Here is a 112,405-nt window from a genome sequence, read left to right as displayed (position 1 = left end):
GATGTCCAACCCGCAGAGTTCGGACACTCGGATACCGGAGCCGTAGAGCAGTTCGAGGATCGCATGGTCTCGCAGCGCGAGCGGATCACCGTCCTGTGCTGCGGCGCGGTGCGCGTCGAGGAGCCCGGACATCGCCTCTCGTGAGGCGACCGTGGGCAGCGTTCTTCCTTTCTTGGGAGCGACCAACCGCAGGCTCGGGTCATGCGAGATGAGAGCCTGCTCGTGCGCCCAGGCGAAGAACGATCGGGCGGTGGCGGCGCGGCGCGCCAAGGTCGACCGCGCATCGCCACGCTGGGTCGCTCGCCACAGCCAGTCGCGGAGTACCTCCAGGTCTACAGCCTCGAGCAGCACCCCCTCTGACGACGCCTCGAGGTCTCTCAGGTCGGAGCGGTAGGCCTTCACGGTCGCGGGAGACAGCCGACGCACCCGCTCCAGGTGATCGGCGAACGCCTCCGTCGCGGTCGCGAGATCCATCAATCCAGCTTGCCTCGTTCGCGCATTCTTCTCGGCAGCCTCGCCGTCGGCTTCCTCCTGGATCAGCCTTTCCGACGCGCGGGAGCTCTCCGCCATCCCCCATCGTCGCGGGCGACATCGCCCTCGAGGTGGAGCAAACCGAGCACCGATCGGACACGGTCAGGCGACAGCCCCGAGCGACGCGCCACCTCGTCGATCGACAGACGCGACCGGGTACTCATAGCATCGAGAACCCTGGTGTGATGCGGATCCATCGCCGCAGACGACACCTCCACCGAGCCGTCGATCGAGCCGAACAGTTCTCTCACCTCGCTGGCCGAGGTGACACATTGCGCGTCGTACTCCCGCAGCAGGCGATGGCACCCGGCCGATGACGCAGAGGTCACTGCTCCGGGCACGGCACCCAGTGGGCGGCCGAGTGCGGCCGCGTGGCCGGCGGTGTTCAACGAACCGCTGCGCCTTCCCGCTTCAACGACGACGGTCGCGTGGCCGAGGGCGGCGATCAAGCGATTTCTCGCGAGGAATCGCCACTTCGTGGGTGCAGTACCGCAAGGAGGCTCGCTGACCAGCGCCCCCTCTTCGGCTATTTGTCTCAGGAGCGTCTGGTGCCCGGCCGGATAGGCCCGGTCGACTCCCCCGGCGAGGAATGCGATCGTCGCACCCTGCGCGCCGAGTGCCGCGCGATGGGCGGCACCGTCGATTCCGTACGCGCCGCCCGACACGATCACTGCCCCGGTTGCAGCGAGATCGCCCGCGAGTTCTGTCGCGACGTGTTCCCCATACCCGCTCGACGCCCGCGCTCCGACGATCGCCACACGAGGCGCATCGCGAAGCAGGTCGGCTCGACCTCGCACCCAGAGTGCGCTGGGAGCGTGAACTCCGAGATCATCGAGAGAATCGGGCCAGGCGGCGTCACCGGGGATCACGAGCTGCGCACCGACAGAGGCTGCGCCGCGGAGCGCAGCGCTCACGGCACGGGGCTCGGCACGTGGACGCCATCGAGCACGACCATCGTCGAGCACCCGCGAAGACACTGCGCCGCCGCCGACTGAGACCAGCGAAGTCTCGTCGCCCACGGCGATACGGAGTGCGTCCACCGCGCCGAGCGCTTCGATCAAGGTGCCGGCCACCGCATCCCCCGGTTCTGCGATCACCGTCCACGCGGCGCGCGCGATGCTCTCCCCCACCTCGTCGCCGAGATGGATCCGACGGACGAGGGCAACGATCTCGGGATCGGTGAGGAGTACCTCGATCATCGCGGCAGCCCCCGTCGCAGCTGCAATGCGCGTCCGATCTCGTCCAAGCCGGGGCGGTCGACTTCCGCCAGATCCGCCATCGTCCAGGCCACCCGCAGCACTCGGTCGTATCCGCGGAGCGTGAGCGCGCCCCGCTCCAACGCGCGATCGAGTGGGGCGCGCGTCGCTGCCGGCAGTCGGAGCGATCCCTGGCGCAACCAGGTGCCCGGCACATCGGCATTGCGTCGCCAACGCGTGCTCTTCCAACGGAGCGCCGCTCTCGCACGGGCGGACGCGACACGATCACGGGCCTGAGCGGTCGTCAGCTCCGCGCTCGTCCCACTCATCGCTCGCGAGGCTGCGACACGACTCACCTGCAGGTCGATGTCGATCCGATCGCGGAGGGGACCGGACAGTCGCGTGGTGTAGCGCCTGATGGCCATGGGAGGGCAGACGCACTCCGCACCGCGAACACCGTGGTTTCCGCACGGACACGGATTCATGGCGAGAACCAGCTGGAACCTCGCGGGGAACTTGGCAGTGAAGCCGGCCCGGTGCACCTCGATCGCCCCGGACTCGAGCGGCTGCCGCAACGCATCCAGAGCGACACGCGAGAACTCGGCCGCTTCATCGAGGAACAGCACACCACGGTGCGCCCGAGCGATCGCACCCGGCCTCGCCGACCGGGATCCGCCGCCGACGAGAGCCGCGACAGTTGCACTGTGATGCGGTGCTTCGAGAGGCGGAAGCGCATCAAGCTCCGCGACCGCCTCCCCACACAGAGAACGGACAGACGCGACCTCGAGGGCCTCCTGTTCCTCCAGCGCAGGCATGATTCCCGGGAGCCTTCGAGCGAGCATCGTCTTCCCGGCTCCGGGCGGGCCGCTCAGAAGCATGTGATGACCACCTGCAGCGGCGACGATGAGAGCCTCCACTGCCTCTTCCTGGCCCACTACTTCAGAGAGATCGAGCGCGTCGGGTCGGCGGGGCGGGGTCCAAGCCACCTCGACGGGCTCCACCTCGGGTACCTCGACATCGGCGCCGTGCCAGACCGCCACCTCCGCGAGTGATGCCGCCGCGCGAACCTCGACTCCAGGCACCAACCTCGCTTCGGCTTCGTTCCCGCGAGGTACGATCACCGTCTGGAACCCGGCCCGCGCCGCGGCAAATACCGCGGGGAGAACTCCAGGCACCGGACGTACCCTGCCGTCAAGGCCGAGCTCACCGATGTGCACGGTGGCGGCGATCGAACGCGGCGCGATGGCCCCGCCGGCCGCGAGACAGGCCATTGCGATTCCCAGGTCGAACCCGGCGCCGTGCTTTGGGAGGCTCGCTGGGGACAGGTTCACGGTGAGCCGCCGGCGCGGCAGGTCCAACCCCGCATTCTTGCAGGCGTTGTGCACGCGCTGAACGGCTTCGCCCAGCGACTTGTCCGGGAGCCCGATGATCCGGAACTCGGGCGTCTGGTTCGAGATATCGGCCTCGACCTCGACGAGATGCCCGTCCACACCGGTGAGCGCGACAGCCCAGGTGCGCGACGTGCTCACGCGAGGTCCACGAGATGCTCGAGCGCGCCGGAGGACGGATCCGCGCCGATGATGCCGATCGCCTCGAGTCGCATGCTTCGCCCCCGAGCGGCTTCCGGGTTCTGCGCGGCCCAGGCCTGCGCCAATTGCCAGAGCCGGCGTCTCTTGCGCGCGTCGATAGCTTCGAACGGATGCCCGAACGCGACGGTCCGCCGCGTTTTCACTTCGACCACGGCGAGATGATCGCCGTGCGCCGCGACGATATCGATCTCGCCTTGTGCGCACCGCCAGTTCCTCGCGAGCACGGTGTACCCGCTGCTCCTCAGATGCTGAGCGGCACGCTCTTCCCCTGCTTTTCCGAATTCATCCTTCGCTGCCATGAGCCCAGCATCACGTGGGGCCTGCGCAGAGCTGACCGATTCCTCGGCTGAATCTCGGCGGCTGGGGAGAAGTCAATTCCCCGAAAGTGTGTGGAGGGCGGCCGAAAGCGTCGCCGGGGCAGGAAGCGCGGTCACTCGCCGTCGAGGGAAAGCTCCTGCGGAAGCTCGAACTCCCTGCGCTGCAATTCCTCGACGTTGACATCCTTGAAGGTGAGCACGCGCACGGCCTTCACGAAACGATCTGCACGGTAGATGTCCCACACCCAGACGTCGGTCATCGAGATCTCGAAGTAGAAGTCGTGCTCGGTGTCACGACGCACGACGTTGACCTCGTTCGCCAGGTAGAACCGACGCTCCGTCTCCACGACGTACTGGAACTGTGACACCACATCCCGGTACTCCCGGAACAGGGCCAGCTCGAGTTCGCGGTCGTAGTCGTCGAAGGCTTCCTCATCCATGATGTGTCCATCCTAGAGTCGTGGGCCCCGAGGCGCGTCATCGACGGGTTCGGGTACCCCTCCCCCTGCGCTCAGAACAGAGTCGGAACATCGGCTATGGCCCACGATGCCCGGTGGTGCGGCGAGAGCCCGATGGTCCGGATGGCGTCACGATGCTCCGTGCTGGCATAGCCCTTGTTGCGGTTCCACTGATAGGCGGGATGCGTCTCATGGAGCTCTGCCATGTAGCCGTCCCGGGCGACCTTCGCGATCACGGATGCTGCGGAGACGGATGCGCAATCCCGGTCCGCCTTGATCACGGGACGCACGTGGAGCGGCGTGGGATGCACCTTCGACACATAGTCGTGGTTGCCGTCGAGCAGGATGAGAGCCCCGTCGAGCGCGGCGCCCTGATCCGCGACGGCCAGAACCGCGCGCGACGCCGCCAACCCGAGCGCCCGCATGATGCCGAACTCGTCGATCTCCTCGGCGCTGGCCCACCCTACAGCTGACGCCTGCACCCACGCGGCAGCGCGAGCGGCGACCTCGGGTCTGCGCTTCTCCGTGACGAGCTTGGAATCACGCAGTCCCTCGGGCACCCGCCGGCGGGCGCCGGCGGCGTCCATGACCGCCGCGCCCACCGCGACCGGGCCCGCAAGGGCCCCTCGACCGACTTCGTCCAAAGAGATGATCAGCTCGCACTCGGCGAGGAGGCGGCGCTCGAGCGTGAGTCTGGGGGCGACGACGGTCATTCCGGAGCCGGAACGCCGTTGAAGATCTCGTGATGGCCGTCGATCGGCCCCAGCCGGTCCAGCGGCCAGGTCGTGAGGAACGCCTTGCCCACGATGTTCTCCATAGGAACGAAACCGCCGCTCGGGAGGTCCTGGTGTGCGCGGGCGTCGCGCGAACGGTCGCGGTTGTCGCCGAGCAGCCATACCGAGTCCTCGGGGACGACGACGTCGAAGGGCTCGTTCGACGCCGCGGTGTCACCCGGAGGGAGGTTCAGATAGCTGAGCTCGTCGATGGGTGCACCATTGATGGTGATCTGTCCGAGCGCGTTGCAGCAGACGACATGATCGCCGGGGAGTCCGATCACGCGTTTGACGAGATGGTCCTGAGAATCAGTGGCGGAGATGCCGACGAAGTTCAGCACCCAGTCGACGGCCTCGACCAGCGGAGGCTGCGCGGGAGTCTGCGGTTGTCCGTCGAGCCACCCGCCCGGGTCCTTGAAGACGACGACGTCTCCCCGTTCGTAGTCGGTCCACCGCGGCGTGAGCTCATCGACGAGGATGCGGTCGTTGATCAGAAGCGTCCGTTCCATCGACGCGGAGGGGATGTAGAAAGAACGCACGACGAAGCTCTTGACGACGAACGAGACGAGCGCGGCGATCACCACGATCACCAGGACATCCCGCAGGAAGACGAGGAACCCGCGACGACGTCTGGACGTGGGCGCGGACGGGGATTCGGTCATCAGGTTCCTTCGCGATCATGCACCGTCGTGCGGCGACGATATCTAGGTTCGCACACCGGGGAGAGAACAAAGCACCCCGGGACATCGTGTCCCGGGGTGCTTTGGAGGAGCTGCGACTCAGCGGTCGCGCTTCTCCTTGATCTTCGCCTTCTTGCCGCGCAGCTGGCGGAGGTAGTAGAGCTTCGCGCGACGCACGTCACCACGGGTGACGACCTCGATGTGGTCGATCACCGGGGAGTGGACCGGGAAGGTGCGCTCGACGCCGACCTGGAAGCTGATCTTGCGGACCGTGAAGGTCTCGCGCACGCTGTCGCCCTGGCGGCCGATGACGACGCCCTGGAAGACCTGGATACGAGAGCGGCTGCCCTCGGTGATGTTGACGTGCACCTTGACGGTGTCACCGGGGAAGAAGTCCGGAATGTCCGAACGGAGGGAAGCCGCGTCTACGGCGTCGAGGATCTGCATGATCGTCTCTCTCTGCACCCGCCACAGGTCGCATGCATGAATTCAAAGGAACAAGAAAAGGATTGAGCTGTACGGCGCTGACGCGTCCGCGGGCTCCCCTGTGGCAGAGCCGGTCACAGCACAAACACCCATTCTGCCATGGATGCCGCGCCCGGCCAAAACGCGAGCGTCAGTCGCGAGTATCGGTCTCCCGCACCACGATGACCTCATGAGCTCGCGTCGGCGGAGCAGGTTCATCGACCGTCGGGATCGTGGACCATGTGATGGTCTCGCGCAGTCGGGTGCCGCTCCCCTTCGCCTCGTTCCACAGCTGCCACAGCTGCAACCAGATCAGAGCGATGCCGGAGACGATCGCGCCGGTGAGCACCCACGGGAACGCCCCGTCGATGAAGAAGCCCACAGCGATCGTGAGGCCGTTCCAGACGGTGAACCCCGCGACATCCCACCAGGACACGGCCCGCTCGATGCGCACCGACGGACGGGAACGGGTCAGCAGAGTGAGCAGGAGTTGGCCGAGGAAGACGGACGGCATCGCGATGAGGAGCACCCAGAGGATCGACCAGCCACCCTGGAAAACACCCCACCCGATCAACAGCCAGAGAGGCAGCAGGAACGCCGCCGGGAGAAGCCAGCGGAAGAAGGCCTGTCGCAACCACATGCTCAGATCGTACGACGCCGGCCGCCCCCATGGCCCGGTGTTCGCTGAGAGCGGGCGGGGTATGGAAGGCCCTCCATCAGGGAGAATGGAGATGACGAGAGGACACCCGATGATCGAACTGCGCACCCCTGCCGAGATCGACGAGATGCGCGCCGCAGGACGTTTCGTCGCCGAGACGCTGGCGACGCTACGCGACGAGACGAAGGTCGGGACCAATCTTCTCTCGATCGACCGCCGCGCCCACGACATGATCCGCAAGGCCGGAGCCGAGTCCTGCTACATCGACTACCACCCCTCCTTCGGCGCGAGCCCGTTCGGAAAGGTCATCTGCACCTCGGTCAACGACGCGGTGCTGCACGGACTCCCGCACGATTACACCCTGCGCGACGGTGACCTCGTCACCCTCGACTTCGCGGTCTCGGTCGATGGGTGGGTCGCCGACTCCGCCGTGTCGTTCGTCGTCGGGACGGCTCGCGACGAAGACCTGCGGCTCATCGACACCACCGAACGGGCCCTGACGGCCGCGATCGACACCGCGACGGTGGGAAACCGCATCGGAGACATATCCGCAGCCGTAGCCGCTGTGGCGCACGGAGACGGCTACTCCATCAACACCGACTTCGGCGGACACGGGGTCGGGCGCACGATGCACGGCGACCCCCACGTCCCCAACGACGGTCGCCCCGGCCGGGGCTTCCCGCTGCGCGCCGGGCTGGTCCTCGCGCTCGAGCCTTGGTTCCTGGCGACCACCGACGAGCTGATCACGGACCCCGACGGATGGACCCTGCGCAGCGCCGATGGCTCCCGCGGCGCACACTCGGAGCACACGATCGCCATCACCGAAGACGGCCCCCTCATCCTCACGGACCGAACGTTCCTCGGCGTCGACTGAGTCGCGTCATACCCCCCCACGCCGCGATCTCGGCCGCCGCGCGCCCCGGAGGGGCGCCGTATGCCATCCTGAAGCCATGATTCCGCAGGACCGTCACGTGCCGGAGCGTGTGCTCCTCGCTCGGCATGGACAGACCGTGTGGAACGCCGAGCACCGACTCCAGGGCCAGCTCGACTCACCGCTCACTGACGCGGGCTTGGCCCAAGCCCACGCGATTGCAGACCGGCTCGTGGATGCTCATGTGCTGACCGTGTGCACCAGCCCCCTGGGCAGAGCGATGCAGACCGCGCGCATCATCGCCGACCGGATCGGCGCAGACCTGATCTCGGTGCCGGAGCTCGCAGAGGTCGACCACGGCGATCTCGCGGGGATGACCTGGGACGAGATCGACGTGGTCTACCCGACTGCGAGGGAGGAGCGCGCCGCCAATCGCTACGGCTGGGCGTTCCCGGGCGGGGAGAGCTACGCGCAAGCCAGGTCTCGGGCGCGTAAGGCCCTCAGCAGCTGCGGGTGGGCATCCGAAGGCATCCCGCTGCTCGTGAGCCACGAGATGATCGGACGCATGCTGCGCGCGGAGCTGCGCGGACTCGACGCGACGAATGCTCTCAGTCTGCGGCATCCGCACGGAGTGGTCTTCGAGATCGACGGCCGGTCGGAGCGGATGCTCTGACGCCGTACCCTCCACCGGATTCGGCGCTCCCCCTCCGATCAGGAGGAGGGGATCTCGCCCGGAAGCAGGTCGGGTCGACGGGTCCTGGTCCGCACGAGCTGCTGCTCCCGCCGCCAGGCGGCGATCGCGGCATGATTTCCGCTGAGCAGAACGTCCGGCACAGAGCGCTCACGCCACGACGCGGGCTTCGTGTACGACGGATACTCCAGGAGCCCATCCTCGTGCGACTCCTCGACGAGGCTCTCGGGATTGCCGACGACCCCGGGGATGAGCCGACCGATGGCCTCGATCATCGCCATCGTCGCGACCTCTCCTCCGTTGAGGACATAGTCTCCGAGGCTGATCAGCCGCACCTCACCGTGGTCGGCGGCGGACTCGAACACCCGCTCATCGATGCCCTCGTAACGACCGCAGCCGAAGACGAGATGCTCTCGCGTCGCCAACTCGCGCGCGGTCTTCTGAGTGAAGACCTCGCCGGCGGGTGACGGGAAGATGATGGTCGGACGCTCGGCGCCCGTACCCTCGGAAGACGCGGTGATCTCATCGAGAGCGAGGCCCCATGGCTCGGGCTTCATCACCATGCCGGCTCCGCCCCCATAGGGGGTGTCGTCCACGGTGCGGTGTCGATCGAAGGCCCAGTCGCGGAGGTCCCGGACGTGGAGGTCGATGAGGCCGGACTCCTGGGCCTTCCCGAGCAGGGAGAGCGTCAGACCGTCGAAGTAGGACGGGAAGATGGAGAGGACGTCGATGCGCACGGGGGAACCGTATCAGCGGTCACTCGGCCGCTTCGGCATCCGAGCCAGACGGCTCAGCGTCCGCGGCATCCGGAAGCTCCTCGAACAGCCCCGGCGGCGGCGTCACGATGACGCGCCCGGCCTGGACATCGACGGTCGGGACGATGGCTGAGACGAACGGCACCATGACCTCGTTCTCGCCGGTCTTGATGATGAGGAGATCCTGTGCGGGGAAATGCTCCACGCGCACGACGCGCCCGATGACGGTGTCGTCTCGGACGACACCGAGGCCGACGAGCTGGTGATCGAACCACGCGTCGTCCTCGGCCTCATCGACATCCTGGTCGATCCACAGGATCGCCCTGACGAGGCTGTCGGCGGCGTCGCGGTCGTCGACGTCCTCGAAGAACACGACAGGATTGCCGTTCATCACGCGGTACTCGCGCACCGTGATCTCCTTGCCGTGCCACGGAGATGCCTCAGGCACCTGCAACGTGAATCCGGCTCCGGGCGTGAAACGACCCTCGGGATTGTCGGTGTACAGCTCGAGCTTGAGCCCGCCCTTGAGTCCGTGCGCCTTGACGAGGCGCCCGACACGCAGCTGGTTCTTGCCCTGGTTGCGGTCCTTCGCCACCACGTCAGTCGTCCGCGACATCGACGCGGACCCGACGCCCGTCAGCGAGTGCGCTGACGAGGGTGCGAAGGGCCTTCGCGGTGCGGCCGCCGCGCCCGATCACGCGTCCACGGTCATCGGGGTGCACGCGCACCTCGAGGAGGTCGCCTCGCGGCGATGTGGATTCGTTGATACGGACATCTTCCGGGTGATCGACGATCCCCTTGACGATGTGTTCGAGCGCGGCGGCGAGCACGACGGATTACTCTGCGTCTGCTGCGGGAGCCTCAGCGGCCTCCGCGTCGGCCGCGGCGGGAGCCTCCTCAGCGGGAGCCTCAGCCTTCTTCTCGACCTTGGGCTTGACGACGGACTTCTTGGAACCATCGATCTCGAAAGGAACCTTGGGCTCCTTGACCTTGAGCGTGGACTTCGCGTCGGCGTCGCCCTTGAACTTGCCCCAGTCGCCCGTGATCTTGAGGATGGCGGCGACCTGCTCGGTCGGCTGCGCGCCGACGGAGAGCCAGTACTGCGCACGCTCGGAGTTGACCTCGATGAACGAGGGCTCCTCGGTGGGGTGGTACTTGCCGATCTCCTCGATCACGCGACCATCGCGCTTGGTCTTCGAGTCGGCGACGACGATGCGGTAGTAGGGCGCACGGATCTTGCCCAGGCGCTTGAGACGAATCTTGACAGCCACGATTCTCCTGAATTGTGTGGAAGGAAACGAACCGGTCGCCTGGAGAGTGGGGTGCACACCCGGCGGAAGCTCAAATGAGTGTGGACACCTGCCGGATAGAGGGTCGAGCAGGTGGTCCAGCCCTCTATTCTGCCAGATGCGCGCGCCACGCGCGAAACGTGGCGAAACGACCGTTGCCGTGTCGCGCTTCGCGCGTGCCAGACTGTGCGGGTGAAGCTCGAGTTCGCCTCATCAGCCCGGTCCACCGTCGGCCTCGAATGGGAGATCATGCTCGCGGACCCCGCGAGCGGTGATCTCGTCGGACGTGCCCCAGAACTGCTCGCCGCGCTCGAAGCCGAGAGCGCCGATGAACGCCATACGGTGACCGGTGAATTGCTCACGAACACGATCGAGGTCACGAGCGGCATCGGCGACTCCGTGGCCCACGCCGTCGATGACATCGCGAACGCCATCACTGCCGTGCGCGCGGCGACGGATCCGGCGGGCATCGAGCTCCTGTCAGCGGGAAGCCACCCCTTCGCCCAGTGGTATGACCAGCAGGTCACCGACAAGTCGCGGTACCACACCCTGATCGAACGCACCCAGTGGTGGGGTCGCAACATGATGATCTGGGGCATCCACGTGCACATCGGCGTCGAGGATCAGCGCAAGGTGTTCCCCATCATCAACGCTCTCGCCGGCTTCCTCCCCCATCTGCAGTCGCTGGCCGCCTCGAGCCCCTACTGGGCCGGAGAGCGCACCGGGTACGCGTCCAACCGCGCCCTCGTCTTCCAGCAGCTGCCGACAGCCGGACTCCCCTGGCCGCTGCATGACTGGTCTCAATACGAGTCGTACCTCGACGACATGGTGCGCACGGGCGTGATGGCCGATGCGACGGAGGTGCGCTGGGACATCCGCCCCGCTCCTCGCTGGGGAACCATCGAAGTACGCGCATGCGACGGGCTCTCGACCCTGCCGGAGTTGGCCTCGGTCGCCGCGCTCGTGCAGGTACTCGTCGAGGACTTCTCGCGCCAGCTCGACGAGAGCAGGACCCTCCCCGAGCTTCCCGCGTGGTTCCACCGCGAGAACAAGTGGCGAGCAGCACGCTACGGGCTGGAAGCGCGCGTGATCGTGGATGCCGCCGGCACCCAGCGGCCCGTACGCGAGCATCTGGCAGAGACGCTCGAAACCCTCACTCCGACCGCCGTCGAGCTCGGCTGCGGTCGGGAGTTCGGCGGCATCGCCACGATCCTGGATGGCGGCGCGAGCTATGCGCGCCAACTGGCTGTCGCGGATGCCGCGGGCGGCGATCTCTCCGCCGTCGTGCACCACCTGATCCGCGAGTTCCGCTCCGGACCGGAAGCCTCGACAGAGGAGCCGTAGCCTGCCAGGGTTCCTCGGTCAGTCCTCGACGAGCCGCCTGGCGAGACCCTCATCCAGAACCACATCGGTGATGAGGCCGGCCGCCAGTGCAGCTCGAAGGCTCACCAGCTTCGGGATCCCGGAGACGACGCACACCCGCCGGGGAACGCGGCGGAGCCGGTCGAGGCCTGGTCCCGTGGCCCGCGCGTTGACACGGATGTCCCGCCACGATCCGTCGGAACGGAAGAACACCGTCGCGACATCACCGATGGCGTGGTCCTCGCGGAGGCTCCGGTAGTCGTCACGTCCGAGGTAGCCGCCGACGTAGACGCGGCTCGGCACTTCTGCGGCCGGAGAGCCGAGGCTGAACACGGCGACATCCATCTTCGCCTGCAGATCGAGCACACGTCGCGTGCTTCGCTCGCGCCACATCGCCTCGCGCGTCGCGGGATCGTCGAAGAACGCCGGGACCGGGAACTGCTGGACCTGCGCGCCGAAGGCACTGCCGAACCGCTGCAGGATGTCGCTGGAGTACTCCACGCCGGTCGTCTGGGTGTTGCCAGCGCCGTTGAGCTGCACGAAGGTCGTGTTGTGGGTCTCCTTCTGCGTGAGCGCACGGCTCACGGCGCTGATGGTCGATCCCCACGCGACGCCGATGACCATGTTCGAGTCGACGAACTGCGACAGCAGACGCCCGGCGGTGAGCGCCACTCGCTCGAGACGCTCCACCTCGCTGAGGATCTCGGGCATCGGCACGACGTGCGCCGCCACGCGATGCCGATCGCGAATCCTGTGCTCGAGCATGCCGAGGCGTTCCAGGGGCGAGTTGATCCGGATGTCGACCAGACCGCTCTCACGCGCAAAGCTCAGGAGCCGCGAGACCGAGGATCGGGACGTGCCGAGCTCTTTCGCGATGACCTCCATGGTCTTGTCCTGCATGTAGTAGAGCTGCGCGGCGGTGAGCGCCGCGATCAGCTTGCTGTCGCGTGATTCCGGGCTTGCGCCGACCATGACATCCTCCTCATCCTCGATCCTTGCACATATGTGCAGTGGGCTTGCGCGGGATGCCACACAGGTCGATGCTGGTTGGCAAGTAAGGAAGAGAGGGTCGACGATGATCGATTCGACACACTCGTCAGCGGAGCGCGCAGAGATTCGCGCCGTCCGTGAATCCGGGCGCACCAGCGTTCTCGTCATCGGTGGCGGGATCAACGGTATCTCCACGTTCCGCGACCTGGCACTCCAGGGCGTCGATGTCGTGCTCGTGGAGCGGGGGGACTTCGCCTCAGGTGCATCCTCCGCGTCGAGCCACATGATCCACGGCGGGATCCGCTACCTCGAGAACGGCGAGTTCCGACTCGTGCGCGAGTCCGTCGAGGAGCGCAACGGTCTTCTCAAGATCGCCCCGCACTACGTCAAGCCGCTGCAGACGACCATCCCGATCTACTCGACCTTCTCGGGCATCCTGTCCGCTCCCCTGCGGTTCCTGACGCACAAGAGCGGCAAGCCCCAGGAACGCGGCGCCTTCCTGATCAAGGTCGGTCTGACGATCTACGACACCTTCTCCCGTGACGGGGGGATGGTCCCCCGGCATCGCTTCCTCGGCCGCAAGAAGTCCCTCGCCGAGCTGCCCTCGCTCGACCCCAAGATCAAGTACACGGCCACCTACTACGACGCATCGATGCACGATCCCGAGCGTCTCGCCCTCGACGTGCTGCAGGACGGGCGCACGGCGCATCCCGGGGCACACGCCCTCAACTACGTCGAGGCCATCGCGCGCGACGGCGACAAGGTCGTGCTCCGAGACCGCGAGAGCGGCACGGAGTTCACGGTACAGGCCGACGTGGTCGTGAACGCGTCCGGCCCCTGGACCGACCTGACGAACGATGCGTTGGGCACCGACACCCGCTTCATGGGCGGCACCAAGGGCTCGCACATCGTGCTCGACCACCCCGAGCTGCTGGAGGCGACCCGGGGTCGCGAGATCTTCTTCGAGCACTCCGACGGCCGCATCGTGCTGATCTACCCGCTGAAGGGACGCGTCCTGGTCGGCACCACCGACATCGACGCCGACCCTCGCGAGGTACCGGTGTGCACCGAAGAGGAGGTCGACTACTTCTTCGATCTCATCCACCACGTGTTCCCGACGATCCCGGTCACGCGCGACGTGATCGTGTACAAGTTCTCGGGTATCCGTCCGCTGCCGCGCCACGAGGACACCGCTCCCGGGTTCGTCTCCCGCGATTACCGCATCGAGGTCGACGACAAGGGTGCCGTTCCGCTCGTGAGCCTCGTCGGCGGCAAGTGGACGACCTTCCGCGCGCTGGGCGAGTCCCTGTCCGATGTCGTGCTCGGCCTCATCGACCGCAGCAGGACCGTCTCCACGGTGGGCCGCGCGATCGGTGGCGGACGCGAATTCCCCCGCACCGAGAAGGCCAAGCGCATCTGGATCCAGGAGAACCTCCCCGGAGCGGGCGCACGCGCCGACCAGCTGCTCGCCCGCTACGGCACTCGGGCCGCGCAGGTCTGGGAGTACGTCGAGCAGGGGACGGATGCGCCGCTCGCCGCCGGCGACCTCTCGACGCGCGAGCTCGAGTGGATGGTGCAGAACGAGATGGTGGCACGCTTGGAAGACGTCGTCCTCCGTCGCACCAGCATCGCCTTCACGGGTGGCGCGAATGCGGAGGTGCTCGACGAGATCGCCGACGCCCTGGCACCGATCCTCGGCTGGGACCGCTCGCGTCACGACGCCGAGCTCGAGCAGACGCGCCAGCTGCTGAACGAACGACACGGACTCGATATCCCGTCCCGCACCCGCGGCTGACGGGGTCTCGGACTGCCGCCCTCCTCGCGGCGCAACTCCCATAAAGTGTCGGGGCAGAGGGGCCCCGACACACAAGAAAGGTCAAAGAAGACATGGCTGATGTGAATCTCGGTCTCTACTTCCTCTCCGAGCTGGTCGGTACAGCGATGCTGGTGCTGCTCGGATGTGGTGTCGTCGCCAACGTCGCCCTCGCCAAGAACAAGGGCTTCGGCGGCGGCTTCCTGATGGTCAACTGGGGATGGGGCCTCGCGGTCTTCGCCGGTGTGCTCGTCTCCGCATACTCCGGCGCGATCCTCAACCCCGCAGTGGGCATCGGACTGCTGATCTCGGGCACGATCGATTTCCCGATGTTCCTCGTCGCCACCGCGGCCGAGCTCGTCGGCGCGATCATCGGTGCCATCGTCGTGTGGCTCGCATACAAGCAGCACTTCGACGAGGAGCCGGAGGCCGCCAACAAGCTCGGCGTGTTCTCCACCGGCCCGGCGATCCGCTCCTATGGCTGGAACCTCGTCACCGAGATCATCGGCACGTTCGTCCTGGTCTTCGTGATCCTCGCGTTCGCGGACTACGGCGACATCGAGGTCGGAACGCCTGGCGGCCTCGGACCGCTCACCGCGCTTCCTGTGGCACTCCTCGTGGTCGCGATCGGCGCCTCCCTCGGTGGACCGACCGGTTACGCGATCAACCCTGCACGTGACCTCGGTCCGCGCATCGCTCACGCGATCCTGCCGATCAAGGGCAAGGGCTCGAGCGACTGGTCCTACTCGTGGGTCCCGGTGGTCGGTCCGCTCATCGGTGGTGCGATCGCCGCTGCTGCAGCTCCCGTCCTGCTGCACCTCGCCTGAACGACCTGAATTCAAAGGAGAACACAATGGCTGACTACATCCTCGCCATCGACCAGGGAACGACTTCGAGCCGCGCGATCATCTTCGACAAGAAGGGCAGCATCATCGCGACGGGCCAAAAGGAGCACGAGCAGATCCTGCCGAAGGCCGGCTGGGTCGAGCACGATGCGGCAGAGATCTGGCGCAACGTCCAGGAGGTCATCGGTCTGGCGCTGAGCCGCGCCGACCTCACCCGCCACGACATCGCCGCAGTGGGCATCACCAACCAGCGCGAAACCGCGGTCGTCTGGGACAAGAAGACCGGCAAGCCCGCCTACAACGCCATCGTCTGGCAGGACACCCGCACCCAGGACATCGTCGATCGCCTCGCTGCTGATGGTGGCGTCGAGAGGTTCAAGCCGGTCGTCGGTCTCCCGCTCGCGACCTACTTCTCGGGCACCAAGATCGCCTGGATCCTGGAGAACGTCGACGGCGCTCGCGAGAAGGCGGAAGCCGGAGACCTCATCTTCGGCACCACCGACAGCTGGGTGCTCTGGAACCTGACGGGCGGCGCCGATGGCGGTGTACACGTGACCGACGTCACCAACGCCTCGCGCACGATGTTCATGGACCTCGAGACGCTCGAATGGCGCGACGACATCCTCGAGGCGTTCGGCGTGCCGCGCTCGATGATGCCGGAGATCCGTTCGTCCTCCGAGGTGTACGGCGCGGCGGAGGACTCCTCTCTGTTGCGAGAGACGCCGATCGCCGGCATCCTGGGCGATCAGCAGGCCGCGACGTTCGGTCAGGCTGCCTTCCAGAAGGGTGAGAGCAAGAACACCTACGGCACCGGCTGCTTCCTGATCTTCAACACGGGCGAGGAGATCGTCCACTCGAAGAACGGGCTGCTGACCACCGTCGGGTACAAGCTCGGCGACGGCCCGACCCACTACGCGCTCGAGGGTTCGATCGCGGTCACCGGATCCCTGATCCAGTGGCTGCGTGACCAGCTCGGCATCATCTCCTCCGCACCCGAGGTCGAGGAGCTGGCGGACAAGGTCGACGACAACGGCGGCGTGTACATCGTCCCGGCGTTCTCCGGCCTGTTCGCGCCGTACTGGCGCCCGGACGCCCGTGGGGCGATCGTCGGTCTCACGCGCTACGCCAACAAGAACCACATCGCGCGTGCAGCTCTCGAAGCCGTGGCCTTCCAGACGCGCGACGTGCTCGATGCGGTCAACGCGGACGCCGGTGTGGACCTGACCGAGCTCAAGGTCGACGGCGGCATGGTCGCCAACGATGCGCTCATGCAGTTCCAGGCTGACGTCCTCGGGGTTCCGGTCGTGCGTCCGGTGGTCGCGGAGACCACCGCGCTCGGCGCGGCCTACGCTGCGGGACTCGCAGTCGGGTTCTGGAACGGCCTCGATGACCTTTCTGCCAACTGGCAGGAGGACAAGCGCTGGGAGCCGTCGATGGAAGCCGGAGAACGCGACCGTCAGCTGCGCCTGTGGCGCAAGGCCGTCACCAAGTCGATGGACTGGGTCGACGAAGACGTGAAGTGATCTGACACCAAGACGAAGCGGGTCCGGAGCTCTTGCTCCGGACCCGCTTCTCCGTCCCACCGGAAGAAGCGTCGGACCGTCAGAATCCGTTGATCGAGGCGAAGAACGCGCCGGTGCCGTCGACGGCGATCCGTCCGCTCTCATCGCTCGACGTCACCTGCTCGTACCCGGCATCGCTCCAGTAGAAGACATCCGCCGAGATCTCTCCGACGCCTTGTCCGAACATCTGCTGAGCGAATCCATGCAAGTCCTGCACGACGTATATCGCCTCCGGTCCGGTGATGACGTGGAACGCCACGTGATGACGAGAGGGTACGGCGAAGAGCACGCCGTGGGGCGCAGAAGAGACGCCGGCGGCCGTCAGAAGGCCGGGAATGTCGAGTACGCGACTCGCCGTGAACATCGAGTCCGAGACGATCGCCTGGAAAGCTCCGTTGCCCGTGTCGAGGGTGTGGATCTCGTCGATCGGCTCGGTCGACACTGCCGCGAGGGCGGCCGCCCACAGCTGTTCGGCATCGAACCGGTCGACGATCGAGTCAGGAACGGCGCTCGTGATCTCGGGATGATCCAGCATGAGGATCACCTCGAGGCCGTCCACGATCGCGCGGCGGTAGGTGAACGATTCGCGTTGGGTCTCCGGAAGGTACGCCGAAGGGATGAGGCGCGCTTTGACCAGCGAGAGGATCTCGTCATCGGCGAGGTCCTCATCCCGAGGTGCGGACTGACGGCTGAGCAGCCCCGAGATATGGCGTTCGACAACCTCGGGCCAGTCCGACTCCGGCTTGAGTTTCACAGCGCGGGCGAGGTTGTAGAGCCCGTACTGCGCCCCGGATGCTCCCTCGGCGTAGTCGCCGTGCATGGTGATCGCCCCCTCTGCCTCAGGCCACTTCGACGCGAACAGAGATCGCACGAGCGCGGCTTCTCGCACGGTGAGGTCTTCAAGGTCGGGATCGGGCTGTGACTCTTTCGACTTCTTGCCGAAATTCAGAAACCCCACGCAGCACTCTCCTCCGATGGTCACCGCCCGAAGAACCTCTTCAGCGCGGGCTCAAACGGACTCAGGCTAGCGCAGCACGAACGGGGGTCACGTCACGAGGTCGGCGGCTTCCATGACGGCGACGAACGCCCGAGCGACGTTCCGCGGGGCGGCGATATCCCAGGCGAGATACTCGACACGCACAGGACCGTCGCGCACATCCGCCGTGGCCACCTCGAACCCGGAGCGCTCGACGGTTCCCGGCGCCAGCAGCGACACAGCCAGCCCGGACTCCACCAACCCGAGGATGAGCGTCGCGGAGTCGGCCTCGAAAGCGACATCCCGTGTCAAACCCGCAGCCGCGAACGCCGCGTCGCTCTGCGCGCGTCCCGAGGTCGCCGCGGGGAAGTCCGCGAAGGTCATCCCGGCGATGTCCTCCAGTTCGATGCTGTTCCTGAGCGCGAGCTCGTGTCTCTGAGGGAAGACGGCGACGAGTCGCTCCCGCGAGAGTGCGCGCGATGCCACACCGACCGGATCCACCCCATCGCGCAGGCCGAGCAGGGCGATGTCGAGCTCATCCTTTCGGAGCCTGCGTGTCAGGACGTCGCTGTTGCCTACTTGGAGTTCGACTCTCACGCGTGGGTGCGCCGCACGATAGGCGACGAGCACCGCGGGGACGTCGATGGCGGTCACCGTCGGAATCACGCCCATCCGTAGCGTTCCCTCGACGACGCCATCGACGGCGGCGGCATCTTCCTTCGCCCGCTCCGCTGCGCGAAGCGCGATACGCGCATGCTCGACGAACGCCTGGCCGGCCTCGCTCAGGCGGACGCTACGGCTCGACCGCACGAACAGACGGCGCCCGATCTCGCGCTCGAGGGAGGCGATCTGGTGACTCAACGCGGACTGGGTGACGAAGCACCGTTCGGCTGCCCGGGTGAAGCTCAGGGTGTCGGCCACTTCCACGACGTACCGGAGCTGCTGGAGTTCCATTCATCCATGATGCAACGTCATGGCTCTCGTGACAACCATGCGTTGGACTCATGGACCGCCCGGACGCACGCTGGAAGGATGAACCGCCTGACGCTGGTGATGACAACCGCTCTCGCTCCCATCGCCTGGGGCACCACCTACCTCGTGACCACGGAGCTGCTCCCCGCCGGGCATCCGCTGTTCGCCGGTCTGCTCCGCTCACTCCCGGCCGGTCTCCTCGCGGTCGCCATCAGTCGGCGGCTCCCGCACGGCTCCTGGTGGTGGAAGTCGTTCGTCCTGGGCGCGCTCAACATCGGCGCGTTCTTCCCGCTGCTGTTCCTCGCCGCCGAAAGGCTTCCGGGTGGCGTCGCCGCAGCCGTCGCCGGAGCGCAGCCGCTCATCGTCCTGGCGCTCGGAGCGCTCGTCCTCCACGAGCGCATCCGGCCGATCACTGCCACCGCGGCCGTGGTGGGCGCGGGCGGCGTCACGCTGGTCGTCCTCGGTCCCGCGGCCGAGCTCGATCTCTGGGGTATTCTCGCCGCCCTCGGCGGTGTCACGGCGACCGGAGTGGGGATGATCCTGACCAAGCGCTTGGGCCGGCCGGTCGGCGTGGGTCCCGTCGCTTATGCAGGCTGGCAGCTCAGTGCGGGCGGATTGCTGCTCCTGCCTCTCACCCTGATCGTCGAGGGCGTGCCGCAGACCATCGACGGTGGCGCCGCTCTCGGATATCTGTGGCTCGCCACCGCTGGCGGGATCGTCGCCTACACGCTCTGGTTCCGCGGGATCCAGCAGCTGCCGGTCATCGCGCCCGGACTCCTCGCGCTCCTGTCCCCCATCGTCGCGACGGTGCTGGGGCTCGTGATCGCCGGCGAGCGGTTCACCCCACTCCAGGCTGTCGGATTCATCCTCACGCTCGGCGCGCTCGTTCTGGGGCAACTCGTCGCGCGTCCGAAATCCTTCTCAGACGCTCGTGCGGAGGTGACGGTCGCGCATGCGCTCACGACTCCACGCTGAGGGCGCTCAGCTCTTGCCGAAGAGCTTCTGGATCTCGGCGAGTTCGGCCTCGCTCGGAGCCTGAGCAGCGCCGCCGCCGAGACCGAACCCGGAGCCGGTCGGCGTCGCGGACGATGCGATGCCGGCGTTCTCGGCCGCTCGCTTCGCAGGGTTTCCCGAGCGGGAGCCGCCGGACGACTTGCCCTTCTTTCCACGCTTCGAAGACGCGCCAGGACGCCCCATGCCCGGCACAGGCCCCATGCCGGGAATGTTCGGAGTGCCGCCGCGAGCGACCGTCTTCATCATCTTCGCCGCCTGCTCGAAGCGCTGCACGAGCTGGTTCACATCCGTGACGGTCATCCCCGATCCGCGCGCGATGCGCAGACGACGCGAGCCGTTCAGAACCTTGGGATTGCGTCGCTCCCCCGGTGTCATCGAACGGATGATGGCCTCGGTGCGGTCGATCTCGCGCTCGTCGAAGTCGTCGAGCTGCTGCTTCATCTGCCCCATGCCCGGGAGCATCCCGAGCATCTTCTTCATCGAGCCCATCTTCTTCATCTGCTGAAGCTGGTCGAGGAAGTCTTCGAGGGTGAAGGCCTCTGTCGCGAGCTTCTCGGCCATCTTCATGGCCTCTTCCTCGTCGAAGGCCTGCTGAGCCTGCTCGATGAGGGTCAGGATGTCACCGAGGTCGAGGATGCGGCTCGCCATGCGGTCGGGGTGGAAGGGCTCGAGGTCCTCGAGGCGCTCACCCGTCGAGGCGAAGATGATCGGACGACCCGTCACGGACGCCACCGAGAGCGCCGCACCACCGCGGGCATCACCGTCGAGCTTCGACAGCACCACTCCCGTGAAGTCGACTCCCTCCTGGAACGCCCTGGCGGTGTTCACGGCGTCCTGACCGATCATCGCGTCGATGACGAACAGGACCTCGTCGGGGTTCACTGCCTTGCGGATGTCTGCGGCCTGCTTCATGAGCTCGGCATCGACGCCGAGGCGGCCGGCGGTGTCGATGATGACGACGTCGTGCTGCTGCCGGCGGGCGTATTCGACGCCGTCACGCGAGACTTTCACGGGGTCGCCGACCCCGTTTCCCGGCTCAGGAGCGTAGACCGAAGCCCCGGCCTGCTCTGCGACCACCTGGAGCTGGTTGACCGCGTTCGGGCGCTGAAGGTCGGCGGCGACGAGCAGAGGCGTATGCCCCTCGCCCTCGAGCTGCTTGGCGAGCTTTCCCGCGAAGGTGGTCTTTCCGGAGCCCTGCAGACCCGCGAGCATGATGACTGTCGGTGCCGTCTTGGCGAACTGCAGACGGCGCTGCTCGCCACCGAGGATCTGCACGAGTTCCTCGTTGACGATCTGAACGACCTGCTGGGCGGGGTTCAGCGCCTTGTTGACTTCGTCGCCGAGGGCGCGTTCGCGGACCTTCGCCGTGAATTCCTTGACGACAACGAGCGCGACGTCGGCGTCGAGCAGGGCACGACGGATCTCGCGCACGGTGCCGTCGACGTCGGCCGCAGTGAGCTTTCCCTTCGTGCGCAGATTGCGGAAGGTCTCGGTGAGCCGATCGGAGAGCGTGCCAAATGTAGCCATGGTGCTCTGATTCTACGCGAGCGGAGACGGGTTGCTCAGCGCCGTGCGTACTCAGGACCAGGGCAGGTCATGGATCGTCCCCAGTGCTTGACGCAGGACCGTCTCGGGCGCCCCCTGACCGGCCCCCTGTTCCGCCCAGACCCGCAGAGACGACAGCACTGCCGCCGCGTGCGCCGCACCGAGGATGTCGGCGCGGATGACGTCGACCCCCGCGGCGGATGCCGCACGCGATACCGCGGAGGACAAGCGGGCGAGGCGAAGCCCGGTGTCACGGACGAGTTCGTCCTCCAGACCCATCGCCGCGGCATTGCGAAGAGCCAGAGCGAGAGGATCCGGCGCGAAGTCACGCACGATCAGCAGAAGGATGTCGCGGACCGATTCTCCTGTCGCCGATCCCGCAAGCTGTTCGAGGGACCTGACTGCCTGGCCGATGCGTTCATCGACGCCCGACCACAGCACGTCACTCTTCGACGCGAAGTAGTTGAAGAAGCTCGAACGGCTCACTCCTGCGCGCTGTGTGATGTCGGCCACAGACGTCGCATCGTATCCGCGTTCCAGGAAGAGCTCACAGGCAGCCTCGGCGAGGGTCTCCCGCGACGACACCTTGGGGCGCCCCGCCCTGCCTGTGGAACTCATGCCCTCACGCTACCGCGAGGCGCAGGCCGCGAGTGCCGCGAGCCGTTCGAAAGGGTATTGTTGCTCTCAGTCCATTTACGCAACGAAGGCGGCTTTGTGATGCTCGAGATCCTCACCCCCGGGTTCTCTCCGACACCCGTACCGTACGTCGACGGGTGGGAGCTTCAGCGCAGCATCCATGCCGACGTCGTCGATGGGACACGTCCGGACACCCTCATCCTCCTCGAGCACGAGGCCGTGTACACCGCGGGGAAGCGCACCGAACCGCAGGAGCGTCCGCAGGACGGCACACCCGTGGTCGACGTCGATCGCGGTGGCAAGATCACCTGGCACGGCCCCGGACAGTTGGTGGGGTATCCGATCGTGCGCCTCGTCGAGCCCATCGACGTCGTCGCACATGTGCGTCGGCTCGAGCGCCTGCTGATCGACGTCCTGCGCCCGTTCGGCGTCGTCGGCTACCAGGTGGATGGTCGCAGCGGGGTCTGGGTACGCCGCCCGCTCTCCGAAGACAAGGTGGCGGCCATCGGCGTGCGTGTGCAGCAGGGCGTGACGATGCACGGCTTCGCGATCAACTGCGACAACTCGCTGGCGGGGTTCCGCGGCATCATTCCATGCGGCATCACCGACGCCGGCGTCACGACCGTGAGCGAGGTCGTGGGGTCCGCGGTCTCCCCGCTCGACCTCGTCGACGCGGTGAGCCGCGCCTTCCTCGTCGAGTATTCGCCCACCGAACTGTCTGGAGCCCACGCATGACCGCCGCACCCGAGGGCCGCAAGCTCCTCCGCCTCGAGATCCGCAACGCCGAGACGCCCATCGAGCGCAAGCCGGAGTGGATCAAGACCAAGGCGAAGATGGGCCCCGAATACACGGCCCTGCACTCCCTCGTGAAGAGCGAGGACCTCCACACCGTGTGCCAGGAGGCCGGCTGCCCCAACATCTACGAGTGCTGGGAGGACCGGGAGGCGACGTTCCTCATCGGCGGCTCTCAGTGCACACGCCGGTGCGACTTCTGCCAGATCGACACGGGAAAGCCCGCCGACTACGACACCGACGAACCGCGCCGTGTCGCAGAGAGCGTCGTCCGGATGAACCTGCGCTACGCGACCGTGACCAGCGTGGCACGCGATGACCTGCCCGACACGGGAGCGTGGCTGAACGCCGAGACCGTCCGAAAGATCCATGAGCTCAACCCGAACACCGGCGTCGAACTGCTGGCGAACGAACACAACGCCGATCCCGCGTTCCTGGGGCAGATCTTCGATGCCCGTCCCGAGGTGTTCGCGCACAACGTGGAGACCGTGCCCCGCATCTTCAAGCGCATCCGACCGGCGTTCCGGTACGAGCGCTCACTGAACGTCCTCACCCAGGCCCGCGACGCCGGATTGATCACGAAGTCGAACCTCATCCTCGGGATGGGCGAGGAGCCTGAGGAGGTCATCCAGGCACTTCAGGACCTGCACGACGCCGGGTGCGACATCATCACGATCACGCAGTACCTGCGCCCGTCACCTCGGCACCTCCCGGTCTCCCGATGGGTGAAGCCGGCGGAGTTCGTGGAGTTCAAGGAAGAGGCCGAGCGCATCGGCTTCCTCGGCGTCCTCGCCGGTCCGCTGGTGCGATCCTCCTACCGGGCGGGACGGCTGTGGGCGCAGTCGATGGCGTCGAAGGGTCGCGAGATTCCCGCTCACCTCTCGCACATCGCCGACAGCGCAGACCTCGGCTTCGCGCAGGCCGTGTGACGTGGTCGCCGTCCCGGGCTCGGCCGGGGCGGCAGCTCAGTCGGCGCTCATGACGGACTGCACGCTGCCGTCCGAGCCGAGGTTCACGAGCAGCACGTCGTCTGTGGAGCTGTCGTCAAGCGCGTACTCGAGCACGGCGAAGGGCTCCGACCCGCCGTGCTCGTCAGCGAGGATCGTCATGCTCATCAGCCGGAGCGAGCGGATGATGTCCACGGCGGCATCACCCGACACATCGACCAGCACGTCCGGCAGATCGTCGCCGTACGTCTCCTGCTGCTGAAGGATGTACTCGGTCACTTCGCTGGTGCGGTCGTCGACCTCTGCGAGCATCCCGCGTCTGGCGGTGTCGTCGACGCTTTCGAGGCCCGCGATCAAGGATGCGGCGATGTCGAGCGCGTCGGCAGACACGTCGTCCTGATCCGGCGCGGTCAGATCCACGGTGACGCTCTGATCGCCGAGCTCAACGGTCTCCGACCAGAAGATCGAGCCGTCGGGGCCCGAGGACAGGAGTCCGAAGTAATCGTGTTCGATCGCCATAACGCTATGAAACCAGCCTCGTGCTCACTGCGGTAGTCCCGTCATCAACCGACCAACGACTGGACGAACACATGGGGGGTGAAACCGGTCAGATCGTCGATCCCCTCGCCCTGTCCGAGCAACTTGACGGGGATACCGGTCCGCTCCTGGACCGCCAACACGAACCCGCCCTTGGCGGAGCCGTCGAGCTTGGTGAGGACCAACCCAGTGACGCCGGCGTGTTCGAGGAAGGCCTCGGCCTGCATCACGCCGTTCTGACCCGTGGTGGCATCGAGCACGAGCAGCACTTCGCTGATCGGCGCCTGCTTCTCGATCACGCGCCTGACCTTCGACAGCTCGTCCATGAGGCCGCCCTTGGTGTGCAGGCGCCCGGCCGTGTCGATGATGGCGATCTCGATGCCCTCGCGCTTCGCGTACTCGACCGTCTGGAAGGCGACGGATGCGGGATCCTGTCCCTCCTGCTGTGGGCGCACGATCGCGGCGCCGCCGCGCTGCGCCCAGGTGGCCAGCTGGTCGACCGCCGCCGCACGGAACGTGTCGGCCGCGCCGACGACGACGCTGCGCTGATAGCCGCGAAGGAACTTGGTGAACTTGCCGATGGTGGTCGTCTTGCCGACGCCGTTGACACCGACGACGAGGACCACGGCCGGACGCTCGGTGAGCTTCAGTGTCGTGTCGAACTTCGCGAAGTGCTCCTCCAGGGTTTCCCGCAGCATGCGCTGGAGATCCTTGGGATCCGTGGTGCGGTACCTCTCGACCTTCTCACGCAGCTCGTCGACGACGCGCTCGCTGATGTCGGGGCCGAAGTCGGCTGTGAGCAGAGCCGTCTCGAGGTCCTCCCAGGTCGTCTCATCGATGGTGGGCTTGACGAACATGCCGCGCAGTGCGCGACCAAGAGACCAGGACTTCTCCGCCATCACTCCAGCCTACGGGTTGCGCAGGCGATGAACCGCGTGCGCGGCGGGCACATCCGCTCAGACGGTGGCCGCGGCACGATCTCCGACCCGCTGGCCGACGACGGCGGACACCCCGTCCTGGCGCATCGAGACGCCGTACAGCGCGTCGGCGATCTCCATCGTGCGCTTCTGGTGCGTGATCACGAGCAGCTGCGAGCTCTCCCTCAGCTGCTCGAAGACGGTGAGCAGACGGCCGAGGTTCGCGTCATCCAGCGCAGCCTCCACCTCGTCCAGGATGTAGAACGGACTCGGCCGCGCCTTGAAGATCGCGACGAGGAGCGCGACGGCCGCCAACGACCGCTCCCCACCGGAGAGGAGGGACAGGCGCTCGATCTTCTTCCCCACGGGGCGGACGGACACCTCGATGCCGGTTGTGAGCATGTTGTCGGGATCCGTGAGCGAGATACTGCCTGTGCCACCGGGGAACAGCAGGGGGAAGACCTGACCGAAAGCCTCCCTCGTGTCCTCGAAGGCACTCGCGAAGATCGTCTGCATGCGCTCGTCGAGATCCGTGATGATCGTCAGGAGGTCCTGCCGCGTCTGGGTGAGGTCAGCCAGCTGCTCCGTGAGGAAGGCATGCCTCTGCTCCAGAGCGGCGAACTCCTCCAGCGCCAAGGGATTCACCCGACCGAGCTGCGCCAGCTTGCGCTCGGCTTCGGCGAGACGACGCTGCTGGATGCGGCGGTCGAACGGGATCGCAGTATCGTCCGCCCCATGATCGGCTTCAGCGGGCACCGTACCCGGGTCGCGGGGAACAAGCTGGTCCGGACCATATTCCGCAATGAGAATATCTTCGTCCAAAGCCAGCTCCGACGAAACACGCTCGAGCAGACTGTTCAGGTGGAGCTTCTTCTCGTGAATCTGCAGCTCGAGTCCGTGCACGCTCTCCGTGAGCCCGGCGAGTCGCTCCCGAAGAGAGCTCTCCTGCGCACGGAGGCCGACGAGTTCCTGGTTCTGCGCAGAACGCGCAGCCTCGGCCTCTTTCAGCGCGAGACGCGCTTCGGTGACCGACCGATCCAGCGAATCGAGGATGCGCGGAAGTTCTTCGGCCACCCCTGAGGCCGCCTCGCGCTGGCCGCGGCGGATGACCGCTCGACGTGCGGCCTCAACCGCGGCGTCTCGCTCATGCTCGCGTTGACGCTCCAGGCTGGCGACCCTCGACTGCGCTGCGCGAACACGCTCGCGCAGCGTCTCGATCTCGAGCCGGGCACGCACCTCGCCCTCGCGAGCAAGCTCGAGGGCCTCGAGCAATCCGTCTCGCGCTGAGGCGTCGAGCACGGGCCTCGGCGCAGCGATCGCATCGTCGAGTGCCGTCTTCGCGGCTTCGGCTTTGGACTCGGCCTCGGAGACGGCCGACTGCGCCTGTGCGAGACCCGTCTCGAGGCGCTCGCACTCGGCGACGGCGGATTCGTGGCGCACCGTGACCCGGTTGAGTTGCTCTGCGTGCGTGGCGAGAGCGGCGTCGTGTTCGCGGAGCGCCCGCAGCGCCTCCTTGGCCTGACGTCTCGTCGTCTCGACCGCCTCGTTGGCGTCCTCGCGAGCCTCTCGGAGCGAGTCGACGACGATCTGGATCTCGGTGAGCCGCTCGGCTGCGGCATCCCGTTCCGCCGCGAGCTCCAGACGAGAGCGTTCGCCGCCGGAGCCCGTCCGAAGGGTCTGCGCCGTGATCACGTCGCCGCCGACCGTGACGATGGTCGTCGCAGTGTCACCGGCGACGTCAAGTGCAGTCCGCGCGGCGCGCGCAGAATCCAGGTGGTCGGCGATCAGGACATGCGACAGCACTCCGAGCACACCGTCGGGAGCCGTCACCGTGTCCACGGCTGGTGTGACCCCCGCTATCGCCGGGAGCGCCATATCCGGCCGCAGAGCGTCCGCGATGACGAAGTCCACCACTCCCCTACGCTGTTCTGCCGCATCCGCTGCCAACGCATAGGCGTCGGCCGCCGTGTCGATGAGCACGCCCTCCGCGAGCGGGCCGAGAACGGCGGCGATCGCCGCCTCGTAGCCGGCACGCACCTGCACAGCGTCGCCGACGAGGCCCCGAACACCTTTGCCACCCGCTCTGACGATCTCCGCCGCACCGCCGGAAAGAGCCAGCGCACTGCTCAACGCCGATGCCTTGGCCGTCAGCGAGTCGACCTCGCGCTCGGCGGCGTGCAGCCGCTCTCGCAAGGTCTCGCGCTCGGACTCCGCCGCTGTGGCCGCGCGCTGTGCGCTCTCGTAGGCGGCCGTGTGCTCGACGGCTGTGCCTTCGGGAGCCTCTGCGTCGTCGATGGACTCGAGCGCCTCTGCGGCTTCCCGCCTCCGCGTATTCGCCGCTTCGAGCGCGTTCTCCTGCCGAAGCACCGCTCCTCGCACAGCGGCGAGGGCCGAAGCTGCGGCGTCGGCAGTACCGCGCAGAGCCGACAAGCGCATGTCGTACTCGGAAACGAGCGCACTCTGCTCGGCGATGTCGACGTCGAGGGTGTCGAGTTCTGCGCGGGCGTGAACCACCTCGCGGCTTGCTGCAGCGGCTGCGTCCTGAGCATCTCCGAGTCCGGCGGAGATCGTATCGATCTCGTCCTTCGCCTCATCGATGGTGGCCTGCGTCACCGTGACGGCGGTGACTGCGGCGTCGTCGTCGTCCGAACCGAGAAGAGCGAGCCGCTGATTCGCGAGCGTATAGAGCCCCCGCATCCGCTCCTGAACTTGCTCGAGTCCGAACGCCACGCTGCGCGCCTGATCGACGGCGACCGAATTCTGGTCCTGTTCGAGTCGCGCGATGCTCGCCCGCACCGTCTCCGCCTGATCGGAAAGCACCAGCCGCTCGGTATGGCGCTCGTTCTCGGTGCGGGTGTGATCAGCAAGCGCAGTGCGCAGGGCGACGACGTCGTCGGCGAAGATGCGGGCCTTCGCATCACGCACGACAGCGGCGATGGTCTGCGCCTCACGAGCGATCTCGGCCTGGCGCCCCAAGGGCTTGAGCTGCCGACGGATCTCGCCGGCGAGATCGCTCAGCCGAGTGAGGTTGGTCTCCATCGCGTCGAGTTTGCGGAGTGTCTTCTCCTTGCGCCGACGGTGCTTGAGAATTCCGGCCGCTTCCTCGATGAATCCGCGGCGGTCCTCGGGCGACGCCTGCAGCACCGTGTCAAGACGGCCTTGGCCGACGATCACGTGCATCTCCCGGCCCAGGCCGGAATCGCTCAGAAGCTCCTGCACGTCGAGAAGGCGGCACCCCTCCCCGTTGATCGCGTACTCGCTGGAGCCGTTGCGGAACAGCGTGCGGCTGATCGTGACCTCGGCGTACTCGATCGGCAGTGCTCCGTCGGCGTTGTCGATCGTGAGCTGCACCTCGGCGCGACCGAGCGGACCGCGCGTCGATGTACCGGCGAAGATCACGTCTTCCATCTTGCCGCCGCGCAAGGTCTTCGCACCCTGCTCGCCCATCACCCAGGCGAGGGCGTCGACGACGTTCGACTTGCCGGAACCGTTCGGGCCGACGATGCAGGTGACGCCGGGTTCGAACACGAAGCTCGTCGGCTGAGCGAACGACTTGAACCCCTTGAGCGTCAGGCTCTTCAGATGCATGGGGGCACCGTTCGTCCGGGGAGAATCACGCGGCTACGCTACCGGAATTCCGGGCCTGCAGCCTCATCCCGCGCGGGCGGAGAGAGAACTCGGAAACCGTGCGACACGCCGAGCGGAGGCACAGGTGCTTGACGTCGCCCGCACGGATTCGCTACCGTGGCCTCCGGATCGCCACACGAAAGGAGGTTACCGATGATTACGACTCAGCTCAACGCACAGGCCACTGGCCTCGCCGCGCCCGCGCACTTCGCGCCGCGCCCTGCGTTCTCGGTAACCGCCGGCGTCCGCATCAGCGTTCTCTCGTAGAACCGCATCCCGAGATTCCCGGCCCGTAGTGGGCCCTCTCTGGCCGGCTCTTCAGCGCCCCGTCCACTGATCTGCAGCGCAGATCATGGTTCCTCCTCCGCTTTCGGCGGCCACGTTCCGTGGTATCTGCCGACTCGCGCTCTTCCGCATCGTTCCCGACTGCTCCTGCCGTCGACGTGCGGTGCTTCCGCATCCATCACCACCATCACTTCCGAAGGAACCATCGTGAATACCACGTTGCATCGCAGCGACATCCACCCGCCCGATATCGAGGACCGCCAGGTCCTCCATATCCCCCGCCCCGACGAACTGCGTCGCCTGTCGATCGCGGATCGTCTCTCCCTCCGGATCGGTCTCTGGCTCTTCCAGAGGGCGCAGCGCCCGCGGCAACCACGCCGCGGCCTGCGCATCGATCCGGCAGACATATTCCTGCTCGGCGAGCAGCGTCATCGTTCGGCAGCGGAATCCTACGCACTGCTGACGTATGACATGCAGCGCGGAATGCGTTGACGGTCACCCGATCGCCATCGTCCCTCTCATCGCCGCACACTCTGCGTGCATCCACCCGCGTTCCCGCGGGCGGATGCACGCAGAGGTCTGATCTCCTGGGCCACCGCTCCCGCATCCACTCGACACGGCACGTCGCCCACCACCTCCGAAACCCGCACGAAAGAACAAGAGATGACGACCAATGAACCGACGATCACACCGATGATCGTGCCGGTCTCCCTGGACTCCGACGACGCGGCGGAGTTCCTCGCGTACGGCGACCTCAACCGACGCGTCTGCGACGAGCAGGTCGGACTCCCCGACCTCGCGCCTGACGCCGCACAGATGTTGCCGGACTGGCAGGACGACACCGATTCCCTCGACCGTGGATTCGTGGCAAGGATCGATGAGGAGATCGTCGGCATGGTGACGGTCACACTCGCCCAGGAGGCAGAGGCCCATGCGGCCGAGATCGATCTGTTGGTTCCCGAAGCACACTGGGGGCACGGAGTCGAGGATGTTCTGCTCGCCCGCGCCGAAGCCGAGGCGCGCGCGCACGGACGAACCGTCCTGCAGATCTGGAGCCTTCACCGTCCCGCGGACGCCGACCGGATGCTGGTGCCGCGGACGGGATGGGGGCGCGTCCCCGTCACCCCGCTCTCCGAGCTCGCTGAGGCAAACGGCTACGCCCTCGAGCAGGTCGAGCGCAACAGCGAGTATGACCTGCACAGCGATGTCCGCCCGCTTCGCGATGCTCTGGCGGGCGCGAGCGAGTTCGCCGGGCCGGACTACCGCATCGTCGAGTGGAACATGCCGACGCCTCCGGAGTGGCGAGAGGGCTTCGCCGCCGTGCTCGCCCGTCTTTCCACGGATGCCCCGAGCGGCGACATGGACTTCGCCGAGGAGCACTGGGATGCCGACCGCGTCGTCCGCCGTGAAGCGCGACTCCTCGGCGCAGGTCAGACAGTTTCCGTGGTCGCCGTGCAGCACGTGCCGACCGGACAGCTCGTCGCCTACAACGAGTTGCTCATCGCCGAGGACCGCACCGGTGTCACGCATCAGTTCGGCACGTTGGTGAGCAAGGACCATCGCGGACACCGCCTCGGCATGATCGTGAAGTGCGCGAATCTGCTCCGCTGGCGCGAGTTGATGCCGGACTCGACCGTCGTCTCCACCTTCAACGCGGAGGAGAATCGGCCGATGCTGAGCATCAACGAGGCGATCGGCTTCGTGCCCGTGTCGTACGCCGGAGCCTGGCAGAAGAAGATCTGACGTGGCCGCGGACCCGATCTCATTCTTCGGGATGATCTCGGGTCCGCACCGTCATCCGCCCGGGCGACGACGGGGCGGCACCGAATCACGAGGCTGGAACCATGAAAACCCCCGCGATCGAAGCCCATGCCCTCATCAAGAACTTCGGGACGACGCACGCTCTCGCCGGCGTCGACCTCGCGATCCATCGAGGCGAGTCCGTCGCGATCATGGGCGCCTCCGGTTCAGGCAAGACGACGCTTCTGCACGTGTTGGCGGGAATCACCGCACCCGATGGCGGCAGCGTCGTGTTCCGTCCGGCCGAGGGCGCCCCGATCGAGGTGACCGCGCTCGGGGAATCCGCGCGCTCCAGACTGCGTCGCGAGAGGTTCGGGTTCGTCTTCCAACAGGGTCTCCTGATTCCCGAGCTCACGGCGGTGGAGAACGTGGCGCTCGCCTCGATGATCAACGGCATCAAGCGCCAGGATGCGGTACAGCATGCAGCTTCCTGGCTCGCAGCTCTCGGACTCGCCGGCATGGAGGAGCGGCGGATCGGGGAGCTCTCCGGCGGACAGGCGCAGCGCGTCGCGATCGCCCGCGCCCAGGCCACGGGCGCTGAACTCGTCTTCGCCGATGAGCCCACCGGTGCTCTCGACTCGACCACCTCTTCCGAGGTGATGGACGCCCTCCTGTGGTCGACGACCGGGCAGGGGCGCACGCTGGTCGTCGTCACGCATGACCCCGATGTCGCGGCTCGCTGCACGCGCACGATCGCCGTGCGCGACGGACGCATCATCTCTTCGGCGGTGGCCGCGTGAACCGCAACGTCTTGGCACTCCTCTTACGACCTGCCCCCGGGCAGAACGGTGTCCTCGCGCTGCCCGTCGTGGCTTTCGGCGTGGTGACGACGCTGGTCCTCACGGTGATCGGAGGTGCGCAGTCCTTCTGGGGCTGGACCGATGAATACGCCGCTCTCTACCAGGGCCTCGCAGCGATCGCCCTCGTCTTGTTGGTCGTGCCCCTGCTGTCCCTCGGCGGTGCCGCGGCCCGGCTCTCCGCCCGCCGACGCGATGAGCGGCTCTCCACCCTCCGACTGCTCGGGGTCTCCCCCGCCGGGGTCACGGTCGCCACGGTCACCGAGTCCGTTCTCGTGGCTGCCGTCGGAACGCTCGCTGGCGTCGTCGGGCACGTCGCGATCAGCCCGCTCATCGGACTCATCCCGTTCCGGGGCGAGCCTCTCGGGTTCGCTGCCGTCGTGCTCCCTCCGTTGCAGAGCGCCATCGTCGTGGCGGCCGTGCTCGCGCTCGCAGCCGCCAGCGCGGTCATCGGGCTTCGCCGGGTGGTGATATCGCCCCTCGGTGTTCGTACGCGCTCGGATGTACCCCAGGTGCACTGGATTCGTGCTGTGCTCGCGGCCGGTGCGATCGCGATCGCATTCGTGCTCATCAAGGTGTTCCCCTCCGTCGGCGGAGTCGTCCTCACCATCGCCGTCCTCGCGGGGTTGTTCGGTGCTGCATTGGCAATGCTGAATCTCGTCGGACCGTGGGTGCTCAAGGTGACGGCATCGCGTCAGCTCCGTCGTGCCGACCGACCCGAGCGTCTGCTCGCTGCCCGCATCGTGCTGGATTCCCCCAAAGCCGCCTGGCGGCAGGTGGGTGGAATCGCCATGGCGAGTTTCATGGCCGTCTTCGCCGGCACCGGCGTCGCCATGATCAGCACGATGAGCACAGCCGATGCTGCCGCTGCCGACGTGGCGCTCGCCGACGACATCAGAACCGGCCTCATCATCACGCTCATCGGCTCATTCCTGATGGTCGCGGCCTCCGTCGGGGTCAATCAGGCGTCGGATGTCCTCGATCAGCGGGAACTGCACCGCAGCCTGCACCACCTGGGAATGCCGCTCGAGACCGTGGACCGGGCGCGACGACGCGCGATCATGTCGCCACTGCTGGTCACAGCGATCGGTTCCGCGTTGGTGGCGGCGGTTCTCATCTTCCCGCTGATCGGCATCGCTCTCATCACCGCACCGGTATCGCTGATGACCATCGCTGCGGTTGTCTCGATCGGCATCGGCGTGGTGTGGGCGACCACCTGGGCAACCCGCCCCCTGCTTCGCGGTGCGTTCCGCATGGCGTGACGAGACCCGCTGCCGTCGAAGTCCGAGACCACGATGGCGCCACCTCACTGCGTGGCCGAGTCCACCGAAGCCGCTATCGCGGACAGCGGGGTGTGGCAAGGCGTGCTGCTTGTGAGTGTGGTATCGGTGGGGGATGACGATCAGGGGTAGCCGCCGACGCCAAGCCGAAGCAAGAGTTCAGCAGGAGCTCGTGACACTCGCGTCTGGCCTGACGACAGAAGCAGCCCGAACCCAGGCGTTGCAGAGGCGGGTAGACGGACTCGTGGCGGAGGTCTCGAGGGCCAAGAGATCAAGAACCTGGGTATGGATCGGCGGCGCCACTTCTATCGTCGGCGTCGTGGTCGCTTTCGGAACGCTCTTCTATTCGATGGCGCAGCTCGTTCCCCTCAACGCTCAGGCGGAATCTGCCCAGGCACAGACGCAAGCACTCCAGCGCACATCGGACTGGGCGATAGTCGGAGCTGTGTCGGTGTCGATCGAGGGCACGGACTTCATCATGGAGAACCGTTCCCCCAGCGCGATCATGTCCACGACCACCTGGCTCGTAGGCGACACCAAAGGTGGGAAGCGATTCGATGCGATCCGCTTCGACCTCGAGGGGATCCCGGGCTGCAGCAGAGTTTCCGTCCCGATCGCCGAGGTCACGCGCTGGCCCGAGCCCATCCGCGAGCTGACCTGGGTCGAGCCGCGCAGCACCTGGGAGTGGCCCGAGTTCGTCGACGCGTACACGTACGTGATCGCACCCTCAGGAGGACTGTACTCGACATCGTCACGGGGCGGAGTCGTCGAGCACGGGGTGGTGGGCATGATCGATCAAGCGTCTGCGAACTACGGCGACAGGGAGACTGCCATTCCGGTGGACTTCAAGGATCCGTCGACGCTCGTGTGGATACCGGACACTTTCTGGGAGTTCAGCGAGGTTCAAGTCGCCCATGCGGGCGCGCCCCTGTGGGCAGGTGCCCCGCTCATGGGCGCCGAGAACGGTTCAGTCATCACGCCGCTCAGCTGCGACTACTGAGCCCGCGGGAGCTACTGCCGCGGCAGCCGTTGACAGGTCGGACAGAAGTGCGACGAACGGTTCATGAAGGCCTCGCGTCGGATCGGCGTACCGCATCGCGGACACGGCTTCCCACCTTGCCCGTAGACGTTGAGCGAATGGGCGAAGTAGCCGGCCTGGCCATTCACGTTGACGTATTGGGCATCGAAGCTGGTGCCGCCCTCCGCGAGAGCCTTCGTGAGGACGAGCCGCACCTCGGCGAGGAGTCGCCGCACGGCCTGCGTCGACAGACGTTCGGCCGGTGTCTCCGGGTGGATGCGTGCGGCCCACAGCGACTCGTCGGCGTAGATGTTGCCGATTCCGCTCACCACGCCCTGGTCGAGGAGGACACGCTTGATCGCGCTCCCCCGTCGCGCCAGAGCGATACGGAACGCCTGATCGTCGAAGGCCGGATCCAGCGGGTCGCGTGCGATGTGCGCGACCTGCGTGGGAATCCGCGATCCGCCGCTGTCGACGAGGGCATCGACTGCGAGCGAGCCGAACGTCCGCTGGTCGGCGAAAACGATCGCGAGTTCGCCATGAACAGGATGCTCGATGCCGACCCGCACACGCTCATGACGCTCGGCGCCGGCGTCCGGAGCACGAAGCAGCATCTGACCACTCATCCCGAGGTGCGCGATCAGTGCGGAGTCCCCATCGTCGAGCGGAAGCCAGAGGAACTTGCCCCGGCGGCTCGCGGCCGTGAAGGTTCGCCCCTCGAGCCGGCCGACGAAGTCGGCCGCACCGGCGACGTGTCGTGTGAGCGCACGCTCATCAAGCACGCTCACCGCAGTGATCAGCGAGCCGACTGCAGCCGGGGCGAGGCCTGCGCGGACGACCTCGACTTCGGGAAGCTCAGGCACGCTCGTTGAGCGTGCGCCAGGCGCTGAGTGCTGCCGCCATCTCCGCGGTCTTCTTGCTGCTGCCGGCGCCTGTCATGCTGACATCGCCGACGCTGACCGTGGCGAGGAACCGACGGTCATGGTCAGGTCCGCTCGCTTCCACCGTGTAACGGGGAGGGGTCGCACCGACACGCGCGGCGAGTTCCTGCAGACTGGTCTTCGGATCCATCGCGGCACCGTAGCGCTCCGGGTCGGCCAGCAGCGGTTTCGTCAGACGCAGCACGAGCTCCGTAGCGGCCTCAGGGCCGGCGGAGAGGTACGTCGCTCCGATGACGGCCTCCATCGTGTCGGCAAGGATCGAGTCCTTGTCGCGACCGCCCGTCTGCTCCTCACCGCGACCGAGCAGCAGGTGACTGCCGAGGTCGATGCCGCGTGCCACCTCGGCGAGGGCGACGGTCGACACGACGCTCGCGCGCCGCTTCGCCAACTCGCCCTCATCGAGATCAGGGTGCGTGGTGAAGAGCATGACGGTCACTGCCTGCCCGAGGACCGAGTCTCCGAGGAACTCCAGCCGCTCGTTGTGCGGGATACCGCCGTGCTCGTACGCGTAGGAGCGGTGGGTCAGGGCCAACTCCAGAAGCTCCGCGTCGATATCGACGCGGAGCTTATCTGGGAGAGGTCTCGTCCCCCCGGGGACCTCCGTCACGGTACGCGACTCAGACGTCGGCGACCTTGCGGCCCTTGTACTCGAGGAAGAGCTCCGTGCCCTGCGAGTCGGTGACGACCTTCGCCTGGTGGGGACGGCTGTAGACGACCTGACCGTTCTCGATGGTCTTGACGAGCGCGACGGGCGCTGCCTTCCACTGCGCACGGCGCGAGCGGGTGTTCGAACGGGATACCTTGCGCTTCGGGGGGTTACCAGCCATGACTAGCTCTCTTCTTTCTCGGCGGCACGAGATTCTTCCGTGCCGTCTTGGTCTGTGATGTTCTGGAGCGCACTCCATCGAGGATCGATGGGAGCGGCCTGCTCCGTTCCGGTGCTCACGGTCAGTCGTTCACCCGTTTTCGGGTCAAGACCCGGGCAATCCGGCTGACACACCGGCTGAAAAGGAAGTGCCAGTACGGCCGCATCCCTGACGAGAGTTTCAAGATCCACGTGGTCGTCTTGAACCTCGAAGTCAGTTTCTTCCTCACCAGGATACGCGAAAAGCTCCTGGAACTCGACTTCGACGGGCCGAGTGATGTCGATCAGGCATCTTCCGCACACGCCGACGTACTCCGCATCCGCGGTTCCCGACACGAGGATGCCCTCGTGGACGGACTCCAGCCGCACATCGAGATCGAGTTCGGAGCCTGCCTCATACGAGACGATCCCCTCCCCCCACGCTTCGGAGAGAGCGACGGTGAACTCGTGTTCGCGCATCTCTCCCGGACGCCGGACGATGTCGCGGACAGGGAGCACAAAAGGGCCGTTCATTCGGGAGCGCACCGTTCCATGGTAGCGGCCAGCACCGGGAGACGCTCTGACCGCGTGTTCAGGGAACGATCTCAGATCCCGCGGGAACCCGTGTCCAGGAACGCGGCGACGGCCGAGGGGACGAACGGGGTCACGTCGCCCCCGAGCGAGGCGACTTGCCGCACGAGGGAACTCGACACCATGGCGTGCGAAGGGTCAGGGAGAAGGAACACGGTCTCGATGCCCGCAAGATGCCTGTTGACGATCGCCATCGGAGACTCGTAGGCGACATCGATCTGGGAGCGGATGCCCTTCACCAGCACCCCCGCGTTCACGTCGCGCGCATAGTCGACGAGGAGTCCCATGCTCCAGGAGCCGATCACGATGTTTCCCTGCATCCCGTCGTCGGCGATCGACCGCTCCAGAAGGGAGAGGCGCTGCGCGATCGGCAGCATCGCCTCCTTGCCCGGGTTGTGCACCACCAGCACGTGCAACTCGTCGTAGAGGGCGGCCGCGCGCCGGATCACATCGAGGTGACCCAGGGTAGGCGGATCGAAGGAACCCGGGACGACGGCGATCCGGCTGCTCATGGCTCCAGCCTAGGGCACGCCGGTTCGGTGTCAGTTCTTCGCCAGCGCCGCGCGATCCTCGTCGCTCACCCGTCGCCCGATCGCCTCACGCAGCCCCGGATGGTCGACCAGGTCGGGGTCGGTGGACAGAATGCCTTCGGCCACCTCTCGCGCCCGTGCAATGAGCCCCGCATCCTTGACGACGCGGAGAAGCTTCAGCGAGGAACGGACGCCCGCCTGCGCCGCACCGAGCACGTCACCCTCGCCGCGCAGTTCCAGATCGACCTCCGCCAGGGCGAAGCCGTCGAGAGTCGCTGCGACCGCGTCGACACGGTCACGAGCGAGCGACCCCGCTTCGGCCTCGGTGACGAGCAGACAGAGTCCCGGTACACCGCCACGGCCGACTCGACCTCTGAGCTGGTGCAGCTGCGAGACGCCGAACCGGTCGGCATCGAGAACGATCATCGTGGAGGCGTTGGGCACGTCGACGCCGACCTCGATCACCGTCGTGGCCAGGAGCAGGTCGATGTCGCCCCGTGCGAACGACTGCATCACGGCGTCTTTCTCGTCCGAGGGCATACGACCGTGCAGCACGGCTCGTCGCAGACCGCCCAGTGTGGGATGAGTGGCGAGCGCCTCGTCCAGCTGCACGACGCCCCAGCGCGGACCGGAAGCGCCTTCCGGTGCGAGCATCGGCTGCTCGCCCGCCTCAGCAGTCTTCTTGGCCGTGTCGATCGCCGCGCACACGGCGAACACCTGCCGTCCCTGAGCGATCTCCTCCGCAGCGCGCTCCCAGACGCGGTTGAACCAGCCCGGGTGCTCCGCGAGCGGCGCCACGAATGATTCGATGCCCGCCCGGCCGGCCGGCATGGTGCGGATGACGGAGGTGTCGAGGTCACCGAAAACCGTCATCGCGACCGTGCGCGGGATCGGCGTCGCCGTCAGCACCAGGGCGTGAGGACTCGACCCCTTCGCCCGCAGCGCCTCGCGCTGTTCGACGCCGAATCGGTGCTGCTCGTCGACCACTACCAGTCCGAGATCGGCGAAAGTGGTCTTCTCCCCCAGCAGCGCATGCGTTCCGACCACGATCAAGGCCTGCCCGGAGGCGACGCGCAGGGCGGCCTTGCGGCGCTCGGCCGCGGGCATCTGCCCGGTCAGCAGGGTGGGCATCAGCAGGGGCGACAGATCGGGGCCGAGCATCTTCGCGATCGACCGCAGATGCTGGCCAGCCAAGACCTCTGTCGGAGCGATCAGTGCGGCCTGTCCGCCGCTCTCGGCCACCTGCAGCATCGCTCGGAGGGCGACCAGGGTCTTGCCGGAGCCGACTTCACCCTGCACGAGGCGGTTCATCGGCCAGGCACCGACGAGATCAGCGGCGATCTGCTGTCCCACCGTCTCCTGATCGGGCGTGAGAGTGTAGGGAAGGCTCGCATCGAACCGCTCGAGCAGTCCACCTGCGGTCGCCGGTCGCGACGTGGCGGAGAGGGCGCGAATGGCATCACGCTGCTGGAGGAGCGCGGTCTGCAGCGTGAGCGCCTCGTGCATGCGCAGGGTTCGCACCGCCGGATCGATGTCGTTGCGCGTGCGCGGGCGGTGCACGAGTTCCAGAGCTTCGCGGGCGGTGAGCAGCTCTTCGTGCTCCCGGATCTCGTCGGTCAACGGATCGGGTGCGTCGGCGAGGTCGTCGAGCACGCGTCCGATGAGTCGGGCGATCTGCCAGGTCTGGATGGCCGAGGTCGCCGGATAGATCGGGATCGGCACCGCGGCTCGCGCGTCGGCACTGCGCCGAGCGGAATCCTCGTCGTCGAACAGCTCGTACTCGGGGTGCGCGAACTGGGTCACGCCGTTGAACTCCCCCACCTTGCCGGAGAATACGCCGCGTCGCCCCACGGCCAGGTCTTTCGATCGCCACTCGGCCGCGCCGACGTTCTTGGCGAAGAAGGTCAGCGACATGCGCCCGATGCCGTCGCCGATCACGACGTCGACCATGGCGCCGGGGCGGTTGCGCATGCGCCGGAAGCTCGACGACAGCACCTCCGCGACGATCGTCACCGTCTCGCCGAGCGGGAGATCACGGATCGGTGTGAGCTCGCCCGGATCGGCGTACCGGCGGGGGTAGTGGGCGAGAAGGTCACCGACGCTCTTCATGCCGAAGGCGCGACCGAGCGTCTTGGCAGACGCCGCACCGAGCGCATCCTCCAACGCGGAATCGAGCGTGAGCGACATGTTCCGAGTCTAGGGAACGCGACGGACACGGCAGACATCCGGCCTGTCGTATCGTGAACGGGTGACGAGGATCATCGCAGGCAGCGCCAGAGGAGCCCGACTCGAGGTGCCGGGCTCCGGCACACGCCCCACGAGTGATCGGGTGCGCGAGTCGCTCTTCGGCGCCCTGGAGTCCCTGAGCGCGATCGCCGGTGCGCGGGTGCTCGACCTGTACGCAGGGTCTGGTGCCCTCGGTCTCGAGTCCCTCAGCCGCGGAGCAGCGAGTGTCGACTTCGTGGAGCGCGGGCGCCAGGCCGCCGCCATCGTCCGACGCAACGTCGGAGTCGTCGCCAAGGCCGGAGGTCTGCCGCCAGGGCGCGTCCATGAGAGCAGCGTGCAGGCGTTCCTGCAGCGCGCCACGGGGCCCTTCGACCTCGTGTTCACCGACCCGCCGTACGACCTCGACGACGACGCCATGACCGCCGATCTCATCGCCCTCGCCCCTCTCCTGTCGTCCGACGCCGTTGTGGTCGTCGAGCGGGCCCGCCGTTCGACACCCCCGAACTTCGGAGCGGCGGATCTGGAGCAGTTCCGCGAGAAGTCCTACGGCGACACCACGCTGTGGTGGGCGGAGCCAGTGACCGATGCGCAGGACGAGCAGGCTTTCGATCAGCCGGCTACCGAGTCCCAGTCCCGATAGGGGTCCCAGCCGCTGAGGTCGACCGGAACGTCGTCGCAGAGCAGATCCTCGTCGCCGGCAGAGCGCACGGCGCCGATGATGCGGAATCCCGGGGGAAGGATCCCCTCGGGGAACGTCGCGAGCAGGGCATGGTCCTCTCCCCCGGCGATCGCTCGTTCCGGATCGTCTCCGAGACTCGCTCGGTCGAGAGCGATCGTGACGCCCGACGCCGCAGCCATCCGACGCGCATCGAGCGCGAGCCCATCGGAGATGTCCATCATCGCCGTCGCACCCGCTGTCGCAGCCACCGCGCCGAGGCCGATGGGTGGCGATGGTCGCAGCTGTGCCGACAGCGCCGCGCTCTCGCCCGTCGCGAGCTCGGCCGGATCCACCGGCACGGGCACCTCACCATCCCGGAATCTCCCGAACAGCACGGCGAGACCGTGAGCGGCATGACCGAGCTCCCCCGCAACGGCGACGACATCGCCCGGGCGGGCGCCGCTCCGTGTCACGGCAGCGCGTCCTTCCAGGTCGCCGAGGGCCGTCACTGCCACCGTCAGCACGTCGGACACCGTCAGATCACCGCCGACGACGGCACAGCCGGGCGCCAGTGCTGCGCAGGCGTCGCGGAAGCCGTCGGCAAGCCTCTCGACGAAGGAGAGCCGCAGATCGCGCGGCACGGCCAGAGCAACCAGCAGCGCGGTCGGGCGCGCACCCATCGCCGCGACATCCGCGAGGTTCACGGCCGCGGCCTTCCATCCGAGGTCGTACCCGCTCGACCACGCGAGACGGAAGTCCGGCCCGTGCACGAGCGTGTCGGTCGTCGCCACCACGGAGCCGGACGGGGTGGCGATCACAGCCGCATCGTCGCCCGGACCGATCAGCGCGTGCGACGCCGAGGGCGTCCGCGTCAGGATCGCCTGGAGAATGCGCCCCTCGGACACATCTCCCAGGCGCGGATCGTCGGCTTCGGGTCGGGAGGGCATGCTGTCAAAGGTAGCCTGGAAGCATGCCCCGTTCCCGTCGCCTCGCTGTCCTCGCAGGTGCAGTGGCCCTCACCGCGGTGCTCGCCGGATGCTCGACCACCGTGCACCTCGAACCCGCCGCGGATGCGAACAACCCTGCGTGCGCGAACGTCTCCGTCCTGCTGCCGGAGTCCGTCGGCGGACTCGATCGCGTCTTCACCGACGCGCAGGCGACAGGCGCCTGGGGCGACCCCACCGTCGTCTTGCGCTGCGGTGTCGAACCACCCGCCCCGTCGGCGCTCGTATGCACCACTCTCGGCGGCGTCGACTGGCTGGTCCTCGACCAGGAGGAGGATCGTCAGCGACTCGTCACGTTCGGACGTGACCCCGCGATCGAGGTGACGATCCGCCGGGGAGAGCAGATCGACTTCCAGGCGATCGTCGACAAGATCTCGGCGAGCATCCAGTCCGGACTCCAGCCGGCGACCGGGCAGTGCACCGACCGCGTCGAGTTCCCCGCAGGCTGACCGCCGCGAGGAACTCCGCGCTCAGCGGCGCAGACCCGCTTCGACGAGCTCGGTGATCAGATCGCCGTAGCTCAGACCCGAGGCGACCCAGCACTTGGGGAACATCGAGATGGGCGTGAACCCCGGCATCGTGTTGAGCTCGTTCACCACGAGCTCCCCCGAGGGCGTCAGGAACATGTCGACACGAGCCAGGCCACGACCGTCGACCGCCTCGAACGCGCGAACGCCCGCGGCCTGGATCGCTGCGAGCTCCGTTTCCGTCACCTCGGCAGGGCACACGACATCCACGCCGTCGCCACCGAGGTACTTGCCCTCGAAGTCGTAGAAGCCTCGCGAGGTCAGCACGATCTCGCCGGGGAGCGAAGCACGGACGCCGTCGGCGCTCTCGAGGACAGCGACCTCGATCTCGCGACCGCTCACGCCGGTCTCGATCAGCACCTTGTCGTCTTCGGCGAAAGCGACGGCCAGAGCTGCGTCGAGCTCGTCGGCGGACTCGACCTTGGACACGCCCACGCTCGAACCCGCACGCGCAGGCTTCACGAACACCGGGAGACCGAGCTCGGCTGCCCGGGAACGCACGGCCTCGGCGTCACGGTCCCAGTCCCCGCGGCGCACCGTCACCCACGGCGCCACCGAGATGCCGGCCGCTTCGAGCGCGATCTTCATGAAGTGCTTGTCCATGCAGAGGGCGGAGTCCAGGACTCCACCGCCGGCGTATGGAACCTCGAGTGTGTCGAAGTACCCCTGGATCGTGCCGTCCTCGCCATGCGGTCCGTGGAGGATGGGCAGGACAACGTCGATCTCGCCCAGACCTTCGACGGTACCGTCGGTCTGCACCACTCGCAGCGTGCGATCTCCACCCGGCTCCGGCCACAGCACACGCGTGCCGTTGTCCACCACCTCGGGGAGGTGCTCCGAGTCGAGCGGGAACTTGGCGGGGTCGTCTTCCTCGAGGACGAAGGCCCCTTCCCGGGTGATCCCGACAGGGATCACGGCGTAGCGGTCGCGGTCAATCGCGCCCAGCACGCCCCCCGCCGTTGCGGAACTGATCGAATGCTCGCTGGAGCGCCCGCCGAAGAGCACCACCACCGTCTGCTTGTCCATGGTTGGTCCTCTCACCCTGCGGGGTGTCGTCGTCCGTCGTCAGGTGGGGCGCGATGTCCCGTGGATCCATCTTGCCGTCGAGCACCATCTTCACCTGCTCGACGATGGGCATGTCGACCTCTGCTTCGCGAGCCAGCTGCAGGATGGGCGCGACCGAAGCCAATCCCTCTGCGGTCTGCTGCATCTGCTTCACGACGTCCTGGAAGCTGTACCCCTGGCCGAGCAGACGCCCGGCGGTGTTGTTGCGGCTCAGCGGCGACTGGCAGGTAGCGATGAGGTCGCCGAGTCCGGCGAGCCCCTGGAGCGTCTCCGGATGTGCACCGTTCGCCACGGCGAAGTCGGTCATCTCGACGAGGCCGCGGGTGATGATCGACGCCTTGGTGTTCTCGCCATAGCCCACCCCGTCGACGATGCCGATGGCCACGGCGATCAGGTTCTTCAGGACTCCGCCGAACTCCGTGCCGATCACATCGGTGTTCACGAAGGTGCGGAAGTAGTTGTTGCGCGCCGCCCGCGCGACGATCTCCGCCGTCTCCTGGCTGCGCGAGGAGATCACGGCGGCAGTCGGCTGCTCACGGGCGATCTCGAGGGCGAGGTTCGGCCCTGAGGCGACAGCGATGCGATCGGGGTCGCAGCGCAGCTCCTGCTGGATCACCTGGCTCATGCGCAGCCCGGTGCCACGCTCGACGCCCTTCATCAGGCTGATGATCTTGGCATCGCTGTCGGCGAGCAGGGGCCGCAGCGCCTTCAGGTTCTCGCGCAGCGATTGGCTCGGCACGGACAGGTAGATCTGGTCGACCCCGTCGAGCGCGGTCGCGAGCTCGTGCGTCGCCGCCATCGTGCGCGGCAGGTTGATCCCGGGCAGGTAGCGGGAGTTGCGCTTGCCCTCGTTGATCTCCTGCGCGAGCTCGGCGCGGCGCGCCCACATCGTCACCTGAGCACCGCCGTCGGCGAGGATCTTGCCGAAGGTCGTACCCCAGCTGCCCGAGCCGATGACCGTGGCCCGAGGACCGACCGGAACGGTTCTCTTAGGAGTCAAGGCGTCCGGTCTCCTTCTGCCCATGGCTCGCGGGGTTCCATCGCTCTGCCGGGGCCTTCTCGTCGCGCAGTTCTTCGAGCAGCGCGGTGATCGCATTCATGAGTCGATTGGTCGCCTCGTTGAGAGCGGCGGGCTCCCCCGCGCGTCCGCGCAGGTCCGAGACGTCGACCGGGTCGCCGATGAGGACCCGAACGGGCTTGCGCAGTGGCCAGAGGCTGAGCCCCTTCTGGTAGCGCCCCATGATCGCCTGGGTGCCCCACTGCGCCATCGGGATCAGCGGGATGCCGTCGGCGAGGGCCAGCCGCACCGCTCCCGACTTGCCGCGCATCGGCCACATGTCGGGGTCGCGCGTGAGCGTGCCCTCGGGATAGACGATCACGCCACGACCGTGCTCGACGAGCTCTTCCGACTGCTTCATCGTCTGACGCGCCGAGGAGGCGGACGAGGTTCGCGCGACGGGGATCATGCCGGTGCGATGCAGGAACCAGCCGAGCACCGGCACCGTGAAGAGGCTCTCCTTCGCCATGAAGCGCGGCGCACGACCCGCACGCCAGACGGCGACCGCGACGATGAGCGGATCGAACTCGGAGTAGTGATTCGGAGCCAGGATGAATGACCCTTCGCGGGGCAGCTTCTCCGCCCCGCGGACGCGGATCTTCGCGATCAGGGAAACCGGCGGGATCACCAGTGCCGCGAGCGGCCAGAAGATGCTCGGGCGCTTCGTCTCCGATGACCGGGGCGTCACCGCGGTCACCGGATGACGTCAAAGTCGGCGCCGAGCGCGTCGAGCTTGGCGAGGAACTTCTCGTAGCCGCGGCTGAGGATGTCGACGCCCGACACCTTCGACTCGCCGGTGGCCGTCAGCGCGGCGATCACGTGGCTGTACCCGCCGCGAAGATCGGGAACCACGATGTCGGCGCCGTGCAGAGGCGTCGGGCCGGTGATGACGGCAGCCTGCTCGAGGTCCCGACGCGGAACGCGACGCGGGCCGTCCTGGAGCCCTCGCGGGTGCACGACGATGTCGGCGCCCATCTTCACGAGTGCATCGGTGAAGCCCATCCGGTTCTCGTACACGGTCTCGTGCACGACCGAGCGGCCGTGCGCCTGAGTCAGTGCGACGACCAGGGGCTGCTGCCAGTCGGTCATGAAGCCGGGGTGCACATCGGTCTCGATCACGACGGGCTTGATCTCGCCGTCGCGACGGAAGAGGATGCCGTCTTCTTGGATGTCGAACCAGCCGCCTGCCTTGCGGAAGACGTTGAGGAACGTGAGCATCTCCTGCTGCTTGGCCCCGCCGACGAAGATCTCGCCGTCGGTGGCCAGCGCGGCGGAGGCCCAGGACGCCGCCTCGTTGCGGTCGAAGATAGACCGGTGGTCGTAGCCGCGGAGCTTCTCGACGCCCTCGATGACGATGACGCGGTTGGGCTCATAGGAGATGATCGCGCCCATCTTCTGCAACACGGCGATCAGGTCCATGATCTCGGGCTCGATGGCCGCGTTGCGCAGTTCCGTGACACCTTCCGCGCGGACGGCGGTGAGGAGCACCTGCTCCGTGGCACCGACGCTCGGGTACGGGAGGTGGATGTTCGCACCGTGCAGGCGGGTTCCGCCGGTGGAGAGCCGGATGCCGCTGGGCAGCTTCTCGACGATCGCGCCGAACTTGCGCAGGGCGTCCAGGTGGAAGTCGATGGGACGATCGCCGATGCGGCACCCGCCGAGGTCGGGGATGAACGCCTGGCCGAGCCGGTGCAGCAGCGGGCCGCAGAACAGGATCGGGATGCGCGAGGCACCGGCGTGAGCGTCGATCTCCTCGAAGTGCGCAGACTCCACATCGCTCGGGTCGAACACGAGCGAACCGGGCTCATCACCCTCGGAGACGCGCACGCCGTGCACCTCGAGGAGCGAGCGCACCACGGCGACATCGCTGATCGCCGGCACGTCGCGCAGGGTGCTCACGGTCTCGCCGAGGAGCGAGGCGACCATGGCCTTGGTGGCCAGGTTCTTCGCGCCCTTGACGTCGACGCGACCACGAAGCGGGCGTCCGCCTCGAATGGCGAGGACGTCTCCGGTGAGTGCAGGGACTCCGTCCGGAAGAGCGTCGCGCACAGGTGTCGTCATTCGGAGCCTCACTTCATTTACGGATTTCGGGGGCGGGTTGCCCCTGGCTCCCCCGCCCCCACCGTCTACTGAACGGGAAGGGTTCGGGGCCGCCACGACTCGCGACGGGCCTCGAACTGCGCGATCTTGTCTTCGTTGCGCAGCGTGAGCCCGATGTCATCGAGCCCTTCGAGGAGCCGCCATCTAGTGTAATCGTCGATCCCGATCTCGGCCTGGACGTCACCGATCGATGCGGTACGCGCCTCGAGGTCGACGGTCATCTGCACCCCGGGATTCCGGTCGATCTCAGCCCAGAATCGCTCGAGATCCTCCTCCGAGATCGTCGCGGCGAGCAGACCCTGCTTGCCCGAATTGCCCCGGAAGATATCGGCGAAGCGGGGGCTCAGCACGACCTTGAACCCGAAGTCCCGCAGCGCCCAGACTGCGTGCTCACGACTCGATCCGGTGCCGAAGTCGGGTCCGGCGAGCAGCACCGAGGCGCCCTGGAACGGGGCCTGATTGAGGACGAATTCGGGATCCTGACGCCATCCGTGGAACAGCGCGTCCTCGAAGCCGGTCTTGGTGACCCGCTTGAGGAACACCGCGGGGATGATCTGGTCGGTGTCGACGTTCGAGCGCTTCATCGGGGCGGCGATGCCGGTGTGAGTGGTGAACTTCTCCATGATTCAGAACCCTTCCGTCAGGTCGCTCGGGCTGGACAGGGTGCCGCGGATCGCGGTGGCGGCGGCGACGAGGGGCGAGACGAGATGTGTGCGTCCGCCCTTGCCCTGGCGGCCCTCGAAGTTGCGGTTGGAGGTCGACGCGCAGCGCTCACCCGGAGCAAGCTGGTCGGGGTTCATGCCCAGGCACATCGAGCATCCGGCGAAACGCCACTCCGCGCCGAAGTCCTTGATGACCTTGTCCAGTCCCTCCGCCTCAGCCTCCAGGCGCACCCTGGCGGACCCGGGCACGACCATGACGCGCACGCCGTTGGCCTTCTTCTTGCCCTGGATGATCGACGCGAAGGCGCGCAGGTCCTCGATACGGCTGTTGGTGCACGACCCCATGAAGACCGCGTCGACCGGCACCTCCTTGAGGGGCGTTCCCGGTGTGAGATCCATGTACTCCAGCGCGCGCTCCGCGGCTGCGCGTTCGTTCGGATCGACGATCTCCGCGGGATTCGGCACCGAGGCCGAGAGCGAGCTGCCCTGGCCGGGGTTCGTCCCCCACGTCACGAAGGGCTCGAGCTGGTCGGCGTCGATGAAGACCTCGGCATCGAACGTCGCGCCCTCGTCGGTCGGCAGCGTGCGCCAATAGGCCACGGCGTCTTCCCAGTCCTGCCCCTTCGGAGCGTGCGGACGGCCCTCGAGATAGGCGAAGGTCGTCTCGTCGGGCGCGACCATACCTGCGCGGGCGCCCGCCTCGATCGACATGTTGCAGATCGTCATGCGGCCCTCCATCGACAGGGCGCGGATGGCACTGCCGCGGTACTCGAGCACGTAGCCCTGTCCACCGCCGGTGCCGATCTTCGCGATGACGGCGAGGATGATGTCCTTGGCTGTGACACCGGGACGCAGCGTGCCGTCGACGTTGATGGCCATGGTCTTGAACGGCTTCAGCGGCAGCGTCTGCGTCGCCATGACGTGCTCGACCTCGCTCGTGCCGATACCGAACGCCATCGCCCCGAACGCACCGTGAGTGGAGGTGTGCGAGTCGCCGCAGACGACCGTGATGCCGGGCATCGTCAGTCCGAGCTGCGGACCCACCACGTGCACGATGCCCTGCTCCGCGTCGCCGAGGGAGTGCAGACGCACCCCGAACTCCGCGGCATTGCGGCGCAACGTCTCGATCTGCGTGCGGCTGGTCAGATCGGCGATCGGCTTGTGGATCTCCAGCGTCGGGGTGTTGTGGTCCTCGGTCGCGATCGTCAGGTCGAGGCGGCGGAGCGGCCTTCCCTCGCTGCGCAGACCGTCGAAGGCCTGCGGGCTGGTGACCTCGTGCACGAGGTGCAGGTCGATGTAGATGAGGTCGGGCTCACCGTTCTCGCCCTTGACGACGAGGTGGTCGTCCCAGACCTTCTCTGCGAGAGTCCTGCGGCGTGCGGAATCGGCACCGTTTGCGGGGGTGGTCATTGCGTGTCTCCTGTGGCTGGCGGTTCGGCCCACGATGGACTCCGCGACGAGGAGGGGCTCAGATAGAGGTCTCGTCGCGGCGCCTAAGAAGAAGGAGGACGGTCCGCATGACGTCAGATTACCACCGCTCGGACATGCTCCGATCCGTCATGACACTCTGTTGAGCACCCGAACGACCGAGAGGCACCGCATGACCGTCGACACCGCCCGCTTCGCCACCCGTGCGGTCCACGCCGCGAGGACCCGCGAGACGGCCGCCTCGCGCGCGACGCCGATCTACCTGACGGCGGGCTTCGAGTTCGACGACTTCGATCACGCGGCAGACCACTTCAGCACCGGCACCGGCTTCGGCTACACCCGCACCGGGAACCCCACCGTCCGTGCCGTCGAACGCCAGCTCGCCGCGCTCGAGTCGGGCGCGGACGCCGTGCTGGTCGCCAGCGGGCAGGCGGCGGTCGCCACCGCCCTGCTGACGGTGGCGGGTGCCGGCGATCACATCGTGTCATCGACGCACATCTATGAGGGCACAAGGGGGCTGTTCCTCGACAATCTGGCACGGCTCGACATCGAGACCACGTTCGTCGACGACATCTCGGACCCGGATGCCTGGCGAGCGGCGATTCGACCGAACACGCGCGCCCTGTTCGCCGAATCGCTCGCCAACGCCCGCAACGACGTGCTCGACGTCCGCGCCGTCAGCGACATCGGGGATGAGCATGCGATCCCTCTGATCGTCGACAACACTCTGGCGACGCCGGCGCTCCTGCGTCCGATCGAGCACGGCGCGGCGATCGTGGTGCATTCCGCATCGAAGTTCCTCGCCGGACACGGTTCCGTGCTCGGCGGCGTGATCGTCGACGACGGACGTTTCGACGCCGAGCGCGCAGGCCACAACGCGCCCCATCTCGTGATCCCCGGCCGCGGGGACGCCCCCAGCGCGTTCGCCCGCCACGGAGCTCGCGCCCGTATCGCCTACGCGCGGGAGTCGGTCGCTCCGCGTTTCGGCGCCTCGCCCTCGCCGCTCAACGCCTTCCTGATCGGGCAGGGCGTGGAGACGCTCGGGCTCCGCGTCGAGCGGCAGTCCCGCAATGCCCTGCAGATCGCGCAGTGGCTCGAGCAGCACGATGAGGTCGAGAGCGTCGACTACGTCGGCCTCCCCGCACACCCCGACCACGAACTCGGGAGACGGTACCTCGACGGTGGCTCCGGCTCGATCTTCACTTTCACGCTGCGAGGCGGACTTCCCGCCGCACGACGGTTCGTCGAGCACGTTCAGGTCTTCACCCACATGACCCACATCGGGGACGTGCGATCCCTGGTGCTGCACCCCGGGACGACCAGCCACGCTCAGCGCACCGAGGAGGAACGGGAGATCCTCGGCGTACGACCGGGCACGCTACGTCTGTCCATCGGGATCGAGGATGTCGACGACCTCATCTCGGACCTCGCCCACGTGCTCTCAGGTGTGCGGGAGACGGTCGCATGAGCCGCCCTCAGCACTTCGGCTGGTTTCTCGCACGAGGCTTCGGACCGCAGGGCTGGGGCTATCCGTCGCTCGACTGGGACTACGACTGGACCCGCCCCGAGGTCTATCAGGACGCCGCCCGCACGCTCGAGCAGGCCGGGTTCGATCTGGTGATCATCGAAGACGCCCCGTCCTTGGGCTCGCCGTCGACGATCGATCTGCGCGTCCGGCACGCGTTCGGTGGTCCGAAGCACGATCCGCTCCTGCTCGCCCCGTACCTCTTCCAGGCGACCAGGCACCTGGGCGTGGTGCCGACGGTGAATCCTGCCGCATCCCTTCCCTATACGGCCGCTCGCCAGTTCGCGACGCTGCAGCACCTCAGCGGTCATCGACTGGGACTCAACGTCGTCACCGACACCGGCAGCGCCCGTCATTTCTCCTCCGCGCCGCAGCTCGGTCACGACGAGGCCTACGACCGCGCCGAGGAATGGCTCGCCGGCATCCGCGCGCTCTGGCGCAGTTGGGACGACGGCGCCCTCGTCGCCGACCGGGAGACCGATGTCTTCGCCGACGGCACCCGGTTGCGGACGGTCGAGCATCGAGGCGAGCACTTCGACTTCGACGGCCCGCTGAACGCCGTGCCCTTCACCGATGGTGACCCCGCGATCGTCTCCCCCGGCGGCTCGGGCCGAGGGCTCGGTTTCGCCGGCGCGAACTCCGATGTCCAGCTCGCCCTCGCGCCGTTGAACGAGAAGTCCGTGCGGGACTATCGCGCCAAGGTGCATGATGCGGCGATCGCGAGAGGTCGACGGCCCGAGGACATCAAGATCCTCTTCGCCATCCCACCCGTCATCACGTCGTCGAGCGAGGAGGCCGACCGCATCGTGGCGGCGTCCGCCCACCCCGACGATGCCGCGCTCGTCCAGATCGCGCGCAAGCAGTCCAGCGACCTCGAGACCGATCTGACCACGCGTGATCTCGACAAGCCGCTCGATCTCTCGATCTTCGGCGCCCACGTCTCGCGCGGCAGCATCCAGCGTCTGATCGGCGACCGCGGAGAAGCCGCCCCGCTGCGTGCACACCTGACGGCGCTCGCCCGTGCGGGACGGATCACGGACCGCACCGGCTTCGTCGGCACGGCCGAGGAGTTCGCCGACCTGATCGAAGAGCTCGGCGACTGGGGTAACGACGGCGTGCTGCTGTGGGGCGACTTCCACCCGGTCACCCTGCACCGCACGCTCGACGAGCTCGTGCCGGTGCTCCGACGGCGCGGCATCCTTCGTCGCGAATACGCAGCAGGCGGCCTGCAGGCGAACCTGCGCGCGTTCTGATCGGCGGTCCGGTCGACCGTCACCAGCCCTGGGAGCCGGGAACGCCTTTGAAGGGACCGACGACGGAAGTAGTAACCCACCCGCCATAAAAACCACCCGGCTGCGGGACGGCGACCTCGTCCCCGACAGTGCATTCGTCCATCGGCGCCGCATACACGGCGACCCGGTCGGCCAGCATCTCGAAGCCCGGCGCCGGGTGCGGGTAGTTCCAGGCCGCGCCCTGGCGCAGAGTGTCGCCGCCGCGCACGTCGAAATAGCGGGCAGCGCCCTTGAACTCGCAGAACGAAGTGCCGGGGGCATCGACGAGAGCTCCGGGGACGAAGTCGACGATCGGAAGGTAGTACACGGGAGGGTGACTCGTTTCCAGCACGCGCACCGCGTCTCGGGTATCGACGATCAGATCTCCCCCGAGGTGGATCGTGATGCGCTCCGCGACCGGTTCGATCCGGGGTGGCCTCGGGTAGTCCCAGACGGATTCCTGCCCGGCGGCGGGGGCGATGGGGCGAGGTCGGCGCATCTGTTCACTTTACGTCTCTCGGTGTTGACTGGTGCGGTGACCGTCATACCGATGTTCCCGCTCGGGTCCGTGCATTTCCCGCACACCCCACTTCCCCTGCGCGTGTTCGAGCCGCGGTACCTCACGATGATCGGAAGGCTCCTGGATGAAGACGACCCGCGGTTCGGAGTCGTCCTCATCGAACGCGGCCACGAGGTCGGTGGAGGTGACCGTCGCAGTCGCATCGGCACGATGGCCCGGCTGGTCAGCGTCTCCGCCGGCGCGCACGCTCTGGTCGCCGTCGCCGTGGGCATCGATCGCTTCACTGTCGATGAGTGGTTGGAGGACGAGCCCTTCCCCCGGGCCGAGGTCACGCCGCTGCCCGATCTCGACTGGAACGACCAACTCACTCCTCTGCGTGCGGAAGCCGAGGTGATCGTGCGCCGCACTCTCGGACACGCGCCCGAGGCGCAGTGGGATGCCGACACCGCGCTCTCGGATGACCCGATCGCCGCCGCCTGGCAACTCGCCGCGATCGCGCCCCTCGGCGAGTACGACAGATACGCGTTGCTGCAGTCCACCACGGTGGGAGCACTGCTCCGTCAGATCATCGACCTCACGGTGGACGCCGAGCTTCTGTGGTCAGACGAGTGAGATGCCGCTGCGTATCGCCGCGCGCTCACTCCATGGCCGTCGTAGACCTCGCCGCACGCTTCTCACGCGAGGAGGCGATCAGGCTCGCAACCGTCGCGATGGTCATCGAGGCCAGGATCACGCCGAGCGAGACCATGTTGCTGATGTCTGGCACCCACTCCACATGCTCACCACCGTTGATGAAGGGCAGTTCGTTGACGTGAAGCGCATGCAGGATCAGCTTGATGCCGATGAAGCCCAGGATGACGGCGATGCCGTAGTGCAGGTAGCGCAGGCGGTCGAGCAGGTCACCGAGCAGGAAGTACAGCTGGCGGAGCCCCATCAGCGCGAAGATGTTGGCAGAGAAAACGAGGAAGCCGTTCGTGGTGATCTCGAAGATCGCCGGGATCGAATCGATCGCGAAGATCAGGTCGGTCACACCGATGGTGATGAAGACGATCACCATGGGCGTCCACATGCGCTTGCCGTCGACGGTGGTACGGATCTTGGAACCGTCGTAGGTCTCGCTGATGTCGACCCGACGACGCAGCAGCCGCACGATGAAGTTCTCGCGCTGCACCTCGCCTTCGTGGTCGCCGTCCGGCATGGCCTGACGAATCGCCGTCCAGATGAGGAAAGCACCGAAGATGTAGAAGATCGGCGAGAAGTTCTCGACGATGGCGACGCCGGCGAGGATGAAGAGACCGCGCAGGATGAGCGCGATGATGATGCCGACCATGAGCACCTGCTGCTGCAGCCGGCGCGGCACGGCGAACTGGGCCATGATCAGGACGAAGACGAACAGGTTGTCGATGGAGAGGCTGTACTCCAGGGCCCATCCGGTGACGAAGTCGCCCGCGTTCTGCCACCCTCCGACGTTGCCGAGGAGAACCGCGAACAGCAGCGCGAGGCCGACGTAGAAGACCACCCAGAGCGTGGATTCCTTCGTCGAGGGGATGTGCGGCCTCAGCCGGATGAGGAGAAGGTCGGCGATCAGGATGATCGTGAGGACGACCATCGAGGTGATCTCGAACCAGACGGGAATTTCCAAGGGCGCACTGCACCTTTCGCGGAGGGGTCGGGAATGAGTCGAAAGTCTCTCCCCCGCACAGATGTGCGGCGCGCGCCCGGAGCAGCGATGACGGTGCTCGTGATGACGTTACGCGCGGATTCGGGATACTCCCTCTCGCCCGGGCAATGCTACCGGAGCCGTGGCATCAGTGGGAGCGGATGTCACCGGAATCTCCTCGCTCCGCCCGACCCCCGCCTCGCACATCGCATCTGAGACGATGGGGCATCGATCGACACTCTTCCTCTGAGAGACACCGAACGGAATCAGGATGCCCCTGCAGACAAGTGATCAGAGATGGGCGGCGCAGGCCGCGGCCGGCGACGAGAGCGCCTTCCGCGAGCTGTACCGCGCACACGTGCGACCCGTGTACTGGATCGCGCAAGGCATCCTCGCCTCATCGGCCGACGCGGAGGATGTGGCCCAGGAGACATTCGTCGTCGCTTGGCGCAAGCTCCCCGGCCTCGAGCTGCAGGGCGAATCGATCCTGCCGTGGCTGGCGACGATCTGTCGATTCCAGGCGGCCAACCGGCTCCGTCAACGACGGCGCGATCAGGCGCACACCGCCGAAGCCGTCGACGAGACCCTGCTGCCGGACACGGTGAGTGTCGAGGAACAGGTCATCACAGCGGAGCTCGCAGCGCGGATCGCCCAGGAGGTGGGCACATTGAGCGAATTGGACCGAGAGATCTTCCGCCTGTGCGCGTCTGAGGGCTACGCCTATCAGGCCGCTGCCGAGAAGCTCGGGGTGACCCACGCTGTCGTCCGGAACCGTCTCTCCCGAGTGCGCACGCAGTTGCGAGGCGCCGTGACGGAAGCGAGAGACGCATGAACGACAACACCACCAACGGTGACCTGCCCGAGCTCTCGGACGAGACGATCGCCCGCATCGAGAACGCGGTCTTCGCCGAGATCGCCGCGGAGCGTGCACCTGCGCGCCCCGTCGAAGCGAAGTCTCGCATCCACCGGCGGCGCTGGCTCACTGCCGGCGGCATCGCCGCAGCGTTCGTCGTCGGAGTGCTCGTGACGCCCCCCATTCTCAGTGCCGTCGGCGGAGGAAGTGCCGTCACGGCGGAGGGAGTGAGCATGACCGGCGGCTCGGTCACCGACTCCGCCGACACGGCTCCCGAGCGGATCACGGGTGTGACGCCGGAATCGTTGCCGGACGGCGCGCTGAGCACCGACGCGAACGGGGCGACGCTTCCGGGTGCCGCGGAGGCCGGCAGCGGTCGCGAGATCATCGCGACCGCGCAGGCCACGGTCCAGGTGAAGAGCATTCCCGACGCCGCGACCGAGATCGCGGCTCTCGCAGAAGCACACGGCGGCTACGTCGAGAGCACGGAGGTCGGGAAGTCGGTCGCGGTCGACGGCACTTCCGAACCCGCCCCCGCCGACTCGGCGTACGGCTCGATCAGCATCCGGGTACCGTCGGCGGATCTTCCCGACGTCATCGCCGCCCTCGGCGACAGCGGCGAGGTGCTCTCGTCATCGACCTCGAAGCAGGATGTGACATCTGTCGCGATCGATCTCCGAGCCAGGGTGGATTCCACGAGGGCATCCGTCGAACGCCTCACCCAGCTGATGGCCCAGTCGGGCAGCGTCTCCGAGCTGATCGAGGCCGAGGTGGCGCTGACCGACCGCCAGGCGCAGCTCGAGTCATACGAACAGCAGCTCGCCGCCCTCGACGATCAGGTCGCGATGTCGTCGTTGCAGGTGCAGCTGACGAAAGCGGGCACGCCGACCACAGCCGATCCCGCGGGCTTCGGCGACGGCCTGCTCGCCGGATGGAACGGTCTCGTGGTGTCGCTGAACGCTCTCGTCATCGCGATCGGGTTCCTCCTCCCGTGGCTGGCGATCGCGGGTGCCGTGGTACTCATCGTCTGGGTCGTCCGCCGGGCACGTCGGAACCGACGAACCGCTCACGCGTCGCCGGAGACAACCGCGGACGAGAACTGATCCGCACCGCCCACGGAGGACTCGTCCGGATGTCCGGGCGAGTCCTCCGTTGATTTTCCGGGGTATACAAGAAACCTTGTGCACCTGAGGTCACGCGATTAGCGTCGTTTCCCGTGGAAGACATCTCCGTGATCACCGCCGTGCATCATCCCCTGCGCCGTCGGATCTACGATTACCTCCTCCTGTACGGCACCGCACAGGTCACCGCGATCGCGCGCGCCCTCGACAGCCAGGTCGGCAGCATCAGCCACCACCTGCGGATGCTCGAACGCTCCGGCATCGTCGAACGCGCACCGGATCCGGCGGGCGACAAGCGCACCAGCTGGTGGAAGGTGGCCCGGCGCGGTCTCACCTGGTCGACCGACGACTACGCCGCTTCCCCCGCCGACGCCCTTCTCGCCAGGGAAGCGCAACGACAGGGCATCCGGATGCAGATCGATCGCCTCCAGCGCTGGCACCGCGGTCGTCATGACCCCGCATACGCGGGGTACGACGGATCGAACACGGAGACCACAGCCTGGGCGTCGCCGGACGAACTGCGGGATCTCTCCGCACGGATCCTCGAGACGATCCGCGAGTGGCAGGACGGCATCGATCTCGACGACGGCCAGGACCGCATCCCGATCTTCGTGTTCGCGCACGCGTTCCCCACGGAGCCGTGATGGCTGCCGTCAGCGAGCCCGTCGCGATCGACGCGCCGCCCGCCTTCCGCCGCGACCGCCTGGTGCACGCGTGGATCGGCGTGAAGGCGCTCTCGGATGCCGGCGACGCATTGTGGACGATCGCCCTCGCCTGGACGGCCGTGCAGGTCGCGTCTCCCGCCGTCGCCGGCTTGATCGTCGCGGCCGGAACCGTTCCTCGCGCGGTGATCCTGCTGTTCGGAGGGGTGATCGCCGACCGCGCGGATGCTCGCCGCATCATGCTCGTGTTCAACGTGCTCCGCGTCGGCGTGCTGGTCGCCGTCGCGCTGTGGGTGCTCGCGACACCGCCCTCCGTCGCCGTGCTGCTCTTCGCCGCGATCGCATTCGGCGTGTGCGATGCGTTCTACGAGCCCTCTGCCGGAACGATCGCCCGCCAGCTGGTCACGACCGCCGACCTCCCTTCCTACGGCGCCGCCGCTCAGACCGCGTCGCGTCTAGGCACCATGGGCGGTGCCGCGGTCGGCGGTTTCATCGTCGCGCACGCCGGCTTGGCGGGAAGCGCGTCTGTGAACGCGTTGACCTTCACTCTCGTCGTGGCCTTCATCGCGATCTGGCTGCGCCCGCGCTTCCGTCTCACCCGAGCCGACAAGGAGCCGGCGCTGCGCGGCATCGCGCGTGGGTTCGCTCATCTCTCCGCGAACCCCACGACCCGCACGCTCGTGATCGCCCTCTCCGGCTTGAATCTGGCCGTGGGCCCGGCGATCGGAATCGGGCTCGCACTCCGCGCCCATGCCGAGGGGTGGGGTGCGCAGGCCGTCGGGCTCTTCGAGGCACTGCTCGGCCTCGGCGCGGCGTTGGGGGCCATCTCCGTGGCGAGATGGCGACCACGGCGCGAGGCACGCGCCGGATTCTGGGCGCTGGTCGTTCAGGGCGCGGGAATCGTGGCGCTCGGTTTCGGCCCGTCCTGGACCGTCGCCGCCGCAGCCTTCGTCATCGGTGCGACCGCCGGATATGCCTCAGTGCTGCTGAGTGCGACCTTCTCGGCCACCGTCGACACGGCCTACCTCGGCCGGATGGGGTCGCTCACCCGCCTCGGTGACGATTGCCTTATGCCGCTCGCGATGGCCGGTTTCGGTGCGCTCGCCTCCACCACGGACATCTGGGTGCCGTTCGCCCTTTTCGGGGGCGCGATGATGGCGTTGATGGTCCTGCCGCTGAGCAATCCGAGGTTCCGCGCGATGTCGCTGAAGGCCAGCACCTGAGCCGGAAAAACAAGAAAGCCTCCGGCGAACCGGAGGCTTTCTCTGTTGTGTGACCCCAGCGGGATTCGAACCCGCGTTACCGCCGTGAGAGGGCAGCGTACTAGGCCGCTATACGATGGGGCCGTCTGGCGAAACGTTTCCGTCCCGCGACAACCGTTCAAGTATGCCACGGCGATTCTCGGTGCGCCAAATCGACGCCGCCTTCACCCGAATCCCGGGCGTGGCGCACCGGATTCGTTTGCCGAGTACGGTCCGAAGGAGTTGACTCTTCCCATGCGCGTCACCAAGTTCGAACATGCCGCCCTCCGTCTCGATGCCAACGAGAAGACCCTTCTGGTCGACCCTGGATCGTTCACGGCCCCCCTGAACGACCTCACAGACCTGGTGGGGATCGTGATCACCCACGAGCACCCGGATCACTGGACGGCCGATCACTTCGATCGTCTCCTGCGCGCGGCACCGGGAACACCGATCTTCGCGCCGGCCGGCGTCGCCCGTGCCGCGGACGGATACGACATCACGGTCGTCTCCCCCGGCGACGCAGTGGAGGTCGGCGGGTTCAGCCTGCGATTCTTCGGCGGCACTCATGAGGTCATCCACTCATCCCTCCCGACCGTCGAGAACGTGGGTGTGCTCGTGAACGACGAGCTCTACTACCCGGGCGACTCCTACGCAGTCCCCGAGGGCGTCGTCGTCGGGACCCTCGCCGCGCCCCTCGGAGCGCCCTGGCTGAAGATCGGCGAGGCGATGGACTATGTGCTCGCTGTCGCACCGCGACGGGCTTTCGGCACCCACGACATGACGCTGTCGGTGATCGGCAAGAACATGCACAGGCAACGGCTGCAGTGGGCCACCGAGCAGGGCGGTGGCGAGTTCATCGTGCTGGAGCCCGGCGACACGCTCGACCTCTGACCATGGCCGACTCCCCCGGTGCGGAACTCACTCTCGATGAGAACGACGTCCGCGAACTGGTGCGCACCGTTGCACCGGAACTGGCCGCGCTGCCGTTGACCCGGGTCGCGGAAGGGTGGGACAACGTCACCTGGCGCCTCGGTCCGAACCTCGCTGTGCGCATCCCTCGGCGCGAGCAGGCGGCTCCTCTCATCCGACACGAGCAGCATGCGCTCCCCCTGATCGCCATGCAGCTGGCCACGGCGAGTGTCCGCACGCCGCTGCCGGTGTTCGCTGGTTCACCGACCCCGCAGTTCCCGTGGCCCTGGTCGATCGTGCCGTGGCTGCCCGGCAGACAGACGCTGGGTCGACCTCGTCGCGACAACACCGCCTGGGCCGCCCAGCTCGCCGCCGCACTCCTCGCCCTCCACGACGAAGGGCCGACAGATGCGCCCACGAATCCGGTCCGTGGCGTTCCTCTGGCTGCGCGAGACGACAGCATCCGCTCCCGTCTCGCAGCCCTCCCGGCGACGATCGCCGATCCTCTTGCCCCGCACTGGCAGAGCGGGCTCGACGCAGCCCCTGCGACGGAGTCCGTCTGGATCCACGGCGACCTGCATCCCGGGAACATCCTCGTCGACGGGGATCGACTGTCCGCCCTGATCGACTTCGGCGACGTCACCTCCGGCGACCCCGCTTACGACCTCGCCATCGGCTGGCTCGCCTTCGACGGCGAAGGCCGACACGTGTTCCGTCGAGCCACGGGGCGCAGATATGACGAGGCCACCTGGGTGCGCGCCCGCGCCTGGGCTGCTGCGGTCGCCATCACCCTCTGCCATTCGAGCGACGACCGCGCCGATCTGCGCGCGCTCGGCGATCAGACGGCCGTCGAGCTCCGGGAGCGTATGTCTCCCTGAGTTCTGCCGACCTGTGGGACACGATCGGCGAGAGCGCTTCGGGCACGGGCGTCACGACAGCTCTCGGACGTTGAGCAGGACGGAGGCCGCGCGGGCTCAGTCCTGCGCGGCCCGCACCCGGAGGTCACGCGCGAGGTGGTCGCGCTGCTCGATCACGAGCCGCCGCAGCGCCGCCGGGACACCCTCGTTCGCAGCCAGCCACGCATCGACCGGCTCCAACGAGTCACCGGACGGGAACATCCCGATGACCAGCCGCCGTGCGATCTCGATGCTGCGCTCGCCCCAGACTCGTCCGATTCGCGCGAAGTACTCGTCATCGAACCCCGAGATGAGGTCACGACGTCCGCCGGCGCGGAAACCGCCGATCTCGGCGTCGAGGTGGTCGTTGCTGAGCGAGAGGTCGTTCCATGCGGAGTCCCACGCCTCGCGTCGTACGTCAGCGTCCGGGCGCGATGCCCGTGCCCTCCGTGCGGCAGTGCGTCCGTCACCCGTGTCGTCGCGCTGCTGCTCGGCGGCCACCTCCGCGAGGCCGGCCCGGCCCGTGGTGACGAGCGCCGTGAGGAGCTGCCAGCGCAGATCCGGATCCACGACGAGACCTTCAGGACCTTCTCCGGCGAGCAGGGCGCGCACCTGTTCCGGGTGCGCGTCGTCGAAAGCGGTGATCGTCGCGAACGCCCGGGCCCACGAGAGCTGCGCGTCGCTGCCGGCATCCGCAGCCTCGAGGGTGCGCCACACGGTATCGGCCCACCGCCGCTGCTCGTCTTCCCGGCTCGCAGCGCCGACGAAGTGCCGGATCGTATGGATCGCGTTCGCGAGGACGCCCGTCAACAGCCCGATGTTCGACTCCGCCGGCGCATGTGCGCGCACGATCCCGAGGTACCGCGTCGCAGAGAGCTCCCCGTCACGAGTGGCATTCCACAGCGACGACCAGACGAGCGCGCGGGCCAGCGGGTCATCGATCGCGGAGAGGGATTCCTCGACTGTGCCGAGCGAACGTGCATCGAGACGCGCCTTCACATAGGTGAGATCGTCGTCGTTGAGAATGACCAGGTCGGCAGCCGGCAGATCGATCTCGGTCCGCTCGCCGATCACGTCGAGCTCCCGCTGCTCCCGCCGGATGATGTGTCCGTCCACGCGCTCGTACAGCCCGATGCGAAGCCGGTGTGGTCGAGGATCGGACTGCACGAGAACGTGCCGTCCGTCGGCCTCGGTCTCCGTCCACAGGGTCGACACGCCCGACGTCTGCAGCCACGCCGCCGACCAGTCCCGCATGTCTCGTCCGGAGACGGCGCTCAGCTGCACCAGGAAGTCTTCGAGCGTCGTGTTGCCGAAGGCATTGGCGGCGAAGTAGCGGCGCGCACCCTCGAAGAAGGCCTCATCCCCGACGAAGGCGACCAGCTGCTTGAGCACCGCGGCCCCCTTGGCGTACGTGATCCCGTCGAAGTTCAGCTTCGCTGCCTCGAGGTCGGGGATGTCCGCCACGATGGGGTGCGTCGTGGGCAGCTGATCCTGCTGGTATGCCCACGCCTTGCGACTCGCGGCGAACTTGACCCACGCATCGTGATACCGCGTGGCCACGGCCGATGCATGCGCACCCATGTAGTCGGCGAACGACTCCTTGAGCCAGAGGTCGTCCCACCAGGTCATCGTGACGAGGTCGCCGAACCACATGTGCGCCATCTCGTGCAGGATCGTGTTGGCCCGAGCGGCACGCTGCGCATCCGTCGCCGCTCCGCGGGACAGGTACGATTCCGTGAACGTCACCAGACCCGGGTTCTCCATCGCGCCGAGGTTGTACTCCGGAACGAAGATCTGGTCGTACTTGCCCCACGGGTACGGGTAGGCGAAGGCGTCGGTGAAGAAGTCGAGCCCCTGGCGTGTGACCTCGAGGATCTCCTCGGCCTCGAGGTGCGGGGCGAGCGACCGGCGCACGAACACGCCGAGCGCTACGTTCTGCTCATCGCGGCGCCATTCACCGTCCACACGCGAGTACGGTCCGGCGGCGACCGCAGTGATGTAGCTCGAGATCGGGAGCGTCGGTGCGAACTCCACGCGCTGCACCCCGACACCGAGATCGGTGTGCGTCGGGGACTGGTTCGAGAGCACCTCCCATCCGGTCGGCGCGTCGATCACGAACGTGTACTCGGCCTTCATGTCGGGCTGCTCGAAGCAGGCCATCACCCGTCGTGAGTCCGCGGGCTCGTACTGCGTGTACAGGTAGGTCTCATCGTCGACGGGGTCGTGGAAGCGGTGCAGTCCCTCGCCGGAGCGACTGTAGGTGCCGATCGCCTCGACGCGCACGCGGTTCGACCCGGCGAGTCCCGAGAGAGAGATGCGCGCGCCGTCGTAGACGATCTCCTGATCGACGCCGTTCACGGAGACCCGCTGTACGTGCTCTCCGATGAAGTCGAGCCACGTCGTATCGACGATCGAGTCGAACTCCAGCGTCGTGACGGTCGGGAACCCGGTGCGAGCGCGCTCCGGCGCTCCGGTCAGGTCGAGCTCGACGCGGATGCGATTCACGGTGATGGCAGCGGATCGCGCGGCCGTCTCCTCGCGGGTGAGATTGGCGGTGTCCATCCCTCCATCCTGGCACCCGCAAGGCGCAGAGATCGCCTCACCCCCGACGGGTCACGAGGTCTGAAGACGGTGTCCGATCTCGGCGTAGACCTGCAGAGACTCGCGTGAGAGTACCGCCGCGGATTCGCCGTCGCCTCGTACCACGGCGATCGATGCGAGGATCGCGTCGCTCCGGGCCACCTCAGCGCGGTCGCCTGTCGCCTCCGCGATGCTCCTGGCCTCCCGTGCGTGCTGCTCCGCCTCACCGAGGAAGGACCCGGGGCGAGTCGCATCCGCCGTGGCGACGGACACCAGGATCTCGGCGAGGGAGTTCGCGGCCTCCGTCGCGATCAACGGGGATCCCGCACGCTCCGCCTCGCGGAGGAGCCGTTCCGCGGCGGCCCTGGCGCCCTCCGCATCTCCGGCTCGGCCATCGATGCGGGCGTGGAGGAGCTCGAGGTCGGCGGACGTCGCGAACTCCCCCGCCGTCCGCAGGGTGCGCATCGCGATCGCGCACAGCTCGCGCGCGTGGACGTCGTCGCCGCGTGCTTCCGCGACCAGAGCGAGCGTACGCCGGACGAACGGCAGCGATTCGCCGTTCGACTCGTCGAGCAGCTGATTCAGCTCCCTGTCCGCATCGTCGAGCCTGCCGATCGCGAGGAGCAGCAGCGGTCGATTGCCTCGAACGACCGCCACGTTGAGATCGTCGCCTGCGGCATGTGCCATCGACAGAGCGATCGCGTAGCCGTCCAGTGCCTCCGGATAGCGCGCGAGGATGCGAAGCGTGTCCGCATGATTCCCGGTGGCACGCCCCTCGACGACCTCATCACCGGCGTCTCGCGCGTGTTCGATCGCACGTCCATACGACGCGAGCGCCTCATCGAGGTGGCTCATCCACCGCTGGACGTTGCCGATCTGATTCCACGTGCGGGCGAGCGCCGAACCCGAGGCTATGCGACGCACCCGATGCAGGGTGATGAGTGCTTCATCCAGGCGTCCCAGCTTCTCCGCGCAATGCGCCACGCCGAGGGCGATGTCCGGCACGAGGTCGAGACCCTCCCCTCGCGCTGCCAGGTCGTGTAGCTGCAGCGACTCGCTCCACAGCGACCAGCGCGAGAGCGCCGGATGCGCCTCGATGGCGAGCTGCTCGACGGCGGAGTCGAGGCCGTGTTCGCGAGCCGCCGCGCTGACCGCGAGCACGGTCGCCACCTCACGTGCGGCGAAGTCGGGGTCTTCGCCGATGCGGGAGAGCACCGCTGCGGCGGACCTCGCCACGAAGCCGCGGCGGACGGACGACGGCCGGAGCGCTCGGGAACGTTCCGCGGCGAAGGCGAAGACCGTGTCGTGCATGCACACGTGTCCCTCGCGCAGTTCGACCAGATGGCGGGCATGCAGGCGGCGCAGGTGGAGTGCAGCAGATGGCCCGCCCGCGGCGACGAGAATGCCTTCATCGATGTCCCTGTCGAGGAGCGCGGCGTCCGCGAGCAGGTCGGCCTCCCCGGACGACAGCGAACGCGTCGCCGCCTCCAGTACCGGACGGATGCGCGCGTCCCGGGGCTCGTGCTCGAACCTCGAAGCGAGGTCCTGGAACGACCAGCCCTCGTGCTCCTGGACGATCCCCGCCAGCATCACGAGGTCGAGTGGCAGACCTCCTCCGACGGCGACGATGCGACGCAGCGCGTCCGCCCTCACCGCACCGTCGTGGTCGCTCGCCACCGAAGCGCCATCGACGGACAGCAGACGGCTCAGGAGACGCGCGGCGTCGGCGCTCGACATCGGCGAGACGACGATCCTCGCCAGCCGCGCATCGGCCGAGGAGACTCGCTGCTCCAGGCCGGCGAGGTCGAGACGTGCGGTGACGATGTAACGCACACCGGGCACGATCAGTGCGGCCAGCCGTCCGGCATCGCCCGCGTCCTCGATGATCACGGTCCGCTTGCGTGCGGCCGTCTGCAGGCGCTCCCGAAGACGCGGCAGCTCGTAGGGGAGGGAGCGGACGCCGAGCGCGCCGAGCATGCGCCGCAGGATGTCGATCGGGTCGGCCAGCGGGCGGTCCGGGTCGGACTCGCGCAAGTGCACGGTGAGCACCGGAGACGGTCCGGCCAGCGCCGAGGCGAGGGTCGTCTTCCCTGCTCCCGGCAGACCGGTGAGGATCAGCACGTCCGCCTCCGGCAGCGTCGCCAGAAGCTCTTCCCGTCCGACTTCCGCGCCTGCCGCGTTCCGTGGTCCGAGCGTCACCTCGACGTGCACTCCCGACCTCTCGCCGTTGAGGAGGCGAGCGGTCTCCCGCCAGAGGACGGCCTGGGCATCGTCGCCCCCCAGCGCACGAACGATGTCGGCGACGAGACGATCATCGACGCGCCGCCGCCCCGGGCGGAAACAGTCGTACACGGTCACCTTGGGTGGATCGGCACCGCCGCGCACGCTGCCGATCCGCCGGGCGATCTCGGCGTATGACGGGGACCCCGCATCCGCACGCATGCGTCCGAGGCCCAGACAGAGCTCGTCGAGGGTGCGCGGGGCGGGCATGCGTCGAGCCTATGGCACGCGATCGCGGCGGAATGCGGCCCGTTCGGGGTCGTTCGGAGTCGGACGGACCCGCGCCGCTCGTGCGTAGGCTCGCTCGCGGAGAGGCCACCCGACCTCCCCGAAAAGGAGAGAGCCTCATGCCCACACGTGCCGAGATCGCCGCGAAACTCGACGACTTCTCATTCCAGAAGGTGAACTTCGGCGGATTCCTGATGAACAAACGCGCCAAGAACTCGCACGCCCTGTGGACCCGCACGTCCGACAAGGGAGTCACCGAACTGACGCTGCTCGCCACGCGGGACTACGGCGAGGGGAACGTGTACGACGTCGCGGCGTTCACCCTCGACGGCACCGTCCCCGCTGAGATCCTCTCGGAACTCCGACCCCAGGCGGACGCCCTCGCCGATCGCATCAACCTGCGCGCGCACGGCTATGTGTACACCTGCCTGGAGCCGTGGGACGGGGGCGGCACGATCTGGATCTCGAAGAAGCCCGAGTTCCGTGCGCTGAGCCGGCCCGAAGATGGCGTCTACGTCATCCCGATCCAACGGCTCAACGCCATGAACGAACCCCGCTGGCTCGCGTGGGCCTGCGAGGGCGATCAGCTCAACATCGCCATCGTGTACAAGCCCTGACGGTTGACGGTGCCGACGCCCTCGACGCGTATGAACACCCCGCGCACGGAAGATCGCACGCGAGGTGGCCTGATCCTCATCGCGTCGTCTCTGACCTCCCTCCTATTCGCGGGAGCCCTGGCCTTCTACCTGCTGCCCGTGGGGCTCGGGCTGACAGGCATGACCCTCGTCCTCGCGCAGACGGCGTCGATTCTTCTCGGAGCAGTGCTCGTCGCCTCATCGACGATCAGCATCCGGCGGCATCAACGGCAGCGCGCCGCTCTCGCCGCGCTCGCCGACGCCCTCGGCTGGGGGTTCCGCGCAGACATCGGCGATCATGTCTGGGGCGGGTCGATCGACGAGCAGATCGATCGCGGGGCTCGCACCGCACGGGATCACCTCGATGCGCGGCACTCCGACACTCCCTTCGACAGCATCGAGCGCACCTTCGTCGTCGGCGACCGAGAAGGGGCGACCATGCACACGGTGCGGGCCGTGCGGATCCCTCTGCCGTCCGAGGCTCCGCGGATCACGCTCCGGTCCCGGCGCGGCGGCGGAGCACTCAGTACGCTCCCGCGACGTTCCACCGGCGGATCCCGGATTCGACTCGAGGGCGACTTCAGCGATGTGTTCGAGGTTTCGGTGCCGACGGGCTACGAGACAGACGCGCTCTATGTGCTCACACCCGATCTGATGGTCGTGCTCCTCGACGAGAGCGCCGATCTCGATCTGGAGATCGTGGACAGGACGCTGCACGTCTACTTCCCTCCCGTCGATCTGACCGACGAGGCTGAGCTGCGCAGGTTCCTCACCGTGATCGCGGCACTGCACGACCGATTCGGGCGTCGTACCCTGCTGTATCGCGACGAGGCCGCCGAGCCTGTCGATCCGGAGGCGTACCGCCGCGACGGCGACACTCTGGCCGATCGGGCACGCCGGGTCGACACGCGGGTACGGTGGTGGCCGGTTCTCGCCGCCGTGGCCACGCCACTCGTCCCGATGCTCATCGCCGTCGTCTGGATCCAGATCGCCGGGTGACCTTCCGCGAGATCTCCGGGCCGCCGAGAAGACGGCGGATGGCGGTCTCGGGTGTCACGGAGAGGTCGAGCGTCCGTCCACGGGCGTATTGGCTGAAGACGCGCGGATCGATGTAGCTGCCGCGCGCGACGGCGGTCGTGTTGCCGAGTGCCGTCGCCGCGGCCTGCACCGCCAGGCGCTCGGCCTGGCTCCGGTGGTTTCGGCTGTCGAGCTCGCCGATCCGAGCGAGGGCGTCCGCGGCGATGATCGTGCCGTGCAGCGTGCGGAAGTCCTTCGCCGTGAAGGACTCCCCCGTGACCTCTCGCAGATAGGCGTTGACCTCGGCGGGTGTGATGCGCACGCGACGGCGCCCCCGGCGGTACGCGAGGAGGAAGGCCCCCGACTTCCCCGCCGCGAAGTCCGTGAGCGCTTCCGCGAGCGACTCGTCCGTGATCTCGATCGATGCCGTGCGACCGCTCTTGGCGGGGAACGACAGCGCGACGTCGCTGCCCGCTACACGCACATCACGCCTGCGCAGCGTGGTGAGACCGCGGCTGCCGTGGCGAACCAGATACCGCTCCGACCCGATGCGGAGCGCGGCGTCGTCGAGGAGACGGAAGGCGATGGCCAGCGCACGCTCCTTCGTCTGACCGTCCTGCGCGAGTGCCCGGGTGACCTGGGCCCTGGCACGGGGAAGTGCGGCGGCGAGATCGAGCGCACGCACGAACTTGCGGCGATCCCGGCTCACGCGCCACAACGGATGGTAGAGGTACTGCTTGCGTCCCGCACCGTCCACCCCCACGGCCTGGATGTGCGCGAGGGGGTCCGCCGCGATCCAGACGTCTTGCCATGCGGGAGGGATCACGAGGTCGTGGATCCGTTCCCGATCGGCCTCGGGCGCAGTGTCCCCCGCCGCGTCGACGTACCGGAACCCCGACCCCGCACGCACGCGCCGATACCCCGGGTCCTGCCCCGGGACGACCCGGATGAGTCTTGCCATCGTGTTCCCTCCTCGACTGCCTGCGATCGAGGATGCCGCTTCGCCGAGATCATCGGAAGGGAGTGGCGTCGCGGGGTGCCGCCGTGCTAGTCCCCCTCGGGTTCGGCACGGGGTACGGCGAAGGTGCTGCGCATATGGTCGCTCGTCAGGAAATCGGCGATGCCGATCATGATCAGGCTGAAGACGATCTGCTCCGACACCATCCAGAGCGGATAGAGACCGGGAATCGCCGCCATGACGAGCGTGATGACGGGGAAGATCTGCGCGAACAGACGCAGACGCTGGTATGCCCAGCGCCACCCGCGCTGCGCACGCCAGGCGAAGTAGAACAGCGTCGCCGTCATCGCGAGCACGACAAGCGTGCGCATCCAGACGGCGAAGGAGACCGACTCGCCATCGATCGCCAGGACCAGGGCGACGACGACCGCACCGACACCGATGATCAGTTCGACGACGAGGAGCCACATGATCCACGTGAACGCGCGCACGGTCTTGGGGTGAGTGCGGTCAGACTCGCTGATGGCGACGCCCGCCTGCCGCCCACCGGCGATCCGATCCATTCGGAGGAAGAGGGACTCCAGAGCCATGCTCGGAGCCTATTGCGTTCGGGCCTCGTCCGACTCGTCCGTTCGATGGATGTCGGCGACGCCGTTGACGGCCGGAGACACCGCGCGCTCCAGGACCAGGGCCAGCAGACCGACGGCCAGACTCCCCGCGATCATGACGCCGATGAACCAGCCTTCGAGCCCCCCGCCGAGCATCACGCCCGCCACGAGCGGCCCCATGATCGCCCCGCCCTGGAAGGCGGCGGAGTTGATCGCGTTGTACCGGCCGCGCGTGCGGTCGGAGGCCAGGTCGTTGTAGATCGCGGGGACGGTGGGCTGCAGCATCGTCTCCCCGAAGGCGAAGACTCCCATGTAGGCGATCACGCCGACAGCTGCGGCCAGAGTGCCCGGCAGGAATCCCGTCGCCCCGAGCAGCACCCACGACAGCGCCCAGATGAGAGCCATCACCTGCATCACTCTCGTCCGCCGCTTGCCGGAGATGAGCCGGAGGACGGCGAACTGCAGCAGCACGATCACCGCGGTGTTGACGGCGAACGAGATGCCGACGACCTGCGTCGACACCTGGGACACCTGCCGGGCGAACGCCGGGAAGCCGGCCTCCATCTGCCCGTACCCGATGAACACGGAGAGGAACGTGAGAAGGGTCAGCCACAGCACGGCGGGGCGGCGCAGGATGTCGCGGTACCCGCCGACGGGCGGCGCATCGGCCTCTGCCTCGTGCTGCGTGCGCACTCGACGGAGCGGCCCCAGGAGCAGCGCGAGCGGGATCAGGCTGCTCGCAGCATCGATCAGGAAGATCGTCGTGAAGGTGGCCGGGTCGGTGACGTCCACGAAGAAACCGCCGATCACCCCACCGACGCCGATGCCCAGGTTGACCAGAGCGAAGTTGACGCCGAAGTACTGCTGACGAACCTCGCCCTCGACCACGGTGGCGATGAGCGCATTGAACCCCGGCCAGGAGACACCGAAGTTCACGCCGATGAGCATGACGGCGACTGCGGCGACCGCGGGGTGGGTGGCGTATGCCAGAAGAGCGCATCCGGCGATCATCGACAGCAGCCCGACGATCAGCACCCGCCGGGCGCCGAAGCGATCGATGAGTGTTCCGCCCGGGCCCGTGACGACGAGGCCGGTGATCGCGATGAGGCTCATCAGCGCACCCGAGATGCCGAGGTCGAAACCGCGCACCTCGTGGAAGTAGATGATCGTGAACGGCAGGGTCATGCCGCGTCCGAGCGTCTGGATCGCGACCGTCGACAGCAACCAGCGCCCTTCCGTGGGCAGGGCGTTCCAGAAGCTCCTCATACCGATCACCTCGACATTCTTCCGGATGCCGGGGACATCGCGGTTCGAGAGCGGATTGTCGGAGGACCCGCGTTTCTGCCATCATCACGAGCATGGCGCTGTCACTCGAAGAATTCCGTTCCTCCCTGCGGGACTCCGGCTCCCGGCAGGCACTGGGCCTCCCGCTCACGGATGCCGACGCGCAGCTGGTCGCCGCCGACCCGCAGGCCGCCCAGAGCTGGTATGAGTACTGGCAGTCCATGAACCCGCAGATGGCGCCCGCTGCTCCGGCGTTGCCGGCAACCGCCTCTTCGCCCGCCGAGACGGTGCCGCTCGGCGGACACGACTTCGCCCAGACGGCCGCCTTCGCAGCCGCTCCCCCGGCCTTCGGCGGTACGCCACCGGGAACCGCACCGTACGCCGCCGCACCCGGCGCCCCCTCTGTCGGAGCCCCGCACCCCGGCGAGCCGCAGAAGAAGAGCCGCGTCGGGCTCTGGGTGACCCTGTCGATCGTCGGAGCGCTGCTGCTGATCGCGATCATCGTCGTGGTGGTCGCCTTCACCACCGCTCGCCACTGGACGAAGGTCGATTCGCCGGAGAAGCCCGAGACCTTCCACAGCGAGGAGTACGAGACCGGCCTCTATCTCGTGTCGGACGACGGAGTGAGTCCGTGCGCCGTCGATCAGGACTGGACCGACTGCATCACCGCGATGGAGGCCCAGTACGCGGGGGCCTGCGCCGGCGTCGAACTGGTCCCCGCCGCAGCGACGATCTGTGCCCAGCATCGCGCCGAGATCGACCGCATGCGTGCAGCGGACTCGGAAGGCTCGGTCGTGGCCTCGCTCGGCGACTTCGGCCACCTCACCCGCACGCCGGAGACCGCGACGCGGCAGGTCTCGAACAACGACTACGAAGCGGCCGTCACGCACGAGGCCGTCTGCTATCTCGGTTTCCTCGGGGAGTGCGAGTAGCGGCGCGGAAGAGCTTGCGGATTCCCCGGGGCCCTCTGCTCAGACCGCCGTCTCCGGCAGACCCACCTTCGCCTTCGCCCACGAGCGCCCGCGCGTGTCCTTGAGGATGTCGTACTCCACGTCGACATGCGGCTCGATAGCGCTGTACTTGTCGTTCGGCGCACCGATGACGAGCTGGAAGCCGAGGCCTCTCCAGGCGCCGATCGCGCGCTTGGTGAAGTGGGAGTCGGCCTTGATCAGGGCCTCGTCCATGAACACCGGCGCGTAGCGAGGCCGCGCCGCACCCGCGTCTCCGAGCTGATAGCGCAGGGCCGCCCCGACGATGAACGCGACCAGCTCCTGCGACTCGCCTCCGGACTTCTCGCCGATGTGGTCGTAGAGCGCGACGTGCTCACGTGTGGCGGCGGTGACCCGCTCCGCGCTCACCCGCACGTGGTTGCGCACGTCGATGAGTTCGGCGAAGTCGGGGGCCGTCCGCCGCATCCGTCCGATGAGACGGCTCATCTTGCGGTACACGGTCTCTCGTTCCGCATCTGTCGATGCCGCATCGATCAGTCCGCGGACCTCGCGGAGCTCGCGGCGGAAGCGTTTGCGGGCTTCGCTCTGGTTCTCGCGCGGGGTGATCTGCAGACGATGATCGTCATCGTAGAACGGCAGCTCCTCCATGATCCGGTTGATCGGATCGATACGGTCCTTGATCTCGCGCAGAGAGCGGCTGAGGGTCGAATCGAGGCTCGTCAGGTCGTTGCCCGACAGCTTGAGGAGGCTGTCGCGCCATTCGATCTCCAGCTCGTGGAGTCCGTTGGTCTGAAGCGCCTCCAGAATGCTCTCGAACTCCCCGACCGACGCGTCCGGATCGGGGAGGATCGTGAGGTTGTCCCACCGCTCGAGGAATCCCGTCATGAGTCGGCGCATGCTCTCGCGCTGCTGCTCGTGCGCCTCGGCCGCCTCGCGACGGTCTTCGAGAAGGCGCTGGGCCGCGGTCCGGAGCGCGGTGTCCAGATGCGTCAGCCGCTGAGCTGCGGTCAGGGTGTCCCCCGTCTCGGACTGCAGGAATCGGCCGTCGAGGAACGACGCATGTCCTTCTCCGAGCACGGCTCCGGATGCCTCCGCGGAATCGATGACCGTCTGACAGGAGTCGACGTCGTCGGTGACCCGACCCCAGTGCTCCTGGGTCTGGGCGAGTTCGTTGCTGAGACGAGCCTCCTCGTCGCGGAGTCGTCCTGCGCGAGAGCGCAGCTCCTCAGACTGGCGCTTGAGCTGCGCGATCTCGGGGCTGGCTGTGGTGACCTCCGCTTCGACGGCGAGCCAGCGCTCCCGCTCCGCCTCCACCGCGGCGACGTCGATCTGTTCCCAGGTCAGGTCCTCGATCTTCGCGAAGGCGGTCGAGCGCGCCTCGATGCGGTCGAGGGCGGCCTCGGCGGCCTGGGCGGACGCCGCGCACTCGTCGTAGCGGGCCGTCAGCTGCGTCAGCTGCTCGTCGATCTCGCGCAGACGACGGTCGTTGGTGAATCCCAGCACGTTGGCGCGGCCCTGACCACCGTGGGCGCCCCGGCTTCCCTGTGACACCTGACCGCTGATCGTGAGGGCCTTCTGATGCTCGCTCAGCTGCGACGACGTATCGACGCAGACGTAGCCGAAACGATCTTGGAGGCGCTGCTGAAGCCAGGCGGTGAAGGGCGTCGGCAGATAGTCGAGCCGTCCGGGGAGAGTCTTCGGATCGGCGTCGCGGACGTCGGGGAGCCCGGTGCGGACGCCCTCGTAGTTCAGCCGTTCCGGTGTGCGCACGGAGTTGATGGCGGTGCGGAACGACGAGAGCTGCTCGGCATCGATCAGGAGCGTCCTGGCGAAGCCGCCGAGCGCGAGGTTGAAGGCGTCGCGCCACGGCTCGAACTCCGTCCGCAGCTCGATGAGCTCGCCGACGAACGGAAGATCCGACGGAGAGAGCCCGACCGCTTCTGCGAGCAGGGCGCGTGATTCGTCCAGATGTGCCGGGATGCTGCCGCGCACCCGACCCGTCCGCTCGCGTTCGTCGCGCAGCCGGCGGATGTCGGCCTCGGCCGTCCTCCGCGCCGTCTCGGCATCGGCGAAGGTCGCACGCGCGTCACGGATACCGGACTTCGGCGACGTGCCCCGAGCGCCGGACACGAACGACTCGAACTGCGCGGCGGTCTCGACCCCTGCCCCGAGCTCCTGGACGATCACGTCGAACTTCGCCCGTTCCCGACGGACGTCGTCCACACGACGCTCCGCGACCCGGAGCTCTCGCTGCGCGGTCTCGAGGCGGTCGCCACCGGACTGCCGCAGCACGTCGAGAAGCCCTTCACGTTCGACATCGGCGGCATCGACCAGCGCGCGCTTCTCGCGGACGGCGAGGCTCAGCGCGCGGGAGCGATCCCCCAGCTCGACCTCGACGTCGCGCAGCAGATCCAGACGACGCTGGGCGTTCCAGAGGGCGGCGAGCGAGGAGGGATCGGTGAACACCCCGACCTCGTCGATCACCCGCACCCGCTCGGCGGCCGCGGCGATGCGGTCCTTGATGCCCCGGATCGGCTCGAGCGCACTCACCTGCTGCTTCGCGGTGAGCATCCTCGTGCGAGTGCTCTCGAGCTCGTCGAAGTGCGCCACGACGGCGTCTGCGGTGGCCATCGTCTCGGGTTCTTCCAGCACGAGCTTCTTGTACAGATCGTCGACCGTCGTGATCTGCTGCCCCGCCTGGATCCGGGCCAGAAGACTGATGGCCTTGGCACCGGAACCGGCAGCCCCGATGCCCAGAACAGCCTGCAGCCGCGCCGAGAACTCCCGGTCCGTCGCGAGGGTCTCAAGGCCGGTGGCGCGCACCGACGCATCGGAGAGTCGCTGCGTCGCGGCCTTCTCGAGCAGCGCCAGGTCGAATGCCCCGTTCACGGTCGCCCGCACCCGGGTCGTGTCTTCCAGGACGCGGGCATCCGCCGGGATGTACCAGGCGCGCACAGCGGTGAACCGCGCCCCGTCATGGTCGAGCCAGGTGGTCGCGATCGCACTCCAGGTGTCTTCGCCGTCGCCGCGGAGCACCCGCAGCTTCGTGCCGTCCTCGGTGCGGGACTCGTCGATCTTCCCCCGCCCGTAGGAGAGGATGTTCCGCTGCTCGTCGCCACGCGGGCGGCCCGTCACTCCACCGTTCGACGCACCGTTGAACGGTGTCGTGTGGGGCATCATCAAGGCGATGTACGCGTCCATGAGGGTGGACTTGCCGGAACCCGACCCGCCGCAGAGCAGGGTCGCGTCGGGTGAGAAGCGCACGCGGTGAGGACCACCGTCGTAGCCGCCCCAGTTGATGAGCTGCAGTTCCTCCGCCACCCACTGCTGTCCCCGCGAACCTGCCGGGATGAGTCCGAAGAGCGTGTCGACCATGGTCATCGTTCCACCACTTCCTGCGACCGCAGCCAATCGCGGAGTTCTTTCAGGGTCTCGGCGCTCAGGACGATCTCGACGAGCGCGCTGATCCGGTAGCGTCCGCTCGTCTCCTCCTGGACGATGCCCTCTCGATCGAGGCGATCCATCGCGTTCCGAATGGCTTTCTGCTGTCGAGCCGTGCCGCCGTCGACGTCCGTGAAGTAGCTCAGCACGGTCTGCTCGAGGTCTTCGATGTCGATGCGCACGGAAGCTTCGCCGGCGGCGGACTCACGCTGATACACCGTGCGCAGATGCACGAGCACCAGAGTCTCGGCACGCGTGTAGGGCGCGTCCTTGAGCAGCACCGGCATGTCGATCTCGTCGGAGCGCAGCTGCTGCTTGTACGCGAACCCTCGACCGTGGTCGACCACCAGGCGCAGGTACAGGTCGTTCAGGCGCGACTCGATCACCTGCTGATGGTCGAGGAGGAGGGTCCATTCTCGACGGTTGCGCTCCGCAGCGATGAAACGACGCTGGAGGATGTGCGCCAACAGACGCCGGATCTCGGGGTCGAGCGTGCCGCGGTCACCGGCGAAGTGCTCCTCGATGTCGTCTTCCATCGGGACCGGGGCGATGAAGGGATCATCGACCTGCGCTTCCGTCACGAGGCTCTCTTCAGGCATGTGCTTCTTCCTTCGGGTTGCGTGCCGTGACGGCGCCGAACGCGAAACGTCGCGTCGAGCCGTCCGGGCGCAGCGCTTCGACCACCGACACCGCATCGCTCTCGGTCATGCCGTTTCGGTGGGCGATCTCGAGCAGTCCGACGAGGTCGACAGGGCGACGGGTGTCGTCCGCGCCTTGCGCGAACGCGTCGGCGAGGTCGAACTCCGGGCCGAGACGCGAGACGTACTCCTCGAGCTCCGCGTATCTCGGACCGCCCCATGCGCGGGAGTCGACAGCGGCGAACTCGACGTCGCCGGCATCTGCGAGAGGCGCGGGGACGGCCGGCGGGCGGATGCTGCTGACCGTCTGTCTGAGGTGTCCCAGATCAGCCAGAGGGAGGCTGCGCACCGGTGACGCACTCGCCCCCGTGCCGTCCCAGACGTGGAGGGCCGCGATGACGTCGCGCAGCAGATCGTCGATCTGACGGTCCCGCAGCGGATCATGGGTCTTCACCTGGCCGGTGATGACGTGCGACGCCCGTCGCTGCGCGGCCAGGACCTCTTCGACCCCGAGTTCCACCCGGCGACCGATGGCGTCGAGTTCGGTACGCTGCGTGCTGTCGAGCATGCGGGCGAACGGCTGCCGGAGCAGGCCGTGCAGCTGTTCGGTGAGGGCGTCGATGCGATCCGGATCACCGATCAGACGCAGGGCGCCGGAGAACGCGCGCCCTTCCGGAGTCGAATTCATGACGTCCTGCGCGCGCTGCAGATACTCGCGGAGCACCTCGCCGGTCGGCCGCTCGTCACGCCGCAGATGGGCGACGACGTCGCGCTGCATGAGCTTGAGGGATTCGGCGACCCGGGTGAAGTCGGCCGGGAGCTCGCGTGCCAGATGCAACACGTTCTCGGCTTCCTCGAAGAGCTCTTCGTCGTCCAGCGGATCGGCCCGCCCCGATTCCTCGATCCGGTCGATCTCGGCGTCGAGTGCGGCGCGCTCTTCCCGAAGACGGGCGAGTCGGCGGAGGGGATCGGCCTCTGCGCTGTCTGCCAGGTGCTCCACGGCTTCGAGAAGCGTGCGCACCCGCGAGTTGGAGACGCGCGTGCGACCGCCGCCCGTGCGCCCCGCGATCTCCAGGGCCTCCACGGCGTGCGCGGACAGCCGGTACACCTCGACATCCTCATCGATCTGCTGCACTAGCCAGCCCAGGCGGACCCAGTTCCTCGCGACGTCTCGCCCCGTCCCGGCCGGAACCCGCCGGTCGTCTTCGTCATAGCCCGCGCCCCGCAGCTCGTCGAGGATCTCGGTGAGCTCGGCCTGGGCGTCGGCGATCGGGATGGATGCCCGATCGGCGGTGAACAGGAGCGAGAGCGACGCGACGACGAAGGGCGCGAAACGTCCGTGGAGCAGATCGAGAGTCGGGGTACTGAATGCGGTGACAGCGCGGGAGAATGCCGCTTCAGCTCGTGTTCCTGTCACGTATTCACATTACTCGGCGCCCCCGGCATCCTCGGACGCGACGCGGTCCGCAGGCGCAGCCCGTCGCCGAACGCCTACCGGGAGAACTCCGTCCGCGTGAGCGGCGTGCTCTCGCGCGATGCTGTGACCAGGAACGTCACCGTATCCGGCAGGTAGCGGTCCTCGCCGTACTCGATCGGCTCCCCGGCAGAGGCATAGCTCACCCGCCGCACCCGCAACAGCGGGCTTGCGCGCCGGGCTCCGAGCAGCTCGGCGTCGGCGCTCGAGACCGGGACGGCGTCGATGGCATGCTCCGCGAATGCGGTCACGACCCCGAAGTCGCGATCGAGCGCTTCGACGACGGATGCTTCGTCATCGGCGATCGCGGTGACCCGATCGGCGATCCAGTGGGGGTAGCTGGTGCGCTCCAGCATCACATCGCGCCCGTCGATGCTGCGCGTCCTGGTCACGCGCAGCACCCGCGTCTTCGGGCTCACCCACAAGCGGCGCGCTTCGGCCGCGGTCGCCTCGCCGAACTCCTTGTGGCGCACCAGCCCTCCAGGCGTCATTCCCTGGGAACGCGCCCACTGGGCGAACGAGCGCAGCTCTTCGAACGACTGGCTCTGCCGGCCCGAACGCACGATCCATCCCGAACCCTGGACCGGCGAGACGAGTCCTCGGTCCTGAAGTCCCGCCAATGCCCGGCGCACCGTGCCACGGGTCGAGCCGTAGTGCTGCGCCAGTTTCGTCTCGGACGACAGACGTGATCCCGCGGCGAACTCTCCATCGATGATCCTCGTCAGCAGGTCGCTCATGATCTCGCGATGGGGACGCGGGGTCGCCGGTGGCACCGTCTCAGACTAGGGGAGCCACGGGGGCCACGATCACGCGAAGCGGACAGGAGTTCACAGTTGTCCCGCGTGTCGGCCCCCGGAGCGCGCATCGTTCAGCGGTCGTTCATCTGCGCGCCGTCCGCCGCACACCGCGAGGCGGGGTAATCGTCCCGTGACCCTCTCGATGCCCTCCCCCGATCACCAATCCCCCATGCGACCCTCCGCCGTGCTCTTCGACCTCGACGGCACGCTCGTCGACAGTGAGCGGGTGTGGCTCGATGTGATCCGCACCCGGCTCGCCGTCATGGGCTCCCCGGTGTCGTCGTCACAGCTGGCCGCCCTCGAGGGACTCTCCAGCATCGATGCTGCCCGCGCTCTCATCGAGGGTGGCGCACAGTCGGATGGCACACGGTCGGATGGCGCACAGTCGGATGGCACACGGTCGGATGGCGTGACCGAGCTCGCCGCAGAACTCGAGGACTTGACGATCGACGCCTTCGGCGGGCGCCTGCCCTGGATTCCCGGCGCTGAAGAGGCACTGGGATACCTGCGCCGGGAAGGGATACGCCTCGCCCTGGTGACGAGTTCGACGCGTCGCTGGGTCGATGCCGTGGCACAGAGCGTCTGCCTCGGCCCCTTCGACGTCGTCGTCACCGCTGACGACGTGCAGCAGACGAAACCGCACCCGGAGCCCTATCTCCGGGCGATCGACCTGCTCGACGTCGACCCCGGTTCCTGCCTGGTGTTCGAGGACTCCGCGGTCGGCGTCCGTGCCGCCGCCAGGGTCGGGTGCCGCGTCGTGCAAGTCCGAGCCGAGCTGCAGAGCGAGAGCGGCGCGACGGCGTGCATCCCCGACCTCCGCGCCGTGACCGTGCCGTGGATCGCTTCCCTGATGACCCTCGAACCCGCTCTCCCCTGAACGGCCCCTGCTTCTCCCCCGCTGTCCCCACCCACCCCACCCCACCCCTGCAAGGAATCGCCATGCTGACCTCTGACCATCCGACGAAGACGCGCCCCCGTCCCGAGGCGGCACTGCGCCGCGCCTTGGGCGGCGGCGTGATCGCCGCCACCACGGCGCTCACCCTGCTCGTCCCCGCTTTGCCGGCAGCAGCCGTCGCCCCGGCCGCGGAACCGATGACGCAGCAGCGCATCGACGCCGCGAACGATGCCTACAACGATGCAGACGCGACGCTCGAATTCATCACGATGTCCGACACCGAGCTCGGCGGCGCCGCCACGGCGGACAAGACCTCCGAGCAGGTCGCGTACGAGGGGGCGAAGCCCCACTTCCAGGCGATCCGCTCCTGGGCCGATGCCAATGGTTTCGATCCGAGCGTCGTCGTCGACAACGGTGACGTCGTCGGGGCGAACGATCCCGAGTACTCCGCGCACCTCGCCGGCGACAGCGAGAAGGTCGCCGGCTGGTATCGAGCCGTCGAGCGCGTCATGCGCGAGAGCTTCCCCGAGTCGCAGGTGCTGCTCACCCAGGGCAACCACGACATCGCCGACCTGATGGGCACGACTTTCGAGGCCGCACGATCGACCGCGCCCGCCGGTGCGCCCGAGTGGTTCTATCCGAATGCCGACACCGGATACGTGAGCAACTTCCACACGACCGTCGAGGGCATCGACTTCATCGGTCTCGACTACAACGGCACGAGCACCTTCGGATACAGCGGGCAGCGCTCGGGTTACCAGGCCTTCCTGACGAGTACGCTGCAGGACATCGCCGCGAAGCCCGACTACGACCCCGCGAAGCCGATCTTCGTCTCGATCCACAGCGGATACGCCGGCACATCCCTCGGCGGACCCTTCCACGGTGACTACGACATGGCCGGTCCCGATCTGCAGCGCATCCTCGCGGACTACCCCCAGGTGATGCTGGGCTCCGCGCACACGCACTTCTCGTCGAACCCGGAGACGAGCATCTTCCAGAAGAACTTCACGGTCTACGAGAACGCATCGATGAACTACATCTACCAGGATGTCCCCGGCGACTTCATCGGGGGCGGGTACTTCGGTGGCAATCAGGGCGACGCCGCCGCCGGGGTACCGCAGAAGAGCGCGAACTTCGTCTCGGTGCTCGCCGACGGCAGCACCGTCATCCGGCGCTTCGACGTGACCCACCAGCGGTGGATCGGCATGCCGTGGGTCATCGATACGGCCAAGGGGAAGAGCGGATTCACCTACACGGCGGACCAGCGCAGCACGATCGCCCCCTGGTGGGGCTCCGCCGCCGTCACCGCGACCGATGTCGCGGAGGAATCCCTCACCCTCCGCTTCGACCACGCCAAGGACGACGAGCTCGTGAACTACTACGAGGTCGAGATCCGGGACCAGGCCGGCAAGCCGGTGTCGTTCAGCGCGAACCAGCTACCCGACTTCGGGAACAACCCGGCGAAGTCCGTCACCGGGTCGTTCAAGGCCTATTCCCGGTTCTACATGACGCCGAACACGATGGGCTTCGACATCCGCGGTCTGAAGGCGGCCAAGAACTACACGGTCACGGTGACCGCCTTCGACGACTTCCAGAACGCGTCCGAGCCTCTCACCGGCACGGTGCGCACGGCCGGCGAGCTCGTCTTCCCCGTCTTCCCCGATACGTCGGCCCCCGCCCCGGACGGCGAATTCCTGCACCTCGCGTTCGAGGGTGACCTGGGTGATACCGGCACCCACGCGGGCACGGCCCCCGCGGCGAAGCCGGTGGGCTCCGTCTCCTACGTCACTTCCGACCGCCCCGGAGCGTCGGGAACAGCCGTACGCATCGGCGGGGGCGCGAGCAGCTACGTCGACCTGGGTTCCCGCCCCGAATTCGACCTCGGCACCGACAAGGACCTCACGATCGGCTTCTGGACGAAGGTGACCGGCGTCAGCGGTTATGGCGCGATCATCAGCAACAAGAACTGGGCGAACTGGTACCGCTCCGGCATCAACCTCGCACCGGAGGGGACCAACACCGGCAAGCTCGAGTTCACGCTCGGCGACGGTACCGACGGCGTCTACGCGACCGGTGACGTCGGGGAGTACCGCGGGTCGTGGCACCACATGACCATCACGGTGGACCGCACACGGAACGTAGCGAGCACCTACATGGACGGCGTGCTAGCCAAGGAGACGAGCATCGCGGGAATCGGCAGCATGACCAGCGGGCTGAACATGCTCGTCGGCGTCGACGGGAGCAAGAGCTACGGCATCGGTCTCGACATGGACGACCTGCGGATGTGGGACACGGCGTTGACCGGCACCGAGATCGCCAGCCTGTTCGCAGCAGACGACTCCTCTGCAGAGAACGCAGCACTCACCCAGGCCGTCGAGTACGCGACCGAGCTGATGAATGCGAACGAGGTCGAGGCCGCCAACGGCCGCGTGTTCGATCAGGCACTCGGTGGGGCGCTCGCCACGGCGACGGCGAACAGCGCCGCACTGCTGGCGGGGTCTCCGTCCGCGCTCGTCGCCCGCGCCGCCGCGGCACCATCGAAGGAGCAGCTGCGCACGAGCTTCGATGCGCTGAAGGCCGCCGTCGATGCCGTGGAGGCGCAGGCCGTGCGCTACAGCTATCGCACCGAGGCGCGCGGAGGCGCCGTGTCGCCCGCAGAAGGCGTCGCCGATCGTGGCGGACAGGTGCGTCTGACTCTCGCCCCGGCTGCCGGCTTCGGCATCGAGGGCTCTACGGTCACGGTCAGCGGCGCCGACAGCTTCGCGATCGAAGGCTCGGAGCTGGTACTCACCGGCGTCCAGAGCAGAGTGCTCGCTTCGGTGGAATTCGCTGCAGTCGACGCGGGAACGCCCGGCGAAGGCGGCAACGGTAGCGGCGGGACCGGTAGCGGCAACGGCGGCCCCGGGAACGGTACCGGCACCGGCACGACGCCGGGAGCCGACAGCGACTCCGACCCTCTCGCGACGACCGGTGCGGACGGGGCGATCGGCTGGGTCTGGGCGGGCTTGGGCGCCACACTGCTGACCGCCGGCGCCTGGCTGCTCCACCTGCGCCGCCGCTCGGCCTGACCGCGACAGCGGCCCCCTGCATCCGGTCTCGTCCTCGGACGGTCGGAGGGAGGGGGCCGCGTCGACGCGTTTCAGCGGCGTCATCTGTTCAACGGCGTCGTCTGTTCAGCCGCGTCGTTCACGTTCAGCGGCGTCGTTCGCGTCGGCGTCGGCGCACGCGGAGGAGAAAGAGCGCCTGCGAGATCGCCAGGAGCACCATCGCGACGACGGTGAACCACACTCCCGGTCAGGACCAGGATCGCGCAGGTGAGTCCGAAAGCGCTGATGACGATCAGAGCGACCCATCGGGGTGCCGTATCGGTGTCGGTCTCTCGCATCTCCCCACGGTGTCACCCATCGTTGCGAGTTTCCAGGCCCTCTTCTCTCCGGAAACGAAGAAACCCCCGCCTGAGCGGGGGTTTTCATCTTGCTGGGGTACCTGGACTCGAACCAAGAATAACGGAACCAGAAACCGTCGTGTTGCCAATTACACCATACCCCAAGGGCGAAACAGGAGCCTCGCACCGAGAATCAAGCCTACCCGAGCGGCGGCGGAACACCAAAACCGGTGCCGTGTGCCGCCGCCCGGGCGCGTCGCGGCTCAGCTCGCGAGGAAAGCCGACAGGGAACGCAGACGACGCAGCGACTCGTCCTTGCCCAGCAGCTCCATCGACTCGAACAGCGGCGGCGAGATCCGGCGGCCGGTGATGGCCACACGCGGCGGGCCGTAGGCGATGCGCGGCTTGAGTTCGAGCTTCTCGACCAGTTCAGCGGCCAGCGCCTCCTGGATCTTCTCCGGAGTGAACTCGGTCACCGGTTCAAGAGCCACGACGCACGCGTCGAGCACTTCAGCCGCGTTCGCTGGCAGTCCCTTGAGCGCGTCCTCGGCGTACGAGACCTCGTCGGTGAAGAGGAAGCCCACCATGCCGGGCACCTCGCCCAGCAGCTGCACGCGCTCCTGCACGAGGGGAGCGACGCGGAATGCCATCACCAGTTGCTCGTGCGTGGGCTCGTCGAAGAGTCCGGCTGCGGCGAGGTACGGGATCGTCCGCTCGGCGAAGTCCTTCTCCCCCAGCATCCGGATGTGGTCGCCGTTAATCGATTCGGCCTTCTTCTGGTCGAAGCGTGCCGGGTTCGGGTTGACGTTGACGATGTCGAACGCGGCGGTGAACTCGTCGAGCGAGAACACGTCGCGGTCGGGACCGATCGACCAGCCGAGGAGTGCGAGGTAGTTCAGCAGCCCCTCCGGGATGAATCCGCGGTCGCGGTGCAGGAACAGGTCGGCCTGCGGGTCGCGCTTGGAGAGCTTCTTGTTGCCGGTCTCTCCCAGCACGAGCGGCATGTGCGCGAAGCGCGGGACGAACGTCGTGACGCCCGCGTCGATGAGGGCGGCGTAGAGCGACAGCTGGCGCGCGGTCGACGGCATGAGGTCTTCGCCGCGCAGCACGTGGGTGATGCCCATGAGCGCATCGTCGACCGGGTTCACGAACGTGTACAGCGGCACGCCGTTCGGGCGCACGACCACGAAGTCGGGGAACGAGCCGGCGGGGAAGGTGACCTCGCCGCGGATGAGGTCGACATAGGTGACGTCCTCATCCGGCACGCGCAGGCGCAGGGCGGGCTGACGGCCTTCGGCGCGGAACGCCTCTTTCTGCTCGTCGGTGAGGTCGCGGTCGAAGTTGTCGTACCCGAGCTGCTTGGCACGACCGGCCGCCTCGTTGCGTGCGTCGATCTCCTCAGCCGTCGAGTAGCTCTCATAGAGGGCGCCCGTCGCGATGAGCTTGTCGATCACCTCGCGGTAGATGTCATGACGCTCCGACTGCCGATAGGGAGCGTGGGGTCCGCCGACCTCGACACCCTCATCCCAGTCGATCTTGAGCCAGGTGAGCGCGTCGACCAGCTGACGGAAGCTCTCTTCGCTGTCACGGGCGGCATCGGTGTCCTCGATGCGGAACACCATCTTTCCGCCGTTGTGCCGGGCGTAGGCCCAGTTGTAGAGGGCCGTACGGACCATGCCGACATGCGGCAGACCGGTCGGCGAGGGGCAGAAGCGGACGCGGACGTCGGCACCACTGACAGTCGTGGTGAGGGGGTGAGGGGTAGCCATAGCCCTTCGATTCTACGGGGACGGCCGTCGCGCAGCTGGAGGACCGATGCAGCTCAGGGGGCTGCACTCACCGCGACCGCCGCGCGATGCTCCAGAGGCAGTGCTCCGCCAATGCTGCGTCCATCCGCCACAACCTCGAATGCGGCGCGGAACCGCTGGCGCTCCTGCGCATCGAGTCGGACGTAGAGGGCCCCGGCACCGGCGACGCCTCCTTCGACTGAACGCCAGAGCGCTTCCGGCGCCGCATCCCACGTCCACCCGATCTCGGTGACGTCGAGGTGATCCAGCCCGGCTTCCCGCAGCATGCCGTCGAAACCGCCGACTGTCCGCTCGAAGTCCTCGTGAGGCGGGAGCCGCGAGCCCGCGAACGGCTGGATGCCAGCGCGTGTGGTGATCTCCGCCCAGAGCCACGAGGGTGAGAGCGTCCAGATGGTCGCGACGACGACGCCCCTACTCACGCGCCGCAGCTCGGCGGCCGATGCCCGTGGAGAGGCGACATGGTTCAACACGAAGTTCGCCACGACGGCATCGAACGATCCGTCGGCGAGCGGCAGGACAGGCAGCCCCCCATCGATCGTCTCGATCAGAGGATGCAGCCGCCGTGAAGCGGCGCGCATCGACTCCTCCGGCTCGCACGCGGTCACGTTCCATCCGGCGTCCGACCAGGCGGCAGCGAGCGTGCCGTCCCCTGAACCGACATCGAGCAGCGTCCGCCCGTCCTGCTCACCCAGCGCATCGCGCATCGTGGCGAAGGTTCCGGCACAGAGCGCAGCGTAGGAGGCCGAGTACGCCTCTCCCACTCCAGCCCAGTCCTTCATCGTGCTCCGCTACGCGCCAGCGGAGACAGCGCCACGATCGCGATGACCAGGACGAACGCGGCGATGCCGAGGCCCGAATACTGGAAGTTCGACAGGACCACACCGGCCAGTACGGATCCGGCTGCGGCCGAGAGGCTCATCAGCGAGTCGCTGCGCCCCTGCCGACGTGTGCGCAGCTCGGGTGCGGATGCCTCTGTGAGCAGAGCGGCGCCGGCCACCGTCGCCGCGCTCCATCCCAGGCCCAGCAGAATGAGCGCGACCATCACCCCCCAGGCCTCCGTGCCCGTGAACACGGCGAATGCGAGGGCTCCGGCCAGCAGCACCTGTCCGAGCAGCACGACCTTGAGTCGGCCCCAGCGGTCGGCCAGCACACCGAACACCGGCGACAGAGCGTACATCCCGCCGACATGCAGAGCGATGGTGATCCCCACCAGCGCCGACACATCAGCCGGACTCGCGGCCATGCCACCGGCGCCGTGCGCCATGTGCGACAGGTGCACCGGCGTCATCGCCATGACCGATGCCATGACGACGTGAGAACCGGCGATCGCGAAGATCGCATATCGCGCGACTCGCGGGCGGTCCGCCTGAGGCACCCCTGTCGCGGCAGCCGCCGCCTTCGCCAGACGCTGTGCCGCGAGGAGCGGGTCCGGGCGCAGAGCGACGATGTACAACACCAACGCCACGCACTGCGCGACGAAGGAGAACAGATAGGAGCCGGTCTGCGGCGGCATCCCGACCGCCTGCCCGACGATCTCGCCAGGACCGAGCAGAAGCGGCCCTGCGACTCCGCCGATGGTGGTCGACCAGACGACGATCGACAGATCTCTGCCTCGATGCTGCGGCGCGGCGAGATCGGTCGCCGCGAATCGCGACTGCAGGTTTCCCGCATTGCCCGCGCCGATCATCAGAATCCCGGCGAGCAGAAGGGGGAACATCCGCAACGAGGCGGCGAGGATCACGACGACGATGCCCACCAGCGCGAAGAGGTTGCCGAGCGTGAGAGCACGACGCCGTCCGACGCGAGCCGCGAGTCTGGCGAGCGGAATGGCACACGCCGCCGCACCCAACGTCACGGAGGCCGTGGCGAGACCCGACAGTGCGTCGTTCCCCGAGATGTCGGCCGCCAGGAGCGCGCCGAGCGAGACCGTGGCCCCGAAGGCGATTCCCCCCAGCACCTGCCCGAACGACAGCACCAGCACGGTGCGCCGCTGGACCGAAGTCTGCTGCGCCGCCGTCAGGGCGACGTCGGTCATGGCGCGGGTACGGCGTCGCGCACGGTGTTGCGCAGGATACCCAGCCCCGAGATCTCGACCTCGACGACGTCTCCGGCAACGAACGTGCCGACACCGGCCGGCGTGCCCGTCATGATGACATCGCCGGGAAGCAGGGTGAACACCGCCGAGGCGTACTCGATGATCGCCGGTACCGAGTGGATCATGTCGGTGAGCGGGGCGTGCTGGCGCACCTCGCCGTTCACCCGCGTCTCGATCGTCGCGTTCGCCGGGTCGAAGTCGGTCTCGATCACCGGTCCGAGCGGGCAGAACGTATCGAAGCCCTTCGCGCGCGACCACTGACCGTCCTTGCGCTGGAGGTCGCGAGCGGTGACGTCGTTGCCGATCGTGTAGCCAAGCACGTAGTCGCGCGCGTTCTCGGCCTTGACGTTCTTCGCGATCTTGCCGATCACCACGACGAGCTCGCCCTCGTACTCGGTGCGATCGGAGAGAGTCGGACGCACGATCGCGTCGCCGGGTCCGATCACGGAGGTGTTGGGCTTGAGGAACAGCAGCGGCTCCTCGGGAGCCTCTCCCCCCATCTCGGCCGCGTGGTCGTGATAGTTCTTGCCGACGCAGACGACCTTCGACCGCGGGATCACCGGGGCGAGCAGAGCCGCATCCGCGAGCGGCACGCGGGCGCCGGTGGTCTCGTACCCGGTGAACATCGGGTCTCCAGCGAGCACGACGAGCTCGCGCTCGTCGATGATCCCGTACATGATGGCTTCGTCGTGGCTGAACCGGGCGATCTTCATGGGATCCAGCCTAGCGAGCGCGCCCGGGGCTCAGGCGTCGAGGCGCAGGAGCCAGCCGTGCTTGTCCTCGCGACGGCCGTACTGGATGTCGGTGAGCTCCTCGCGCAGGGAGAGCGCGAGCTCGCCCAACGGCTGCGGCTCATCGAACCCGTCGCCGACGAGCGCGCCGATCGGGGTGACGACCGCGGCCGTGCCGCACGCGAACACCTCGACGATGTCGCCGGAGGCCACGCCCTCGCGCCACTCGTCGATCGAGATCGGCCGCTTCTCGACCGTGTAGCCGCGGTCCTCGGCAAGCTGCAGGAGAGAGTCGCGCGTGATGCCCTCGAGGATGCTGTCCGACTCGGGAGTGACGACGCGGCCGTCCTTGAAGACGAAGACGACGTTCATGCCGCCGAGCTCTTCGACGTCGCGCTTCTCGTTCAGGAACACGACCTGGTCACAGCCCTTGGCACTCGCCTCGCTCTGTGCGAGCAGGCTCGATGCGTAGTTGCCGCCGGTCTTCGCCTTGCCCGTGCCGCCCTTGCCTGCGCGCGCATACTCTTCGGAGAGCCAGATGCGCACTGGCTTCACACCACCGGAGAAGTAGGCGCCTGCAGGGCTGGCGATCACGTAGTAGGCGACCTTCTGCGCGGCACGCACACCGAGGAAGGCCTCCTTGGCGAACATGAACGGGCGCAGGTAGAGGCTCTGGTCCGCACCTGTGGGCACCCACCGTCCGTCGACGGCGATGAGCTCGCGCAGCGATTGGATGAAGTACTCGGTCGGGAGCTCCGGCAGTGCGAGGCGGCGGGCGCTGGCCTGCAGACGTGCGGCGTTGCGGTCGGGGCGGAACGTGTGGATCGAGCCGTCGGCGTGACGGTAGGCCTTGATGCCCTCGAAGATCTCCTGCGCGTAGTGCAACACCGACGCCGCGGGGTCGAGCGGTATCGGACCGTAGGGCTGTACGCGCGGACGGTGCCAGCCGCCCTTGGCGGACCAGCAGATGTCGACCATGTGATCGGTGAAGACCACCCCGAAGCCCGGATTCTCCAGCACCTCGGCGAGCCGTGCGGGCGACGCAGCAGTCAAATTCTTCGTGACGGCGAACTCCAGGGGAGCCACGGTCGCCTCGGCATCGATGGTCGTCATCTCATCTTCCATTCCTCGTGGGTGGGCGCATCCTCGCGCCCGTTCAGCCTACGCCTGCGGTCAGAGGCGTGCAGTGATCGCGGAGCCGATCTCCGCCGTCGTGCGGGTCGCCGTGCGAGCGGCGATGTCGGCCTCGACCGCGGCGCTCACGCGCGCGGATTCCTCGGCGAGACCGAGGTGGTCGAGCAGCAGCGCGATCGAGAGGATCGCGGCGGTCGGGTCGGCCTTCTGCTGCCCCGCGATGTCGGGCGCCGAGCCGTGCACGGGCTCGAACATCGACGGGAACGCGCCGTCGGGGTTGATGTTCCCCGAGGCGGCGAGGCCGATGCCCCCCGTGACCGCACCCGCGAGGTCGGTGAGGATGTCGCCGAACAGGTTGTCGGTGACGATCACGTCGAAGCGCGAGGGGTCGGTGACGAGAAAGATCGTGGCGGCGTCGACGTGCAGGTAGTCGACGGCGACGCCGGGGTGCCCGGCTGCGACCTCGTTCACGATGCGCTGCCAGATCGCGCCGGCGTGCACGAGAACGTTGGTCTTGTGCACGAGCGTCACCTTCTTTCGACGGCGCTCCGCGAGGTCGAACGCGTAGCGCACGACGCGCTCGACGCCGAATGCGGTGTTCACCGAGGTCTCGTTCGCGACCTCGTGCGGCGTGCCCTTGCGGATCGCGCCGCCGTTGCCGACGTAGGGTCCCTCCGTGCCTTCACGCACCACGACGAAGTCGATCTCGCCCGGGTCGGACAGGGGGCCGGGCGCACCGACGAAGAGCTTCGACGGACGCAGGTTCACGTAGTGGTCGAGAGTGAAGCGCAGCTTCAGCAGCAGCCCCCGCTCGATGTTGGCGTCTTTCAGGCGCGGGTCGCCGGGGGTGCCGCCGACCGCGCCGAGCAGGATCGCATCGTTCGAGGCGATGGCCGCGAGGTCGTCATCCGTGAGCGTGTCGCCGGTCTCGAGGAAGCGTCCGGCACCGAGCGAGAAACGGGTCTTGTCGAAGACCACACCGCTGTCGGCCGTGACGGCGTCGAGCACCTTCTCCGCCTCGGCGATGACCTCGGGTCCGATGCCGTCACCGGGGATGACGGCCAGCTTCACGACACGCGACATTGACACTCCTTGCGCACTGCACGGGGATGGACCGGCCCTGGCCCGACGAGTGTCGAGCGAGCCGGTCCTCCCAGCGTACTGGTCAGTGCGAGGGGGCCTTGCGCAGTGTGACGGCGGCGATCACTCCGGCGACGACCACGAGGCCCGCGCCGATCAGCGACGTCACCATCACGCCGGAGCCGAACGCGGCAGCAGCCGCATCCCACAGCGCTGTCCCGAGCTGCCCAGGAAGCGCCTGCGCCGCCGTGTACGCGCCGGCGAGCGTCTCGCCCGCCGCGTGTGCGACGTCGGTCGGCAGTCCGTCCGGAAGCACGAGCGCGCCCCGGTAGAACGCCGTGATGATGCCGCCGAGCACTGCCGTTCCCAGCACGGCGCCGAGCTCGTACGCGGTCTCGGACACGGCGCTCGCCGCCCCCGCCTTGGCCGCAGGGGCGCTCGACAGGATCAGCTCGTTGGAGATCGTCTCCGCCGCACCGATGCCGATGCCCAGCACCACGAACGCCACCACGAGCGGCAGGACACCGTGCTCATGCGTCGTGAACGCCACGATCAGGTATCCGGCCACCGAGAACGCCAGCCCGGCGGGGATGACGATATGCGGAGGCACCCGGCGCGAGACCGGCACGACCGAGAGCCCGGCGACGATCATCGCGAGCATTCCAGGGACCAGTGCGAAACCGGCCATCATCGGCGACAGGCCGAGGACGAGCTGCAGATGCTGCGACACGAAGTAGAGGAAGCCCACGAGTGCGACGACACTGAGCAGGTTCACCAGGATCGCTCCGGAGAACGAACCGCGACGGAAGAGCGCCATGTCGAGCATCGGGCTCTTCACCCGCAGCTGGCGACGGACGAACAGGTAGCCCATCCCGAAGCCGAGAAGTGCCCACGCGCCGGCCGTAAGGCTCGGGCCGTCCACCGCCAGGGACTTGATCGCGTAGACCACCGGGATCATGGTCGCCATCGACAAGGCGATACTGATCAGGTCGATCCGCCCCGGGTTCGGGTCACGGCTCTCGGGGACCAGCAGCGGCGCGGCGATGAGCAACGGGATGAGCACGGGCACGGCGATCAGGAAGACAGACCCCCATGCGAAGTGCTCGAGGAGGATGCCGCCCACGATCGGGCCCAGCGCCGACCCGGCGGAGAACGCCGAGGCCCACACCGCGATGGCCATGCGGCGCTGGTCGCGGTTCTGGAAGATCGAACGCAGGAGGGAGAGCGTCGACGGCATCAGCATGGCACCGAAGAAGCCCAGGAGCGCGCGGGCGGCGATGAGCAGCCCGGCGGTCGGTGCGAACGCCGCGAGGGCGGAGACCGCGGCGAAGCCGGTCGCTCCGATCAGCAGCATCCGGCGTCGACCGAAGCGGTCGCCCAGCGTGCCCATCGTGACGAGGAGTCCGGCGAGCACCAGGGGGTACACGTCGATGATCCATAGCTGCTCGGCTCCCGTGGGGGCGAGCGCGATGGAGATCTCGGGGAGCGCGAAGCTCAGCACCGTGTTGTCCACCGACACCAGCAGCACCGGCAGCATGAGGACGACGAGCGCCGCCCAGCCTCGGGCTCCGACGCGGGGCGCATCCGTCTCTGTCGTCGGGATCGACGCAGTACGGGTCATGGAACACCTCTCAGAATCGTGAGCGGACGGTTAGTGAACCGTCCGGATGGTATAGTAACAGAATTCCCACCCCTCCCCTGTGCAGAGGATCCACGATGCCCCGACCTCCCCTCGCTCGCGAGAAGGTGCTCGACGCCTTCGAAGCGATCCTCATCGAAGACGGCGAGCGGGCTGCGACGCTCGACGCGACCGCCAAGGCGGCCGGCGTCTCCAAGGGCGGGCTGCTCTACCACTTCGGATCGAAGGATGAGCTCGAGGCAGGGCTCGTCCAACGGCTGGACCGTCTCACGACCCTAGACCTCGAACGGATGACGTCAGCGGAAGAGGGGCCCGTCGCCTACTACGTGCGTACGTCGGTGATGGAAGACGACGCCCTCGATCGCGTCCTCATCGCCGCGACGCGGCTCGCCCAGGGCGGCTCGATCCCGGCGGCGGACATGCTCCGCGAGACGAGGCAGCGCTGGGCGGAGACGATCCGTCCGCACGTGCGCGACAATGCGAGCCTCGATCTCGTGATGCTCGTCAGCGACGGCCTCTACTTCAACAACTCGCTCGACGTGCACGGACCGGAGCGCCTGGTCCCCCGCAGTGATGAACTGGCCGAGCTGATCACCCTGGTCCTCAAAGCGACGTCATGAGGGCGACGGACTGAACCCTCCGCAACCCGCACGAGGGCGGGAGCGTCGCGCTCCCGCCCTCGTGCATAGGCCTGCCGATCAGATCTCGGTGATCTCGATCTGGCGGAAGAGGTCGGCGTCGATCGCACCGCTCACGTCGTCCAGCAGATCCTCGGACACCGGCGAGTCGAGCGTGAGCACGCTGAGCGCCTGCGCGCCGGCCGCCTGGCGGGCGATCTGCATGCCCGCGATGTTGATGCCTGCTTCGCCGAACTTCTGACCGTAGACCGCGACGATGCCGGGGCGGTCGGTGTAGAGCATCACGACGTGGTGCTTCTCGATCGGCAGTTCGAGCGTGTGGTCGTTGATGCCGACCAGCTTCTCGGTCTGCTTCGGTCCGGTGAGCGTTCCGGAGACCGACAACTGCGAGCCATCGGAGAGTGCACCGCTGAGCGTGATCACGTTGCGGTACTCGTCGCTCACGTCGTCCTTGATCAGACGCACTGCGATGCCGCGCTGCTCGGCAAGGAGCGGCGCGTTGACGTAGGAGACCGTCTCGCTGACGATGTTCGTGAAGACGCCCTTGAGCGCTGCGAGCTTGAGCACGCTCACGTCGTAGTCGTTCAACTCGCCGTGCACCTCGACGTCGAGGCTGGTGAGCGGAGAGGCGGCGAGTGCGGCGAAGATCTGCCCGAGCTTCTCGACGAGGGAGATGCCGGGGCGCACGTAGGGGTCGATGACACCGCCGGCGACGTTCACCGCATCCGGCACGAGGTCGCCGCCGAGGGCGAGGCGCACCGAGCGGGCGACCGAGACACCGGCCTTCTCCTGCGCTTCTTCGGTGCTGGCGCCCAGGTGCGGGGTGACGACGACGTTGGGAAGCTCGAGGAGCGGACGAGCGGTCCCCCCCTCTGCCGGGGGCTCGGAGGTGAAGACGTCGAGACCCGCACCGGCGATCTCACCCGCGACGAGGGCCGCGTGCAGCGCCTCCTCATCGATCAGGCCACCGCGCGCGACGTTGACCACGAAAGCGGTCGGCTTCATGGCCGTGAACTGCTCGGCGCCGATCATGCCCGTGGTCTCGGGGGTCTTGGGCATGTGGATGGTCAGGAAGTCGGACTCGGCCACGAGCTCATCGAGCGAGAGCAGCTGCACACCCAGCTGCTGCGCGCGAGCGGAGGTGACGTAGGGGTCGTAGGCGACGACGCGCATGTCGAAGGCAGCGAGGCGGGCGGCGACGAGCGCACCGATGCGGCCGAGGCCGACGATGCCGACCGTCTTCTCGAACAGTTCGGCGCCGGTGAACGAGCTGCGCTTCCACGCGCCGGCGGACAGCGAGGCGTGAGCGGCCGGGATGCGGCGGGCCAGGCTCAGGATGTGACCGACCGTGAGCTCGGCGGCCGAGACGATGTTCGAGGTCGGTGCGTTCACGACCATGACGCCCGCAGCCGTGGCCGCCTTGATGTCGACGTTGTCGAGACCGACTCCGGCGCGGGCGACGACCTTCAGCTTCGGGGCGTGGCTCAATGCCTCTTCGTCGATGCGCGTCGCCGAGCGGACCAGCACGGCATCGGCGTCGGCGAGGGCTGCGAACAGCGCCTCACGGTCGGTGCCGTCGACGTCGCGGACGTCGAAGTCGGGACCGAGAGCGTCGATCGTGGCGGGAGAGAGTACTTCGGCGATAAGCACGACAGGCTTCGGCACAGTGGATCCTTCGGGGCAGCGCGGCAGGGGCCGATGCGCCGCACACCATGGGGGCGCGATCGCGTCAACTCTACCGGAGCAGGGGCAGCGCTCCGTGCCGTGTGACACGGCACGACAGGCGGCTCACGCGCTGGGCATGGTGAGGCTCAGCGCGATCAGACTCATCCAGAACACCGCGACGACACCGAGTCCGGCGAGGAAGACGAGCGCCAGCTCACCCACTCCGCGCCGTCGGCCGATGACGTAGGCGAAGGCGAACACGATGGCGGGGAAGGCGACGCCGAACAGCAGGGTCGCCCACCCCCCGCCGGTCAGACCGGTCTGCGCCATCGTGATCAGATGCGCCACGGCGTTCCAGACGGCGTAGGCGTAGAAGAGCCCCGCCAGGCCGATGACGAGCCCGACGAGCCAGCGCGGAGATCCCGCAGAGACCTGCGCTTCGGTCGACGACGTGGTCATGATCCGATCACCCCCACGGTGACGAAGGGCCAGGGGACGAGGAGCACGACTCCCGCGAGCAGCACGGCGACGCGAAGCCAGGCCGCCCTCCCCCGGGTGAGCACCCAGCTCGCCAGGAACCACAGTGCGGGCGCGGCGATCGCGAGGAAGAACCACGGCAGGAACATCACATCCGACACCAGGAAGGACGCCAGGGGCTGAAGCCGCAGCCCGCCGACGATCCAGCCGATCGTGTAGAGGAGGTAGACGCCGCCGACGACGCCCACGAGGAGCAGCATCGGCGTGCTCAGCCCTGCGGGCTCGTCGACGGGTGCAGAAGTGACGGTGCCGTCGTCCTCGATCGTTCCCACATCATCGCTACCCTTGCCGACGGCGTTCCAGCCGTGCGGGAGAGCGCGATCCTTCGGCGTGGAGGCCTCGTCGCCGTCCCAGTTGAGGGCGTCGTCGGAATCGGAAGTCATCTCCCCAGCGTAGGACACCCGGTCCACTAGGATCGGGGTTGCCTTGAGCCGGAACGGCGGGCATCGGAGGGGAAAGGGAGCACCGTGGCTGCGAGCGAGAACGCGGAGAGCGACAACACCGGCGCCGGCGCCGGACGGTCCGCCAGGAACACCACTGCGGAGCCCCCTGCCGGTTGGGTCCCCACTCCTGATGCCAAGGCCGCCGCTACACGTTTCCGCTGGATCGCCGCCATCCTCTGGGCTGTCGCGATCATCGGCGAGGGCGTCGGGATCTTCTGGCTTCTGCGTCAGCGTGTGTTCGTCGGTGAGGACGGCACACTCCTCCGAGACCCCGACACGGGCCTCCTGGAAGAGCAGGGCGTCACCGCGACATTCCCGCAGTGGGCGTTCATCGCCCTCCTCGTGCTGCTCGTCGTGATCGCGGCCCTGTCGATCACCGGCTCGGTGCTGTGGAAGAAGGCGAATCGCCTCGACCCCGCGCGCAAGGCGGACAAGACGCGATTCTTCGTGCAGAACCAGCTCGGCGCGATCATCGCGGTCGTCGCGTTCCTGCCGCTGGTCATCCTGATCTTCCTCAACAAGGACATGGACAAGGGCCAGAAGACCACCGCCGGAATCGTCGGCGTGGCCCTTGCCGCCCTGGCGGTCGTCATCGGCGTCGACTTCACCCCGCCGTCGGTCGAGCAGTACACGGCCGACCAGTCGGCCGTGATCCAGCTCCTCGGCAAGGACGAGGTCGTCTGGGTAGACGGCGGCAAGGTCTACCACGTCTGCGATGAGGTCTCGGCGATCCAGACCGGAAGCGAGATCCGCACCGGCACGACCGCTCAGGCCGTCGAGGCGGGCAAGATCCGCCTGACGCTGCAGTTCGCCTCCGAGCTGCGGGCATGCGATCTCCCCGTTCCCGAGAACGACGAGGAGATCACCGAGGCACTGCGCGCGATCCAGGCAGGTCAAGTCGATACGGTGCTGCCGGCACCGGTGTGGGCCGATCCCGCCGAAGCACCCATCGTGGTCGAGGAAGCACCGGCGCAGTGACGCCGGTTCGACGCTAGTCCGCGTCGAGCGCCTCCACGAGCCGCTCCTCGGCCGAGGAGAGGTGCGCGTCGAGAAGGGCCGCTGCGCGCTCCCCCTCCCCTGACGCGACCGCATCGAGGATGTCAGCGTGCTGAGCCCCGATGTCCGAAGCGTCGAGCAGGCGGCGCCCCTGCACCTGCGCCATGCACAGCCGCACCTCGTCGAGGACGCTGCGGTACATGCGGCCTGTTCGCTCACTGTCGAGCGCGTCGATGAGAGCGGTGTGGAACCTCAGATCGGGACCGACCGTCGCCGGGTCGGGGCCGGAGGGCATCGCCAGGATCTCCGCGTTCGCGTCGAGCGCAGCACGCGGGACGCTCCTGGTCGAGGCGAGCTCGCGGAGCGCCGCGCTCTCGAGGCGGGTCCGAGTGCGGTACACGTCGCGTACGGTCTCGGGGTCGATGCCGACCACTCGCGCGCTCCGATGCGCCGTACGCACCAGGAGACCGCTCGCCACGAGCTGCTCGATCGCCGCCTTCGCGCTCGGACGGGCGACGCCGAACGCCTGCGACACCGCGGCTTCCGTGAGCGGATCTCCCGAACGGATCTCGCCGCTGAGGATGCGACCGCGCAGCTGGGCCGTCACCGCATCCACGACGCCGACGACTCCCAGCGGTGTCTCCGGTGTGCTGGTCATCCGGTCAGCCTATCGAAGCTGCATCATGTCGGTACACTTGTCAGACAATCTTTTGACGGAGCAGAGGAGCACCGTGACGACCACCCTCGCCGAACCGCTGGATCCCGCACTGCTGGGTTCCGCGACGCAGGTCCACTCGCGCTCCATCGATCGCTTCGCCCGCGCTCATGATGCCTCGCACTACCTGCTGATCCCGGATGCCGTGCTCTCGCCTGCGGATGCCGAGGGCGTCGCCCGCGCGTTCGGCGCCGTCCGCGCCGCCGGACGCACCATGACGTTCCGCTCCGGGGGCACCAGCCTGTCCGGGCAGAGTGTGAGCGGCGACATCCTCGTCGACACGCGCAGCAACTTCCGCGACATCCGCGTGGAAGACGACGGAGCCACAGTGCGCGTCGGCCCCGGCGCGACCGTGCGCCAGGTCAACACCAGGCTCACGCGGTATCGCCGCAAGCTCGGCCCCGACCCGGCGAGCGAGATCGCCTGCACGATCGGCGGAGTCGTCGCCAACAACTCCAGCGGCATGGCGTGCGGCATCACCGAGAACTCGTACCAGACGATCGAGTCGATGACGATCGTTCTCCCCAGCGGGACGATCCTCGACACGGGTCGCCCGGATGCGAACGAGGTATTGCGCGCGGCAGAGCCCGCGATCGCCGACGGCCTTCTCGATCTGCGGGCACGTCTGCTCGCCTCGCCCGAGCACCTCGCGTTCCTCCGCCAGCAGTTCTCGATGAAGAACACCATGGGGTACGGGCTCAATGCGCTGCTCGACTTCGACGACCCGGTGCGCATCCTCGAGCACCTCATCATCGGCTCGGAAGGCACGCTCGCGTTCGTGGCCGAGGCCCGCTTCCGCACGATCGAGGTGCGCCCCTCGATCGCCACCGGTCTGCTGGTGTTCGAGACGCTCTCAGCGGCCATGACCGCTCTTCCCGACCTGACCCGGCTCGGTCTCGCCACGATCGAGCTGATGGATGCCGCGTCGCTGCGCGTCGCGCAGGGGCTGAGCGATGTCCCGGCGGCCATCGCCGAGATCGCGGTCCGCGGACACGCCGCTCTCCTTGTCGAGGTTCACGCCGCCGACGCGGAGTCCCTCGTCGAGGTGAGCGCTGCGGCGCAGGCGCACTTCGAGGCGCTGCCGCTGGCGGTGGCGCCCCGCCTCACCACGGATGCGAGCGAGCGCGCCGCGCTGTGGCACGTACGAAAGGGCCTCTACACCGCTGTGGCGGGTGCGCGTCCCTCGGGCACGACCGCGCTTCTGGAGGACATCGTGGTGCCCGTGCCGCGGCTGCTGCACACCTGCGAGCGACTGATCGAGCTGTTCGCCGCGCACGGCTACGAGGGCTCGGTGATCTTCGGGCACGCCAAGGACGGCAACATTCATTTCCTGCTCAACGAGCGCTTCGACGATCCCGACAGCGTCGCGCGCTACCGGCGCTTCACCGATGACCTGGTCGACCTCGTGCTCTCCCAGCAGGGATCCCTGAAGGCCGAGCACGGCACCGGACGTATCATGGCGCCCTTCGTGCGGCGCCAGTACGGCGACGAGCTCACCGACATGATGTGGGAGATCAAGAGCCTCTTCGACCCCGACGGCATCCTGAACCCCGGAGTGGTCCTCTCCGACGACCCCGACTCCTACCTGCACGACCTCAAGCGGGTGCCGACGGTCGAGAAGGAGGTCGACCGCTGCGTCGAGTGCGGCTACTGCGAACCGACCTGCCCGAGCAAGAGCATCACCCTCACGCCGCGGCAGCGCATCGTGATCCGCCGCGACATGGCGTGGGCCGAGGAGCAGGGCGACGCCGAACTACTCCGCGATCTGCAGAAGGACTACGACTACGACGGTGTGCAGACCTGCGCGGTCGACGGCATGTGCGGTGTGGCGTGCCCTGTCGACATCAACACCGGTGACCTCGTGCGCCGGCTCAGGGCAGAGCAGTCGAATGCGCTCGAGGGAGCCGTGTGGGGCACCGCGGCCAAGCATTGGAGCACGGTCACCCGCGCCGGAGGTGTCGCACTCACCGTCGCCGATGCGCTGCCCGCTCCGCTCGTACGCGGAGTGACGCACCTCGGCCGCGCCGTCCTCGGCGCCGACACCGTGCCCCTCTACGACGGCGGACTCCCCCACGGCGGCTCGAAACCGCCACGCCCTGTGTCACCGGCCGACGCGCAGGCGGTCTTCTTCGGCGCCTGCATCGGCACCATGTTCGGCGCGGAAGGCGAGGGCCAGGGCTCCCGGGACGCGCTGCGCGAGCTGCTCGACCGCGCAGGCATCCCCGTCGTGATCCCGGAGGAGAACGGCGGCCTCTGCTGCGGCACCCCGTGGAAGTCGAAGGGCCACCTCGACGGCTACGCTCTCATGTCGGACCGGGTGCTCGACTCGCTCTGGGAGGCCAGCCGCCACGGCGAGCTTCCCGTGGTGTGCGACGCCGCTTCCTGCACGGAGGGTCTGGACGTGATGCTCGCCCAAGCCGTCGCCAAGAACCCGCGCTACGCCGGGCTTCGCATCGAGGATGCCACGACGTTCGTTGCTCGCGAGGTGCTCCCCCGGCTGAGCGTGTCGGCGAAGCTCCCCACCGTGGCCGTGCACCCCACCTGCTCGACGACCGCGCTCGGAGCGACCGGGGCGCTGACGGCGATCGCCGGGGCCGTCGCCGATGACGTGTTCATCCCCGAGGGCTGGGGCTGCTGTGCGTTCGCGGGAGATCGCGGCATGCTGCATCCGGAGCTCACCGCCAGTGCGACCGCTCAGGAATCCGCGGAGATCGCCGAGGCCGAGAGCGCACGCGGCGGCTTCGATGCGTTCGTCTCGGCGAACCGCACGTGCGAGATCGGCATGACCCGCGCCACCGGTCGGCCGTACCGCCACGTGATCGAGGTGCTCGAGGAGCTCACCCGCCCCTGAGAGCCGGCGGACACAGCGAGGGCCCTTCCGAATCGTCTTCGGGAGGGCCCTCGCCTCGTCGCGGTCCGATCCGTCTCAGCCTGCGGACAGGACCGCGACAGCCTCCTCGCGCAGCTGTGCGGGGATCACCACGACCGTCTGGTCGTCGGCCGACCTCTCGACGATGCTGCCGTCGGCCCAGCGCAGGTCGGATGCAACGAGCTCGTCGGGCAGTTCGAGCGCGCCGGCGCTCGGGTCGAGAGCATGCACGTGCACGGTCGACCCGGTGGTCGTGTAGCGACGCGGGGCTCCGGTGCGCTCCCCCATCCGGATCCACGGACGCGTGCCGTAGATCGCACCGCCGTTCGCCTGCAGCCATGCGCCCAGCTCGCGCATCGCACGACGCTGCAGCTCCGGGATCGAGCCGTCGGCCGCGGGGCCCACGTTGATCAGCAGGTTGCCGTTCTTCGCCACGACGTCGACGAGCAGGCGGATCAGGGCAGCGCCCGACAGCGAGTGCCGCTCGTCCTCGGCCTGGTTGAAGCCGAACGAGAAGCCGAGGCCGCGCGTCGACTCCCACGGCTGCGGGATGATCTCGGGGATGTCCGTGTACTCGCGGGTGAGGAAGCCGTGGTAGGGCACACCCCAGCGGTCGTTGACGACGCCGTCCGGCACCGCGGCGAAATAGCGCTCGAGCAGGGCCGCGACCGCGTATTCGTCTCGCCCCTTTCCGCCGTCGGGCCACTCGATGTCGTTCCACAGGACGTCCGGCGAGAAGCGCGAGACGAGTTCGTCGAGCTGCGCGGCCGAGTAGCGCGCGAAGTGCTCATCGTTGCGGCGGAAGCGGAAGAGGTCGGTGTCCGACTCGATGGGCGGGAAGTCGCTCACGTGCCAATCGAGCGCACCCGAGTAGTACACGCCGAACTTCGCCCCCGCCCGCCGAGTGGCGTCATGGAACTCGGAGATCAGGTCGCGGCGCGGACCGCGTGCGGCCGCGTTGAAGCCGGTCGTCGCCGTGTCCCAGAGGCAGAATCCTTCGTGGTGCTTCGTGGTGGGGACGATGTACTTCGCCCCCGCTCCGACCAACTCGCCCACGAAGGCATCCGCGTCGAAGGCCGAGGCGTCCCACTGATCGGCCAGGTCCTCGTACGAGGTCCCCGGCCCGAACAGCTGCTGGTGGCGCTCCCAGGTCGGGCTCCCCGCGATCCGCACGGTGTTGCCGTACCACTCGGCGTACTGGTGCCAGGCGTAGGCATCCTCGGTGGGGATGTTCACGCCTTCGCCGTGCTGCACCGCCCATGCCGGCACGGAGTAGAGCCCCCAGTGCACGAAGAAGCCGAGCTTCGCATCGCGGTACCACTCGGGTACGTCCTTGGCCGGGTACACCGGAGCGTCGGTCCCGAAGTCCGGACCGGTGCGCTTCTCGAAGTTCATCATGCGTTCTGCTCCTCGGAGACTCCGCGGCGGACGACCACCGCTTTCAGGTCGGGATTCCCGTCCGTGTCGAACGGGAAGACGCCGGGCTGGAGGCGGTGGTGACCCAGACGCAAGAGGTCCTGGTCGACGCCGCCGGGTGTCAGTGCGAGGGTCCAGCCCTCGGCGAGCTCGTACAGCTCGGGTTCCAGATAGCCGATCTTCACCACGACGATGTCGGCGGTCGTGGGCTCCAGCCCCAGCATCCGGAAGTCCGAGAGGTGATGGAACGGCTTACGACGCTCGGTGATGATGGCGTGCAACCCGCCCACCGCGATGACGACCTGTGTGCCCGCATCCGGATCCCCGTCGGTGATGGAGAACACGGTCCCGGTGATCGTCACAGGGCCATGCGGGCCGGCGTCGACCCCTGCACCGGCGTCGAGGGTGACGGTGACGCCGATTCCGGCCGCGACCGCCCGTGCGACGGCCTCGCGGTCGAAGATCGAGGCGACCAATGTCGTGCGGCTGCCGTCGGTGAGCTCCGCACGCTGCAGCAGGTGCGCGAGCGTCCAGGTGACGTCGCCCGCACCGCCCGCTGTCGGGTTGTCCCCCGAGTCGGAGATCAGGTACGGATGCGGCGCTCCCGGGGCGAGCGCCTTCTCGAGCGCCTCATCGAGGGATCCGGTCTCGGCCACGAAGACGAAGTCCTCACGCGCGTCCCAGAACATCTGCGCCACGCGCTCGGCCTCACGGACGATCAGCTCCTCGTCGTCACCGGTGACCACCACGTACGCCTGACAGCGCGGCTCGTCCGCCCAGGCATATCCGATCCACACGGAGGCGTCGACGACGCCGGGGAGCGCCTCGATCTCGGGAAGCTGGGCGTAGATGCTGCGCGCCGGCTCCAGCCGGGTGCTCGTCTTCTCCCCCGGCAGCAGCACCGGAACGGGCACCCAGGCGGAGAACGGACGACGACGCAGCGGGTCGGCGCCGTGCGGACCCCGCAGTCGCGCGAGCAGGTTCCACACCGCACGCTCCTTGGTGTTCATCCAGTCCTCGTGCGGCGCCATCCGATAGCAGGTCAGCAGATCGACCGCGTCGCGGAGCACCTCCGAGACGTTGCCGTGCAGGTCCATCGAGGCCGAGACCAGCGTGTCGGGGCCGAGCGCCGCGCGCACCGCGAGAGCGAGATCACCCTCGGCATCGTCCATGCCGACGACGCTCATCGCTCCGTGGATGTCGAAGAAGAACCCGTCGAACGGTCCGTTCGCGCGGATGCCGGCGACGATCGCGTCTTTCATCCGCCGATAGGTCTCCGGCGCCACGGCCCCACCGGGCAACGAGCGCCCGTGCGTCAGCGGCACCCACTCCGCGGCGCCGGCGAGTTCGCGTCCGTCGTCCAGGAACGGGTAGTACCCGCGCAGCGTCTCCCCCGTACGGACCGTGAAGGCGTCGTCGCCGGAGATGTGCGGGGAGAACGTGCTCGACTCGATCGAGATTCCGGCGATGCCGATCCGGGGCTTCGACAGTCCCCCGTCGGCGATGGTCGGAAGGGGGCCCATCCAGATCTCGTGGGCTTCGGGACGTGCGGTCACGTGATGTGCTCCTTGTCGGTGGGTCGGACGGCGGGGCCTGACCGAGAGGTTCGGACTCAGTGTGCTCCCGCCGGCACGAGCGCGCGGCGAGCGGTCTCGATCGCGCCCAGCGCGACCGCATCGGAGCCGAGGACGGCGGGGATGATGCGCAGCGGAATACCCGACACCGGAGAATCCGTGTCGAGCGTGCGCAGGATGGACGGCTCGAGCAGATCCCAGGCCGCGGTGACTCCGCCGCCGACGATCGCGCAGGGCAGGTCGAGGATCGTCGCCGCGCTGGCGCACGCGAGGGCGAGGGCGCGCCCGGCGGCATCGAACACCGCGATCGCCTCGGCGTCGCCGCCACGGGCACGGTCGGCGACCTCGCGCGCATCGCGTACGGGAGCGGACGTGCGTTCCTGATAGCGGAGCGCGATCGATGTGCCGGAGGCCAGGGTCTCCAGGTGACCGATCTGGCCGCAGGTGCACACCAGTTCGCTGTAGCCGGGGGTGTGCCCGATCTCCCCCGCTGCACCGTGCGGACCGTGATGGAGATCTCCATCGATGATGAGTGCACCGCCGACCCCCGTGCCGAGCATGACGCCGAGCACGTCGCGATCGGTCCTGCCGTCGGCCGCCGCCTCGCCGAGAAGGAACGCGTTCACATCGTTCTCGACGCGGACCGGCACTCCGAGGCGCTGCTCCAGCTCGTCGGCCAGCGCGAATCCCGCCCACCCGACGAAGGTCGCCGATGCGGCGCGGATGGTGCCGGTCTCATGGTCGATGACTCCGGCCGCACCGACGCCGGCCGCGGCGAGCGACACGTCGGCCTGCGCCGCGAGGTCCCTCGCGAGATCGGCGGCCGCATCGGCCATCGCACCGCCGCCGAGTGCGGCCGGTGCGGGCACACTGCCCCGGGCGAGGACGGCACCGTCCTCGCTCACCAGGAGCGCGGCGATCTTGGTGCCCCCGATATCGATCCCGACCAGTCCCGAAGAGGTGGCGATGGGCATGGTGGTCCCGTGTTCCTGACCGATCATGCTCAGCGCCCGCCCAGTCCTGCCATCGCGATGCCCTTGACGAGGTGCTTCTGCAGCACGATCACGAGGATCGTGGTCGGCACCATGGAGATGATGGCCGCAGCCATCTGCAGATCCCATCGCGTACCGGTGAGCCCCGCGAAGCTCGCGAGTCCGACCGGGAGCGTGCCGTGCGCGTTGTAGTCGACCGTCACGATCAACGGCCACAGGTAGCTGTTCCAGAACGAGAGGAAGGTGAACACCGCGAGCACGGCGACCGCCGACTTCGACAGCGGCAGGATGATCTGCAGGAACGAGCGCACGGGGCCTGCGCCGTCGACGCGTGCCGCCTCTTCGAGCTCGTACGGGATGCCGCGGAAGAACTGCCGCATCAGGAAGGTTCCGAAGGCGCCGAAGGCGAAGGGCAGGATCAGCGCCTGGTACGTGTCGACCCAGTTGAACCACTGCATCACCTGGAACATCGGGATGACGAGCACCTCGGCCGGCACCATGAGCGTTGCCAGGAACAGGACGAAGACGGCGTCGCGCCCCTTCCACCGCAGTCGGCCGAACGCGTACCCGGCCGTGGTCGACACGACCAGGACGACGAGCGTTCCACCGATCGCGACGATGAACGAGTTCATGATGTACGTCAGGAACGGCCCGTAGGCGAACACGTCGACGAAGTTGCTCCAGCGCAGCTCCGACCCGATGAGGGTCGGCGGCATCGAGAACATCTCGGCATTCGGCTTGAGCGCCGAGAAGAACGCGTAGATCAGCGGGGAGATGAAGATCAACGCGGCGATGTAGATCGCGACATGCGCGAGGATCAGCCGAACGCGGGCGCCCGGTGTGGTCGCCGCGCCACGGGCGCGCTCGCGGTCGGAACGGCCGGCACGGCCCGTGGGCCGGACGAGGGTCTCAGTGCTCATAGTGCACCCACTTCTTCTGTGCGGCGAACTGGAGCCCGGTGATCGCGATGATGATCGCGAAGAGGATCCACGCGGCTGCGGCGGCGAGGCCGAGGTCGCCGAAGGTGAATCCCTGCTCCCAGATGTACATGACGAGCGGCTTGGTCGCATTGCCCGGACCACCGCCGGTGAGCATCTGCGGCTGCACGAACACCTGCAGAGACGTGATCATCGTCATGATCGTGGCGAAGAAGATCGACGGGGAGATCATCGGGATGATGATGCTCCACACTCGTCGGAACCCTCGGGCGCCGTCGATGCTCGCCGCCTCCAACACGCTCTCGGGGAGCTGCTCGAGTGCGGCGGAGAAGATCAGCATGTTGTAGCCGAGCCCCTGCCAGACGCTCATCACGACGACCATGATCATGGCCCACGACGGGTCGGCGAGGAAGTTCGGCAGCTCGATGCCGAACCAGGTCTGCGAGAGACCGTTGAAAAGACCCTGCGGCTGCAGCATCATCTTCCACACCAGCACGTTGGCAACCATGGGAGTCACCACGGGGATGAAGAAGAGCACGCGCAAGGCGCCTCGTCCGCGGATGCGCGAGCCGAGGCCGAGAGCGAGCACGAGCGAGAGAGCGACGCTCAGCGGCACGTAGAGCAGGGTGTACACCGCCGAGTTGCGCAGCGCCGGCCAGAAGTCGGGGCTGCTGGTGAACAGCTTGACGTAGTTGTCCACGCCGTTGAAGGTCCGCTCGCCGAAGGTCGGCCAGTCGAAGACGCTCATCACGATCGAGAGCCCGACGGGCACGATCGTGAACAGGGCGAGCCCGATCAGGGCTGGGCTTGCGAATCCCAGCGCCTGACCGGCCTCCACCTTGGCGAGCGATCGTCGACGTCTCGTCGTGATCGTCATCTCAGTTCTTTCTCTGTTGCTGCGTTACTGCTGCGGTGGCCGGAGCCGGGTCACTCGCCGAACTGCGCCTGCGCGTTCGAGAGCAGCTCTTCCATCGTCATCTGGCCGTTGTAGACGCTGACCAGGTTGGGCTGGATGTAGCTGTCGAGCTTCTGCCAGTTCTTCGTCATGTACAGCGGGACGGTGTCGCCGAAGGCGGCCTCGAACACGGACTGCACCTGGTCGCGGTACTGCTCGTCGATCGATTCGAAGTACAGCGGCTGCGACGACGTGCGTGCAGGGTAGGAGCGACCGGACGACGCGATGTAGTCCTGTGCGTCCTCACCGAGCAGCGAGCCCATGACCTTGAGCGCGGCCTCGGGGTTCTTGCAGTTGGCGGAGATCCCGTAGCCGGAGCCCAGGATCGGGCCGGGGTTGCCGTCCACGCCGGCGGGCAGCGGAACCATGCCGGCGGCGAAGCCGGACTCGTTGTCGAGGTAGCTCACGGCGTTCCACGTGCCGTCGACCGCCATCGCGGCGTTGGCGCCGGTGTACTGGTTCTCGCCCCATCCGGTGTCGGAGGCGGAGGCCACGGGAGCGGCGACCTTCTTCTCGGTGACCAGCTCGGCGTACCAGGTCGACGCGTCGACGAAGGCCTTCTCATCGATGTGCAGCGTTCCGTCCTCGGATGCCGGCTGCGTCGCGGAATACGCGATCGGCATCGACATCCACTGGTAGCCGCCCATGCCCATACCGAAGCCGTACTTGCCGTCCTTGGTGGCGTCGGCAGCGATGGTGTCGAAGTCGTCGAACGTCCAGCCGATCTCCGGAGTCGCGGCGCCCGCGGCGGTGAGCATGTCCTGGTTGTAGTAGACGAGCATGGTGGCGACGTCGAACGGCACGCCGTAGGTCTTGCCCTCGAAGCTGAGGATGCCGTCGGCGCTGGGGTTGAACTCGGCCCAGTCGATGCCGGCCGTCTTCAGGTCGGCGTCGCTCAGCTCGCGGAATCCGCCCGTGTAGCCGCCGAGCTGCGCACCGCTCATGCCGGTGACGCAGGCCATGTTGCCGCTGGCCATGTTGGTGGTCAGCTTCGTGAAGAAGTCGCTCCACGGCGACGTCTGCAGCTTGATCTTGATGTCGGGGTTCTGCTCCTGGGCGAAGGCGACCTGGGCCTCGAGAGCGTCCACGTCGGATTCGCTGCCCGCCCACATGTCGACCACGATGGTGTCGCCGTCGGCGGAACCGCCGGCGTTGTTGCCGCTCGCACAGCCGGTCATGGCGACTGCGACGCCGGCGACGGCGACCACAGCCCCTACACGCAACTTCTTCATTGAATGCCTCCTGGAAGGGAACTGGTTATTTCGAGGCTCGAATTAACCTAGTAGGATTTCGTATGAAGTTACCGTTTCACACTTCGCAAGGGCCCGCAAGCTGAACATCGGATGTTTATCGGAGCTTGATAATTCGTAACTCCCGGGAAACACGACGATCCCCCGCTACGCTGACGATGCTCCGACAGGAAAGTGCTCCCATGACGAACCCCGCTGAGAACACCGTCGACGATCCCCAGACGCGGAGGATCCTCGACCTCGTCGCCCGCGGCGAGGCGCGCTCCCGCTCGGAGCTGGCCGCTCTCCTCGGGGTGGCCGCGTCCACGGTCGGACTCCGGGTGCAGTCGCTTCTCGACGCCGGTGTCCTCCGAGAAGCCGGAGACGGTACATCCCGCGGCGGGCGGCGCCCCCGGGTGCTCCAGATCGCAGCCGACGGCTTCGTGCTCTCGGCCGACCTCGGCGGCGGCCACGCCCGCATCGGCCGGCACTCCCTCAGTGGCGCGCTGCTGGACAGCGAGTCGATCGCGGTCGACGTGACCGAGGGGCCGGAGGCGACACTCGACCGCCTCGCCGTCGTGTTCGACCGCCTCACCACCACGGGAAGGGTCCACGCGATCGGGATCAGCCTTCCCGGCCCCGTCGACATCTCGACCGGATCCGTCGACCAGCCCTCACGGATGCCCGGCTGGCCCGGATTCCGCGTCGGGGAGCACCTCTCCGCCCGCTACCGCGTCCCCGTGGCCGTCGACAACGATGCCAACCTCGCGGCCCTCGGCGAGCACCGCGAACGCTTCGGTCACACCGGACACAGCATCACAGTGAAGGCGGGAACCGCGATCGGCAGCGGCATCATCGTCGACGGTCGGGTGCACCGCGGTGCCACATCGGCGGCCGGCGACATCACCCACACGCGCATCGACGGCAGTGGCGACATCCCGTGCTCCTGTGGCAACACCGGATGCCTCGAGACCGTGGCGAGCGGCGCGAGCCTCGTCCGGCAGATGCGCGAGCGTGGCAACGACTCGGTGCACACGACCACCGATGTACTCAGCCTGGCGCGTGACGCCGACCCGTTGGCCACGACTCTGGTGCGCACGGCGGGCACCCATCTGGGGCAGGCGCTCTCCGGAGTCGTGAACTTCTTCAACCCGCACGCCGTGTTCCTCACCGGCAGCATGAGCGCCTCCGAGCCGTTCATCGCGGCCGTCCGCAGCCGCGTCTACGAAGCATGTCACCCGCTCGCCACCCAGCGCCTGCAGATCGAGGCGGCGACCACCGGCGCCGACGCCATCCTCCATGGTGCCGCGCGCCTCGCACTCGAGGGCATGGACATCCCCGTGGCGACGGCCTGAGCCGCCACCACGGGACGACTCAATCCTCGACCAGGGTCAGCTCGATCACAGGGACCAGCACGTCAGGGCGACGCACCGGCAGGTGCACGGTCAGCGTCCCCTCCGCCTCGCCGGCCGGCGTCATGAGATCCGCCTCGCGGTCGGGGTCGGACACGCTCGTCTGCAGCCACGATCCATCGTTGAGCAGACGCGCATAAGACACCTTTCCGGCCAGCTCCGGCAGGTGCACGAAGCCCATCGGCCAGCTGAACAGACTCAGGTACAGTCGGTCGCCCCTGCGGGTGTACACACCCTCGCGGGGCGGGGCGAACGTCGCATGTCCCGCGCCGATCACGGCGCCGCGGTGCAGACGCATCCACTCGCCGATCTCCCCCAGCGTCCGTGCGTCGCGGGGAGCGATCGCGCCGCGTCCGTCCGGACCGATGTTCAGCAGCATGTTGCCGTCCATGGAGACCGAGTCGACCAGCATCTGCACGAGCATCGTGGGCGACTTCTGGTCGGTGTTGTCGCGGTGGTAGCCCCACGATCCGTTCAGCGTCTGGCACGCCTCCCACGTCAACGGCACACCGTCGCGCACGATCGGTGCGGTGGGCTGGTACTGCTCCGGAGTGACGAAGTCGGCAGGAATACCGAGACGGTCGTTCACGAGCATGTTCGGCTGCAACTCACGGCAGAGGGCGAGCAGCGCCGTCGCATCCCAGTCCTCGGGCCCCTTACCCGCCCAGCCGTCCTTCTCCTCCGGGTAGGTGAAGTCGAAGAAGAGGTAGTCGATGTCGCCGTACTCCGTGAGGAGCTCACGCACCTGCCCATGGAGATAGGCGCGGTACGCAGCCATGTCGCGCCCGACGTTGAGTTCCTGGGCGTCTTCATCATCGCGGCGCGGGTGGTTCCAGTCCACCGTGAAATCGGGGTGATGCCAGTCGATCACCGAGTGGTATAGACCGATCTTGAGGCCCTCAGCGCGCAGTGCGTCGACGTACTCCCGCACGAGATCACGTCCGGCGTTCGCCACCGAGGTGAAGTCGGTGAGCTTCGAGTCCCAGAGGCAGAAGCCGTCGTGGTGCTTCGTCGTGAGGACCGCATACCCCATGCCCGTCTCCTTCGCGGAGCGCGCGAGCGCGGCGGCGTCGAAGAGATCGGGGTCGAAGTGCTCGAAGTACTGTCGGTAGTCCTCGTCAGTGAGGCGTTCGTAGTTCTGGACCCACTCGTGCCGTGCGGCGCCGCTGTAGAGGCCGAAGTGGACGAACATGCCGAACCGGGCCCTGTCAAACCATTCCTGTCGCATGCCCCCATCCTGACACAGACATCGGATGTTTGGTGTCGAATAGCTCCCCACAACAAAGAACGGGCGCCCCGCAAGGGGCGCCCGTTCCTTCGAGAATCGAATCAGCGAGCAGCGCTGCCGTCGATGTAGTCCTCGTCCTGCTGCTTCCAGGCGAAGAGCGAACGCAGCTCCTTGCCGGTGACCTCGATCGGGTGCTGCTCCTCCTTGGCGCGCAGCGCCAGGAACTCCTCCGCACCGTTGTCCTGGTCGTCGATGAAGCGCTTCGCGAAGGCGCCCGACTGGATGTCGGCCAGTACGCCCTTCATGCTCTCCTTGACGCGCTCGTCGATGACGCGCGGACCCGAGACGTAGTCGCCGAACTCGGCGGTGTCGGAGATCGACCAGCGCTGCTTGGCGATGCCGCCCTCCCACATCAGGTCGACGATGAGCTTGAGCTCGTGCAGCACCTCGAAGTACGCGATCTGCGGCTGGTAGCCCGCCTCGGTGAGCGTCTCGAAGCCCGCCTGCACCAGGTGGCTCACGCCACCGCAGAGCACGGCCTGCTCGCCGAACAGATCGGTCTCGGTCTCCTCGGTGAAGGTCGTCTTGATGACGCCGGCGCGGGTGCCACCGATGGCCTTCGCGTAGGAGAGCGCCAGGTCCCAGGCCTTGCCCGATGCGTCGCGCTCGACAGCGATGATGTCCGGGATGCCGCGGCCGGCGACGAACTCGCGACGGACCGTGTGGCCGGGAGCCTTCGGAGCCACGAGGATCACGTCGACGCCCTCGGGAGCATCGATGTAACCGAAGCGGATGTTGAAGCCGTGTGCGAAGGCGAGGGTCTTGCCCGCCGTGAGGTTCGGCGCGATGGACTCGCTGTAGATGGTGCGCTGGTGCTGGTCCGGCGCGAGGATCATGATGACGTCGGCCCACTCGGTGGCCTCAGCGACGGTCTTGACCGGGAAACCGGCCTCCTCGGCCTTCGCGGCCGACTTGGAGCCCTCCTTGAGGGCGATCGCGACCTCGACGCCCGAGTCGCGCAGGTTCTGCGCGTGGGCGTGGCCCTGCGATCCGTAACCGACGATCGCGACCTTCTTGCCCTGGATCAGGGACAGGTCTGCATCGGCGTCGTAGAAGATCTCGGTGCTCACTATGTGTTTCTCCTTGTTCTTTGCGTTTCGTCTTGCTTCGCGCACTCGATGAGCGGCGAAAACTCGGTATTCAGGGTTGGTCAGCCGCGCAGGACGCGCTCGGTGATGCTCTTGCCGCCGCGGCCGATCGCGAGAAGACCCGACTGTGCGATCTCCTTGATGCCGAAGGGCTCGAGCGCCCGAAGCATCGCGTCGACCTTGCCCTTGTCGCCGGTCACCTCGATCACGAGCGCGTCGGCGGCGTAGTCGACCACGGAGGCGCGGAAGAGGTTCACCACCTCGATCACGTTCGAGCGCGTGGCGTTATCGGTGCGCACCTTCACGAGCATGTGCTCGCGCTGCACGGAGGTGGCGAAGTCGAGCTCGACGATCTTGATCACGTTGATCAGCTTGTTGAGCTGCTTGGTGACCTGTTCGAGCGGGAGCTCGTCGACGTCGACGACGACGGTGATCCGGGAGATCCCCGGCACCTCCGTCACCCCGACGGCGAGGGAGTCGATGTTGAAACCGCGGCGGGCGAACAGCCCCGCGACACGGGTCAGAAGGCCGGGGGTGTTCTCCACCAGCAGGCTCAGCACGTGGGTCGACATGGATCAGTCCTCCTCGTCGAAGGCGGGCGCGTGCTCGCGGGCGTACTGGACATAGCTGTTGCTGACGCCCTGGGGCACCATCGGCCACACCATGGAGTCGGCACTCACGACGAAGTCGATCACCACGGGGCGGTCGTTCGTCTCGAGCGCGAGCGTGATGGCGGCGTCGACCTCCTCCTCCTTCTCCACGCGGATCGCGAGGCAGCCGTATGCCTCCGCGAGCTTCACGAAGTCGGGGATGCGGATCGTGCCGTGACCGGTGTTGAGGTCGGTGTTCGAGTGGCGGCCGTCGTAGAACAGCGTCTGCCATTGCCGCACCATGCCCAGCGACGAGTTGTTGATGATCGCGACCTTGATCGGGATGTTGTTGATCGTGCAGGTCGCGAGCTCCTGATTGGTCATCTGGAAGCAGCCGTCGCCGTCGATCGCCCAGACCGGACGCTCGGGCTGAGCCACCTTCGCGCCCATCGCGGCGGGAACCGAGTAGCCCATCGTGCCGGCACCGCCGGAGTTGAGCCAGGCGTTCGGACGCTCGTACTTGATGAACTGCGCGGCCCACATCTGGTGCTGCCCGACACCGGAGGCGAAGATGCCCTCGGGACCGGTGAGCTCACCGATCCGCTGGATCACATACTGCGGAGCGAGAAGACCGTCGGTCGTCGGAGCGTACCCGAGCGGGAACTCGGTGCGCAGGCCGTCGAGATACGACCACCACTCCTCGATGTCGGGCTTCGTGCCGGCGGTCGCTCCGCGGAAGGCGGCGTCGAGATCGGTGAGCACATCGCGCACATCGCCCACGATCGGCACATCGGCCGTGCGGATCTTGGAGATCTCGGCCGGGTCGATGTCGACGTGAACGACCTTCGCATTCGGCGCGAACAGTGCCGCCTTGCCCGTGACGCGGTCGTCGAACCGCGCGCCGAGCGACACGAGCAGGTCGGCTTCCTGCAGCGCCAGCACGGCCGGAACAGTACCGTGCATGCCCGGCATACCGAGGTGCTGGTGGTGCGAGTCGGGGAACGCGCCACGCGCCATCAGCGTGGTGACGACCGGTGCGCCGGTGGACTCCGCGAGTTCGAGGAGCTCTGCCGACGCCTTGCCGCGGATCACTCCGCCACCCACGTACAGGACGGGCTTCTTGGCCTCGGCGAGCAGCGCCGCCGCGGCCTGGATCTGCTTGCCGTGCGCCTTGGTCACCGGGCGGTAGCCGGGGAGGTCGATCTTGGGCGGCCACACGAACGGTGCCGTCGCCTGCTGGGCATCCTTCGTGATGTCGACCAGCACGGGACCGGGACGGCCGGTGCCGGCGATCTCGTAGGCCGCAGCGATCGCGCCGGGGATATCCGCCGCGTCCTTCACCAGGAACGAGTGCTTGGTGATCGGCATCGTGATGCCCACGATGTCGGCTTCCTGGAACGCGTCGGTTCCCATCAGCGTCGAGAACACCTGGCCGGTGATGGCGAGCATCGGCACCGAGTCCATGTAGGCGTCGGCGATCGCGGTCACGAGGTTGGTGGCACCGGGGCCGGAGGTCGCGATGCACACGCCCACCTTGCCGGATGCCGACGCGTAGCCCTCGGCCGCGTGACCGGCGCCCTGCTCGTGCCGCACCAGGATGTGGCGGAGCTCGGAGGCGTCCATCAGCGGGTCGTAGACCGGGAGGATCGCGCCGCCCGGAAGACCGAAGACGTCGGTGACGCCGAGCAGCTCGAGAGAGCGCACCACGGCCTCGGCGCCGGTGATCTCCGGCGCAGAGGATTGACGGGCGGGCGGCCTCGGCACGGCCGGGGCGGTATCAGCAGTCATGAGGTTCCTTCTGATGATCTGGGGAGGACGCCGGACGTCGGAGCGTCCGGGTCAGCCGGTGGTCGCTCCCTCGGCGGCGGACCGCACGAGGCGCGAGTACTTGGCAAGAACGCCTCGGGTGTAGCGCGGGGGAAGCGGCTCCCAGCCAGAACGGCGGGAGGCGAGCTCTGCCTCGTCGACGAGTAGATCGAGAGAGCGAGCTGCGATATCGACCCGTATCAGATCACCATCGCGCACGAAGGCGATAGGACCTGCGTCCACCGCTTCGGGTGCTATGTGGCCGATGCACAGGCCGGTTGTGCCGCCTGAGAATCGTCCGTCAGTCAAGAGTAGTACATCTTTTCCGAGCCCCGCGCCCTTGATGGCCGCGGTGATGGCGAGCATCTCGCGCATACCCGGTCCGCCCTTGGGGCCCTCGTACCGGATCACGATGACCGTGCCGGGCTCGATCTCGCCCTCGGCAACGGCGTCCATGGCGGCGCGCTCGCGCTCGAACACACGGGCCGGGCCTTCGAAGACGGCCGCATCGAAGCCGGCTGTCTTGACGACGGCGCCCTCGGGAGCGAGCGAGCCGTGCAGGATCGTGAGGCCACCCGTCGCGTGGATCGGGTTGTCGAACGTGTGGATGACCTCGCCGTCGATCGGCTGCGGGTCGAGATCGGCGAGGTTCTCGGCGAGCGTCTTGCCCGTGACGGTGAGCGCGTCGCCATGCAGCAGGCCCTCGTCGAGCATCGCCTTCATGATGACCGGGATGCCGCCGTGACGGTCGACGTCGTTCATCACGTACTTGCCGAAGGGCTTCATGTCGGCGACGTGCGGGACCTTGTCGCCGATGCGGTTGAAGTCGTGCAGGCTCAGCTCGACCTCAGCTTCGCGCGCGATCGCCAGCAGGTGCAGGACGACGTTCGTGGATCCGCCGAGAGCCATCGCGAGCGCGATCGCGTTCTCGAACGCCTCCTTGGTGAGGATGTCGCGCGTCGTGATGCCCTGGCGAAGCAGGTTCACGACGGCCTCACCCGAACGGTGGGCGTAGTAGTCGCGGCGGCGGTCCGCTGCGGGCGGAGCCGCCGAGCCCGGGAGGCTGAGGCCCAGCGCCTCTGCGACCGAGGCCATGGTGTTGGCGGTGTACATGCCGCCGCACGCGCCCTCGCCGGGAGCGATGGCGCACTCGATGCGCTTGAGGTCTTCCTCGCTCATGAGGCCGGCGCGGCATGCGCCGACCGCTTCGAACGAGTCGATGATCGTGACGTCCTTCTCGGTGCCGTCCGAGAGCTTGACCCAGCCTGGAGCGATCGATCCGGCGTACAGGAAGACGCTCGACAGGTCGAGACGGGCGCTCGCCATGAGCATGCCGGGGATCGACTTGTCACAGCCGGCGAGGAGGACGGAGCCGTCCAGACGCTCGGCCATCATCACGGTCTCGACGGAGTCGGCGATGACCTCGCGCGACACGAGCGAGAAGTGCATCCCCTCGTGACCCATCGAGATGCCGTCCGACACGGAGATGGTGCCGAACTGCAACGGGTAGCCGCCGCCGGAGTGGACACCCTCCTTCGCGCCCTGCGCGAGCCGGTCGAGGCTCAGGTTGCAGGGGGTGATCTCGTTCCAGCTCGAGGCGATGCCGATCTGCGGCTTGTCCCAGTCGGCGTCGCCCATGCCGACGGCACGGAGCATGCCTCGGGAGGTCGTGGCCTCGATGCCGTCGGTGACGACGCGGCTGCGGGGCTTGATGTCGATGGGCGCGCTGTGAGAGGGATCATGCGAGGACATGACGGAAGTCTATTGCCGCCGAGAGGTGCGTTCGTCCGCCAACGCCTCCAGAAGCTCGGCGATCTGTTGTGGAGAGTCCACACGCAGGGTCGCGACGCTCTCCCCCGGCCCCACACGCACGCCGAGGTCGCCCGGCTGCAACACACGCATCGCATCCTCGTCGGTCACATCGTCGCCGGCGAACAGGATTCCGGTGGCGTCGAAGCGGTCGCGGAGCGCGGCCATCGCCGCGTCCTTGCCCTCCGTGCGCGACGAGAACTCGAGCACCCTGTGCCCGGAACGCCTCCGCCAGTGGGGGAAGCGCTCGGCGACGAGAGCGTCGATCTCGGCGAACACGCGCTCCTCGGTCTCACGATCGGCGCGACGGGTGTGCACTCCCATGCCGAAGGTCTTCGGCTCGAACTCGGCGCCTTCGTAGCGGTCGATGATCGGCTTCGCCGCCGCCCAGAGCTCTTCGCGAGCGCCCTCCTCCGTCGCCTCGCCCGGAGCATCCGCATCGCCCTCGCCCGGGAACCAGTACTGGGCACCATGGGAGCCGGCCAGCGCGATCGCGGAGTCGTCGGTGTGCTCGGTGATCACGCGGAGATCGTGCATGCTGCGACCGGAGACGTAGGCGACGACCGTGTCTGGCAGCGCAGCGAGGCGTTCGACCTGGACGGCCACCTCGGGAAGCGCCCGTGCCGCCATCGGATCGGCGACCAGCGGAGAAGCTGTGCCGTCGAAGTCGAGGGCCACCACCAGCCGCGGGGTGGCAGCCAAGGCGTTCAGGTCGTCGTCAGCGGTTCCGGGGATCCAGGGGCGCGTCACGGATTCTCCAATCACAGGGGATGTTTCTCAGCGGGTCGGGCGTGCTGCCGCATGCTCAGTATCGCGGGAGCGTGGGTCTTCAGCGGCCGCGCACCTCGGACAGAGCGGCCAGGAACGACGACGACCACGCGTTGACGTCGTTGTCCAGCACGCGTCGGCGGAGCGACCGCATGCGGCGCCCCTGCTCGACGGGCGGCATCTCGACGGCGGTCATGATCGCGTCCTTGAGCCCCTCGATGTCGTGGGGATTGACCCGGACGGCCTGCCGCAACTCGTCGGCCGCCCCGGTGAACTCGCTCAGGACCAGCACGCCGCGGTCGTCGACGCGTGTTGCGACGTACTCCTTGGCGACCAGGTTCATGCCATCGCGCAGCGCGGTCACGAGCATCACGTCTGCGGCGAGATACAGCGCGACCATCTCCTCGCGCGGGTATCCCTGGTGGAGGTACCGGATCGCCGAGTGGCCCATCGTGTCGGTGTCGCCGTTGATGCGGCTCACCGCGAGCTCGATCTCGTCCCGCAGGTGCACATACGCGTCGACGCGCTCACGGCTGGGGCTGGCGACCTGCACGAGCGTCACGTCCTCGACCTTGAGCCGGCCCTCGGCGAGCAGCTCGCCGTACGCCTTGATGCGGTGGCGGATGCCCTTGGTGTAGTCGAGCCTGTCCACCCCGAGCAGGATGCGCTTGGGGTTGCCGAGGCTCTCGCGGATCTCGGCCGCCCGCGCACGGACATCCTCCCGGGCGGCGAGCTCGA

The 112,405-nt window shown here is 67.7% G+C and carries 103 protein-coding genes and 2 tRNA genes (2 of these 105 running past the window's edge); 33 read left to right on the top strand and 72 right to left on the bottom strand.

The annotated features are described in order from the left end of the window. The 9 genes from ACFVWL_RS15210 to ACFVWL_RS15170 form a co-directional block, all read right to left on the bottom strand. Positions 1-474: the 5' portion of a tyrosine recombinase XerC gene (locus ACFVWL_RS15210; protein WP_387184432.1), read on the bottom strand. Its footprint begins 429 nt before the window's first position; the window shows 474 of its 903 coding nt (coding positions 1-474); it begins with the start codon at positions 472-474; its stop codon lies beyond the left edge, outside the window. Positions 475-536: 62 nt separating this feature from the next. Continuing rightward, positions 537-1,730, bottom strand: coding sequence for a DNA-processing protein DprA (dprA, locus tag ACFVWL_RS15205; protein WP_387184429.1), 1,194 nt, complete (start codon positions 1,728-1,730; stop codon positions 537-539). Further along, complete coding sequence (locus ACFVWL_RS15200) at positions 1,727-3,256, bottom strand: YifB family Mg chelatase-like AAA ATPase (RefSeq protein ID WP_387184427.1); 1,530 nt, start codon at positions 3,254-3,256, stop codon at positions 1,727-1,729. The genes dprA and ACFVWL_RS15200 overlap by 4 nt, the downstream gene beginning before the upstream one ends. Further along, entirely contained in the window at positions 3,253-3,615 is a 363-nt protein-coding gene (locus ACFVWL_RS15195) for a YraN family protein (protein ID WP_387184425.1), read from the bottom strand. Before ACFVWL_RS15195 ends, ACFVWL_RS15200 begins: the two co-directional genes overlap by 4 nt. Before the next feature lie 131 nt (positions 3,616-3,746). Further along, positions 3,747-4,073, bottom strand: coding sequence for a DUF2469 family protein (locus ACFVWL_RS15190; protein ID WP_017830719.1), 327 nt, complete (start codon positions 4,071-4,073; stop codon positions 3,747-3,749). Between the two features lie 71 nt (positions 4,074-4,144). Then, positions 4,145-4,804, bottom strand: a complete 660-nt coding sequence (locus ACFVWL_RS15185) for a ribonuclease HII (RefSeq protein WP_387184423.1) — start codon at positions 4,802-4,804, stop codon at positions 4,145-4,147. Next, the gene (gene lepB, locus ACFVWL_RS15180) at positions 4,801-5,526 is read right to left on the bottom strand and encodes a signal peptidase I (RefSeq protein WP_387184420.1); all 726 of its coding nucleotides are present in this window, start codon (positions 5,524-5,526) and stop codon (positions 4,801-4,803) included. Before lepB ends, ACFVWL_RS15185 begins: the two co-directional genes overlap by 4 nt. A 117-nt stretch (positions 5,527-5,643) precedes the next feature. Further along, positions 5,644-5,991 carry a 50S ribosomal protein L19 gene (rplS, locus tag ACFVWL_RS15175; protein WP_017830722.1) on the bottom strand — a complete coding sequence of 116 codons (348 nt, stop codon included), beginning with the start codon at positions 5,989-5,991 and terminating at the stop codon, positions 5,644-5,646. A 169-nt stretch (positions 5,992-6,160) separates the two neighbouring features. Continuing rightward, positions 6,161-6,649 (bottom strand): MFS transporter permease, encoded by a 489-nt coding sequence (locus tag ACFVWL_RS15170; protein ID WP_387184417.1) that lies wholly within the window; start codon positions 6,647-6,649, stop codon positions 6,161-6,163. A 109-nt stretch (positions 6,650-6,758) separates the two neighbouring features. On the opposite strand from ACFVWL_RS15170, the gene map reads away from it, so the two are divergent. Together map and ACFVWL_RS15160 are read left to right on the top strand one after the other, a co-directional pair. Continuing rightward, positions 6,759-7,541, top strand: a complete 783-nt coding sequence (map, locus tag ACFVWL_RS15165; protein ID WP_387184414.1) for a type I methionyl aminopeptidase — start codon at positions 6,759-6,761, stop codon at positions 7,539-7,541. 76 nt (positions 7,542-7,617) lie between these two features. Beyond that, complete coding sequence (locus ACFVWL_RS15160; RefSeq protein WP_387184411.1) at positions 7,618-8,211, top strand: histidine phosphatase family protein; 594 nt, start codon at positions 7,618-7,620, stop codon at positions 8,209-8,211. 38 nt (positions 8,212-8,249) lie between these two features. Here the strand turns inward: ACFVWL_RS15160 and trmD are convergent, their stop codons facing one another. The 4 genes from trmD to rpsP are packed head-to-tail and all read right to left on the bottom strand — an operon-like array spanning position 8,250 to position 10,255. Then, positions 8,250-8,966: a tRNA (guanosine(37)-N1)-methyltransferase TrmD gene (gene trmD / locus ACFVWL_RS15155; RefSeq protein WP_387184408.1), complete on the bottom strand. Its 717-nt coding sequence runs from the start codon at positions 8,964-8,966 to the stop codon at positions 8,250-8,252. Between the two features lie 19 nt (positions 8,967-8,985). Next, positions 8,986-9,600, bottom strand: coding sequence for a ribosome maturation factor RimM (gene rimM / locus ACFVWL_RS15150; protein ID WP_387184406.1), 615 nt, complete (start codon positions 9,598-9,600; stop codon positions 8,986-8,988). Next, positions 9,584-9,814: an RNA-binding protein gene (locus ACFVWL_RS15145; protein ID WP_017830729.1), complete on the bottom strand. Its 231-nt coding sequence runs from the start codon at positions 9,812-9,814 to the stop codon at positions 9,584-9,586. The genes rimM and ACFVWL_RS15145 overlap by 17 nt, the downstream gene beginning before the upstream one ends. Positions 9,815-9,820: 6 nt before the next feature. After that, a complete protein-coding gene (gene rpsP / locus ACFVWL_RS15140) occupies positions 9,821-10,255 on the bottom strand; it encodes a 30S ribosomal protein S16 (protein WP_387184403.1) in 435 nt (144 codons plus the stop codon). 210 nt (positions 10,256-10,465) lie between these two features. On the opposite strand from rpsP, the gene ACFVWL_RS15135 reads away from it, so the two are divergent. Then, a complete protein-coding gene (locus tag ACFVWL_RS15135; RefSeq protein ID WP_387184400.1) occupies positions 10,466-11,617 on the top strand; it encodes a glutamate--cysteine ligase in 1,152 nt (383 codons plus the stop codon). 18 nt (positions 11,618-11,635) lie between these two features. On the opposite strand, the gene ACFVWL_RS15130 is transcribed toward ACFVWL_RS15135, so the two are convergent. After that, positions 11,636-12,607 carry a sugar-binding transcriptional regulator gene (locus ACFVWL_RS15130; protein ID WP_387184398.1) on the bottom strand — a complete coding sequence of 324 codons (972 nt, stop codon included), beginning with the start codon at positions 12,605-12,607 and terminating at the stop codon, positions 11,636-11,638. Between the two features lie 103 nt (positions 12,608-12,710). Here ACFVWL_RS15130 and ACFVWL_RS15125 point away from each other — a divergent pair, with 103 nt between their 5' ends. From ACFVWL_RS15125 to glpK, 3 genes are all read left to right on the top strand, one after another. Continuing rightward, positions 12,711-14,420 carry an FAD-dependent oxidoreductase gene (locus ACFVWL_RS15125; RefSeq protein ID WP_387184396.1) on the top strand — a complete coding sequence of 570 codons (1,710 nt, stop codon included), beginning with the start codon at positions 12,711-12,713 and terminating at the stop codon, positions 14,418-14,420. A gap of 92 nt (positions 14,421-14,512) precedes the next feature. Then, positions 14,513-15,265 (top strand): MIP/aquaporin family protein, encoded by a 753-nt coding sequence (locus tag ACFVWL_RS15120; protein WP_028501983.1) that lies wholly within the window; start codon positions 14,513-14,515, stop codon positions 15,263-15,265. Positions 15,266-15,291: 26 nt separating this feature from the next. Continuing rightward, positions 15,292-16,806, top strand: a complete 1,515-nt coding sequence (glpK, locus tag ACFVWL_RS15115; RefSeq protein WP_028501984.1) for a glycerol kinase GlpK — start codon at positions 15,292-15,294, stop codon at positions 16,804-16,806. Between the two features lie 79 nt (positions 16,807-16,885). Here the strand turns inward: glpK and ACFVWL_RS15110 are convergent, their stop codons facing one another. Then, a complete protein-coding gene (locus ACFVWL_RS15110; protein WP_387184393.1) occupies positions 16,886-17,803 on the bottom strand; it encodes a hypothetical protein in 918 nt (305 codons plus the stop codon). A gap of 87 nt (positions 17,804-17,890) precedes the next feature. Beyond that, positions 17,891-18,775, bottom strand: coding sequence for a LysR family transcriptional regulator (locus tag ACFVWL_RS15105; protein WP_387184390.1), 885 nt, complete (start codon positions 18,773-18,775; stop codon positions 17,891-17,893). 78 nt (positions 18,776-18,853) lie between these two features. Between ACFVWL_RS15105 and ACFVWL_RS15100 the strand changes: the two genes are divergently transcribed. Then, positions 18,854-19,768 carry an EamA family transporter gene (locus ACFVWL_RS15100; RefSeq protein ID WP_387184387.1) on the top strand — a complete coding sequence of 305 codons (915 nt, stop codon included), beginning with the start codon at positions 18,854-18,856 and terminating at the stop codon, positions 19,766-19,768. Between the two features lie 6 nt (positions 19,769-19,774). Here ACFVWL_RS15100 and ffh read toward each other — a convergent pair whose 3' ends face one another. After that, positions 19,775-21,334 (bottom strand): signal recognition particle protein, encoded by a 1,560-nt coding sequence (gene ffh / locus ACFVWL_RS15095; RefSeq protein ID WP_387184384.1) that lies wholly within the window; start codon positions 21,332-21,334, stop codon positions 19,775-19,777. Between the two features lie 51 nt (positions 21,335-21,385). Beyond that, positions 21,386-21,970 carry a TetR/AcrR family transcriptional regulator gene (locus ACFVWL_RS15090; RefSeq protein ID WP_387184381.1) on the bottom strand — a complete coding sequence of 195 codons (585 nt, stop codon included), beginning with the start codon at positions 21,968-21,970 and terminating at the stop codon, positions 21,386-21,388. 99 nt (positions 21,971-22,069) lie between these two features. Here ACFVWL_RS15090 and lipB point away from each other — a divergent pair, with 99 nt between their 5' ends. After that, a complete protein-coding gene (lipB, locus tag ACFVWL_RS15085) occupies positions 22,070-22,723 on the top strand; it encodes a lipoyl(octanoyl) transferase LipB (RefSeq protein WP_387184378.1) in 654 nt (217 codons plus the stop codon). Beyond that, complete coding sequence (lipA, locus tag ACFVWL_RS15080; protein WP_387184375.1) at positions 22,720-23,709, top strand: lipoyl synthase; 990 nt, start codon at positions 22,720-22,722, stop codon at positions 23,707-23,709. The genes lipB and lipA overlap by 4 nt, the downstream gene beginning before the upstream one ends. A 36-nt stretch (positions 23,710-23,745) precedes the next feature. Here lipA and ACFVWL_RS15075 read toward each other — a convergent pair whose 3' ends face one another. From ACFVWL_RS15075 to ACFVWL_RS15060, 4 genes are all read right to left on the bottom strand, one after another. After that, positions 23,746-24,246: a DUF2004 domain-containing protein gene (locus ACFVWL_RS15075; RefSeq protein ID WP_017830742.1), complete on the bottom strand. Its 501-nt coding sequence runs from the start codon at positions 24,244-24,246 to the stop codon at positions 23,746-23,748. A 44-nt stretch (positions 24,247-24,290) separates the two neighbouring features. Then, positions 24,291-25,163 carry a signal recognition particle-docking protein FtsY gene (gene ftsY / locus ACFVWL_RS15070; protein ID WP_387184371.1) on the bottom strand — a complete coding sequence of 291 codons (873 nt, stop codon included), beginning with the start codon at positions 25,161-25,163 and terminating at the stop codon, positions 24,291-24,293. A gap of 57 nt (positions 25,164-25,220) precedes the next feature. Then, on the bottom strand, positions 25,221-28,769 hold the full coding sequence (smc, locus tag ACFVWL_RS15065; RefSeq protein WP_387184370.1) for a chromosome segregation protein SMC: 3,549 nt from the start codon (positions 28,767-28,769) through the stop codon (positions 25,221-25,223). A gap of 357 nt (positions 28,770-29,126) precedes the next feature. Further along, entirely contained in the window at positions 29,127-29,525 is a 399-nt protein-coding gene (locus ACFVWL_RS15060) for a hypothetical protein (RefSeq protein ID WP_387184367.1), read from the bottom strand. Positions 29,526-29,756: 231 nt separating this feature from the next. Between ACFVWL_RS15060 and ACFVWL_RS15055 the strand changes: the two genes are divergently transcribed. From ACFVWL_RS15055 to ACFVWL_RS15040, 4 genes are all read left to right on the top strand, one after another. Then, positions 29,757-30,836, top strand: coding sequence for a GNAT family N-acetyltransferase (locus ACFVWL_RS15055; RefSeq protein ID WP_387184365.1), 1,080 nt, complete (start codon positions 29,757-29,759; stop codon positions 30,834-30,836). Between the two features lie 101 nt (positions 30,837-30,937). Further along, positions 30,938-31,633 carry an ABC transporter ATP-binding protein gene (locus tag ACFVWL_RS15050; RefSeq protein WP_387184363.1) on the top strand — a complete coding sequence of 232 codons (696 nt, stop codon included), beginning with the start codon at positions 30,938-30,940 and terminating at the stop codon, positions 31,631-31,633. Beyond that, positions 31,630-32,952, top strand: a complete 1,323-nt coding sequence (locus ACFVWL_RS15045) for an FtsX-like permease family protein (RefSeq protein ID WP_387184361.1) — start codon at positions 31,630-31,632, stop codon at positions 32,950-32,952. Before ACFVWL_RS15050 ends, ACFVWL_RS15045 begins: the two co-directional genes overlap by 4 nt. Before the next feature lie 337 nt (positions 32,953-33,289). Then, the gene (locus ACFVWL_RS15040; protein ID WP_387184359.1) at positions 33,290-33,970 is read left to right on the top strand and encodes a hypothetical protein; all 681 of its coding nucleotides are present in this window, start codon (positions 33,290-33,292) and stop codon (positions 33,968-33,970) included. 11 nt (positions 33,971-33,981) lie between these two features. Here the strand turns inward: ACFVWL_RS15040 and mutM are convergent, their stop codons facing one another. From mutM to ACFVWL_RS15010, 6 genes are all read right to left on the bottom strand, one after another. After that, positions 33,982-34,851, bottom strand: coding sequence for a bifunctional DNA-formamidopyrimidine glycosylase/DNA-(apurinic or apyrimidinic site) lyase (mutM, locus tag ACFVWL_RS15035; RefSeq protein WP_387184356.1), 870 nt, complete (start codon positions 34,849-34,851; stop codon positions 33,982-33,984). Next, on the bottom strand, positions 34,844-35,536 hold the full coding sequence (gene rnc / locus ACFVWL_RS15030; RefSeq protein WP_387184354.1) for a ribonuclease III: 693 nt from the start codon (positions 35,534-35,536) through the stop codon (positions 34,844-34,846). Before rnc ends, mutM begins: the two co-directional genes overlap by 8 nt. Positions 35,537-35,546: 10 nt before the next feature. Then, the gene (gene rpmF / locus ACFVWL_RS15025; protein ID WP_017830754.1) at positions 35,547-35,756 is read right to left on the bottom strand and encodes a 50S ribosomal protein L32; all 210 of its coding nucleotides are present in this window, start codon (positions 35,754-35,756) and stop codon (positions 35,547-35,549) included. 2 nt (positions 35,757-35,758) lie between these two features. Beyond that, complete coding sequence (locus ACFVWL_RS15020) at positions 35,759-36,307, bottom strand: DUF177 domain-containing protein (protein WP_021200437.1); 549 nt, start codon at positions 36,305-36,307, stop codon at positions 35,759-35,761. Between the two features lie 71 nt (positions 36,308-36,378). Beyond that, positions 36,379-36,876, bottom strand: a complete 498-nt coding sequence (coaD, locus tag ACFVWL_RS15015; protein WP_387184349.1) for a pantetheine-phosphate adenylyltransferase — start codon at positions 36,874-36,876, stop codon at positions 36,379-36,381. A 30-nt stretch (positions 36,877-36,906) separates the two neighbouring features. Then, positions 36,907-39,081, bottom strand: a complete 2,175-nt coding sequence (locus ACFVWL_RS15010; RefSeq protein WP_387184346.1) for an ATP-dependent DNA helicase RecG — start codon at positions 39,079-39,081, stop codon at positions 36,907-36,909. A 61-nt stretch (positions 39,082-39,142) separates the two neighbouring features. On the opposite strand from ACFVWL_RS15010, the gene rsmD reads away from it, so the two are divergent. Next, positions 39,143-39,760: a 16S rRNA (guanine(966)-N(2))-methyltransferase RsmD gene (gene rsmD, locus ACFVWL_RS15005; RefSeq protein ID WP_387184343.1), complete on the top strand. Its 618-nt coding sequence runs from the start codon at positions 39,143-39,145 to the stop codon at positions 39,758-39,760. Here rsmD and thiL read toward each other — a convergent pair. After that, entirely contained in the window at positions 39,730-40,725 is a 996-nt protein-coding gene (gene thiL, locus ACFVWL_RS15000) for a thiamine-phosphate kinase (RefSeq protein ID WP_387184340.1), read from the bottom strand. The two genes, rsmD and thiL, sit on opposite strands and share 31 nt — an antisense overlap. Before the next feature lie 23 nt (positions 40,726-40,748). Between thiL and ACFVWL_RS14995 the strand changes: the two genes are divergently transcribed. Then, positions 40,749-41,231: a DUF3515 family protein gene (locus ACFVWL_RS14995; RefSeq protein WP_387184338.1), complete on the top strand. Its 483-nt coding sequence runs from the start codon at positions 40,749-40,751 to the stop codon at positions 41,229-41,231. 21 nt (positions 41,232-41,252) lie between these two features. Here ACFVWL_RS14995 and ACFVWL_RS14990 read toward each other — a convergent pair whose 3' ends face one another. The 6 genes from ACFVWL_RS14990 to leuC all read right to left on the bottom strand — a co-directional run bounded on the left by ACFVWL_RS14990 (position 41,253) and on the right by leuC (position 47,603). Beyond that, on the bottom strand, positions 41,253-42,335 hold the full coding sequence (locus ACFVWL_RS14990) for a D-alanine--D-alanine ligase family protein (protein WP_387184335.1): 1,083 nt from the start codon (positions 42,333-42,335) through the stop codon (positions 41,253-41,255). After that, on the bottom strand, positions 42,241-43,398 hold the full coding sequence (locus tag ACFVWL_RS14985) for an NAD(P)H-dependent glycerol-3-phosphate dehydrogenase (protein ID WP_387184331.1): 1,158 nt from the start codon (positions 43,396-43,398) through the stop codon (positions 42,241-42,243). The genes ACFVWL_RS14990 and ACFVWL_RS14985 overlap by 95 nt, the downstream gene beginning before the upstream one ends. Beyond that, entirely contained in the window at positions 43,364-44,128 is a 765-nt protein-coding gene (locus tag ACFVWL_RS14980) for a lysophospholipid acyltransferase family protein (RefSeq protein ID WP_387184329.1), read from the bottom strand. Before ACFVWL_RS14980 ends, ACFVWL_RS14985 begins: the two co-directional genes overlap by 35 nt. After that, positions 44,125-45,492, bottom strand: coding sequence for a UDP-N-acetylglucosamine 1-carboxyvinyltransferase (gene murA / locus ACFVWL_RS14975; protein ID WP_387184326.1), 1,368 nt, complete (start codon positions 45,490-45,492; stop codon positions 44,125-44,127). Before murA ends, ACFVWL_RS14980 begins: the two co-directional genes overlap by 4 nt. Positions 45,493-45,557: 65 nt before the next feature. Further along, positions 45,558-46,154: a 3-isopropylmalate dehydratase small subunit gene (gene leuD / locus ACFVWL_RS14970; protein ID WP_387184323.1), complete on the bottom strand. Its 597-nt coding sequence runs from the start codon at positions 46,152-46,154 to the stop codon at positions 45,558-45,560. 3 nt (positions 46,155-46,157) lie between these two features. Further along, positions 46,158-47,603, bottom strand: coding sequence for a 3-isopropylmalate dehydratase large subunit (gene leuC / locus ACFVWL_RS14965; protein WP_387184320.1), 1,446 nt, complete (start codon positions 47,601-47,603; stop codon positions 46,158-46,160). A gap of 190 nt (positions 47,604-47,793) precedes the next feature. Between leuC and ACFVWL_RS14960 the strand changes: the two genes are divergently transcribed. Beyond that, entirely contained in the window at positions 47,794-49,089 is a 1,296-nt protein-coding gene (locus ACFVWL_RS14960; protein ID WP_387184317.1) for an O-acetylhomoserine aminocarboxypropyltransferase/cysteine synthase family protein, read from the top strand. Beyond that, on the top strand, positions 49,086-50,399 hold the full coding sequence (locus ACFVWL_RS14955; protein WP_387184315.1) for an LLM class flavin-dependent oxidoreductase: 1,314 nt from the start codon (positions 49,086-49,088) through the stop codon (positions 50,397-50,399). Before ACFVWL_RS14960 ends, ACFVWL_RS14955 begins: the two co-directional genes overlap by 4 nt. Positions 50,400-50,418: 19 nt before the next feature. Here ACFVWL_RS14955 and ACFVWL_RS14950 read toward each other — a convergent pair whose 3' ends face one another. Continuing rightward, positions 50,419-50,916 (bottom strand): DUF427 domain-containing protein, encoded by a 498-nt coding sequence (locus tag ACFVWL_RS14950; protein WP_387184313.1) that lies wholly within the window; start codon positions 50,914-50,916, stop codon positions 50,419-50,421. 36 nt (positions 50,917-50,952) lie between these two features. On the opposite strand from ACFVWL_RS14950, the gene ACFVWL_RS14945 reads away from it, so the two are divergent. Further along, a complete protein-coding gene (locus ACFVWL_RS14945) occupies positions 50,953-51,549 on the top strand; it encodes an LON peptidase substrate-binding domain-containing protein (RefSeq protein ID WP_387184311.1) in 597 nt (198 codons plus the stop codon). Between the two features lie 25 nt (positions 51,550-51,574). On the opposite strand, the gene ACFVWL_RS14940 is transcribed toward ACFVWL_RS14945, so the two are convergent. Beyond that, positions 51,575-52,579, bottom strand: coding sequence for a TerC/Alx family metal homeostasis membrane protein (locus ACFVWL_RS14940; protein ID WP_387184309.1), 1,005 nt, complete (start codon positions 52,577-52,579; stop codon positions 51,575-51,577). A 289-nt stretch (positions 52,580-52,868) separates the two neighbouring features. Between ACFVWL_RS14940 and ACFVWL_RS14935 the strand changes: the two genes are divergently transcribed. From ACFVWL_RS14935 to ACFVWL_RS14920, 4 genes are all read left to right on the top strand, one after another. Next, complete coding sequence (locus ACFVWL_RS14935) at positions 52,869-53,429, top strand: RNA polymerase sigma factor (RefSeq protein WP_387184306.1); 561 nt, start codon at positions 52,869-52,871, stop codon at positions 53,427-53,429. Beyond that, a complete protein-coding gene (locus tag ACFVWL_RS14930; protein ID WP_387184304.1) occupies positions 53,426-54,553 on the top strand; it encodes a DUF4349 domain-containing protein in 1,128 nt (375 codons plus the stop codon). Before ACFVWL_RS14935 ends, ACFVWL_RS14930 begins: the two co-directional genes overlap by 4 nt. A gap of 113 nt (positions 54,554-54,666) precedes the next feature. Continuing rightward, positions 54,667-55,215, top strand: a complete 549-nt coding sequence (locus ACFVWL_RS14925; RefSeq protein WP_387184302.1) for a helix-turn-helix domain-containing protein — start codon at positions 54,667-54,669, stop codon at positions 55,213-55,215. After that, positions 55,215-56,456 carry an MFS transporter gene (locus ACFVWL_RS14920; RefSeq protein WP_387184298.1) on the top strand — a complete coding sequence of 414 codons (1,242 nt, stop codon included), beginning with the start codon at positions 55,215-55,217 and terminating at the stop codon, positions 56,454-56,456. Before ACFVWL_RS14925 ends, ACFVWL_RS14920 begins: the two co-directional genes overlap by 1 nt. 50 nt (positions 56,457-56,506) lie before the next feature. On the opposite strand, the gene ACFVWL_RS14915 is transcribed toward ACFVWL_RS14920, so the two are convergent. Continuing rightward, positions 56,507-56,579, bottom strand: a tRNA-Glu gene (locus ACFVWL_RS14915). A 150-nt stretch (positions 56,580-56,729) separates the two neighbouring features. On the opposite strand from ACFVWL_RS14915, the gene ACFVWL_RS14910 reads away from it, so the two are divergent. Then, complete coding sequence (locus ACFVWL_RS14910; protein ID WP_387184296.1) at positions 56,730-57,368, top strand: MBL fold metallo-hydrolase; 639 nt, start codon at positions 56,730-56,732, stop codon at positions 57,366-57,368. Between the two features lie 2 nt (positions 57,369-57,370). Further along, positions 57,371-58,264, top strand: a complete 894-nt coding sequence (locus ACFVWL_RS14905) for a phosphotransferase (protein ID WP_387184294.1) — start codon at positions 57,371-57,373, stop codon at positions 58,262-58,264. A gap of 96 nt (positions 58,265-58,360) precedes the next feature. On the opposite strand, the gene pepN is transcribed toward ACFVWL_RS14905, so the two are convergent. Both pepN and ACFVWL_RS14895 read right to left on the bottom strand, forming a co-directional pair. Beyond that, complete coding sequence (gene pepN, locus ACFVWL_RS14900; protein ID WP_387184291.1) at positions 58,361-60,844, bottom strand: aminopeptidase N; 2,484 nt, start codon at positions 60,842-60,844, stop codon at positions 58,361-58,363. 51 nt (positions 60,845-60,895) lie between these two features. Beyond that, complete coding sequence (locus ACFVWL_RS14895; RefSeq protein ID WP_387184289.1) at positions 60,896-63,352, bottom strand: hypothetical protein; 2,457 nt, start codon at positions 63,350-63,352, stop codon at positions 60,896-60,898. A 137-nt stretch (positions 63,353-63,489) separates the two neighbouring features. Between ACFVWL_RS14895 and ACFVWL_RS14890 the strand changes: the two genes are divergently transcribed. Then, the gene (locus ACFVWL_RS14890; RefSeq protein ID WP_387184286.1) at positions 63,490-63,987 is read left to right on the top strand and encodes a hypothetical protein; all 498 of its coding nucleotides are present in this window, start codon (positions 63,490-63,492) and stop codon (positions 63,985-63,987) included. A 30-nt stretch (positions 63,988-64,017) separates the two neighbouring features. Beyond that, on the top strand, positions 64,018-65,004 hold the full coding sequence (locus ACFVWL_RS14885; RefSeq protein ID WP_387184283.1) for a hypothetical protein: 987 nt from the start codon (positions 64,018-64,020) through the stop codon (positions 65,002-65,004). On the opposite strand, the gene ACFVWL_RS14880 is transcribed toward ACFVWL_RS14885, so the two are convergent. The 3 genes from ACFVWL_RS14880 to ACFVWL_RS14870 form a co-directional block, all read right to left on the bottom strand. Next, complete coding sequence (locus ACFVWL_RS14880; RefSeq protein WP_387184280.1) at positions 64,970-65,983, bottom strand: DNA topoisomerase IB; 1,014 nt, start codon at positions 65,981-65,983, stop codon at positions 64,970-64,972. The two genes, ACFVWL_RS14885 and ACFVWL_RS14880, sit on opposite strands and share 35 nt — an antisense overlap. Before the next feature lie 86 nt (positions 65,984-66,069). Then, positions 66,070-66,570, bottom strand: coding sequence for a hypothetical protein (locus ACFVWL_RS14875; protein ID WP_387184277.1), 501 nt, complete (start codon positions 66,568-66,570; stop codon positions 66,070-66,072). Between the two features lie 9 nt (positions 66,571-66,579). Then, entirely contained in the window at positions 66,580-67,854 is a 1,275-nt protein-coding gene (locus ACFVWL_RS14870) for an MFS transporter (protein ID WP_387184274.1), read from the bottom strand. Positions 67,855-67,946: 92 nt separating this feature from the next. Here ACFVWL_RS14870 and ACFVWL_RS14865 point away from each other — a divergent pair, with 92 nt between their 5' ends. After that, positions 67,947-68,804 carry a hypothetical protein gene (locus tag ACFVWL_RS14865; protein ID WP_387184271.1) on the top strand — a complete coding sequence of 286 codons (858 nt, stop codon included), beginning with the start codon at positions 67,947-67,949 and terminating at the stop codon, positions 68,802-68,804. A gap of 39 nt (positions 68,805-68,843) precedes the next feature. Here the strand turns inward: ACFVWL_RS14865 and ACFVWL_RS14860 are convergent, their stop codons facing one another. The 4 genes from ACFVWL_RS14860 to ACFVWL_RS14845 form a co-directional block, all read right to left on the bottom strand. After that, positions 68,844-72,203 (bottom strand): ATP-binding protein, encoded by a 3,360-nt coding sequence (locus tag ACFVWL_RS14860; RefSeq protein WP_387184268.1) that lies wholly within the window; start codon positions 72,201-72,203, stop codon positions 68,844-68,846. Further along, on the bottom strand, positions 72,200-72,862 hold the full coding sequence (locus ACFVWL_RS14855; RefSeq protein WP_387184266.1) for a DUF4194 domain-containing protein: 663 nt from the start codon (positions 72,860-72,862) through the stop codon (positions 72,200-72,202). The genes ACFVWL_RS14860 and ACFVWL_RS14855 overlap by 4 nt, the downstream gene beginning before the upstream one ends. After that, entirely contained in the window at positions 72,855-74,318 is a 1,464-nt protein-coding gene (locus tag ACFVWL_RS14850; protein WP_387184264.1) for a DUF3375 domain-containing protein, read from the bottom strand. Before ACFVWL_RS14850 ends, ACFVWL_RS14855 begins: the two co-directional genes overlap by 8 nt. 74 nt (positions 74,319-74,392) lie before the next feature. Next, positions 74,393-75,148, bottom strand: coding sequence for a GntR family transcriptional regulator (locus ACFVWL_RS14845; protein ID WP_387184262.1), 756 nt, complete (start codon positions 75,146-75,148; stop codon positions 74,393-74,395). Between the two features lie 193 nt (positions 75,149-75,341). Here ACFVWL_RS14845 and ACFVWL_RS14840 point away from each other — a divergent pair, with 193 nt between their 5' ends. Both ACFVWL_RS14840 and ACFVWL_RS14835 read left to right on the top strand, forming a co-directional pair. Beyond that, entirely contained in the window at positions 75,342-76,049 is a 708-nt protein-coding gene (locus ACFVWL_RS14840) for an HAD family hydrolase (protein ID WP_387184260.1), read from the top strand. A 62-nt stretch (positions 76,050-76,111) separates the two neighbouring features. Continuing rightward, on the top strand, positions 76,112-79,135 hold the full coding sequence (locus tag ACFVWL_RS14835; protein WP_387184258.1) for a LamG domain-containing protein: 3,024 nt from the start codon (positions 76,112-76,114) through the stop codon (positions 79,133-79,135). Between the two features lie 409 nt (positions 79,136-79,544). On the opposite strand, the gene ACFVWL_RS14830 is transcribed toward ACFVWL_RS14835, so the two are convergent. The 8 genes from ACFVWL_RS14830 to ACFVWL_RS14795 all read right to left on the bottom strand — a co-directional run bounded on the left by ACFVWL_RS14830 (position 79,545) and on the right by ACFVWL_RS14795 (position 87,921). After that, positions 79,545-79,616: transfer RNA gene (locus tag ACFVWL_RS14830), tRNA-Gln, on the bottom strand. A gap of 99 nt (positions 79,617-79,715) precedes the next feature. Continuing rightward, positions 79,716-81,221, bottom strand: a complete 1,506-nt coding sequence (gene gltX, locus ACFVWL_RS14825) for a glutamate--tRNA ligase (protein ID WP_387184256.1) — start codon at positions 81,219-81,221, stop codon at positions 79,716-79,718. A gap of 53 nt (positions 81,222-81,274) precedes the next feature. Further along, entirely contained in the window at positions 81,275-82,039 is a 765-nt protein-coding gene (locus ACFVWL_RS14820; protein ID WP_387184254.1) for a class I SAM-dependent methyltransferase, read from the bottom strand. Then, entirely contained in the window at positions 82,036-83,295 is a 1,260-nt protein-coding gene (locus tag ACFVWL_RS14815; protein ID WP_387184252.1) for an MFS transporter, read from the bottom strand. Before ACFVWL_RS14815 ends, ACFVWL_RS14820 begins: the two co-directional genes overlap by 4 nt. Then, complete coding sequence (locus ACFVWL_RS14810; protein WP_387184250.1) at positions 83,292-84,068, bottom strand: fumarylacetoacetate hydrolase family protein; 777 nt, start codon at positions 84,066-84,068, stop codon at positions 83,292-83,294. The genes ACFVWL_RS14815 and ACFVWL_RS14810 overlap by 4 nt, the downstream gene beginning before the upstream one ends. 30 nt (positions 84,069-84,098) lie before the next feature. Beyond that, entirely contained in the window at positions 84,099-85,199 is a 1,101-nt protein-coding gene (locus ACFVWL_RS14805; protein WP_387184248.1) for a branched-chain amino acid aminotransferase, read from the bottom strand. Between the two features lie 60 nt (positions 85,200-85,259). Next, positions 85,260-86,303 (bottom strand): 3-isopropylmalate dehydrogenase, encoded by a 1,044-nt coding sequence (locus ACFVWL_RS14800; RefSeq protein WP_387184246.1) that lies wholly within the window; start codon positions 86,301-86,303, stop codon positions 85,260-85,262. Positions 86,304-86,385: 82 nt separating this feature from the next. Next, positions 86,386-87,921 carry an MFS transporter gene (locus tag ACFVWL_RS14795; RefSeq protein ID WP_387184243.1) on the bottom strand — a complete coding sequence of 512 codons (1,536 nt, stop codon included), beginning with the start codon at positions 87,919-87,921 and terminating at the stop codon, positions 86,386-86,388. 95 nt (positions 87,922-88,016) lie between these two features. Here ACFVWL_RS14795 and ACFVWL_RS14790 point away from each other — a divergent pair, with 95 nt between their 5' ends. After that, positions 88,017-88,559, top strand: a complete 543-nt coding sequence (locus ACFVWL_RS14790) for a TetR/AcrR family transcriptional regulator (protein WP_387184240.1) — start codon at positions 88,017-88,019, stop codon at positions 88,557-88,559. A gap of 78 nt (positions 88,560-88,637) precedes the next feature. Here ACFVWL_RS14790 and serA read toward each other — a convergent pair whose 3' ends face one another. The 3 genes from serA to ACFVWL_RS14775 all read right to left on the bottom strand — a co-directional run bounded on the left by serA (position 88,638) and on the right by ACFVWL_RS14775 (position 91,162). Continuing rightward, on the bottom strand, positions 88,638-90,242 hold the full coding sequence (serA, locus tag ACFVWL_RS14785) for a phosphoglycerate dehydrogenase (RefSeq protein WP_387184237.1): 1,605 nt from the start codon (positions 90,240-90,242) through the stop codon (positions 88,638-88,640). A gap of 123 nt (positions 90,243-90,365) precedes the next feature. Next, the gene (locus tag ACFVWL_RS14780; RefSeq protein WP_387184234.1) at positions 90,366-90,701 is read right to left on the bottom strand and encodes a hypothetical protein; all 336 of its coding nucleotides are present in this window, start codon (positions 90,699-90,701) and stop codon (positions 90,366-90,368) included. Then, on the bottom strand, positions 90,698-91,162 hold the full coding sequence (locus ACFVWL_RS14775; protein ID WP_387184232.1) for a hypothetical protein: 465 nt from the start codon (positions 91,160-91,162) through the stop codon (positions 90,698-90,700). The genes ACFVWL_RS14780 and ACFVWL_RS14775 overlap by 4 nt, the downstream gene beginning before the upstream one ends. Before the next feature lie 84 nt (positions 91,163-91,246). On the opposite strand from ACFVWL_RS14775, the gene ACFVWL_RS14770 reads away from it, so the two are divergent. Then, positions 91,247-92,200, top strand: a complete 954-nt coding sequence (locus ACFVWL_RS14770) for a hypothetical protein (RefSeq protein WP_387184229.1) — start codon at positions 91,247-91,249, stop codon at positions 92,198-92,200. 13 nt (positions 92,201-92,213) lie between these two features. Here ACFVWL_RS14770 and ACFVWL_RS14765 read toward each other — a convergent pair whose 3' ends face one another. Next, on the bottom strand, positions 92,214-92,876 hold the full coding sequence (locus ACFVWL_RS14765; protein WP_387184226.1) for a GntR family transcriptional regulator: 663 nt from the start codon (positions 92,874-92,876) through the stop codon (positions 92,214-92,216). Positions 92,877-92,901: 25 nt separating this feature from the next. Here ACFVWL_RS14765 and ACFVWL_RS14760 point away from each other — a divergent pair, with 25 nt between their 5' ends. Further along, on the top strand, positions 92,902-95,784 hold the full coding sequence (locus ACFVWL_RS14760) for an FAD-binding and (Fe-S)-binding domain-containing protein (protein WP_387184223.1): 2,883 nt from the start codon (positions 92,902-92,904) through the stop codon (positions 95,782-95,784). 75 nt (positions 95,785-95,859) lie between these two features. Here the strand turns inward: ACFVWL_RS14760 and ACFVWL_RS14755 are convergent, their stop codons facing one another. The 6 genes from ACFVWL_RS14755 to ACFVWL_RS14730 form a co-directional block, all read right to left on the bottom strand. After that, positions 95,860-97,200: an alpha-L-fucosidase gene (locus ACFVWL_RS14755; protein WP_387184221.1), complete on the bottom strand. Its 1,341-nt coding sequence runs from the start codon at positions 97,198-97,200 to the stop codon at positions 95,860-95,862. Next, on the bottom strand, positions 97,197-98,741 hold the full coding sequence (locus tag ACFVWL_RS14750) for a M81 family metallopeptidase (protein ID WP_387185316.1): 1,545 nt from the start codon (positions 98,739-98,741) through the stop codon (positions 97,197-97,199). The genes ACFVWL_RS14755 and ACFVWL_RS14750 overlap by 4 nt, the downstream gene beginning before the upstream one ends. Positions 98,742-98,830: 89 nt before the next feature. Beyond that, positions 98,831-99,766 carry an ROK family protein gene (locus ACFVWL_RS14745; RefSeq protein WP_387184218.1) on the bottom strand — a complete coding sequence of 312 codons (936 nt, stop codon included), beginning with the start codon at positions 99,764-99,766 and terminating at the stop codon, positions 98,831-98,833. Positions 99,767-99,795: 29 nt separating this feature from the next. Next, entirely contained in the window at positions 99,796-100,704 is a 909-nt protein-coding gene (locus tag ACFVWL_RS14740) for a carbohydrate ABC transporter permease (RefSeq protein ID WP_387184215.1), read from the bottom strand. Next, a complete protein-coding gene (locus ACFVWL_RS14735) occupies positions 100,694-101,599 on the bottom strand; it encodes a carbohydrate ABC transporter permease (RefSeq protein WP_017830811.1) in 906 nt (301 codons plus the stop codon). Before ACFVWL_RS14735 ends, ACFVWL_RS14740 begins: the two co-directional genes overlap by 11 nt. A 50-nt stretch (positions 101,600-101,649) precedes the next feature. Then, positions 101,650-102,909: an ABC transporter substrate-binding protein gene (locus tag ACFVWL_RS14730; protein ID WP_387184212.1), complete on the bottom strand. Its 1,260-nt coding sequence runs from the start codon at positions 102,907-102,909 to the stop codon at positions 101,650-101,652. Between the two features lie 200 nt (positions 102,910-103,109). On the opposite strand from ACFVWL_RS14730, the gene ACFVWL_RS14725 reads away from it, so the two are divergent. Further along, positions 103,110-104,261, top strand: coding sequence for an ROK family protein (locus ACFVWL_RS14725; RefSeq protein WP_387184209.1), 1,152 nt, complete (start codon positions 103,110-103,112; stop codon positions 104,259-104,261). 19 nt (positions 104,262-104,280) lie between these two features. On the opposite strand, the gene ACFVWL_RS14720 is transcribed toward ACFVWL_RS14725, so the two are convergent. From ACFVWL_RS14720 to ACFVWL_RS14690, 7 genes are all read right to left on the bottom strand, one after another. Further along, positions 104,281-105,546 (bottom strand): alpha-L-fucosidase, encoded by a 1,266-nt coding sequence (locus ACFVWL_RS14720; protein ID WP_387184206.1) that lies wholly within the window; start codon positions 105,544-105,546, stop codon positions 104,281-104,283. A 101-nt stretch (positions 105,547-105,647) separates the two neighbouring features. After that, complete coding sequence (gene ilvC, locus ACFVWL_RS14715; protein WP_387184204.1) at positions 105,648-106,721, bottom strand: ketol-acid reductoisomerase; 1,074 nt, start codon at positions 106,719-106,721, stop codon at positions 105,648-105,650. Positions 106,722-106,756: 35 nt separating this feature from the next. Then, on the bottom strand, positions 106,757-107,266 hold the full coding sequence (gene ilvN, locus ACFVWL_RS14710; protein WP_017204432.1) for an acetolactate synthase small subunit: 510 nt from the start codon (positions 107,264-107,266) through the stop codon (positions 106,757-106,759). A 3-nt stretch (positions 107,267-107,269) separates the two neighbouring features. Then, entirely contained in the window at positions 107,270-109,072 is a 1,803-nt protein-coding gene (locus tag ACFVWL_RS14705; RefSeq protein WP_387184200.1) for an acetolactate synthase large subunit, read from the bottom strand. Positions 109,073-109,123: 51 nt separating this feature from the next. After that, positions 109,124-110,842, bottom strand: coding sequence for a dihydroxy-acid dehydratase (ilvD, locus tag ACFVWL_RS14700; RefSeq protein WP_387184197.1), 1,719 nt, complete (start codon positions 110,840-110,842; stop codon positions 109,124-109,126). Positions 110,843-110,851: 9 nt separating this feature from the next. After that, the gene (gene otsB, locus ACFVWL_RS14695; protein WP_387184194.1) at positions 110,852-111,649 is read right to left on the bottom strand and encodes a trehalose-phosphatase; all 798 of its coding nucleotides are present in this window, start codon (positions 111,647-111,649) and stop codon (positions 110,852-110,854) included. Between the two features lie 79 nt (positions 111,650-111,728). Next, a protein-coding gene (locus ACFVWL_RS14690; protein WP_387184191.1) for a trehalose-6-phosphate synthase crosses the window boundary here: on the bottom strand, positions 111,729-112,405 show its final stretch. 736 nt of this gene lie beyond the right edge of the window; the window shows 677 of its 1,413 coding nt (coding positions 737-1,413); its start codon lies off the right edge, out of view; its stop codon occupies positions 111,729-111,731.

Origin of the sequence: Microbacterium sp. NPDC058269 (assembly GCF_042881445.1) — a bacterium.
Taxonomy (GTDB): Bacteria; Actinomycetota; Actinomycetes; order Actinomycetales; family Microbacteriaceae; genus Microbacterium.
The sequence above is the reverse complement of the archived record's forward strand: the minus strand, read 5'-3'. Positions and strand labels throughout refer to the sequence as shown.

What these genes read in the sequence shown, in the direction of transcription:
- ACFVWL_RS14990 (WP_387184335.1), bottom strand. Translation starts at nt 42,335, where the DNA reads ATGGACAAGCAGACGGTGGTGGTGCTCTTCGGCGGGCGCTCCAGCGAG.
- ACFVWL_RS14765 (WP_387184226.1), bottom strand. Translation starts at nt 92,876, where the DNA reads ATGACCAGCACACCGGAGACACCGCTGGGAGTCGTCGGCGTCGTGGAT.
- leuC (WP_387184320.1), bottom strand. Translation starts at nt 47,603, where the DNA reads ATGACCACCCCCGCAAACGGTGCCGATTCCGCACGCCGCAGGACTCTC.
- ACFVWL_RS15185 (WP_387184423.1), bottom strand. Translation starts at nt 4,804, where the DNA reads ATGACCGTCGTCGCCCCCAGACTCACGCTCGAGCGCCGCCTCCTCGCC.
- ACFVWL_RS15125 (WP_387184396.1), top strand. Translation starts at nt 12,711, where the DNA reads ATGATCGATTCGACACACTCGTCAGCGGAGCGCGCAGAGATTCGCGCC.
- ACFVWL_RS14735 (WP_017830811.1), bottom strand. Translation starts at nt 101,599, where the DNA reads ATGACGATCACGACGAGACGTCGACGATCGCTCGCCAAGGTGGAGGCC.
- ACFVWL_RS14885 (WP_387184283.1), top strand. Translation starts at nt 64,018, where the DNA reads ATGAACACCCCGCGCACGGAAGATCGCACGCGAGGTGGCCTGATCCTC.
- ACFVWL_RS14855 (WP_387184266.1), bottom strand. Translation starts at nt 72,862, where the DNA reads ATGCCTGAAGAGAGCCTCGTGACGGAAGCGCAGGTCGATGATCCCTTC.
- ACFVWL_RS14875 (WP_387184277.1), bottom strand. Translation starts at nt 66,570, where the DNA reads ATGGCTCTGGAGTCCCTCTTCCTCCGAATGGATCGGATCGCCGGTGGG.
- ACFVWL_RS14955 (WP_387184315.1), top strand. Translation starts at nt 49,086, where the DNA reads ATGAGCCGCCCTCAGCACTTCGGCTGGTTTCTCGCACGAGGCTTCGGA.
- ACFVWL_RS14835 (WP_387184258.1), top strand. Translation starts at nt 76,112, where the DNA reads ATGCTGACCTCTGACCATCCGACGAAGACGCGCCCCCGTCCCGAGGCG.
- rpmF (WP_017830754.1), bottom strand. Translation starts at nt 35,756, where the DNA reads ATGGCTGGTAACCCCCCGAAGCGCAAGGTATCCCGTTCGAACACCCGC.
- smc (WP_387184370.1), bottom strand. Translation starts at nt 28,769, where the DNA reads ATGCATCTGAAGAGCCTGACGCTCAAGGGGTTCAAGTCGTTCGCTCAG.
- ACFVWL_RS15170 (WP_387184417.1), bottom strand. Translation starts at nt 6,649, where the DNA reads ATGTGGTTGCGACAGGCCTTCTTCCGCTGGCTTCTCCCGGCGGCGTTC.
- ACFVWL_RS15160 (WP_387184411.1), top strand. Translation starts at nt 7,618, where the DNA reads ATGATTCCGCAGGACCGTCACGTGCCGGAGCGTGTGCTCCTCGCTCGG.
- leuD (WP_387184323.1), bottom strand. Translation starts at nt 46,154, where the DNA reads ATGGAGAAGTTCACCACTCACACCGGCATCGCCGCCCCGATGAAGCGC.
- ACFVWL_RS15105 (WP_387184390.1), bottom strand. Translation starts at nt 18,775, where the DNA reads ATGGAACTCCAGCAGCTCCGGTACGTCGTGGAAGTGGCCGACACCCTG.
- ACFVWL_RS14820 (WP_387184254.1), bottom strand. Translation starts at nt 82,039, where the DNA reads ATGAAGGACTGGGCTGGAGTGGGAGAGGCGTACTCGGCCTCCTACGCT.
- ACFVWL_RS15090 (WP_387184381.1), bottom strand. Translation starts at nt 21,970, where the DNA reads ATGAGTTCCACAGGCAGGGCGGGGCGCCCCAAGGTGTCGTCGCGGGAG.
- ACFVWL_RS14815 (WP_387184252.1), bottom strand. Translation starts at nt 83,295, where the DNA reads ATGACCGACGTCGCCCTGACGGCGGCGCAGCAGACTTCGGTCCAGCGG.
- ACFVWL_RS14805 (WP_387184248.1), bottom strand. Translation starts at nt 85,199, where the DNA reads ATGACGACCATCGATGCCGAGGCGACCGTGGCTCCCCTGGAGTTCGCC.
- pepN (WP_387184291.1), bottom strand. Translation starts at nt 60,844, where the DNA reads ATGGACACCGCCAATCTCACCCGCGAGGAGACGGCCGCGCGATCCGCT.
- lipB (WP_387184378.1), top strand. Translation starts at nt 22,070, where the DNA reads ATGCTCGAGATCCTCACCCCCGGGTTCTCTCCGACACCCGTACCGTAC.
- ACFVWL_RS15100 (WP_387184387.1), top strand. Translation starts at nt 18,854, where the DNA reads ATGAACCGCCTGACGCTGGTGATGACAACCGCTCTCGCTCCCATCGCC.
- rplS (WP_017830722.1), bottom strand. Translation starts at nt 5,991, where the DNA reads ATGCAGATCCTCGACGCCGTAGACGCGGCTTCCCTCCGTTCGGACATT.
- ACFVWL_RS15055 (WP_387184365.1), top strand. Translation starts at nt 29,757, where the DNA reads ATGACGACCAATGAACCGACGATCACACCGATGATCGTGCCGGTCTCC.
- ACFVWL_RS14865 (WP_387184271.1), top strand. Translation starts at nt 67,947, where the DNA reads ATGGCGCTGTCACTCGAAGAATTCCGTTCCTCCCTGCGGGACTCCGGC.
- ACFVWL_RS14870 (WP_387184274.1), bottom strand. Translation starts at nt 67,854, where the DNA reads ATGAGGAGCTTCTGGAACGCCCTGCCCACGGAAGGGCGCTGGTTGCTG.
- ACFVWL_RS14810 (WP_387184250.1), bottom strand. Translation starts at nt 84,068, where the DNA reads ATGAAGATCGCCCGGTTCAGCCACGACGAAGCCATCATGTACGGGATC.
- map (WP_387184414.1), top strand. Translation starts at nt 6,759, where the DNA reads ATGATCGAACTGCGCACCCCTGCCGAGATCGACGAGATGCGCGCCGCA.
- coaD (WP_387184349.1), bottom strand. Translation starts at nt 36,876, where the DNA reads ATGAGCAGCCGGATCGCCGTCGTCCCGGGTTCCTTCGATCCGCCTACC.
- ACFVWL_RS14950 (WP_387184313.1), bottom strand. Translation starts at nt 50,916, where the DNA reads ATGCGCCGACCTCGCCCCATCGCCCCCGCCGCCGGGCAGGAATCCGTC.
- dprA (WP_387184429.1), bottom strand. Translation starts at nt 1,730, where the DNA reads ATGATCGAGGTACTCCTCACCGATCCCGAGATCGTTGCCCTCGTCCGT.
- ACFVWL_RS14935 (WP_387184306.1), top strand. Translation starts at nt 52,869, where the DNA reads ATGCCCCTGCAGACAAGTGATCAGAGATGGGCGGCGCAGGCCGCGGCC.
- ACFVWL_RS14880 (WP_387184280.1), bottom strand. Translation starts at nt 65,983, where the DNA reads ATGGCAAGACTCATCCGGGTCGTCCCGGGGCAGGACCCGGGGTATCGG.
- ilvD (WP_387184197.1), bottom strand. Translation starts at nt 110,842, where the DNA reads ATGTCCTCGCATGATCCCTCTCACAGCGCGCCCATCGACATCAAGCCC.
- ffh (WP_387184384.1), bottom strand. Translation starts at nt 21,334, where the DNA reads ATGGCTACATTTGGCACGCTCTCCGATCGGCTCACCGAGACCTTCCGC.
- gltX (WP_387184256.1), bottom strand. Translation starts at nt 81,221, where the DNA reads ATGGCTACCCCTCACCCCCTCACCACGACTGTCAGTGGTGCCGACGTC.
- ACFVWL_RS14730 (WP_387184212.1), bottom strand. Translation starts at nt 102,909, where the DNA reads ATGAAGAAGTTGCGTGTAGGGGCTGTGGTCGCCGTCGCCGGCGTCGCA.
- ACFVWL_RS14775 (WP_387184232.1), bottom strand. Translation starts at nt 91,162, where the DNA reads ATGACTTCCGATTCCGACGACGCCCTCAACTGGGACGGCGACGAGGCC.
- ACFVWL_RS14740 (WP_387184215.1), bottom strand. Translation starts at nt 100,704, where the DNA reads ATGAGCACTGAGACCCTCGTCCGGCCCACGGGCCGTGCCGGCCGTTCC.
- ACFVWL_RS14780 (WP_387184234.1), bottom strand. Translation starts at nt 90,701, where the DNA reads ATGACCACGTCGTCGACCGAAGCGCAGGTCTCTGCGGGATCTCCGCGC.
- ACFVWL_RS15010 (WP_387184346.1), bottom strand. Translation starts at nt 39,081, where the DNA reads ATGTCGCTCACGCTCGATTCCGCGTTGGAGGATGCGCTCGGTGCGGCG.
- ACFVWL_RS14720 (WP_387184206.1), bottom strand. Translation starts at nt 105,546, where the DNA reads ATGCGACAGGAATGGTTTGACAGGGCCCGGTTCGGCATGTTCGTCCAC.
- ACFVWL_RS15120 (WP_028501983.1), top strand. Translation starts at nt 14,513, where the DNA reads ATGGCTGATGTGAATCTCGGTCTCTACTTCCTCTCCGAGCTGGTCGGT.
- glpK (WP_028501984.1), top strand. Translation starts at nt 15,292, where the DNA reads ATGGCTGACTACATCCTCGCCATCGACCAGGGAACGACTTCGAGCCGC.
- ACFVWL_RS15060 (WP_387184367.1), bottom strand. Translation starts at nt 29,525, where the DNA reads ATGACGCTGCTCGCCGAGCAGGAATATGTCTGCCGGATCGATGCGCAG.
- ACFVWL_RS15050 (WP_387184363.1), top strand. Translation starts at nt 30,938, where the DNA reads ATGAAAACCCCCGCGATCGAAGCCCATGCCCTCATCAAGAACTTCGGG.
- ACFVWL_RS15190 (WP_017830719.1), bottom strand. Translation starts at nt 4,073, where the DNA reads ATGGATGAGGAAGCCTTCGACGACTACGACCGCGAACTCGAGCTGGCC.
- ACFVWL_RS14705 (WP_387184200.1), bottom strand. Translation starts at nt 109,072, where the DNA reads ATGACTGCTGATACCGCCCCGGCCGTGCCGAGGCCGCCCGCCCGTCAA.
- ACFVWL_RS14995 (WP_387184338.1), top strand. Translation starts at nt 40,749, where the DNA reads ATGCCCCGTTCCCGTCGCCTCGCTGTCCTCGCAGGTGCAGTGGCCCTC.
- ACFVWL_RS14905 (WP_387184294.1), top strand. Translation starts at nt 57,371, where the DNA reads ATGGCCGACTCCCCCGGTGCGGAACTCACTCTCGATGAGAACGACGTC.
- thiL (WP_387184340.1), bottom strand. Translation starts at nt 40,725, where the DNA reads ATGCCCTCCCGACCCGAAGCCGACGATCCGCGCCTGGGAGATGTGTCC.
- ACFVWL_RS14960 (WP_387184317.1), top strand. Translation starts at nt 47,794, where the DNA reads ATGACCGTCGACACCGCCCGCTTCGCCACCCGTGCGGTCCACGCCGCG.
- ACFVWL_RS14760 (WP_387184223.1), top strand. Translation starts at nt 92,902, where the DNA reads ATGTCGGTACACTTGTCAGACAATCTTTTGACGGAGCAGAGGAGCACC.
- ACFVWL_RS15130 (WP_387184398.1), bottom strand. Translation starts at nt 12,607, where the DNA reads ATGGTCGGCGCAAGCCCGGAATCACGCGACAGCAAGCTGATCGCGGCG.
- ACFVWL_RS14895 (WP_387184289.1), bottom strand. Translation starts at nt 63,352, where the DNA reads ATGCCCGCCCCGCGCACCCTCGACGAGCTCTGTCTGGGCCTCGGACGC.
- ilvN (WP_017204432.1), bottom strand. Translation starts at nt 107,266, where the DNA reads ATGTCGACCCACGTGCTGAGCCTGCTGGTGGAGAACACCCCCGGCCTT.
- ACFVWL_RS14745 (WP_387184218.1), bottom strand. Translation starts at nt 99,766, where the DNA reads ATGCCCATCGCCACCTCTTCGGGACTGGTCGGGATCGATATCGGGGGC.
- ACFVWL_RS14755 (WP_387184221.1), bottom strand. Translation starts at nt 97,200, where the DNA reads ATGATGAACTTCGAGAAGCGCACCGGTCCGGACTTCGGGACCGACGCT.
- ACFVWL_RS14890 (WP_387184286.1), top strand. Translation starts at nt 63,490, where the DNA reads ATGCCCACACGTGCCGAGATCGCCGCGAAACTCGACGACTTCTCATTC.
- ftsY (WP_387184371.1), bottom strand. Translation starts at nt 25,163, where the DNA reads ATGGCGGAGAAGTCCTGGTCTCTTGGTCGCGCACTGCGCGGCATGTTC.
- ACFVWL_RS14910 (WP_387184296.1), top strand. Translation starts at nt 56,730, where the DNA reads ATGCGCGTCACCAAGTTCGAACATGCCGCCCTCCGTCTCGATGCCAAC.
- rimM (WP_387184406.1), bottom strand. Translation starts at nt 9,600, where the DNA reads ATGTCGCGGACGACTGACGTGGTGGCGAAGGACCGCAACCAGGGCAAG.
- ACFVWL_RS15195 (WP_387184425.1), bottom strand. Translation starts at nt 3,615, where the DNA reads ATGGCAGCGAAGGATGAATTCGGAAAAGCAGGGGAAGAGCGTGCCGCT.
- ACFVWL_RS14790 (WP_387184240.1), top strand. Translation starts at nt 88,017, where the DNA reads ATGCCCCGACCTCCCCTCGCTCGCGAGAAGGTGCTCGACGCCTTCGAA.
- ACFVWL_RS14725 (WP_387184209.1), top strand. Translation starts at nt 103,110, where the DNA reads ATGACGAACCCCGCTGAGAACACCGTCGACGATCCCCAGACGCGGAGG.
- ACFVWL_RS15020 (WP_021200437.1), bottom strand. Translation starts at nt 36,307, where the DNA reads ATGAACGGCCCTTTTGTGCTCCCTGTCCGCGACATCGTCCGGCGTCCG.
- ACFVWL_RS14985 (WP_387184331.1), bottom strand. Translation starts at nt 43,398, where the DNA reads ATGGGCAGAAGGAGACCGGACGCCTTGACTCCTAAGAGAACCGTTCCG.
- ACFVWL_RS15075 (WP_017830742.1), bottom strand. Translation starts at nt 24,246, where the DNA reads ATGGCGATCGAACACGATTACTTCGGACTCCTGTCCTCGGGCCCCGAC.
- ACFVWL_RS14795 (WP_387184243.1), bottom strand. Translation starts at nt 87,921, where the DNA reads ATGACCCGTACTGCGTCGATCCCGACGACAGAGACGGATGCGCCCCGC.
- ACFVWL_RS14860 (WP_387184268.1), bottom strand. Translation starts at nt 72,203, where the DNA reads ATGACCATGGTCGACACGCTCTTCGGACTCATCCCGGCAGGTTCGCGG.
- ACFVWL_RS14840 (WP_387184260.1), top strand. Translation starts at nt 75,342, where the DNA reads ATGCGACCCTCCGCCGTGCTCTTCGACCTCGACGGCACGCTCGTCGAC.
- lepB (WP_387184420.1), bottom strand. Translation starts at nt 5,526, where the DNA reads ATGACCGAATCCCCGTCCGCGCCCACGTCCAGACGTCGTCGCGGGTTC.
- ACFVWL_RS14920 (WP_387184298.1), top strand. Translation starts at nt 55,215, where the DNA reads ATGGCTGCCGTCAGCGAGCCCGTCGCGATCGACGCGCCGCCCGCCTTC.
- ACFVWL_RS14750 (WP_387185316.1), bottom strand. Translation starts at nt 98,741, where the DNA reads ATGGGCCCCCTTCCGACCATCGCCGACGGGGGACTGTCGAAGCCCCGG.
- ACFVWL_RS14930 (WP_387184304.1), top strand. Translation starts at nt 53,426, where the DNA reads ATGAACGACAACACCACCAACGGTGACCTGCCCGAGCTCTCGGACGAG.
- lipA (WP_387184375.1), top strand. Translation starts at nt 22,720, where the DNA reads ATGACCGCCGCACCCGAGGGCCGCAAGCTCCTCCGCCTCGAGATCCGC.
- murA (WP_387184326.1), bottom strand. Translation starts at nt 45,492, where the DNA reads ATGACGACACCTGTGCGCGACGCTCTTCCGGACGGAGTCCCTGCACTC.
- ACFVWL_RS14800 (WP_387184246.1), bottom strand. Translation starts at nt 86,303, where the DNA reads ATGTCGCGTGTCGTGAAGCTGGCCGTCATCCCCGGTGACGGCATCGGA.